This is a genomic window from Cohaesibacter marisflavi (assembly GCF_900115225.1).
Classification (GTDB): domain Bacteria; phylum Pseudomonadota; class Alphaproteobacteria; order Rhizobiales; family Cohaesibacteraceae; genus Cohaesibacter; species Cohaesibacter marisflavi.
Window position 1 is genome coordinate 115,344 of sequence record NZ_FOVR01000002.1, and the last position, 115,343, is coordinate 230,686.

Genomic DNA, 115,343 nt, shown 5'->3' on the forward strand with positions numbered 1-115,343 from the left:
AGCTTTCCAGCGTGAAGATCGTGGCCTCCTCACCGGCGATCTTGTCGCCGAAGGCCTCGACCTGAAGCTGGTACTGATAGGCACCCTGGAAGGACCATTTCTTCATTTCGCTGCGATTGTTGTTGTAAAGGCAAACATTCACTGCATCGTAGTTCAAGGCATTGAACGGTGCGCTTACTTCAATCAACCCTTTGTCGCCATGGAATGACATGCTTTGCCGCAAGGCAAGCTGGGTGGAGCAGTAGAAGGTCATGTCAAAGCTGCCAAAATCATATTGGCAGTTGGCATAGATATCCGTCCCGAAATCTGGATCGCGCTCAATGGAAGCTCTGGCCCTAACCGGGTCTTTACCGGTGGCAAAACGGGCTGTCACCGTCGGATATACGCCGATATCAGGCAGTCCACCACCGCCCAGCTCGACCTTGTTGCGCATGTTGTCTGGATCAACATTGTAATAGCTGAAGGCGCCCTGAATGTGACGCAAGGTGCCGATTTCACCATTGGCGATCAAGTCACGCACCAGCTGCCATTGCGGATGGTAAGTGACCATGAAGGCTTCGCTGGCGACAAGGCCGCTTTTGTCCCGAGCTTCAATCAGAGTATCAATTTCCTTGGCATGCAGGGAAATCGGCTTTTCGCAAAGGACATGTTTACCTGCTTCCAGACAGCGCTTGGTCCACTCCACATGCTGGGATGTTGGCAGCGGAATATAGATTGCGTCCACCTCCGGGCTGCTAAGCAAGTCTTCATAACTACCATAGGCCAGAGGCATGCCAAACCTCTCGGCAAAGGCGTCAGCGCTCGCCTGACTGCGGCTGGCAACAGCCTGCAGGGTTCCGTTTCGCGATGCTTGAATGGCTGGTACCAATTGCTCTCTGGCAATTTTGGCGGTTCCTAGAATGCCCCAACGGATCATTTTTCTCTCCCGTGTTTCTTATGTAATTCTAACAGTTGATATGTGTCACTAACAAAGGTCAAGGCCACAATTTTGCTCGGATTTTGACACATTTACCATTAAATCAGACACTCCGATATATATGACATGGAGTGTGGTGGTGCCCAAGTACAATTTATTTTTTCACTCAAAACAATTGCCTGAGACCTTCGAAGAAGGCGAAAAGGATCTTGCTGCCTTGAAGGCTTGGAGCAAGTCGTTCGAAAAGTTCGTCGTCAATCCAGGCAGTGTTTTGAAACAGTCTCTTATTGTCACGTCTGAAAATGTTGAAACCGTGACGCCGGGTGAAACCTTGTCAGCCTATGCCGAGATTGAAGCTCGGAACAAGGATGAAGCCGTTAAGATAGCCAAAAGCTGGCCGATTCTCGATAGCGGGTTTGTCTTGATTTCCGAGGTCGTGGATATGGAACTTGACTAGGGCAACGTCTCTGTTTTGAGAACTTTACCTCCTTCAAAGCTGGGTTGAGTTACGTTTACCTGCTTCTTATTGGGTGTGTGACGCATATGGGACATATATGAAATGTGTTGCAATTTTTTGCATTGTGTTGCATATTTTTGCGGAATAATGCAAAACTATGCACGGCGCATGGTCCATCATGACAGACCTTACACTCAACAATCCTTCCGTCAGACAGACCTTGCTGCGATCCCGACTGGAGAGCGGTGAGCAGCTCGTCGCTGTCGACTTAGCCAATGAATTCGGTATTTCCCTCGATACCATCCGCCGTGATCTACTCGCGTTGGAAGACGGAGGGCTGGCGCGACGGGTCAGAGGTGGAGCCATCCCGGTTCGTTCAGCAGCCACGCCTTATACCGAACGAAGAGCCGAGCCAGCGGCCAACCATGACACGCTTGCAAAGGCCTCCTTGCCACTGATCAAAAGCGGCATGACGATTATTCTGGGAGGCGGAACGACACTTGTCCGTCTGGCGGCCTATCTCGAGCCACTTGACGATCTGTTTGTCATCACTCCCGCGCCTGCCATTGCCTCGATTACGCTTGAAAAGTCGATCCAGACTTATCTCGTTGGAGGGCGGCTGAGTCCATGGGGCGCGTGTGCTGTTGGGTGTGAAGCGGAAGCCGCACTGGGCAACCTCGCCGCAGACCTTGCCTTTCCCGGTATCTGTGGTCTGGACCAGGCATTCGGGTTCAGCATGGATTATACCGATGAGGCTGGTATGACCCGCGCGATGATCAAGGCGGCCAATGAAGTCATTCTCGTCTGCGCGAAAGAAAAGGTCGGCCAGCGGGCGCGGCATCGTATTTTGCCGGTTAAAGACATCACCACTATTGTTACAGACGCCGACGCACCCACGATGCAGCCATTCGGGGATGCCGGTGCGGAGATCATTCATGCATAACCCTTCGACATTCGCCAATGCGCCCTTGCCATGGAATGGTCTCCGCACGCCGAGGAAGGCCGTTTCGGCCATGTTTATGCTCAATGGGGCCTTTTTCGGCATGTGGGCTTCGCGCGTACCGGCCATTGCGCAAATGCATCAACTCAGTGAGACCATGCTTGGCATTTTGCTACTGAGCATGTGCGCCGGGGCTATTGTCTCCTTCCCCACAACCGGCAGTCTGGTGGAACGCTATGGCAGCGCGTCTGTCACGAAAGTTGTCGCCCTTGTCTATAGTGCGGCGCTTGCCGGTCTAGCCTTCGCTCCCAGCGCCCTGCTGCTTGGAGCTGCCCTGTTTGCCTTTGGGGCGGCACACGGGGCCATGGATGTGTCCATGAATGCATGGGCCGGAGAAGTGGAGAAAGCGCGCGGTAAGCCTATCATGTCTTCCTTTCACGCCATGTGGAGCCTCGGGTCGGGGCTTGGGGCAGCAACAGGATTTCTGGCAGTGCATCTAGCGCTCAGCCCGATGGTGCATTTCTTGATTGGAGGTGTAGTCTGCCTGCTGCTGGCGCTTCCTTTTGGCTATGTAGCCTGGTCGTCGCCACGCATCGAGCGCAAGCCGGGCGCCAAGCGAGCTTTGTTCGTCTTACCCAAGGGGGCCTTGGCGCTCGTGGGCATCATGGGGCTTTGTGCCGGGCTGGGCGAAGGGGCCATGGGCGATTGGGGTGCCATTTTCCTCGTACAGGTCGCCCAGACCAACGAGGGCACGGCCGCTCTTGGCTATACCTGCTTTTCTGTCGCGATGGTGGTTATGCGTCTTGCAGGCGATTTCATTATCAGTCGGTTGGGAGCGGTGAGGGCTGCGCGTATGAGTGGCCTTCTCGCCGCAAGCGGGTCGTTGCTGGCTATTTCCTTTGCAAGTCTTCCTGCCATTTTTGTCGGCTTTGCCATGATGGGACTTGGCTATGCCTTCATAGTGCCTTTGGCCTTCTCGCGTGCTGGCAACGATGATACCATGTCGCCCGGTCCGGCCATCGCGGCCGTGGCGACCTTCGGCTATGGTGGGGGACTATTTGGGCCGGTAGCCATCGGCTTGCTCGCGGATACCTTTTCCATCCGCTGGGCGTTCCTGCTGCTTTCCTCTCTGGCTCTGCTTATCATTCTGTTGGCTCCCAATCTTGCTCCGCCCCAAAAGAGCGCGGCGCGTTAACGGCACGGATTGCAACTTCTGTCTGTTTTCTTGCGTATAACTCCGCAGGCCGTGTCGATAATGTGCCTTCAAGGCATGAAAATTTGTCAAAAATTACGTTTGTTTCCCGCCTTTTCCTTGCAGCCTTGGGAAATTTGGCTAGTGTGGGGACCAACAAAACCAAAGCTTTCCAAAATCGGAGGAAATACAATGCTCAAATGGGGTGGAACTCTCCTCGCAGCCGCCGCTGTTGTGGCAACAGCTGGGCTGGCTCATGCCGAAACACGCGTGACCTATAAATCTGCGAAAACCTCTTCATCCTACTACCAGATGGGTGTTCAGATCGCCGAAGCCATCAAGGCCGGTACCGACGGTGATATCATCGTCACGGTCGAAGAAAGCCAGGGCTCTGTGCAGAATGTCATGGAAGTGCGCGGCCGTGGCGCCGACTATGTCTTTACCACGCCGCCAGCACTGGTCGGCCTTGCGCAGGCTGGCAAAGGCGCCTTTGAAGGCAAGACAAGCCCGAAATTCGCTGACATCCGGGCGCTCTTTCCGATCCCGAGTCTGACAATGCATTTTGTTGTTTCCAAAAACAGCGGCATCACGGATTTCGCTGGCATGGAAGGCAAATCCATCCTGCTCGGCAAGGGCTCTTTTGGTGCACGCGAAGGGGAAAAATATCTCAAGCTGTTTGGCCTTGAAGGCAAGATCGATCTGGCCGAGGTAGAACTGTCCAACGCAGTGCCGGCTCTTAAGAATGGCCAGATTGACGGCTTTGTCACCTCCGGTTCCTATCCGGCACCGAACGTTGTGGAAGCTGCCGCATCCACTGATGTAACAATCCTGTCCCTTTCCGAAGAGCAGATCGCCAAGACCAAACGTGCAAAGCTGGTTATTCCGGCCGGAACCTATGCCGGGCAGGACACGGACGTTGAAACCACCTCGCTGCCGGTTGTTGCCTACGCAACCGCAGCCATGGATGAAGCCACCGCTTATGAACTCACCAAGACCTTCTGGGAACAGAAAGCCAAGATGAGTGAAACCGCACCATGGTGGAAGGGTGTCAACAAGGCACTGATGAGCAACATCACCACCAAGCTGCATCCTGGCGCTGTAAAATATTATAAGGAAGCCGGTTTCGAGCTTTCCGAAAGCCAGATGTAAGCCAGCATCTGATCAAGACAAAATGAAGCCGTGGCCCTTTCGGTCACGGCCTTGTTATACCTGCCCTTTAAGGCTCTTGGACCTCCGTAAACCCAAGCGCCATTCAACGATAAGAAACTGATAGAAAAAGAGCCGTCCCATGATGCAAGCCCCTGAAGTCAAGAGCCTGCCGATCCGTCTGATTGTAACCTTTTTGGCAATCGTGCTCGTGGTCTTTCATCTTGGACTGATCTTTTCGGGCTTGACGCCCAATCTGGTCTCGCGCCCCATTCATATGGCGCTGGCTCTGCCATGGATTCTCATCATCGGCACGCGCGCTGGAGAGGGCAATCAGCTCTATCGCTATTCTGGCTGGCTGCTCGCTGCTGCCGGTATTGCGGCCTGTCTTTACATCGCGATCAATCAATCCGATCTCATCGATCAATATGGGTTTCTTGAGGGCAACGGCCAGATCCTCATGGCGAGTGTACTGATTGTAGTCGTGCTGGAAGCCGCAAGACGCGCCATCGGCTGGCCTCTGCCCATCGTTGCCTTCCTTGCGCTGATGTATGGCTTGTTCGGTCAATATATTCCCGGCGAGTTCGGTCATTCGCCCATGCCGTTGGGTTCTTTTCTTGGGACTCTGACGATTGCTGAGGGTGGTCTTTGGGGCAGCCTGACAGGTGTTTCCGTATCAGTGGTTGCCATCTTCGTTATTTTCGGCGCGGTGCTCAATGCCGGGGAAGCCGGGCAGGGCTTCATGAATGTGGCCGCTGCGGCCGCCGGGCGCCTCACGGGTGGCGGTGCCAAAGTGTCTGTGGTTTCTTCTGCGCTGTTTGGTTCCATTTCCGGTTCGGCCAGCGCCAATGTGGCTTCCACCGGTGCGATCACGCTGCCCGCCATGACGCGTCTTGGCTATCCCAAGAAATTGGCAGGGGCCGTGGAGGCGGTGGCGTCTTCGGGAGGGCAGATCATGCCGCCATTGATGGGGGCAGGCGCCTTCGTGATGGTCGAGCTGACCGGAACTCCCTACACGTCGATCATTATGGCGGCGCTGCTACCTGCTGTCCTCTATTTCTTTGCCGTATGGATCGGCATCAACGCTTATGCAACAAAATTCGAGCTCTCCGGCATCGCCGAGGAAGACCGTCCGCCTTTGCGGGATGTGCTGATCACGTCGGCATTCTTTCTGGTGCCCTTCTTCGTGCTCTTGTGGGGTATGTTCGTGGCCGAATACACGCCACAATATGCGGCGAGCCTGTCCATTTTGGCTGGCGCTCTCATGCTCTTCATCAACCGCAGTCTGAAGGCCGTGCCCAGCCAGATCATCCGGCGCTTCGAGATTGCCTTCAACACGGCAGCCAGACAGGTTGCCATGATCGCCTCGATCATCCTGTGTGCAAGTATTATCATCGGGGTGCTGTCGGTTACGGGGCTGGGGGTCAAGATCACCTCTCTGATCCTGTCCGGCTCATCGGGCCTGCTCTGGCCATCTCTGCTGCTGACGGCGCTTGCCTGCCTTGTGCTGGGGATGGAGGTGCCAACCACGGCTGCTTACGTCATTTGCATATCCGTCGCAGGTCCGGCATTGGTGGAATCGGGTCTTGAGCCTCTTCAGGCCCATCTGTTTGTCTTCTGGTTTGCGCTTCTCTCCACGATTACGCCACCGGTCTGCGGCGCCGTGTTCATTGCGGCAGGCATGATAGGGGAAGACTGGCTCAAGGTAGCGCTTGCGGCAATGTCCCTTGGCATTGGTCTCTATATCATCCCCCTTGGCATGATCGCCAACCCCGAGCTGATCCAACTGGGGCAGCATCCAATTGAAGCCTTGCTGGTGGCCTGTCAGGTCGGGGCTGGTCTTGCTGCCATTTCCTACGGGCTGATCGCCAATTACCGGTTGCCCCTGCGCATTGGGCTGATCCTTGGCGGGCTATTGATCGTCTTCGTGCGTGCGATGTTCTGAGAGAAACATGATGCTTTTTTGACACCTGTCTGTCTAAAAATCAGAACATTTTGAAGGATTTGTGAATATTTTTGCCGAAGAACATGCCGAATACTCTTCTTTTTGAGCCAAATTAGACTTTTTATTGATTCTTTGATCGACTTTTGAGCAGCGATTGCGCAAAAAGTGTGCGCTGTTAGTCAAGTCTTAACAATTGGGACAAGTCTGTCCAATTGTGGTCGATGGCTGTTCGATGTGCCGCGCAGGGATTTCTCTAAGTCAGAGTCCTGTCCGGTTGAGCAGCTTGGTGGAGCGGCCAGTCCCTGAGGGCTTTCAGGAGTGCCTGAGGGGGCGGACCAGTACGAGCAGTTTGGAGCTGGTGGTCACTATCCCATGAGGGAACAACCATCCGATAAAAATGCTTTGGGAAGAAATCAACAATGAGTGCCAAACGCGAACACTGGGGCTCCCGCCTCGGTTTCATCATGGCGACAGCGGGATCAGCTGTCGGCCTTGGAAATATCTGGAAGTTCCCTTATATGGCTGGCGACAACGGGGGAGCGGCCTTCATCATCATCTATCTGGCTCTGGTCTTTACCATTGGCCTGTCTGTTCTTCTGGCCGAAATCATGATCGGTCGGGCGAGCCAGTCTGATGCCGTGAACGCCTTCAAGAAGCTGGGGCCGGGTTTCTTTTCTATCGTCGGTTATATGGGCATCGCCGCCGCTTTCATGATCCTGTCTTTCTATTGCGTTGTCGCAGGCTGGACCATTGATTATGTCATCAAGTTTGCCAGCGGTGCCTTCTCTGGCATGGATGCAGACGCATTGGGGCAGGCCTTTGGCGGTTTTATCTCTGACCCGGTGCAGCCAATCATCTATCAGGCTATCTTTGTTGCCCTGACGGTGATGGTCGTGCTTGGCGGCGTTGCCAATGGCATCGAACGGGCAGGCAAGATCTTGATGCCGATCCTGTTCCTCATCCTGATTGCCTTGGTCATCCGTTCGGTCACGCTGCCGGGCGCAGGAAAAGGGCTGGCCTTTTTCCTTGCTCCTGATTTTTCCAAGATCACCGGCGAAACCATCATGGCGGCGCTCGGGCAGGCCTTTTTCTCCCTGTCACTGGGCATGGGCGCCATCCTGACCTACGGCTCCTATCTGGATAGGGAAGCCAATCTGGGCAAATCCGCCTGGCAGGTGACGTTCCTTGACACATCTGTTGCCATTCTGGCCGGTCTTGCCATTTTGCCTGCCGTCTTTGCTTTTGGCATGGACCCGGGCGCAGGGCCAGGCCTGACCTTTGTCACGCTGCCTGCCGTCTTCATGTCGATGCCCGGTGGCATCTTTTTTGGCACGCTCTTCTTCCTGCTGCTGACGATTGCGGCGCTGACCAGCTCCATTTCGCTGCTAGAGCCGCTCGTCGCCTTCTTCTCGTCCAAAGGCTACACCCGCAAGCAGATCACGGTTACCTCTGGTTTCCTGTCCTTCCTTCTGGGCATTCCCTGCTCTCTGGCGATGGGTATCTGGGGAGATTTTACCATCTTCGGGAAGAATTTCTTCGATCTGATGGACTTCCTGACCTCGAACCTCATTCTGCCAATCGGCGGCTTCCTGATTGCCATCTTTGTTGGCTGGGTCGTTACCCCGCGTGCTCTCAAGGAAGTGTGTGGTGATGATGCGCCTGGCCTGTTGGCCAAGACTTGGATCTTCATTCTGCGCTTCATCGCGCCTGTTGCGATTCTGCTGATTCTGCTGTCTGGTCTCGGGCTTCTGGATGATTTGCAAGCCGCTCTGGGGCTATGATCTTATGAAGGCGGGCTTAATTGATAAGTCCGCCTTTTTTTGCTGCTGGCCTCTGTCTCCCAAATTTGCGTTTGAGTCTGTGACTATACATGAATAGGCGCGATCTTGAGGCATATTGACAAAATGTCTTCGCAAAACTGTCACATGGTCGAGATATGAAAATGCTCGCGCCTCTATAGGGAGGCGGTCTGGACCGGAGTTTCATGCATGTCCTCTCGCAGACATGTCGCGCGTGACATAACCTATGCCTATTCTGCGGAAACCAGACGGGGCCGCGCCATTATCAAGCTGCTGGAAAACACAACCGGACGCTTGCAGCTGATCAAACGTGCCGATGGCTATGAGCGTGAAGTCGCTGCTGGTCGGGATTTCTGGGAAGTGATGGTCGAGCGCTACGGGCTTTCGCTGGATGTGATCGGCGGACACCTGAGCAACATTCCGCGCAGCGGTCCACTTATTCTCATTGCCAATCATCCCTATGGCATTCTGGATGGACTGATGATGGGGCATATCCTGTCTGAATTGCGCGGTGATTTCCGCATTCTGGCCCATAAGGTCTTCCGCAAGGCCGATGACATCAACCGCATCATTCTGCCCATTTCCTTTGAAGAGACCAAGGATGCCGTGCGGCAGAATATAGAGACCCGCAAAACCGCATTGCACTATCTCGGTGATGGCGGTGCTATTGGTATTTTTCCCGGCGGCACGGTGAGCACGGCCGCCAAGCCGTTCTCCCGTCCCATGGACCCCAACTGGCGCGGCTTTACCGCCCGCATGATCGGCAAGTCCGACGCCACTGTGGTGCCGATCTTCTTTGATGGGCACACATCGCGCCTGTTCCAGATCGCCAGCCACATGCATTACACCTTGCGCATGGGGCTGTTGCTCAAGGAATTCAGGAAAAGGGTCGACACACCGGTCAAGGTTGTGGTTGGCGAACCGATCGGGCGCGACGTGCTTGATCCCCTGTCCAAGGACAGTAAGGCACTGATGCGCTATTTGCGCGAAGCCACCTATTCTCTTTCCCCCAACCCGCTGGAAGCCTGCGAGGTGGGGTTCGAATTCGAAGAAAAATACAGGCTCCACGCCTGAATACAGACTTTTGCGGCTCTCTGAGGTAAGCCAAGAGCGCTCATGCAGGTCTCAGGTGCAGCTCATCGCGCCGTATAGACAAGCGGGAATTGTCGGGCACTGGTCTCAACGCCATCGCATGTTGGCTTCTCGCGATATTCCAACAGGAAGAATTCCAGAGCCTCCCCTTCCACCGAACGCAGCTGATAGGCTTCAAAGCTGCCGCAGCTGCCATCTCCATCATAATATTCCGAGGTGACAGTACCGTTTGCGACATTCATCTGCGGATTGCGGATCTCGTGGTTTTCTTTTCGAGAGCCTATGCCGGGAAGAGCAGGGAAGGGCAGTACGGTGGCATAATCCGCATTGTCATTCATGCTGACCACATAGGTAGAGCTTCCCGCATGAGCATAGAGGTTGCAGGGCACTTCCCACAGGGTGACGGCATCGCTGATGGCATAATGGGCGCCAAAGCCGGCTGTCTGCTCCATGTCACATTCCGGTGCGTCTCGACGGATGGCATTGCGCACGCCGCGGGGCACAGCATCGAGTCGGTCAAAGGACACCGCGTCTCCCAGAGGCACCGGATCACCGAAGGGCGGATCGACCTGAATGGTGCTGTTGCTTGCGGTCTGGTTGGGCTGGGGGTGCTGGCTTGCCTGACTTTGCTCTGGCTGTTGCGGACAGAAAATGCCTCCCTTGACGGAGATGACGAAGGGATAATGCTTGTTGCGCGTAATGGTCAGCTTGGCGCGGTCCACAACGATTGAGTCGCCAGATACATGCTGATCCAGAACCTCCACAAGTGTTGTATAGGTGCCCTTGGAGGTGCGATAGAGCCGCAAGGGCTCCAACGTCTGCCCACCACTTGTGCCTTTATCCTGCCGTTGGAACTCATAGACCGTCTTGCCCACTTTCATCCATGCTGGCAACTCTTCCCCATCATTGAAAGGCGCATAGAAAACATAGGCATATTTGTCGGTCTTAGGATTTTTGTTGGCCTGCCAGAATGCCAGATGGCACCCGTTATAGCTTTCTATGACATTCTGCCCGAACAGCCGCAAATCAATATCGGAGTCTGCATCCGCCGCTTGAGCGTTCCCGCCGGACAGCGCGAGCAGAACTGCAACACATAGACCGAGCCAATGTCTTTTATGAGTGTTCTGTAAGGATTGGATCAAGGAAACGGACTGTCGCAAGGCCATGGTGTTCTCCGGCGAAGAATAAAGAAAAGTATATGGTCGCGATGCTAGGTGAAAAGCCCAATGGGGTCCAGCAGCCTTTTGGGATCATCCGGTGGGTAGACCGTAGGGGGAGACATAAGAAAAGGCCGGAGAAATTTCTTCCGGCCTCCACATGCTTTGTCTGCTTTGATGGGCAAAGATCAAACGGCGGTGCGCCACTGCCTGCCCAGATTGGCAGCATTGCGGGCGCGACGTCCGATTTCATGCCAGTCTTTGGCGCGCACCAGATCAACAGGGGCGATCCAGCTACCACCGATGGCAAAGACATTGTCTTCGATGAGATAGTCATCGGCTGTATCGGGGGTGATGCCGCCTGTCGGGCAGAAGGAAACATCGCTCACAGGGCCGGAGATTGCACGCAACATGGGAACGCCGCCAACGATGTTGGCCGGAAACAGCTTTTGCTCCATGAAACCGGCATCTCTGAGAATCATGATCTCGGAGAGGGTAGAGGCACCGGGCAAAAAGGGCCAATCATTGAGCTTGAGGGCCTGCAAAAGCCGCTCGGATACGCCCGGCGAAACGCCGAACCAACCACCAGCCGATTGGGCCGCGTTGAGTTGCATTTCCGTAAGAATGGATCCGACGCCAATCACGGCGCCTTCCACCTGATTGGCGATAATTTCGATGGCTCTGAGTGCTTCATGGCTGCGTAGAGTTACTTCCAGCACAGGCAGGCCGTTATCGACAAGGCATTGCGCCAGAGGCTGGGCATCATCGGCATTCTCGATCACAAGAACCGGAATAACCTTTGTTCCCGAAAGAAGCGGGGAGACTTTTGGATGCATGGTATATCCCTTATGGTTTTCGTTAGAAGGATTTACAATCGAAGCATCATGACAGATGAACTTGATGTTAGATCATCTTCTACCTGCGTAGAAAGATCGAAGTCTGTTCCTTTGTTTGGCTCTATCTTTGCGGTTTTTGCTGTGTGCGTTTCCTCATTATTTGAATTTATATCACAATTGAAGCAACTCTGCTGCATTTCCAGAAAATGGCGTTAATGATTTATCGCATCTTTTTGTTCCGGATATGCAAAAGTCCGGCGGATATCAATCCGTCGGACTATTTGATTTTGTTGTCGTGATGCTATCAACGCCAAGTCTTATTTCTGTGGCAGGAACCAGTTTGCTGCATTCTGGTAGCAAACATCGCGCACAAGCTTGTCGAGCATTTCGGTATCATTTGGCACATGGCCATTTTCTACCCAGCGACCGACCATCTGGCAAACCAGACGGCGGAAATATTCATGGCGTGGGAAGGACAGGAAGGACCGGCTATCCGTCAGCATGCCGATGAAGTGGGAGAAGAGGCCCATCTGCGAAAGCTGAGTCATCTGGCGTTCCATGCCGTCGAGCTGATCGTTGAACCACCAGCCTGAGCCAGCCTGTACCTTGCCTGCAATTTCGCCATCCTGGAAGTTGCCCGCCGTGGAGACGATGACTTCGTTGAAGGAGGGATTGAGGTGGTAGAGAACTGTTTTCGGCAGGTGACCATCGCGATCCATTTCACCCATCAGGCCGTTCAGTTCGATAGCGATCGGACGGTCATTGATGGAATCGCCGCCCACATCCGGGCCAAGTGATTTATAGAGGCGATGGTTGCAGTTGCGCACTGCGCCGATATGCAGCTGCATGACCAGATCGCGTTCGTAATAAGCCTTGGACAGGTCAACGAACATGTTGGTCTGGAACTGGGCGATTTCCAGCTCGCTCAGCGCTTCGCCGGAAAGGCGTTTGGCGATGATTGCATCAAGGCTGGCTTCGTCTACCGGTTTGGCATAGCGCAGAACATCGATGCCGTGGTCGGTTGCCTTGCAGCCATGGGCCACAAAGTGATCAAGGCGTTCGATCAGTGCTTTCATCAAAGGCGCATAGCTGTCGACAGAATAGCCAACGACCTTTGCCAGATCGGCAATGAAACCGTCAAAGCCCGGCAGATCGATCTTGTAGGCTGCGTCCGGACGGAAGCTTGGGGCAACAACCATGTCGCTCAGGCTTGCATCTTCTGCCATCTGTTTGTGGAAGGCCAGATCATCGCAAGGGGCGTCGGTGGTGCCAACAAACTCAACCTTGAACTGGCGCAGAAGACCGCGTGCCGAGTGGCTGTCTTCAGCCAGCATGCCGTTTGCCTTTTCCCAGATCATGTCAGCGGTTTCTGGCGAAAGCAGTTCATCGATGCCGAAATAGCGCTGCAGTTCCAGATGGGTCCAGTGATAGAGAGGGTTGCCGAAGCATTTCGGCACAACGCTCGCGAAGGCGTCGAATTTTTCGCGGAATGTTGCAGCTCCAGAGCATTTTTCTTCCGGAATGCCCGCCCAGCGCATGGCGCGCCATTTGTAGTGGTCCCCAGCCAGCCAGACTTCGCCGATGGTGTCCCATTTCTTGTCATTCGCGATTTGCTCAGGAATGAGATGGTTATGATAGTCAACAATCGGCAGACCAACTGCAACGTCATGATAAAGGTGACGCGCTGCTGCGGTGTCCAGCAGGAAATCAGGGCCTAGAAATGTTTGCATGGTGTTTTCTCCTGTCATGAGCGACGGACTGCATGAAAATGAAGCCCTCAGATCGGTGACCTGAAGGCTTCGTGAAATGCGCAGCTCTTGATGGTCTTAAGAGAGCGCGGCAGCCACAGTCGCCTTCGCTCCCGTCTGGACTAAAGTCGCATAAGTTGCTTTGATTCTCGTCACAAAATTGGAATCTTGCGACAGTTTTGCAGGGAAAATCGCATCCATTTCCAGAACGCCGTTAATGTAAGCTTCCCAGTTTGGCAACTGCAGGGCCTTTTGCGCGATCTGATCTGCGAGCGGATCATTGATCGGTGTTGGCTGGCCATTTTCATCTTCACCGGTCATGAAGCGGAGCCATCCGGCAACGCCCAGAGCGAGCAAAGACCAGTCAGAGCCGTTGTCCATATGCCATGCAATGGAAGCAAGCATGCGCTGGGGCAGTTTCTGGCTACCGTCAGAGGCAATCTGCGCGGTCTTGTGTTTGAGCTGGCTGTTGGAGAAGCGCTTGATCAGCGCATCCGCATAGGCATCCAGATCCACATCACCGGGCACAGACAGGGTTGGCTGCTGTTCCTTGACCATCAGCGTGTGGGCAGCCTTCTTGTAATTCTCGTCACCCATGCAGGCGTCGATGGTCTCGTAGCCACCCAGATAGCCGAGATAGGCGAGGAAGGAATGAGCGCCGTTCAGGGTACGCAGCTTCATTTCCTCGAAAGGCTCGACGTCTGGTACAAACTGTGCGCCGACTTCTTCCCAAGCCGGACGACCCTTGACGAAATTGTCTTCGATAACCCACTGACGGAACGGCTCACAAACGATCCCATTCGGATCTTCCATGCCACCAAGGGTTTCCTTGATCAGCGCACGGCTTTCGTCGGTGAGAGCCGGAACGATGCGGTCCACCATGGAGCAAGGGAAGGTCACATTCGCCTTGATCCATTTGGCAAGTTCGGCATCCAGCTTTTCCACGAAGCTCGTTACCGCCAGCTGGCACAGCTTGCCGTTGGAGGGCAGGTTATCGAGGCTAAGAATGGTGAAGCCGTCAAGACCGGCGTCGCGACGACGACGCAGCGCTTCTACCAGTGCTCCGATGGCCGACTTCGGCGTATGCGGATTTTCAAGGTCATGCTTGATGGCCGGGTTGCTCTCATCCAGCTTGCCGCCTGCCAGACAATAGCCCTTTTCGGTGACCGTCATGGAAACGATGGCAACATCCGGTTCAAGGAAGGGCGCGAAGAAAGCATCCATGCCGCCGCGTTCTGGATGCGCGGTTTTGACGATGGAGCCGATGATGCGCAGGTTGGAACCGGCATCGCCATGTTCCAGAACACTGTACAGATGGTCATTCTCTTCCAGCTGGGCAAAACGGTCCGCCCCGAACAGGATGTCGCTGACCACCACGCCCCAGTCACTGGCCGGATGCTTCAGCAGGAAGTCCTGATGGTAGCTCATCCAGTGTGCGCGGGCGAAGGCGCCAAAGCCCAGATGGATAAGGCGCGGACGCAGACCCTTGCGGTCATAATCGGGCAATTGCGGGTTGCCCGGCGCGTTGAGCAAATCGGAAATGGTCATGAAAAATCTCCAGATCAGAATGGCAGCAGAGTGCCGGTTTTATAAGGGGCGCCTGAGACAGACAGCAGGCGGGAATCGCGGGTGGCAACGCTGACCTTGCAGCCTTCAAGGGCCGGATCGAACTGGCCGTCATGCTGCCAGTCAAGGTCGAGGGTTGTTGCCGTTTGAGTGACCTTGAAGGTCGTCAGGCGGTGGTTGCCCGAAAGCGCATCGACATTGTCCACGTCATCTTCATAAGCCTGAGCCTCGAATGTGCAGCTGGCTTCTCCATGCAGCGGATAGATGACGATCTGACGCAACTGCCCTTCAACAGAGCCAGAGCGTTTAACGCCTGGAGACAGGGTCAGCACGGTGCCAGCTTTGACGAACAGGGGAATGGACCCAAGAGCAACCGGAACGGTGACTTCCTGACCACCGTGGTAATACTCCCCGGACCAGAAGTCATAATAGCCGACCCCGTTATCCGGCAGATAGAGTGTGCGGGTCTTGGCGCCTTCTTCCACCACGTTGGCCACCAGCATGTCACGGCCGAGGAAGAAATCATCGGTCGGCGCATAGCAGCGCTCGTCATGCTCATGATCAAGGAAGGTCGGACGGATCATCGGTTCATCATCCACCACGGCTTTGTAAAGCAGCGTGTAGAGATAAGGCAGCAGGGTATAACGCAGATTGATCGCGTTACGGATATGGGCTGTTACCTCAGGATACATCCATGGCTCGTTGACAGTCTGGTCATCGTTCCAGCTGTGAATGGTGAAACGAGGATGGAAGATGCCGTTCTGGACCCAACGCACGAACAGTTCCGGATCTGGACGATCACCCGAGAAGCCGCCAACGTCATGGCCGACATTGTAAAGGCCCGAGAGACTCATGCCTAGGCCCATGCGGATGTTGTATTTGAGGCTGTTCCAGTTGGTGCGGTTGTCACCAGACCAGGTCTGCGCATAGCGCTGGATACCCGGGCAGCCGGAACGTGAAATGAGATAGGCGCGCTTTTCAGGAGCAAACGCAACCTGAGCATCGTTGGATGCGCGGGTCATGAGAAGAGGCTGAACCGGGCGGATCAAATTGATGTCGATTGGATCGCCAAAACCATCACACTGGGCCTGACGGTCCCAGATCTCATATTCGTTATTGTCGTTCCAGGTGGAATTGATGCCATAGTCCAGAAGAGCGGTTTTGACATTGTCACGCCACCATGTCTGGGTTTCCGGATTGGTAAAGTCCAGATGGCTGCCTTCGTCATCCCAGAAGACAGAGCGTTCGGCAGAGCCGGTGTCACTATCCTTGATGAAAAGACCCAGATTGTCCACCTCACCATAACGTGGATGATCCTGCAGCAGGCAAGGCTTGATGTTGGCAATCAATTCAAGGCCCGCATCGGCAAAGACCTTGGCCATGCCTTTGGCATCAGGCACCTTGTCCGTGTTCCAGTTGAACACATAGCGCTTGGGGCCAATAGAGGTGTAACCGGAAGAAAGCTGGAAGCTGTCGCACGGAATGTCATGTTCCTTGATCAGACGCACAAAGCCATGCAGCTGTTCCTGCGCATTGGGAGCATCCGTATAGGACATGGTCGAGCCCGAATAGCCCAGAGACCAGCGCGGTAGGAAGGCGGTGCCGCCTGTCAGCTGCGTGTGGGTCTTGGTCAGCTCAAGAACAGAATCGCCAAGGGCGAAATAGTAATCAAGGTCGCCATCTTCGGCGCGATAGGAGCGGAACGGCTGATGATAGTTGTCCAGCTCGTTGCCCAGATCAAACCAGCAAGGCGCCAGATTGTCATAGAAGAGCGAATAGGACAGGCCACTTTCAAGGCGGGTGATCGTGAAAGGCACATGCTTGTAAAGCGGGTCGGTGGAGCTTGCATTATAGCCCATCGCATCCAGATTGCGCATTTCAAAGCGACGGCCGGAGCGTTCCAGCTCACCGGTTTTCTCACCAAGGCCGTAGAAGCGGTCCGTCTTGGCACGGCGCAGGAAGTGGCTGTGTGCATGATCCTTGCGGCCCAGCATATAGGCACCGGTCGGGCGGTCTTCCGCAATCTGTTGCCATTCATCGCTGGCGCTGCTGCGGCCGAACCAGACAAGGCCCAGCGGCTGGCGAACCACCACCTTCAGGCAGCCCGTTGCAAGGGTCACGGTGTCGTCTGCGGTTTCGCAAGTGAAGGCAGGGCATGAGAATCCGTCGAGCGAGGCGCGATTGCGGCCTTCGAGGGGAGCGTCCCCCTTGGGGGCGACGGTCCAGCTGCGGTCAAGACGATAGCTGCCATCCTTGAGCAGTTGCACACGGGCCATGCGCTCCTCAAGAATATCGATCTGCAGGCTGTGCCGTCCTTCGACTTCGAGCACGATGCCCGTGGAGGTCTGGCTTTGTAGCGTCCATTTCTTCAGCTGATACATGAAGGTCTCCCTGAGGTTCTCTGCCGATAGCGGCTTTTGACCGGATATTGGCTAAGAGCCGAATTTATAGGATTTGCAGCATCTCCGGTTTGCAGGAAATGCTGATTCATATCGGGGAGGCGGTAAGCGACCTTTCTTCAGGTCTGCCGAACTCTCACCCGCTGGTGTCTGACCTGGTGCGTCAGGTCGTGTCGTGCGATGGCGGCGCGCCTTGCAAGGGGCCGCCATCGCGTTTGTCAGGCTGTATGATTAGCCGCCATAGCCAAGGAAGAAGCGCGGCAGGATCAGGGACAGCTCAGGAATGTAGGTGACCGCCAGGAGAAGGCCGACCAGCACTGCATAGAATGGCAGCATTGGTTTCAGAACCTTGGAAATGGCGACCTTGCCGACCGAGCAACCGATGAACAGAGCGGAGCCAACCGGCGGCGTGCAGATGCCGATGCAGAGGTTGAAGGTCATCATGACACCGAAGTGAACCGGATCCATGCCCAGATCCTGAACTACTGGCAGGAAGATCGGGGTGAAGATCAGAAGGGCTGGCGTCATGTCCATGAAGGTACCGATGATCAGCAGGGCAAGGTTCATGACCAGCAGAATGACGATCGGGTTATCGGAAACCGCCAGCAGGGCATCGGAGATGTAGAAAGGAATATCCGAGAAGGCCATGGCCTTGGACATGCCGATCGAACAGCCAACCATCAGAAGAACGATGGAGGTGGTGACAGCCGATTCCAGAATGATCTTCGGTAGATCACGAACCGAGATTTCGCGATACCAGATCAGGGCGAGGAACAGGGTGTAGACCACGGCAACAGCAGAGGCTTCCGTTGCGGTAAAGATACCGCCGATGATACCGCCCATGATGATGATGATCAGACCCAACGGCAGGATGGCTGCCTTGGTTTTCTCGCACATCTCCTGTCGGGTGGGTTTTTCTGCCACGGCATAGCCGCGCTTCTTGGCAATGATGCCGGCCACGGTCATCAGACCCAGCCCCATCAGAATGCCCGGCAGATAGCCTGCAAGGAACAGGGCTGCAATGGACGTACCACCAGTGATCAGCGAATAGACGATGAAGGTGGTTGATGGCGGGATGAGCAGGCCGGTCGGGCAGGAGGCAATGTTGACAGCTGCCGAATAGGCCGGATCATAGCCTTCCTTCTTCTGCAGTGGCGACATTACGCCACCCACAGCAGCAGCTGAAGCAACAGCCGAGCCGGAAATTGCGCCGAACATCATGTTGGCCAGCACGTTGCAGTGGGCCAGCGAGCCGGGCAGGCGGCCGCCGAGGATCTTGGCGAATTCAATCAGGCGCATGGCGATACCGCCACGGTTCATGATGTTGCCCGCCAGAATGAAGAAGGGGATCGCCAGCAGGGTGAAGCTATCAAGGCCGGAGGCCATTTGCTGGGCGACGATGAAAATCGATTGGTCGAACGACATGTCGATCACCATGAAGGTGAACATGGTCGCGATACCGATTGCGAAGGAAATAGGAACGCTGAATGCCATCAGGACGATGAAGATCGAAAACAGCGTGATAGTTGCTTGCCATTCCATGGTTGGTTACTCTCTCTTCGATCCGTTTAGTCTTGTTTGGCAGGGGTTGGCTCGGAGCTCTCGTTGCTCTCTTCCCCGCTTTCAGGTGAAAACAGTTCAACGATCAACGCCGCGCAGTAAAACAGCATCATGGCACCGGAGAATGGGATTGCACCGTAGACATAGCCCATCGGCAGGCGAAGAGCCGGGGTCATCTGGCCGGATTCAAGAGTCTTGAACATCAGTTCAAGGCCGCCATAGACCATCACCACGCCAGCAAAGGCGGCGACAATCAACAAAACGGCAACACGGATATAGCGAACGGCAGGGCCATCAATAATCAGTGTGACGATATCAATTGCCAGATGGCGCTTCAGGCCGAGTGTGTAAGCGGCGCCCACAAAAGCGACCCACATAAAGAGGAAGCGTGCGATTTCGTCGGTGGTGGTGCTTGGCGTTCCAAGGATAAAACGCGAGACGACCTGCCAGACAACGCAGACGACAAGGATGGTAAAGACCAGGACGGTCAGGGTTCCAAGAACCGCATTTACCAGGCGAACAGCTTGTTTCATGGCTGCACTCCAATAGCTGTTTGTTCTCAGCTCGAACCAATCGAGCGCGAAATGACTGCCCCTTGGAAGAGAATTGGTCGGCCAATTTATCAACAGCCGGTTCCCAGGTTGACAGCAAGTGGTTCAACCAGAAATTGGAGAACAACTTTTCTCCAGTCGGCTTTGCCACTCGAAATCGAGGGATGCAGATCAGCAGCAAATCGGCCTGCATTCGTAAAGCTCAGAAGAAAGTTGCTATAAATCAGTGATATAGCTGGTTTCTAAAAGCGTTTCCTACAAAATGTCCGCAGACTTGGTGTGCCATTCGGCATCTCTGTTGGCTATACACATCGCTCAAAAAACAAAATTGGTCAACCAAAATAAAAATTGATTGACAAAAATTTCAAAATGGAGAATTGTTTGGTCAACCAAAACGAAATATTGGTTAGACCGGTCGAGGCGTCTGTGGTCAGCAACTTGAACTGATTGCAAATGTGCTTGGTTGGATGAATGGCTCCCCGCTTTCCTTGGCAGGGGGGCAAGGCAAACAAACCGACTGAGATTTCATTCGGGAGGGAAAAATGACTCGTAAGCTTTCCATTATTAGTGCTGTCGCTGGTGCAGCTTTCGCTCTGTCTGCAACTGCAGCAAGCGCTGTTACCCTGAAGATCAGCCACAATAACCCAGAAGATCATCCTCTTCACAAATCCATGTCCTTCTTTGCGGATCGCGTAAAAGAGCTGACCAATGGCGACGTCAAGGTTCGCATCTACGCAAACGCCCAGCTCGGCACGCAGCGTGAATCCATGGAGCTGGTGCAGAATGGCACGCTGGCGATGGCCAAGTCCAACGCTTCCGAGCTTGAAGCATTTGAAGAATCTTACAGCGCCCTGAACCTGCCATATCTCTTCACCTCCGAAGATCACTTCTTTAACGCACTTGGTGGTGAAATTGGTGACGACATCCTGATGTCTTCCAAAGACAAGGGTTTCATCGGTCTGACTTACTACTATGAAGGTGCTCGTTCCTTCTATGCCAACAAGGCCATCAATACACCGGCTGACCTGGATGGCATGAAAATCCGTGTGCAGCCATCACCATCCGCGATCCGTATGGTGGAGCTGCTTGGTGGTAACCCGACCCCGATTGCTTGGGGTGAACTCTATTCTGCGCTGAAACAGGGTGTTGTTGACGGCGCTGAAAACAACCCGACCGCAATGACCACTGCCCGTCATGGTGAAGTTTCCAAGGTCTTCTCCAAAGACGAACACACCATGATTCCTTCCGTGCTGGTGATGTCCACCAGGAAGTGGGACCGTCTGAGCGAAGACCAGCAGAAAGCGGTTCGTCAGGCTGCGCATGAATCCATGGACTTCCATCGCAAGCTTTGGGGTGAAATCGTTTCAAAGGAAATCGAGAAGGCCAAGGCCGATCTGGGTGTGGAATTTGTTGAAGTCGACAAAGAACCATTCATCCAGGCAGTTATGCCAATGCATGAAGAGCTGGCTGCCAAATCCGAACGTCTGGCAGACCTGATCGAACGCATCAAGGCTGTAAAATAAGAACTGGCTTTGAAGTCAGTCTTCCGATCCGGCAAAAGGGCCTGCTCCTTGCCGATCCAAACTCTCGAACATGGCGGACATCTAACCGCCATGTTTTTCCCGACCCTGCCCGGCACCTCAAGAATAGGCAGGCCATCTCAATAACAGGAAGTTCCCAATGGTTCTCGAGCGATCTGAATTGGCGGAAAATGCCCTCCAGTGCCTTCATGATGAAGCCTATGATGCCCCATACAATTGGCAGAATCTTAATCATGAAACCCTGATTTTTACCGGCGGCCGCGACGGTGAAAGTCTCGATGGAGCCTGGAACTTCTGTGTCGATCTTCTGGATACCGGTCTTCGCCAAAAGTGGTTCGAAATGGCCCAGATGGATCCTGAAGAGCGTATCGAGCCCTATGATTACGATCCCTATATGGGCGAGCAGGTGGTGGTGCCTTCCAACTGGCAGATGCTGAAAGAGAAATGGTATTTCTTTGAAGGCAGCGCCTGGTATAGCCGCTCCTTCAATGCCGCATCCCTTGGTGCGGATGAACGCAAATTTCTGCGCATTGGCGCAGCGCAGTATGACTGCAAGATATTCCTCAACGGCGAGTTTTTGGGTAACCACTATGGCGGCTCTACCCCTTTCTGCGTCGAGCTGACCGAAAAGCTCCGCGAGGGAGAAAACTGGCTGATGCTGTGTGTCAACAACACCCGCACGCTGGATCGTGTGCCGATGCGCAACACGGACTGGTTCAACTATGGCGGTGTCTATCGTGAGGTCGAACTCTACACCACGCCAAAAACCTTCATTCGTGACCTCTTTGTCAGTCTTGTACCTGACGGGACCTATAGCCGCATTGCCGTTGAGGCCGTGCTCGATGGTCCTGATGCCAAGGGTGCACAGATCGAAATTCAGCTCCCAGATCTCGGTATCAATACAGTCATCGCATCCTCCCAAGATGGCCTGGCAAAAGCCGAGATCGAAGCCAGCCCGGAACTATGGTCCCCCTCCACCCCGCGCCTTTATGACGTTATCGCTCGCCTCGGCGAGGATGAAGTGCGCGACCGGGTTGGCTTTCGCCAGATTGAACAGGTCGGAGCCGGCCTGCTGCTGAACGGAAAGCCGCTCTTCCTGCGCGGCATTTCGGTGCATGAAGATGACAAGGTCAAGGGCAAGGTAACAAGCAAGGAAGATCTGGAGCGCCGCTTCGCGCACGCTAAGGATCTCAACTGCAATTTCCTGCGCCTGGCCCACTATCCGCACCATGAAATGGCTGCCAAAATGGCCGATGAACTGGGCTTTCTTCTTTGGGAAGAAATTCCGGTCTATTGGGCGATCGATTTCGAAAATCCAGCCACCTTCAAGGATGCGCAGAACCAGCTGATCGAACTCATCAAGCGCGACCGTAACCGTGCTAGTGTCATCATCTGGTCCGTTGGCAATGAAAATCCGGATACCGATGCCCGCCTCGATTTCATGCGCCGTTTGTCAGAAACAGCAAAGCAGGTTGACCCGACCCGGTTGACGTCTGCGGCCTGTTTGATCAACCACGCCAAGAAAAAGATCGAAGATCGTCTGTCGAATTACATCGACGTGATCGGGATCAATGAATATTACGGCTGGTATGAGGAAAACTTTGAAGATCTCGTTGAAATTGGCGTGAACTCTTCTCCTGACAAACCGGTTGTCATTTCGGAGACCGGAGCTGATGCCGATATCAGCGCGTCGGGTCCCAAAAAAGGACTCTTTAGCGAAGCCTATCAGACCGAGGTCTACGAAAAGCAGATCGCAACCCTGCGGGAACTCGATTACGTCAAGGGCATCTCGCCCTGGATTCTTTATGACTTCCGCGTGGAGCGCCGCCAGAATGTCTTCCAGCGCGGAGGCAACAAGAAGGGGCTGATCGACGCTGACAAGGCAACCAAGAAAGAGGCCTTCCACAAGCTTGCGGCTTTTTATGCCGAGAAGCGACTGGAAGGTGAACAATAACAACAAGAAGCCCGAACCGGGACCGGCAAGGCGCTGCATGAAGCGGGTGCCGCCGGTCAGGATCGGCAAGACGCAAGGCGCAGGCGCGGCACAATTTTCATGTGCCTCCTGTTGTGGCTAGCGAGGGCCAAAGATGATCACGGATACAGGTAAGAGACGCTATCAGGAAGTTGCCGAGGCGCTGAAAAAGGAAATGATTGATCAGTCTCTTTCCGTGGGGACGCGTTTGCGGACGGAAAGACAGATTGCCGAGGATTTCGATGTGTCGCGTTCGGTTGTCCGTGAAGCAATCATCATGCTGGAAATTGAGGGCCTCGTCTCGGTGCGAAAAGGGTCGGGCATCTATATTGAGCGCCTGCCCAATCAATCCGAAAAGAATGCCATCGCACGCTCGGATATCGGACCGTTTGAATTGTTGCAGGCACGTCAGCTGCTGGAAAGCAATATCGCCGCATTTGCCGCAACCATGGTAACCAAGAATGACATTCAGCGCATGCAGGAAGCGCTGGATATGGAAATTCAGGCCATCGATTCTGGCAAGGCCGATTATGACGGCGACGAGTGGTTCCACCGATTGATTGCGGAATCTACCCAGAATGGCGTCCTGATCGATATGGTCAATGACATGTGGCGCCTCAGAAAGGGCAACCAGATCTGGGATGGTCTGCATGCCCGCATTTTTGACGAGAGCTATCGCCAGCAATGGCTGGATGATCATCAACAGATCCTGACGGCCCTCAACCGCAAGGACCCGGGCAAGGCCCGCGACGCCATGTGGAACCATCTCGAGAATGTGCGCAATACGCTTCTGGTTCTCTCCGATGTTGAGGATCCGAAGTTCGATGGAGATCTGTTCAAGACGCCCAAGGTCGTCAAACTGAACAAATAACAGGTCGGCTGCGTCAAGTTGGTGTGACGAAGCCGACAATAAACCCTGCTCCCGATTGCAGATGACCCGCAGTTCGGAGCACCCAAACTGGAAATAAGAGGCAAAAAATGAAACAGACCTGGCGCTGGTACGGGCCTAATGATCCGGTCACCCTTGACGACATCCGTCAGGCTGGGGCTACCGGCATTGTCACCGCTCTGCATGAAGTTCCAAACGGCACCGTTTGGAGCCGCGAAGCGATTGCCGAACGCAAAAAGATCATCGAAGACAAAGGACTTGTCTGGTCTGTTGTTGAATCCATCCCGCTGCATGAAGACATCAAGCTTCAGCGCGGAGACTACAAGACCCTGATTGCAAACTGGGGTGAATCCCTGCGCAATCTGGCCTTGGAAGGGGTCAACAACATTTGCTACAACTTCATGCCTGTTCTGGACTGGACCCGGACCGATCTGGCTTGGGAATTGCCTACCGGTGCTCGTTGCCTGCGCTTTGACGCAGACCGCTTTGCAGCCTTCGATCTGTATATTCTCGAACGTGCAGAAGCACAGGGCGAATATACGGACGAGGAAAAAGCCTCTGCAAAAGCCTGCTTTGATGCGATGACAGAAGATGACAAGAATCTTCTGGTGCGCAACATGATCGCTGGCCTGCCCGGCTCTGAAGAAAGCTACACCATTGAGCAGTTCCGTGCCCAGCTCAACCTCTATAAAGAGATTGATGCGGACAAGCTGCGTGAGCATCTGGCCGAGTTCCTGAATACGGTTCTGCCGATTGCCGATGAAGTGGGCGCAGTGATGGCCATCCATCCTGACGATCCACCCCGTCCGCTGTTTGGCCTGCCGCGCATCGTTTCTACCGTAGAAGACATGCGTGCCCTGAGGGCCATCAACGAGAGCCCTGCCAATGGCTTTACCCTGTGCACTGGTTCCTACGGTGTGCGCGGTGACAATGACCTTACGGCAATGATCGACGAGTTCGCCGACTTCATTCACTTCTTCCATCTGCGTTCCACACAGCGTGATGGCAAGAGTTTCTATGAAGCCAACCATCTTGAAGGCGATGGCAATCTGGTCGAAGTCATCAAGCACTTCAAGAGCGTGGAAGACAAGGTGGGCAAATCGATCCCGTTCCGCCCTGACCACGGCCATCAGATTCTTGACGATCTGACCCGCCGTTCTAACCCCGGCTATCCGGCGATTGGGCGTTTGAGAGGCCTTGCCGAATTACGTGGTGCCATGGCTGCTCTGGGCGGTAATCTCGACTAAAAATCAAGGTGAGGCGCGCAGTCCCCGGTTAGCAAACCAGCCCGGAGACTGCGCGCCTTTTTCTTTGCCTGGTTTTCAGGCACATGCACATATGCTTGCTCTTTGTTTCCCCAAACTTTTTTTGAAGCACAGCGTCTGGATGCGTCCTTAAGACCTCTCTGCCAGCATGTGAATGGACGCTGAAGCGCTTGCTCTTTGGGCTAATTTTTACTATGCAGGCAAGGTCAGTTCCTAAGAAACAAAAGCTGATAAACTGTTCGCTTTCTCCATGATTCATGTAAAATTTCTTCATTTTACTTGCGGATGCGGGACCAAACGAATTAGCGTTTGACCAATAAATGGAATAAGCCTTTTGGGAACAACAGGGAGATATTGTCTATGATGAAAAATTCTATTGCAGCCCTCCTGCTGGCTGGAGTGTGCGCACTTCCGCTGGTTGCGACGTCTGCTTCTGCAGAGGTTGTCTATAACCGTGGTAACTCTGCTGATCCGGAAACCCTCGATCAGCATAAGACCCAAACGGTCTATGAATCCCACATCCTGCGCGATCTCTATGAAGGCCTTCTGGCCTACAGCGCAGACGGCAAATGCGTTGCCGGTGTGGCCAAATCCTGGGATGTCTCCGAAGACGGTCTGGTCTATACCTTCCATTTCCGTGATGATGCAAAATGGTCCAATGGCGATCCTGTGGTTGCTGGCGATTTCGTCTATTCCCTGCGCCGTATTGAAGATCCGGAAACGGCTGCTCAATATTCCACCATCATGTATCCGATCATGAACGCCGAAAAAGTCAACAAGGGCGAATTGCCCAAGGAAGAACTTGGCGTAAAAGCGATAGACGATGCCACTCTGGAAATCACTCTGAATGCGCCGACCCCGTATTTCCTGGGTCAGCTCTGCCATCAGTCCGCATTGCCGGTTCATCCTGCAAGCGTTGAAAAATATGGCGAGGACTTCTCCAAGCCGGGCAACATGGTTTCCAACGGTGCCTTCACGCTGGCCGAGTTCGTTCCGAACAGCCATGTGAAAGCTGTCAAGAACCCAATGTTCCATGACGCTGCAGACGTGAAAATCGATGCCGTCATGTATTACCCAACCGAAGATCGCGGGGCTGCTCTGCGCCGCTTCCAGGCTGGCGAACTGGATTCCAACAACGATGCTCCGGTCGAACAGGTCGACTTCATGCGTGAAAATCTGGGTGACCAGTTCCGCGTAGCCCCATATCTGGGCACCTACTATTACGCAGTGAACACCACCGAAGACAAGCTGGCCGACCCGAAAATCCGTCGCGCCCTGTCCATGGCGATTGATCGTGAATTCATCGCCGACGACATCTGGGGTGGCACCATGCTGCCGGGCTATTCGCTCGTTCCTCCCGGAATTGGCAACTATGGCGAACCTGCCTATGCCGACTTCAAGGATATGGACCAGTTCGACCGTGAAGACGCTGCAAAAGCCATTCTGGAAGAAGCCGGTTACAGCGAAGACAAGCCGCTTGAAGTGGAAATCCGCTACAATACGTCGGAAAACCACAAGAATACGGCTGTTGCCATTGCTGACATGTGGAAACAGATCGGTGTGAAAACCACGCTGCTCAACACCGATACCAAGACCCACTATGCGAACCTGCGTGAACATGCTCCGTTCGACTTTGCACGCGCTGGCTGGATCGGTGACTATTCTGACCCGCAGAACTTCCTGATGCTCGTAGAATCCGATTCCGGCTTCAACTATGCCCAGTGGAAGAATGCGGACTATGATGCACTGATGGACAAAGCTGCCATGACTGTGGATCTGGATAAACGCGCTGAAATTCTCTTCAACGCTGAAAAGATCTTCATGGAAAATCAGCCTTATTTGCCGCTGCTTTACTACAGCTCCCTCAGCCTTGTCTCCGACAAGCTGCATGGCTGGGAAGATAACCTCTTGAACGTCCATCCTTCTCGTTGGATGTCCAAGGACTAAGTCGGTTAAAACCACGAAGGGCTGCCTTTTGGCAGCCCTTTTGTGTACAATTGTGGCTTTGAAGTTCGCTTTTCGCGGACAGATTGCTAGAATTGTCAAGCAAGAAGCGATAAAGCTTCGATAAGAAAAATAAGAAGTGAACCTGGGACGCGCTTTCGCAAGTTATGCGACCGTCAGGATGTCTTCGATTTCAAAAACTTCATTGATGTCGACGAAAAGTCAGGTCCGGGTATCCGACGAAACTGTATCTGTGCCCGGTTTCGGGGAAGGGATGCAGAGAACTTCATTCAGAAGGACGCATTATGCTGCGATATGTGTTCAAGCGACTGCTAACCGCGATTCCGACATTGTTTATCATTGTCACGCTTTCCTTTTTCCTCATCCGTGTGGCCCCCGGCGGGCCGTTTGATCTGGAGCGTCCGCTCGATCCCAAGGTGATGGAAAATCTCAACAAGATCTACAATCTCGATAAGTCCCTGCTGGAGCAATATTTCATTTATATGAATAACGTGCTGCACGGCAATCTGGGCCCGAGCTTCTTCTTCCGTGATTTCACGGTTGCTGAAATGTTTGGCAACGGGCTGCCGATTTCGGTTGAAATTGGCGGATATGCGCTGCTGATGGCGATTATTGTAGGCGGAGCACTCGGTGTCTGGGCCGCTCTTAAACAGAACCAGTTGCCCGACTATTCTGTGATGACGGTTGCGACCATGGGCATCACCATTCCCAACTTTGTTGTTGCGCCAATCCTGACGCTGATCTTCGGGGTCATGCTGGGATGGCTGCCCGTTGGTGGCTGGAACAATGGGGCTTGGGAGAACAAGGTCCTGCCGATTATAACGCTCGGTCTACCGCAGGTTGCCGTCGTGGCGCGCCTGACGCGCGGTGCCATGATCGAAGCTCTGCGCTCGCACCATATCCGAACCGCCCGTGCCAACGGCCTACCCGGCTGGATGGTTGTTGTTGTCCATGCCCTGCGTGGCGCCTTGTTGCCGGTGGTTTCCTATGCCGGTCCTGCCGCTGCTGCTCTGCTGACCGGCTCGGTGGTGATTGAAACCGTCTTCGGTATTCCCGGCGTTGGCCGCTATTTCGTACAGGGCGCGCTCAACCGCGACTATCCTTTGGTCATGGGCACTGTGATTGTCATTGCGGTCTTCATCATGGTCTTCAACCTGATCGTCGACCTGCTTTATGCCTGGCTCGATCCACGCGTGCGCTACGATTGAGGGAACAATGAATAGCAAAACTCCAAAAACCAAAGCCGGACAGGCAGCCGAAAAGTTGGTTGAAGCGCAGGTGGGTCGTTCCCTCTGGGATGATGCATGGGCGCGCCTGAAAGCCAACCGCGCGGCAATGACGTCCTTTGTCGTGTTGTTTTTCATCGCCTTGGCCTGCTTCTTTGGCCCCTTCTTTACCGGCCACCAGTATGACACGGTCTACCGAAACTATGTGAAGGTGCCCGCCTCTCTGGCTGCCTATCCAAGGGATGACGAGATCGCGCCTGCCTTGGAAAAAGTACTCAAGCGCGCGCGGCTCACCGCAGAGAACATCAAGATCGCTGACAAGGAGGTGATCGTACAGGCCACCTCCAAGCGTGCCATCAATGAAAAGGCCGTCCGCTATTTCGATCGCTCGGACCTGTTCAAGAATGCTGCTTTTTCCGGTTTTTCCGATGATAAGAAGAGTGTGACCATTACGGCCAAGATTGACCGTATACATTTCTATTTCGGCACCGACGCCAACGGGCGTGACTTGCTGACTCGAACGCTGATCGCCGGACGGATCTCGCTGATCATCGGTTTGCTGGCTTCCGGCGTGGCTCTGCTCATCGGGGTGACCTATGGGTCGCTGTCGGGTTATTTCGGCGGCAGGGTCGACCTCATCATGATGCGTGTTGTCGATGTGCTCTATTCGCTGCCCTTCATTTTCTTTGTGATTCTGCTGGTGGTCTTCTTCGGGCGAAACTTCATATTGATGTTCATTGCCGTGGGTGCGGTGGAATGGCTTGATATGGCCCGTATCGTGCGTGGGCAGACCCTGTCGATCAAGCGGCAGGAATATGTGCTGGCCGCCGAGGCTATGGGCGTCGGGGCTGGGGGTATCCTGCGCCGGCATATCATTCCCAACACTTTGGGGCCTGTGGTCATCTTCGTAACTCTGCTTGTGCCCAAAGTTATTCTGCTTGAGAGCTTCCTGTCCTTCCTTGGCCTCGGCGTTCAGGAGCCCATGACTTCATGGGGCGTGCTGATTTCTGAAGGCGCGCGCAACTTGCAAGGGGCCAGCTGGATGTTGATCTTCCCATCCATCTTCCTCACTGCAACGCTGTTTGCGCTCAATTTCATTGGTGACGGCCTGCGCGATGCGCTGGACCCCAAAGATCGATAGGAGCACGGGACAATGACAGATACCAAAACACCTCTGCTCGATATCAATGATCTGCATGTGCATTTTGAAACCAACAGCGACAAGGATGTGCATGCTGTGCGCGGCATTCACATGCATATCGAAAAGGGCGAAACGGTCGCCGTTGTTGGAGAATCCGGCTCTGGCAAAAGTCAGGTCATGATGTCAGCCATGGGGCTTCTGGCCGACAATGGTTGGGTGGAAGGCTCGGTGAAATATAATGGCGCCGAAATTCTGGGGCTTTCCAAACGCAAGCTGAACAGCTATCGCGGCTCCAAGATGACCATGATCTTTCAGGAGCCCATGACCTCGCTTGATCCGCTCTATACCATCGGTCGGCAGATTTGCGAGCCTTTGCGGGTCCACCAGAAAATGGACAAGAAGCGGGCGATGGCGCGTGCGCTTGAGCTGTTGGAACTGGTGGGGATTCCCGAGCCTAAAAAGCGGCTCAAATCTTATCCTCATGAGATGTCCGGCGGCCAGCGTCAACGCGTCATGATTGCCATGGCGCTTGCCAATGATCCTGATCTGCTGATTGCAGATGAACCGACCACGGCGCTGGATGTGACCATTCAGGCCCAGATCCTGCAGCTGCTGGCTGATCTTCAGAAAAAATTGGGCATGGCCATCCTCTTCATCACTCATGACCTGAACATCGTGCGTCGCTTTGCTGACCGGGTTTATGTGATGAAGACTGGGGAAGTGGTGGAAGAAGGCAACACGGCGGAAATCTTCGACAATCCCAGCCACGATTATACCAGAATGCTGCTCTCGGCCGAACCGGAAGGCACCAAAGAAGCTCCTGACACTGGGGCGCCGGTTCTGCTCGAAGGCAAGGGCGTCAATGTGACCTTCAACATCACATCTGGCCTGTTTGGTTCACAAACCCATACCCTGCGCGCTGTCAACAATGTCGATATTCGTCTGCATCAAGGGCAGACTATTGGTATCGTCGGGGAATCTGGCTCGGGGAAATCCACCCTCGGGAGGGCGCTCTTGCGGCTGACAGATATCAGCGGCGAGGTTTTGCTTGATGGGGTCGATATGAGCGAGATTGCAGGGGACGCCATGCGCGAGCAGCGCAAGCGCCTGCAGTTGGTCTTTCAGGATCCCTTTGGCTCTCTGTCTCCGCGTATGATGGTTGGACAGATCATCACCGAGGGCCTTCTGGTGCATCATCCTGAATTGTCGGCCAAGGAGCGTGACTTGCGAGCGATTGAAGCTCTGGAAGAGGTGCAGCTTGATCCGTCCATGCGCAACCGCTATCCGCACGAGTTCTCAGGTGGTCAGCGTCAGCGCATTGCGATCGCACGGGCCATGGTACTCAAACCAAGGATTGTGGTGCTTGATGAGCCGACATCCGCACTGGACCGGTCGGTGCAAAAGCAGATTGTCGATTTGCTGAGAGACCTTCAGGAGAAGAACAATCTTTCCTATCTCTTCATCTCGCACGATCTAACAGTTGTCAGAGCCATGTCTGATTATGTGATGGTCATGAAGCAGGGCGTGATCGTTGAAGAGGGGCTGACGGAGCAGATTTTTGATGCGCCAACAGAGCTCTATACCAAGCAGTTGATGGCAGCAGCTTTTGATTTGGAACCCATCTCTGCGTGACCAGTGATCCCTGCTATCAAATATTAGGCGCCGGCGACGGCGCCTTTTTTGTGCTCGACAGGCTTTGTTCCGGGTATAATGGCAAGGAAAGAAGCACCAGGACGCCCTGATTGCAGATTGTATAGCAGGAATCAACATGTGATTCAGAGACATTCCAACAAGACATATCTGGGTATCACGAATGATTGAGCCCACAAATGTTCTCCAACTGTGGATAAAACAGAGGAAAATGCACGCAAACCATCAGGTGCGGCAAATTTACACTATTACACACAATGAAAATTTGTAGGTGGGCTTTTCAAGGGTAATTTCTGCTGATATAAATTTCGTCACGGAGCAAGCACTACCCGTCAGGTGTCGCAAGCAGTAAAGCTTAGACAGGTAACCCAACTCGCCCCGTGACGACAGTGTCCACCATGTGTCGCAAGCAGTTCGGCGGACAGACTGTAACCATTCTAGCTGTTGACGCAGCATCAAATGGTATCTCTATGTTGCGGCATGTTCGGAATTTTTAAGTTCCAGCATGCCGCACATTGAATCTCTTCTCCAAAACTAAACTAAGCAACGTTTGCATCTAAATGATACAGCGTTTTTGTTCGTTTTCAGAGCACCTGTCAGATCTGAGCTTTTGCCTATAAACCATGAGCCAATGACAGACTGGCAACTGTGATTAATTTGACCAAAGCATCATTACGAAATGACATTTTGTGTAATCAGAAGATAGACAAATAGACAATGGTTGTCAATCTTTAAGGGGAAAAAAATTTACAGAAATCAGGATTTCGTATATTGTTTCTAGTAGAAAAAATAATTTCAATCGCTAAAGCCAATATACTGTGGTGACAGGCGAGATTGCAGTCCAGATTTTGAAAAAAGGGAAGCACATTCGTGTCGCAAGGAATGTGTCGCAAGCAAAATGACGAGCACCAAAGATAAAGTTATTCAGGCCGCGCAAGAGTTGATTTCGCGCTATGGCTACAACCGCACTTCCATGACAGACGTCGCCAAGCAGGCTGGCCTTTCACGACAAACGGTTTATGCGGTCTTTGCCAATAAGGAAGACCTGTTTGCAGAAACTTCCTATCATGTTTTTCATGAGCATCTGAACAAGACGCGGGAAGGAATAACGCATTGCACATCGCTGGGTGACCAGCTGAATATCTATTTTGAAAATATGGTCGTGCGGCCCTTCATCTTTCTGCAAAATCATCCCGAGGCGATAACGCTATGGAACGATGCCGACATGAATAACCATCCGGCTATTGCAAAACTCAAGAATGAGCATCGCCAGTTTCTCGCAGAGCTTTTGGTGCCTTACACCAAATATATTGGTGCTTCGGGACAATGTCCTGCCCATATGGCTGATTTTATTATCATGACATGTCGGGAAATGAAGTGTGGCAAGGCTAGTTCCATTGAGGAATTGCGCCGCCTGCTGGATACGCTATCTGCCTCAATCCTGGCTCTGACATCCCAAGGGGGCGCAGAAGCGGCCTGAAAGGATAAGCAGGAATAGATCCTGAGTTGCACGTTCCAGAAAGTTTTATCGCCGGGCCCAGAGGGGCTCGGCTTTTTTGTAAGCAGAGTTAGCTGGGCGAATCTTTCAGATAAAAAAATCCCGGAAGCAATGGCTCCCGGGATCCAATTCTCAGAAACAGTGTTAACTGTTCTTAGAAGTTACGCTGCAGACGCAGTTTGCCTTCCCAAGTGTCGTAGTCAGCAGTGCTAGCTGCTGCTTCGAAGTCACGGTCGGTATACTGGATACCAGCAACAACCTTCAGGTTTTTAACTGGTTTGTAGCCGAGTTCTGCAGAAGCGGTCCACTGATCGAAGTCTTCAGAAGCGCCCTGGTCGTCATATTCGCCATAACCACCAGCGACAATAGCCCACAGGTTATCAGCAAAAGCATATTTCAAGCTTGCAGATACACCATACAGTTCGTTGAGTTCGAACTCACCGGTAGATGCATCATAGGTAGCGTCAGACATAACGGAAGCATCGTTGATGCCGTTCCAAGCCATTGCACCTTTGGTGTAGAAGCCGTTCAGAGCGAATTCGGAACCAGCGGACAGCATGTCGAGGTTGAAGATGCCACCAGCAGATACGGAATAAGCTACATCGTTATCAAACTGAGCCCAACCATAACGAGCCTGGCTAACAATACCACCAACAGCTACAGAACCCCAAGCCTGGTCAACTTTCAAACGAGCAACCAGAGTAGGCAGGGACTGACCAGCATAGTCAACAGTTGCAAGACCAACAGACTTGTCACCGATCAGGTGTTTGTTGTTAGCGATACCCAGAGTAGCGGTTACGCCGTTACCGAAGGCCATGTTGTAGCCCATCTGAGGAACGTCGGTGTCGCCCAAGTCATAGTCGCCGCCATAAACGTCGCCTACATAGTCAACGATACCTGCGGAGGAGAGGAAGCCAGCGTAGAAGCCGCCCAGAGACAACCATGCTTTAGCAATGGAGATGTCGCCGTCATCTTCGCCTTCGATACGAACGCGAGAAGAAAGAGTACCCAGTTCGGTTTCTTCCTTAGCGTCGAAGTTTACCTGGCCACGTGCCCAGATGTCGAATTTTTCGTCAGCGCGGGATTCAGCTTCGCTGAAACGGGCTTCAGTACGGACATAGCCGCTGATTTTCAGGCAGGTGTCGGTGCCTGGGAGGAAGAAGTAGCCAGCGCCATAAGCGTCGCATACTTTAACATAATCTACAGGCTCTGCTACTGGCAGATCTGCTGCCTGGGCTGCGCCGCCAGCTACCAATGCTGCTGCAGAACCGAGGATGAGGCTCTTGATGTTCATAATTCTGACCCTAGTATTTTTGATAAGCTTGCGACAGGGAGACAATAACCGTTTAATTGTAAATCGCAAACATACTTTAAGAGTCCAAATGTCAATTCAAAAGTGATGTTGCAAAAAAAACACAAACCACCCCGAACAGCGCAGATTTCTGAGCAAAATCTGTGCTGATCATCCTGCGTAACCGGCGACGTCGGTGTGTGAAGAAGAAGATAGCCCCCTTTTTAAAGAGGCTGTGTCGGCAGCTGTTGCATAAAATGCCACCCGCTATGGGAGCCTGCGAAGGCATTGTGGAGGTATGACAGTGCGCTGTTGATTTGGCGCTATTCGCCTGAGGGCCCTCGTGATGTGATGGCCACGAAAAAGGGGCCGATAAAGGCCCCTCCCGTCCGCTTCATGAGTCTGGCAGAAAAAAAGGTTCCGCCACCAATCCTAATGCCCTGCATGACCATGGGTGTGATTATGATCGTGGTCGTGGTTGCAGTCACAAAGTTGCGGCAGATTCTGACCGTTCATCATGAATTCCTTGACCGCTTCCAGCGGATCGGTCTTCTCAGTAATGCTGGCAATCAGACCACGGGCATGCATACGCCGGGCAAAGCCCGCTCCAAAGGAGGCCGATAGAATGACATCGGCGGCATCAAGAGGATGAGGCCCGCTTTTGTCCGCAAATTCATGCATGCTCATGTCTTTGGGTAAATCCAAGCGATCGGTTTCGACCGGCTGCAGGTCGTTGCCCACCGTATAGATAATGAAGCGCCGGGCTTTGCCCGCGTGGTTTGTTACGGTGCGGAAATTTTGAGAGGATACAGCAATTTTCATGTCACGCTCCAAATCGTGAGTCTGGGTCATCTGGCAGGCGAGACGCCATGGCCAGGCTGATAATGAAAAGGCAAGTGCGGCCAGCCCATAGTGGCTGGGCGGCAGGCAAGTGCCCGAGCTGTTCTTGTTCCCCGGTCCGGAAAAAGACACACCAGTTGGGTGTGGTACAACGCTAAACTAGGATTAGGGGCAGTTGGCCCAAGTTGCAAGTGGGCGTCGCGATTTGAGGGCGCGTTATGCGCAGTCTGCTTTGGCAAAAGATGGCTTCGCCGGATCCTCTGGCATCAGCTACGGGAGCCTTCCGCTGTATTGGGCTCCTCGGCAAAAGTCAGGTGCGTCAGTTCTTCTGCATAGTCTTGCAGAGCGGCCTCTGCCTTGGGCGTAATCTGATAGATCCCCAGCGAAACCCGCTCGAACCAGCCATAATGGTCATCAGACAGAATACGGCGGGCCGTCTCCACGCCGGTTATGCGCGCCACGATCGCGGCTTTGGTCGGTCCGTTTTCCGTCAGATATTTAAGGCATTTGAGCGCATCCTGTCGGTAGGCTGTCACCAACGCCTTCTTGCGTGCTGAGCCGCCAGCATTCGGATCGCCCACTCTGCGAGCGAATTCGCGCAAAAGGCGCGCCTTGCGCGGCTTCATCTGCCGCGGGTTATAGGGGGCTGGATCCAGATGGGGCGTCACGAAACCATCCTTCAGCCGGACCGTGATCAAACCAAGCCCAAGACGGCGACAAAGTGCGATATTATTCTTGAGGGATTTCTGGAATTGTCGGCTGCCGCTATGGGGCACAGCAATATAGACCGCGTCTGTAACGCCCTGTCGGCTGATGGCCTGGTGGAACAGCGTAAGGGAAAAGCCGAGTTTCAACTCGACAATCAACGGATCATCCTCACCGCGGTTGGCCACGATATCAGCCGCGCCCACTTCCCCTTTTACCTCATAGCCCTGCTGTTGCAGATAGAGTTTGACGGGGGCATACAGGTCGGTTTCGCGTATGGCGGCAGGGGCCATGAATTCTATCCTTCACGATGAGGCTCGCTCGAATCAGGGGCTTGATTGTCCCGAAGCTAGCGGATTCGCAAAGGGAAGGAAAAATGAAAAAGGAAGGGCCACTCTCTTGTGTCGTCTTGAACCTTGGGGGGGACTGAAGAGAGTGGCCCCGGGACGGGGCTGGCACCAGATCCTTAGCCGTCCTTATAATAGTAGCTGTAGCCGTTGAGCGCCGGTGCGCCGCCCAGATGGGCATACAGAACCTTGGAGCCTTCAGGGAAGAAGCCTTTCTTGGTCAGGTCGATCATGCCCTGCATACTTTTGCCCTCATACACCGGGTCGGTCATCATGGCCTCTGTGCGGGCCGCAAGACGGATCGCCTCGTTGGTCTCCTCAGAAGGAACCCCATAGGCTGGATAAGCATAGTCAGGGTTGATGACGATTTCATCGTCACGCACGGTGCGGCCAAGGCCAACGAGCTCTGCGGTGTTGTCCACGATGGAGCGCACCTGAGCTCGGGTCTGGTCAACGGTGGCCGAAGCGTCAATGCCAATCACCCGGTCTGCACGATCCTGCGCCGCGAAGCCGACAATCATGCCGCCCTGGGTGGAGCCGGTCACGACACAAACGACGATATAGTCGAATTTGAAGCCCAGCTCTTCTTCCTGCTGTGCCACTTCCTCGGCGAAGCCGATGTAGCCCAGAGCACCATATTTATGCACCGATGCGCCAGCCGGAATGGCATAGGGCACGCCGCCTGAATCCTTGACGGACTGGATGGCATTTTCCCAGCTCTGGCGAATGCCGATATCAAAGCCATCCTCAACCAAACGGCTGTCAGCGCCCATCAGGCGGGTCATCAGGATGTTGCCAACGCGATCATAAACCGCATCATAATGGGGAACCCATTTTTCCTGCACCACGACGCATTTCATGCCGATCTTGGCTGCCGCCGCCGCGACCATGCGGGTATGGTTGGATTGCACACCGCCGATGGACACCAGCGTGTCGGCGCCAGAAGCGATGGCATCGGGAATAATATATTCCAGCTTGCGCAGCTTGTTGCCGCCCATGGCAAGACCGGAGTTGCAGTCTTCGCGCTTGGCGTAAATCTCGACCTTGCCGCCGAGCGCTTCGGACAGGCGGGGAAGTTTTTCAATCGGCGTCGGGCCGAAAGTCAGGGGGTAGCGTTCAAATTGTTCGAGCACGGGTCTGCCTCTTTGGATCTGGTGACTGTTTGTTATGAGTCCAGAGTAGCGAAAAAGAGACGAAAGGTGCTTCGAAATATATCTGAATATTTATGGATGTTAGCTAATGACTGCGCTAGATAAGAGAGATTATAAAGATAATCTTGTAATCAATGAAAGATTCTTTCATATGGAAAAATCAGAACTGGACCGTATAGACAGGAACATATTGCGGCATTTGCAGAAAAACGGACGCCTTTCCAATGCGGAGCTTGCCGAAAAGGTCAATGTCAGCCCGGCAACCTGTCACAGACGCACGCAGCGCCTGTTTGAAGAGGGCTATATTCTGGGGGTGCACGCCCAGATCAACCCGAAACCGGTTGGGCTTGGTGCATTGGTTATGGTGGGGGTGGTGCTGGATCACTCCACACCGGAAAGCTTCAAGGCCTTTGAAGACGCAATTGCATCCATGCCCGTGGTGCTTGATTGCAATCTGGTGGCAGGGGATTTTGATTATCTGATCACCGTGCGCGTGCGCGACATGAGCGACTTCAACACATTGCACGGTGAGCAACTGATCGCGCTGCCCGGTGTAAGGCAGACACGGACCTTCTTTGTCATGAAGGAAGTCAAGAACAACGAGCCGCTGCCTTTTTGAAGGAAGCGGCCCATCTGTTCAGCACCGTAACGGTCTCAAGAGCCCCAAGGGCCGGTTGGGTGCTGTGGTGTCAAGATTTGATCAGCTGGCCAGAAACGGTACCGGAATGCCGAAGGTGTCTGCCAGCAGCACGAAGTTGAGCACTAACACCGCCGTAGCACCGACTGCTGCGAGCGTGCGCATGACTTTCCCGGTAGCATAAGCCCCCATGATATCGCGACGAGAGGTGAAAATGATCAGGGCGATCATCGGCACTGGCAGAGAGATGCTCAGAATCACCTGGCTGACCACGAGTGCCTGCGTGGCATTAACCCCCATGGCGACCACTGCAAAGGCCGGAATCATCGTGATTAGGCGTCTCAGCCAGACAGGAATTCTGAAATGCAGAAAGCCCTGCATGATCATCTGTCCGGCCATGGTGCCAACCACCGAGCTGGAAATGCCCGATGCAATGAGGGACACCAGAAAGGCGCCAGCTGCAAACACACCAAGCAATGGGGTGAGCGTGTGATAAGCGGTTTCGATCTCTGCGACCTCGTTATGCCCATTGTGAAAGGCGCTAGCGGCCATCATGACCATCGCCATATTGACCATACCGGCGACTGCCAGAGCGATAACCACTTCCCAGTTGGAATATTTCACCACCCGTTTGCGTTCACTTTCGGTGCGGATAACAGCGCGAGACTGGGTAAGGCCCGAATGCAGATAGATGGCGTGAGGCATAACGGTTGCCCCAATGATGCCCACGGCAATGGTCAAGGCTGCGGCATCGGCCAGTTCCGGGGTGACAAGACCCGTTGCGGTATCGCCCCAAGCGATGGGGGCAACAAAGATCTCTGCCAAATAGCAAAGCCCGATGACGCCGACCATTGCGCCGATGATCAGTTCCATGGGGCGGAAGCCCTTGCCCTCGAACAGCAGGATGCCATAGGTGACAATGGCGGTGACGCCCATGCCTGCCATCAAAGGCATATCAAACAGAAGCGCCAGACCAATCGCGCCACCAAGAAACTCGGCCAGATCAGTCGCCATGGCAGCGATTTCGCTGACGGCCCACATGATCCAGACAACAGGCGAGGAGAAATTATCGCGGCAAAGCTCTGCCAGATTCTTACCTGTTACGATGCCAAGCCGGGCGGAGAGGGCCTGAAACAGCATGGCGATCAGATTGGCGAGAAGCACGACCCATAGCAATCCATAGCCATAACCGGCTCCGGCTTGAATGTTCGTGGCATAGTTACCCGGGTCCATATAAGCGACAGAGGCTATGATCGCGGGTCCGGCAAACAGCAGCTTGCCGCTCCACCCTCGTCTTTCTCCTGATAGAACTGCGCTCATTTTAAGGCGCGTTTGGTCTGTTGCGAACATGGTCTGGTCTCTTTTACGGGCTTCGTATATAATTTAATCCTCTATCTCTTAAGTTTAGCCTTGGCTAAATAAATTTCAAGATGTAGCCTAGGCTATATTTTAAATAATGAACAAGAAATCCATGTTAGGATGTGCGCCTTATTTGCCAATTGCAAATTACCTGCGCATTCTTTACCCAAGGCACCAAGAGAGTCCCGGTCTTCGGGATCGGTCGAAAGCCAACGCAAGCAAAGAAGAAGACAATGCCAGAGAATCCAAGTCGCCCATCCAAACAAAGCCTGCGTTTTGTGCGCGCGCGTGAGGCTCAGGCCTGTGCGGTTATGGAAGACTATGTGGAGATGATCGGCGATTTGATTGCGGAGTTGGGCGAAGCGCGCACGGCAGACATTGCTGAGCGCATGGGCGTTGCGCACCCCACAGCAACCAAGGCCATTGCGCGGCTCAAGCGCGAAGGGCTTGCTGTTTCAAGACCCTATCGCGGTGTATTTCTGACCGAAGAGGGCGAAGCCATGGCCCACCGTGTGCGCGCCCGGCATCGTTCCGTGGTCGAGCTGTTGGTTGCCGTGGGGGTTCCCAGAGAGACCGCCGAAATTGACGCCGAGGGCATCGAACATCACGTTTCCCAGCAGACGCTCGCTGCTTTCGATAAATATCTGGCGGGCAAAGAATAGGGCGCTCGCCGAAGCTGCGCCCTTTTTCGCTATCAGGCCCAAGACGTGCCGACGCTACCCATAGTTGGGGCTGTGGCATAAGGCGCATGGATCAGCGGATCTGCTCAGTGGCGCGTCGCCAAGCCCAAAGGGCACCTAGGCGAGAAGATCGTCAAGCGTTTTGATAATCAGGTCCGAGCCAGCCTCTGTGAGCGCTTTGCCGTGCATGGCGCGCAACTCGTCATCGTTCAGATGGCTGCCGCCGACCAGACCGACAATGCGCCCAACGCCAGCGGCCTTGGCGCCAACGGTGCCTGCAATGCCATCTTCAACAACCATGCAGTCTTTCGGGTCTACATTGAGCGCCTTGGCTGCATGTAGGAAGATATCCGGTGCGGGCTTGCCATTGGGCACCATTTCGGTGCTGAAGCTCCGGCCTTCAAAACGCTTTTCCTGGCCAATCTTGGAAAGGGCCAGCTGTAGTCGGTCCGGGCTGCTGCCCGACGCGATACAATAGGGGATCCCGTCTGCATCCAGCTTGTCTAGCAGGGCCTCAGCGCCGCTGATCATCGTCAATCCCTGTTCCATGCGAGCCATAACGCGATTGTGCCACCCCTCAGGGAAGACACCTGCAGGATCGCGTCCGGTCTTTTCATGCATGAAGGTGGTGATGTCGCGGGGCGCAGTGCCAAGGAAGCCCTTGACCAATGCACTCCATTCCATCTCGATGCCATGTTCTTCAAAACTGTTTTTCAGTTCGCCAAGGGAGATTGGTTCACTGTCGACAAGCACGCCATCAAAATCAAAGATAACGGCCTTGGTGCCGGAGAGGGGGTGAGAATTCAAATGAGAGTCCTGTTCGATAATGAAGCCTGCCCAAAAGAGACTTCAGGTAGGTGGGGTGGGGCGAAGCTGATGCAATATGCGCCAGCTAAGGGGTTTTAAACTCGTCTGTTGTTGGCTCCAACTTCTGCATCATCGGAGCCTGAGGCTGCTCAATGGCCTGAATGGCAGCCTTGGCCAGAAAATCTCCCGCTTCGGTAAGATCCTGATAGACGGACAGAACCTCGCCACGGATGAATTTCAGATAAGGGCTGGCTTCCTTGGCAAACACGTCAATATCGACACCGATGGTCCTGCCGCTTTGCTCGATGGCTGCAAGGGAGAGCACAGCCGTGGCCGTGGAAGGGGCGATAATGGCGTCGACGCTTTTATCGCTGTCCAGCCGGGTCCGCAGCGCTTGCAGCAGATTTTCGCTCGTGTCGTGGCTCGTTGCGTCTTTGAGCACCTCCAGCGTGAAGGGCTGCGTCTGGTTGGCCCGCTCCAACCCTTTGATCAAATGCTGGCTGTAGCTAAGATCATCTGGCGGGCAGACCACCAGAAAATGGCTGCGGCCCTTTGCTGCAAGGCGCTGAGCGGCCATTTCCCCAAAGGCTTCGGTGTCAAAATCGAAATAACGATGTTTCTCTTGCCAGTCGGTGCGCCCATAGGCAGCAAAGGGAAAATTGCGCTCCATGAGATAGGCGACGCGTTCATCCTCCGGTTTGGTCTGGTTGAGAATGATCGCGTCTGCGGCGCGGGTTTCTACCACATGCTTGACGACATTCAACCTGTCTTCAGGCGAGGAGAAAGTGACAATATTCATATGATAGACCGTGCCGGTCAGGCTGTGGGCGATCGCCGATATCAGGCGTCCGGTATGATCGTCTATGACATCGTGATCGGCTGAGAGCACCAACGAGATGACATTGGTTCTGCCCGTAACAAGACCAAGCCCGGAGCGGTTGCGCACATAACCGATCTCCCGGGCAATCTTCTTGACCTTTTCCTTGGTGTCCGCCCCGATCTCCGGGCCATCATTGAGCGCCCTTGACACGGTGGTCACGGCAAAGCCGCTCAATTCGGAAATGGTCTTCAAAGTGGGTCTTTTATGGGGCATGCGCAACACCTTGGTTCTGGGCGTTGTTATACAGCCAATTTTTGCTGATTAGCAACAACAACAGCTGCATCACCACGTCCTTTAGGACGACAGGATCTCGCAATAGAGTTCCGGATCGACATTGGCTCCGGAAATGACAATCGCGAGGGCTCCATCGTGATCGGGAATCTTGCCTGCAAGAGCTGCCGCAAGCCCGGCTGAACCACCCGGCTCCGCCACAAGTTTGAGCTTCTCGAAGGCGAAGCGAACTGCTGCCCGCACTTCATCATCACTGACCGCCAATCCTCCTGCGAGCTTCTGCTTGTTGATCGGAAGGGTCATCGTGCCCGGATAGGGCGATTGCAATGCATCGCAAATGGAACGGGCTTTAGGATCATTGCCTGCTGGCGTGTCGCTTGCGAGCGACCGGCCCGTGCTGTCAAAACCTTCCGGTTCTGCGGAATAGACCCTTGCTTCTGGGCATTTTTCCTTGATGGCCGTTGCAGTGCCCGAAATCAGGCCGCCGCCGCCGCAAGGCGCAATAACAGCGCCGATGGTGGCGCCCACCTCTTCCGCCTGCTGGGCAATTTCCAGCCCAACCGTGCCCTGTCCTGCAATGATGAAGGGGTCATCATAAGAAGGCACCAGAATAGCGCCTCGTTCCTTGACGAGCGCCATGGCGATCTCTTCGCGGGATTCGGTGTAGCGATCATAAAAGATGATGTCGGCGCCAAGGGCGCGGGTATTGTTGACCTTGATCTTGGGTGCGTCGCTGGGCATGACGATAGTGGCAGGAATGCCATTCATGCTGGCTGCAGCCGCGATGCCCTGCGCATGGTTGCCTGAAGACCAAGCGACCACACCGGCTGACTTTGCAGACGGGTCGATGGTCGAGATCCGGTTGAAAGCACCACGGAACTTGAACGAACCGGTATGCTGAGCCCCTTCAAACTTGATCAACACCCGTTTGCCAAGCCTTTCATTGAGTGGGGCAAATTCGAGCAAGGGAGTGCGCACGGCGTGGCCTTCAAGGCGTTTGGCGGCGCTCAGAATATCATCAAATGAAATGGCTAAATTGTCTGACATCAGGGAAATCTCTGGATAGGAAGAACGAAGAAAGGAAAGGGAAGGCAAAGAGACAAGGCGTTTCAGCTATCTCTTCGCAAGATATTGCGGCCGTTATGGGACGGTACGACGAAATATGCTTGAGGCGCTTACGATGCCTCATCCTCGCTTGGTCCAGACGGAGGTGGATCTTTTGGGGGCTCATATTCGAGCAGCAGGTGGTAAACGCAAATTACCCCGACAACACCAAAGATTGCAGCCCAAGTGGTGCTGGCCATAAGAAATTCAAACAGCCCCCAACCCAGAGTCACGCCGCAAATCAGCAGTCGAACCCAGAGCGGCTTGAGCATGGGATGTGAAGTGTCGAACAAACTTGCCTCCATCGCAAAATGCGCCCGTTGCGCGTCAGTCTATCTTCTCTAGCGCTTTTTGTCTCCGATGACCAGACACCATCGCACCGTTGGCCATGGCGACGCTCAGCCGACCACGGCCCCGACGACGAAAGCAACGATGGCGCAGGCTCCGCCAACCAGAACCGTCTCTCCCACGCAGCGCAGTATCTTCTCGCGAGTAGACCACCAGCGCAGCAGACCAAGCCCGACGAGCGCCATGAAGGTTGTGAAAACCGAAAGGAAAAAGGCGCTCTGGGTAGGGGGCATCAGAAGATAGGGCACCAGCGGAATGATGCCGAAAGCGACAAAGGATAAAAAGGTCACCAACCCGTCCAGAGCCGGCGACACCTGACGCATGTCATGCATCTCCAGCTCGTAATTCATCATCAGATCAGCGACCAGCTCCGGGCTCTTCATGATTTCGTCTGCAATCTTTTTCGCCGACTCCAGGGGTAGCCCGCGCTCGGTCATCATCTGCACCAGTTCTGCATATTCTTGCTGAGGATGATGCTCCAACTCTTCAAAAACGAATTTGCGCTGTTTGTGATAGAGATCCTTTTGGGATCGGGTGGAGAGAAATTCTCCCAACCCCATGGACACCGCATCGGCAAACAGGTTGGCAAGCCCGAACACCAGAACCGCGATGGCGCCGATCTGGGCCACGCCCTCGGCTTGTGCGCCAGCAAATCCGGCCACAATGGCAAAGGTGGTCACGATACCATCATTGCCGCCATAGACGAGTTGTTTGAGAAAGTCCTGAACCTCTCCCAGGTTGTGGACTTCTCGTCTGTGGTGATCCCAGTCGATCGTCATGGGTATGCTCTCCCCCGCATCGTCATGAATAGAAGACCTTTGTTCTGCATAGCATAATTCGCTCAAGCACGCTTTGGCCTTCTGGAGGGCAGGGGGAAAACTTGCCTAGGAGGCGCGAATTTTTCTGGCCCTCTCAACAGGTTTTTATTATGAACATAATAATCAACTTTACAAAGATGAATTTTTAATTCAAGTTTCGAGCCTTGAGAAGGAGAGAAGGCGCGCTGAAACGATCGGTATAAAAATGATCGATTGGCGGTCTTTACGAGCTCCAATGAGCCCGGCGTTTTGGTGCTGGCTCATCTGGAACCCATTGGGACACGAAAGAATTGGGGAAACAATCCGATGAAAACTAATCGATTGCTTGGATATTCTGTTGCCTGCCTGCTCGGTCTTGGCGCAGCCGCAACCGCCGCAGAGCCGGTAAGCAAAGAAGCCGTCCTGGAAACCTATGCCAATATCGCTGAAGCCAAATATGCCGACAGCCTGATTGCAGCCCAGAAGCTGCAAAGCGCTGTTGATGCCCTGATCGCCAATCCATCGGCCGATAGCTTGACGGCAGCGCGCGCCGCATGGCTTGCTTCCCGCGTGCCTTATCAGCAGACCGAAGTCTATCGCTTTGGCAACGCTATCGTTGATGACTGGGAAGGCAAGGTCAATGCCTGGCCACTGGATGAAGGCCTGATCGACTATGTCGACGCCTCCTATGGTGGCCCGACCGACGAAAACGAATATGCGGCGCTGAATGTCATCGCCAATCCGTCCTTTACCCTTTCGGGCAAAGAGATCGATGCCAGCGCCATCACGCCGGAGCTGCTGGCCGAGACCCTGCATGAAGCAGACGGCATCGAAGCCAACGTAGCCACCGGCTACCACGCCATCGAGTTTCTGCTTTGGGGGCAAGATCTGCACGGCACCGAGCATGGCGCCGGTGAACGCGCCTGGACAGATTATGCCAAGGGCGATGCCTGCACCAACGACAATTGCGATCGTCGTGCAGCCTACCTCAAGGCCGCAACCGATCTGTTGGTCTCCGACCTCGACTGGATGGCCAAGCAGTGGCAAATGGGCGGCGAAGCCCGCGCCACGCTCATGTCTGACGAAAATGCTGGCATCGTGACGATTGTCACCGGTATGGGCTCCCTTTCCTATGGGGAACAGGCCGGTGAACGTATGCGCCTTGGCTTGATGCTGAATGATCCGGAAGAAGAGCATGATTGCTTTTCCGACAACACCCATAACAGCCACTATTATGATGGTCTTGGCATCCGCAATGCCTATGTCGGCGAATATGTGCGCGTCGATGGCTCCCGTGTTTCCGGCCCGTCCCTGTCCGATCTGGTTGCAGCATCCGACAAGGCTCTTGATGATGAGCTGACCGGCAAACTCAACACCACCATGATCAAACTGGGTGCCATCAAGTCAGCCGCTGAAGCGGGCTTCAGCTACGACCAGATGCTGGCCCGTGGCAACGAAGGCGGCGAAGCCCTCGTCATGGGCGGTGTCAACGCGCTGGTTGATCAGACCAAATCCATTGAACGCGTTGTTTCCTCCCTCAAGCTCAACGATATCGAGTTTGAAGGGTCCGACAGCCTCGATAATCCGAATGCGGTTTTCCAATAAGCCCCTTTGAATGAAGACAAGGAGCGCGGCCTTTCCAGGCTGCGCTTTTTGCGTATCCGCTCCCTTGCAAGAAATGACGCGCATGCTCCGTCTCGGCCTTAAAACTTTGCCCTTGTTTGTCGCACTGCCTGCTGTTGCCGGTCCGCTGGACGAGCCACATCTATCCATCATTCCGCGGACTGCCTCGGAAGTGGAGCGCATTGCACGTGTAACGGCACCGCCGCAGGGCTTTGATGCTCCCCAGCGCTTTGAGGCTCTCTCGGCAGGGGCCGCGACTGTCCGGGTGCGCAAGGATGCCGATGCTTTTTCCGAGCCATCGGCGAGCATGAGCTTTGAAAGCGAGCTGGAGTTTGAGCTGGGCAAGGCGATGTTTGAAAAACTCTGGGTGTCGTCTCCCTCGTCAACCAAGGCCTCGGACGGCCTCGGCCCGCTTTACAATGCCCGCTCCTGTATGCGCTGCCACATCAATGATGGGCGTGGGCATCCCCCTGAAAGTCATGACGACAGCGCGGTCTCCATGTTCCTGCGCGTCGCGGTGCCCGATGAGGCCGACCCAATGGTCGAGCGCATTGAGGGCTACCACGGCACCATGCCCGACCCGACCTATGGCGGGCAGCTTCAGGATTTTGCTCTGGCCGGATATCCTGCAGAATATCGTCTGCAGATTGACTATCAAGAGATGAGCATACCCCTTGCTGGCGGGGATAAGGCCAGTTTACGCAAGCCAACTTACAAGGCTGCCGATCTAGCCTATGGGCCACTGCATCCCGATGCCACGCTCAGCCCCCGCATAGCGCCGCAGATGATTGGCCTTGGGTTGCTCGAAGCTATTCCGGCAGCGGATATTCTTGCCAAGGCCGACCCGGAAGACACTGATGGCGATGGGATTTCCGGCAAGCCCAATATTGTCTGGTCAGAGCGTTACCAGATGCCCATGCTGGGGCGCTTCGGCCTCAAGGCCGGTCGCCCGACGGTTGAGGAGCAATCAGCAGCAGCTTTCTTCCGCGATATAGGCATCTCCAATCCGCTCTTCCCTGATGCGTGGGGTGATTGCTCCTTGAACCAGAGCGACTGCCGCTCGGCGCCTCATGGCGACAAGGATGTGCGCGGGACGGAACTGGATGAGACTGGGCTTGATCTCGTCACCTTCTATAGTCGTCATCTCGGCGTTCCTGCGCGGCGCGATGTGGAGGACAAGGCGGTTTTGCGCGGCAAAAAGCTGTTTCATGAGGTCGGCTGCGCCAGCTGTCATACCCCGTCCTACGTGACCCATCGTCTCAAGGAAGAACCGGAATTGGGCTTCCAGCTGATATGGCCTTATACTGATCTTCTGTTGCATGATATGGGCGAAGGGCTCGCAGATGGCCAGCCCGAAGCCCGTGCTAACGGGCAGGAATGGCGCACGCCACCCCTCTGGGGCATTGGCCTCACCGAGCAGGTCTCCGGCCATCGCTTTTTCCTGCATGATGGCCGTGCCCGCTCTCATCTGGAAGCCGTGCTCTGGCATGGCGGAGAAGCCGAGCCTCAGAGAGACGCCGTTATCGCCATGCAGCCGGACGACCGCGCAGCCTTGATTTCATTTCTGGAAAGTTTGTAACCATGTGGAAATATTGCCTTATTCTTTACAGCTTGCTTCTCGCCCCGGCCTATGCGCAAGAGGTCGATATGCCAAAGCTCGTCACCAACGTGGTGAACGAGCATATTCTGCCCGGTTACGAACGTCTTGCGACCAGATCGGCTGCTCTCTCCAAAGCGGTCGAGACCAGTTGCCCGGATAATCTGGATGCGGTGAAGCTGGCTTATAATGAGGCTTTTGATGCCTGGATGGGTGTCAGTCATTTGCGCTTTGGGCCTTCTGAAGATAATAACCGCGCCTTTGCGCTGGCCTTCTGGCCCGACACAAGGGGCTTTACGCCCAAGACCCTTGCGAGCCTGCTCACAGACAATGATCCTGCTATTCATGATGCGGAAAAATTCACGACGGTATCCATTGCCGCGCGGGGCTTCTACCCGATGGAATTCCTGCTCTATGATACCCAGTTTACCGAAGAGCCTGCTCCTCAGCGCTGCGATCTGATGGCGGTCATGGCAAAGGATATCGCGAATAATTCTGCGGCCATCTTGAGGGATTGGCAGGCTGGCTACGGCGAGATGATGATCAAGGCTGACAATGATATCTACCGTGCGCCCGAAGAAGCGGTACGTCAGCTCTATACAGCGCTTACGACCGGCTTGCAGTTCACCGCTCAAACGCGCCTTGGTCGCCCGATGGGCAGCTTTGAAAAGCCACGCCCCAACCGCGCCGAAGCCCGACGCTCCGAGCGCTCACAGCGCCATGTTCTGCTCTCGCTTCAGGCAAACCGTCAGTTGGCCTCGCTTCTGTCGGAAAATGATGAGGATATCGATAGGGGCTTCGAGCGCGCGATCCGTATTGTTGAAGATTTGGACGACCCTGCCTTTGCTGGCGTCGGATCAATACAAGGGCGCATTCGCGTGGAGGCGTTGCAGGGCGCTATCACGCTCACCAATGATCTCGTGGCAGAGTATCTGGGGCCGAAACTGGGAATCTCTGCTGGCTTTAACGCACTGGATGGAGACTGATATGCCCGATCGTCGCTCATTTATCACTGGCCTGTTCGCTCTTGGCCTGTGCCCGTCTGTCACCTGGGCCGACGCAGGCAGTCCGGCTTTCTTGTCTGCCGCCCGAAAGCCCGATGGATCATATGCCCTGTTCGGCATTTCAGAGCAGGGGCGTACCATTTTCGAAATTGCCCTCCCCGGGCGCGGTCATGCCGCCGCCGCTCATCCCAGGCGGCCAGAAGCAGTGGCTTTCGCCCGCCGTCCGGGCAACTTCGCCATGGCGCTTGATTGCCGAAATGGTGAAACCAAGGCCGTGCTCCATTGCCCGAAGGGACGTCATTTTCAGGGGCACGGAGCTTTCTCGGAAGATGGCAGCCTGCTCTATACGGCCGAGAATGATTATGATCATGCGCGGGGCGTCATCGGCATCTGGAATGCTGATCAGGGCTACAAGCGCGTGGGCGAATTCGCTTCCCATGGCGTCGGCCCGCATGATTTAAAGCTGATGCCCGACAAGAAGCATCTGGTGATCGCCAATGGCGGCATCGAAACCCACCCCGATAGCGGGCGCGAGAAGCTCAATATTCCCACCATGAAACCCAATCTTGCCTATGTCACGCTTGATGGAGCTCTGGTGGAGATGGTGGAGTTGCCGCAGGCAATGCACAAAAGCTCGATCCGTCATCTCAGCCTTGGAGCCGATGGCACCGTGGCCTTTGCCATGCAGTGGCAGGGCGACATCAACAATGCGCCGGCCATGCTGGGCCTGCACAAGCGCGGCGAAGAAGCCCGCCTGCTTGAAGCGCCAGACAATGAGCAGCGCGTGCTGCAGGGCTATGTGGGCAGCGTCGCTCTGGATATGGAGCAGAAGCTGCTGGCCGCCTCGTCCCCGCGTGGCGGTGTGGTGCATCAGTTTGATACCGACACCGGCGAATTCTTGGGTGCGATTCATGAAGAGGATGTTTGCGGTCTAGCCATTCGCGATCACAAACTCGTCCGCACCAGCGGCATGGGCATCGTCTGTCTCTCTGAAGATATGGCGGGCACCCAGATGGACAAGATGCGCGTCACCCATCGCTATCAATGGGACAATCATCTAATCCCCATTGGCTAGACGAGGAGAGCAAGGCACATAAAAAGGCGACCGGATCTGGTCGCCTTTTTTGTTTCAGTCTGAGGGGCCGCGTCAAATGCGCTATGCACGCTCGCTTAGCACCAGCTGCTTGTCCATGCGCTCAAGGGCTGCACTGTTGTGCGTGATAAGCAAGATGGTGCGGTCTGTTTCATCGTCCAGAATCCGGTTGAGAATTTCCCGCTCCATCTGCGGATCAAGCCCTTCACCCGGTTCATCCAGAACCAGAATAGGCGCTGGGGAAAGCAGGGCACGGGCTATGGAAAGCCGTCGGATCTGTCCGCCGGAAAGCGTGCCGCCTGCTTCGCCGACAAAGCTATCAAGCCCCTCTTCCTGCGCGGCCACATAATCGGATAGCTGTACCTGATCGAGCACCTTATTGAGCATGGTGTCGCTCGCGTCCGGATTGGCCACCAGCAGGTTGCCCTTGAGGGTGGAGTTGAACAGATGCGGCTTTTGCGGCGCCACGGCAAAATGCGCTCGCAGGCTTTCGGCACTGAAGCGGCTATATGGCTGCCCGTCGATGAGAATTTCTCCGCCGGAGAGTGGCCAGAAGCCAACCAGTGCGTTGATGATGCTCGACTTGCCAATGCCTGAAGGGCCGACGATGGCAACCCGTTCACCCGGCGCAACTGAAAGGCTGAGCTGGTCAAAAGCACTTGGGGCGCCTTCTTCATAGGCAAGGCTTACGGCCTTGAGTTCCAGTGAAGGAGTTGCCGTCGGCTTGATGTCGATGGCCTCTTCGCTCCATGCGGAAATCCCTTTGGGCTCCTGATCCGTCAGGCCAAACAGGCGCTTGGCTGCAACCTGCGTTTCGATGAAAGCGCGGATGGCAACGGGCAGGGGCACGATGACCTCGAAGCTCGCCATGGCAAACAGCATCAGCATCGGCAGGATCGGGCCTTCAAAGCTGCCGTCGCTGACTTTGGGAATGATGAACCAGAGAGCCGCGAACATGGCAAGGCTGGCCGCAAGGGTCAGCGCGCTTTGCGACGCAGCCTGAAGCTTGGCAAGCCGCAACTGGCTGGTGCATAGGCCGCTCGATTGCGCTTCAACCGTCTGGCGGTAATCATCATCGCGGCCATAGACCAGCATTTCGCGCAGGGCCTGTTGCCCTTCCACCAGCGTGGACCGCATCTGCGCGGATTTCAGCACCTGATCGCTGGCAGCCTTGCGCCCGAAATGGTGAATGAGCCATGGGGTCAGGATGCCGCCGAGGAAATAGAGCACGATCAGCGAAAGGGCCAAGCCAGCGGAGAAATAGCCGGCAAAGAAGCAGAAAATGGGAACCGCAATGAGAGCAACCAGCGAAGGCACCAGAACGCGCAGATAGAAATTCTCCAGCGTGGTGATATCCGCCCCGATCCGCGAGAAGACATCGCCGCTTTTCATGCCCTGCAATCCGGCGGGAGCCAGTGGCTCCATACGGTCATAAAACCAGCGCCGCATCTCAGCCACCAGTCGGAGGGTTGCCTCATGGGTAACCAGTCGCTCGGCATAGCGCCCGACCGTGCGGGTGATCGCCATGGCGCGGATGATGGCCGCCGGAGTGAAATAATTCATGGTCACGCCAGCCAATCCGGCCAGAGCCATGGCGGCAATGAACCAGCCGGAAATGGACATCAGGATCACATTGGCCAGCGCCGTGATCAGCGAGAGGAAAACCCCAAGGATAATCCAGCCGGTCCAGGGACGCATCAGCCCGAGCAATTTTTTGAACTCAGCCATGCTGCACCTCCGTGGATTTGCTCTCGAAGCTGGAACGCACCAGCCCCGCATAGGCGCCATCTTTCTCTATCAACGCGTTGTGGGGGCCCATTTCGGCGATTTTGCCCTGCTCCAAGACGAGAATGACATCTGCCTGCTCGATCGTGTGCAAGCGGTGGGCGATGGTTATCGTCGTTGCGCTTTGCTCCAGAGCGTGAAGCGCATTCTGGATTCTGGCTTCATTCTCGCGGTCAAGATGCGCCGAGGGCTCATCAAGCAGCACCAGCGGTGCGTTGCGCAAGAGGGCCCGTGCAATGGCGATTCTTTGAATTTGCCCGCCGGAAAGCCCTGCGCCTTTTTCGTTGAGCTGATGGTTATAGCCATCGCTCAGCCCCGTGATGAAGTCATGAGCCTGTGCCAATTTGGCCGCGGCCTCAACGGCTTCTATCCCCGCATCTGGCTGTCCATAACGGATGGCATCCAGAATGCTGCCTGAGAAGAGCGTCGGCTTTTGTGGCACATAGGCCAACTGCGCACGCCACTCCGCGATCGGAAGGGTGGAAAGATCAAGGCCATTGACCAATATCTGGCCTTCACTCGGTTGGGCGAGCCCCAGAATCAGATCGATGATCGTGCTCTTGCCAGCGCCGGACGGGCCAACAAGGGCAAGGCTTTGGCCTGCAGCAAGCGTAAATGAAACATCCTCAAGCGCACGAGATCCATCGGGATAGACAAAACCAACAGAACGGAATTCAAGCGAAATTCCCTGCTTGAGATCTGGCAGTGCATCAAGGGAGCCCTCTTTCTTTTCCGAGCCATCGTCCATTTCCATGACGGAGACCATCGTTTCGGCTGCCCCGACTGCTTCCATGCGGGCATGATAATGGGTGCCCATGTTGCGCAGAGGCAAATAGAAATCCGGTGCCAGCAGCAGAACATAAAAGCCGTCAAAGAAGGTCATGTTGCCATAAAGCAGCCGAAAGCCGATGAACACGGCGATAATGGCGATCGAAACGGTCGCAAAAAATTCCAGAACCAGCGAGGAGAGAAAGGCCACACGCAACACACTCATCGTGGTGCGGCGATAGCTCTCGGCCATGCGTGATACGGTTTCCGCTTCCCTGCGCGAGGCATTGAAAAGCTTGAGCGTCGTCAGACCCTGAATCATGTCAAGGAAGTGGGCGGAAAGCCGCGCCAACTTGCGCCATTGCTTCTGGTTGAGCCGCTCGGTTCCCTTGCCGATGAGGATCATGAAAACAGGAATGAGCGGCGCGGTAACCACCATCACCACCGCCGACAGCCAGTCCCGTGTGAGGGTTACCGCCAGAATGGCGAAAGGCAGCAGCACCGTCATCACCATCGCGGGCATATAGCGGGCAAAGTAGCCTTCCAGCGCTTCGATGCCTTCGGTCAATGTGGTGACCTGATCTCCAACAGCATTTTCGCTGCCGCGCTCAAGGATAGGGCCCTTGGCGATGAGGCGCGTAAGCAGATCCTTGCGCAATGTATGCTTGAGATCAATGGCGGCTTTGAGAGCCAGACGCTCGGAAAAATAGGAAAGAACCGCCCTGAGAACAAACAGGATAAGCAGTGGAGGCAAAAGAAACAGCAGATCTGTGAGCGTTGCCTGATGGGTTAGGACTGAATCGACACAGAAGGCAATCACTCCCATTTGCACGATCAAAACGATGCCGGCAGCAAAGGAAAGGACAATGGAAAGATTGAGAGGCCGCCGGGCTCTGCGCGACTGGGCTTTGAGAAAGGCTGAAATGTGTTTCGTGGACATTGAGGTCCCTGATTGTTCGGCCTTTATTGGCCCACATACGACATGACCGGGCGGACCCGGTCATGAAAAGGTTTATAATGGTTGAAAGGTGCTAATCAAGTATCCTTTTCGCCATAGTTATCTTGGGCTTCATACCACATCACATTGATCACGCCGACGGAAAGGGCGGCAGTCAATCCAAGGATCCATGCAAAATACCACATTATTAGATTTCCTTTCCGGTTATCAGTAAGCCGAATGGCTGCGTGCTTCGATTTCGTCCATCGTGACCCGACCCCACATGCGCCAGTAGCACCAGAGGGTGTACATCAGCACGATCGGCACGAAGATAACTGCCGTCCAGAACATGACCGTCAGGGTCAGGTGGCTGGAGGTCGCATCCCAAACCGTCAGTGAGGAGCGCGGATCAGTGGTGGATGGCATGATGAACGGGAACATGGACAGCCCCGCAGTGGAGATGATGCCAGTCATGCCCAGCGCGCTGAACAGGAAGGCAAAGCCACCTTTGCCAGCCTTGCTCATCAGAGCCATCAGAAGCGGGCAGAGAATGCCAAGGGCCGGAGCTAGAATGGCAATCGGATAATTGCTGTAGATATTGAACAGCGCACCGGCTTCGCGAGCCACTTCCTTGGCAAGCGGGTTCGGCATGGCATCATAGGCTGGCTGGCTGACGATAACGAACCAGTTGAAGTTGCCTGCCCAGATCCACAGACCGGCAAGAGCAAACAGCACAGCCGTTGCAACACCGGCATAGAAGCCATATTGACGTGCCCGCGTAGCGACCACTTCATCGGCCCGCATTTGCAACCATGTGCTGCCGTGTCCGGTGAGCATGGCAACCGAGACCAGCCCGGCCAGAATGGCGAACGGGTTGAGCAACGGCAACAGGGCCCACAGGAATTTGGCGTCATAGGTCACACGCAGGAACTCGTCCAGATGGAACGGAACACCCTGCAGCAGGTTGCCGAAAGCAACACCGAAGATCAGGGACGGGATGAAGCCACCGGCAAACAGTCCCCAATCCCATGCGTAGCGCCAACCCTGATTCTCGATCTTGGAGCGATAGTCAAAGCCGACAGGGCGGAAGAACAGGGCAAACAGCACCAGCAACATGGCTAGATAGAAGCCCGAGAATGCAGCTGCATAAACAGCAGGCCACGCCGCGAAGATGGCGCCACCGGCGGTGATGAACCACACCTGGTTGCCGTCCCAGTGCGGGCCGACAGTGTTGATGATGATGCGGCGTTCCGGGTCATTTTTGCCGAGGAATGGCAACAAGGTGCCAACCCCCATATCCATGCCATCAGTGATGGCGAAGCCGATAAGCAGCACGCCTACGAGCGCCCACCAGGCAAATTTCAGGATTTCATAATCGATAATCATCGCTTTTTCCTATCAGTGGGTCTTACTCAGCCGGAGCCAAAGACGACGGCTTGGATTGTTCATGGTGATAGCGACCGGTGTGGAGCGAGCTCGGGCCCAGTCGTGCAAACTTGAACATCAGCCACACTTCGATGACCAACAGGAAGGTGTAGAAGGCGAGGAAGCCGGTGAGCGAGAAGATCAGATCCGCGATCGTCAGGCTGGATGCAGCCAGGAAGGTCGGCAGAACTTCACCGATAGCCCAAGGCTGACGGCCATATTCGGCCACGAACCAGCCAAGCTCGACAGACAGCCACGGCAACGGAATGCAGATGACCAAAAGTTTGAGCAGCCAGCGCTTTTCCTCGATCTGCTTTTTGGCAGTGTAGTAGAAGGAGAGGGCGAACAGGCCGAGCATGGTAAAGCCGAAGGCCACCATGATACGGAAGCTCCAGAACAGATATGGCACGGACGGAATGGAATCTTCCACCGCTGCCGTAATCATCTCGTCAGTTGCATCCATCGGATTGTCGATATAGCGCTTGAGAAGCAAACCATAGCCCAGATCTTTCTTATGCAGGTTGAAGACAGCCTTGGTTTCTTCAGACTTGTCACCGGCACGCAGCATGGTGAGCTTGTCATAGGCGATCATGCCTGAGCGAATACGGGCTTCATGCTGGTCTTTTAGATCGGAAATACCGATCACCTGCTTGTCTAGCGAGCGCGTGGCGATGAGGCCCATGACCCATGGAATCTCGATGCCATAGTCGACCCGCATTTCTTTATCATTCGGCCAGCCGATCAGGTTGAAGGAAGCCGGTGCTTCTTCGGTGTGATATTCCGCCTCAATTGCGGCCAGTTTCACCTTCTGCACATCGCCCAGTTCATAACCGGATTCATCACCCAGCACGATAACCGAAAGGGACGCAGCAAGGCCGAAGCCGGCGGCCACAGCAAAGGAGCGCTTGGCAAAGGCCAGATCGCGGCCCTTGAGAATATACCATGCAGAGATGCCGATTACGAACATGGAAGCTGTGACATAGCCAGCGGCAACCGTATGTACGAATTTCACCTGTGCGACCGGGTTGAGGACCACTTCAGCGAAGTTGGTCATTTCCATGCGCATGGTTTCGGCAGAGAATTCAGAGCCGACAGGATTTTGCATCCAACCGTTGGCAACCAGAATCCACAAGGCCGAGAGGTTCGATCCCAAAGCGGTAAAGAAGGTCACCGCCAGATGCTGGCGCTTGGAAAGCTTGTCCCAGCCAAGGAAGAACAGACCCACGAAGGTGGATTCAAGGAAGAAGGCCATCAGGCCTTCGATGGCAAGCGGCGCACCGAAGACATCCCCCACATAGTGGGAATAGTAAGACCAGTTCGTCCCGAACTGGAATTCCATCGTCAGACCGGTGGTCACACCCAGGGCAAAGTTGATACCGAACAACTTGCCCCAGAATTTGGTCATGTCTTTATAGACTTCCTTGCCGGTCATCACATAGACCGATTCCATGATCACGAGCATCCATGTGATGCCCAGCGTCAGGGGTACGAAAAGAAAGTGGTAAAGCGCGGTGGCGGCAAATTGCCAACGCGACAGATTGACGAATAGATCGCCATAAATAGGTTCCATGACAGCTCTCTTTGATGCTGTATCAACCCATTTGCAGGGGGTTTGGTCCCGTAGCAGTCAGGATCCTGCAGTTTGGTCGATTGGTCAGTTATTAAGTGAACAGAATGTTGGGCGTTTAAAGAAGTGGAGGCGCGCGGCTGGTGCCAACGCGGGGAGAAAGAGACAGCGTCCCGTCAGAAGGGGCGGTTGGCCAGAAAACTGTTCTAATCGAATGGACTGGCCGTTCGCAAGGCTGTGTATGATTATTGAAGCCAAGATCGTGCAGCGCTGTGAGAGCACAGATTGCGCAGTCCTTTTCGAGGGTGGCCGGGGTCTCTTCTCCATCGAAAGAAACTGCAGCCAAGCCGTTGGCTGTACAGATGATTCCGAAATACATATCGTCACCCGACGTGCCAGCTGCGGCTTCCGCGCTGGTGGACAGGTGAATACCGAAGGCCAGAACCTGCAGCCACATAGCGCACAAAGCGAGCAAGGTAATGGCTCGTTGGCTGTGCAGGCGTCTAAACAGGGTGGGGTTCTGGTTCATCGATCGTCGTTCGATTTCGTTTGAATTCGGAATGGTCTTGCATGCACAGTGCGTTTGTGCGCAAAAGTGCATTTTGTATTCATATTTGAAAATCAAGAGCTTTTACATGGGGCATCTCGCCACACCCTGAACCGAGTCCCCAGTCTATCCCTAGTCCTGCTCTGCGAAAACACTGCGACTTATGGGATTTTGGTAGCATCGCCTTACCTCTTAAGTGGATAACGCTGCACAAAACGATTGCTTTGGCCTTTCTTGCGCCTCGTCCCTTAAAAAATCTGCGTCCTTCAGGCTCATGCAACAGCCTGACGCAAGTTTGCACGGTCATTTTGGATATCAATTGCGAACCCGATGCGACGAGCGCGCCAAAGCGAGGATTAAATGAGCAACTCAGACGGCTTGATGGGAAAATATTTTTCTCTGCACTCCTCTTTGGGAACGAGCTTGCTGCAGATAATTGGTTTGGTGCTTGCAGTGTCTATGGCCAATTCTGCTGACGCCAAGGCCCCTGCAAACAGTAAAACGGTTGAAGCGGGAATAAGTTCCAACGAAAAAGCAAAAACCGTTGACCAGATCGACGCCAACAGTTTTTGCGAAAATATCTCCGATCTGGCGTCAGAACAGAGATACGCCTGGCAGCTACAAAATCTCATTGCGCTGCAAAGCGACATAGACGGGCGCATTGAAAAGCTCGAAGCACTTCGCGCCGACGTCAAGGGCTGGATCGCCAAACGCGACAAGGTGCTCAGCGACGTCAAGGAACACATCATCACGGTTTACGAACGCATGCGCCCGGAAGCGGCCGCTGAACGGCTCGCCGCTGTTGATGATCAGGTTGCCATCGCGCTTCTTGCCAAGATGAAGCCACGTGTCGTGAGCGCCATTCTCAACGAAATGGATGCCGCCAAGGCATCTGACCTGACGCAGGAAATGGCGTCGCTGGTCGAAATCAAGTCTGGAGAACGGGATCAATGACCACTCTTCTCACCAAAGCTCTGGTTCCCCTGTTCGGGATTCTGCTGCTTGCCGGATGTGCCAACAATCAGGAGAAGATCGGGGCCACCCCGGAATTGTCTCCCATGGGCAATGGCTTGCGTCAGCCGATGATCAATCCGACGCTTGTCGGCTATCAGCCAACCCAGCGAAGAAGCTTTCATGCCATCTGGACCGAAGACCGTAATCAGTTCTTCCTTGAACCTCGCGCCAAGCGGGTTGGGGATGTCTTGACGGTTCTCATCAATATTGAAGATGAAGCCAGCCTCGACAATGCCTCCGATCGCAGCCGCGACAGCTCTGAGAAGCAGTCTCTGGGCTTCGGGTTCAGCCTCTTCGGCTTCGGCGAAGACGGCGAAGCGGATCTGGATGCGGATTCAAAAAGTTCCACCAAAGGCAAGGGGGCCATCAACCGCAAGGAAGAGATTGATTTGCAGATTGCTGCTGTCGTGACCCAGGTTCTGCCCAACCATAATCTTGTGATTTCCGGCAGTCAGGAAGTCCGCGTTAACGCAGAGGTCCGGGTTCTCAATGTCGAAGGCATCGTGCGCCCGCGTGATATCGCTGCAGACAATGTCATCACCTACGACAAGATCGCCGAGGCACGCATTTCCTATGGTGGCCGCGGACGCATTACCGAGATGCAACAGCCCGCATGGGGCCAGCAGGTTTATGATCGGTTTGTGCCCTTCTAGGAAGCATCACCGCAACCCGTTTGAGGATGTGAGGGCCAGCCTCTCGCATCCGCTTCCGCACTCCCAATCCAATCGAGCAAGTTTGAGAAGGATAAACCGCCAAGATGTCGAATATTATGGTTTTGCCAGATGGTGAAGTGAAGGCCAAGTCGAGCAAGTCTGACATGGGCCTGTTTGTCACGATCCTCATCATGACGCTTCTGGCCGCCGGAATTGGCGCTTTTGTTGGCATGCAACTGGTCAACCAGACCCGCCACATCGTTCTGGAAGAAAAGAGGGAGAGAGAAAATCCTCCCGTTCATGCACTTTACGATAGCCCCAGCGAAATCGTCGGGATCAAACCGATCATCGTGAATTTGGCCGGGGTCGAAAAAGCATTCGTACGTGTCCAGGGTTCCATTGTTTTCAACGAAAGCGCAATGGAACAGTCCAAAATTCTGGTCAGTCAGGTGGAAAGCGACATCGCAGCCTATCTCAGAACCCTCAAGGTCTCTGATCTGGAAGGGGCAACCGGATTGCAGAATTTGCGGGAAGACCTCAACCAGAGGGCTAAAATCAGGGCGGATGGCAGTATTCGTGAATTCATTCTCGAGACGATGGTGATCCAGTGAAAAGACTAGCTTACGGCCTCTCCCTCTTTCTGCTGCTTGCCAGCCCGGCATGGGCCCAGTCGATCGATCTGAACAGCATTCTGCCAAGTGGAGAAGCCTCCGCATCAGGCCGGATGATCCAGCTGATTGCCCTTATCACGGTTCTGTCCCTGGCGCCGGGGCTCCTGATCATGGTGACAAGCTTCATCCGCTTCTCGATCGCCTTTTCCTTCTTGCGTTCGGGTATGGGGCTGCAATCAACGCCCTCCAACATGGTGATGATCTCTCTGGCGCTCTTCATGACCTTCTATGTCATGGGACCAACTTTTGATCAGGCCTGGAAAAATGGCGTGCAGCCACTGCTCGATAACCAGATCACCGAAGCGCAGGCTTATGAGCGCGTGGCTTCGCCCTTCCGTTCTTTCATGCTTCAGCATGTGCGGGATGAAGATATCGGCATGTTTTCCGATCTGGCCATCGCCAATCTCAATGCCACGGAGGCAACCTCACCGGACGAAGTGGAGATGCGGGTGCTGATCCCTTCCTTCATGATTTCCGAGCTTAGGCGCGGTTTTGAAATGGGCTTCCTGATCGCCTTGCCCTTTCTGGTGATCGACCTGATCGTTGCGACCATTACCATGTCCATGGGCATGATGATGTTGCCTCCCACGGCCATTTCGCTTCCCTTCAAGGCGCTCTTTTTCGTGCTGATCGACGGCTGGAACATTCTCGTCGGCAGTCTCATACGATCTTTCTTCTAAAGGGGAGAGTCTCTCTCCCTTTATCCCAAGGCAGCAAAGCCCTCTTGCCAGGCACTGTTTCAGTGTCTGGCCTTTTTTGTTCCGACAGGCCTTTAGTCAATCTGCTTGGCTTTATCGAAAAGGCGAGAAAACTTCGCTGAAAATTTGAATTAAAACATAAAATAATAAAATAAAATCAATGAGATAGGTGATATTCCGACAGCTTCAGGCAAGCTTGGTGGCTTAAGACTGGATTATCGGAATTTGATGGAGAATCCAAATGGAACCTGTCTATTTGATGAAGCTGGCAAATGCGCATCAGAATTGGCTCTCGGTTCGCGAGAACACGATCGCCCAGAATGTCGCCAATGCCAACACACCAGGCTATCGGGCAAAGGACGTGGAAAGCTTCACCGCGCTCTTTGACAAAGCCCATGTTCGCATGGCCAGCACCCAACCTGGACACATGACCGCCATGAATGCTGCAACGCGGAGTGTCGATGTTGAGAAGAAGGATAGCTGGGACGTCACATATTCCGGAAACTCGGTCTCACTGGAACAGGAAATGATGAAAGCCGGTGAAGTCGCCCGAGATCATACTCTGACAACGAATTTGATCAAATCCATCCACAGTATGATGTTGATGGCAGCGAAGGCACAGTGATGATTGATCCTCTTTCCGCGACATTTCGCATCTCCTCTACCGGATTGTCCGCGCAGGCAGAGCGCATGCGTGTCATTTCCGAAAACCTGGCAAACGCCCAGTCGACCGGAGCGACCCCCGGCTCCGATCCCTATCAGCGCAAAACAATTGTCTTTTCCGAAGAGATGGATCGGGCAGCCGGTGCGTCACTCGTGAAGGTCAAGAATGTCGGTATCGATAACGCGCCCTTCTCGGTTGAATATGATCCTACCAATCCGGCCGCTGACGAGAACGGGCAGGTGAAAATGCCGAACGTCAACACCATGATCGAACTGGCCGACATGCGCGAGACCAATCGCAGCTATGAAGCCAACCTCAAGGTCATGACCCAGACACGCAGCATGGTTCTGCGCACCATCGATCTGCTCAGGAGCTAGTGATGATAGACAGTTTGAATTCAGTATCCAGCCTGACGACCCGGGGCAGTGACTTCAACGGCGTTTCGGAAACACGCTTCATCAGCAATAGCGGCCAAACGGCTGCGATTGATGTGACCGGCGAGGTCGATGAATCGGGCAACACATTCGCTGATTATTTCTCCGGCGTAACCACAGACGCGATCAACACGGTCAAGATGGGTGAAACTGCTGCCATTGAAGGCATAGAGGGCAAGGAGTCCGTGCAGAATGTGGTGGACGCCGTGATGAATGCCGAACTGGCGCTGCAAAGCGCAATCGCCATTCGAGACAAGGTTGTCGCCGCCTACCAGGAAGTCAGCCGTATGACCATCTAGCGGCCCGGGGAGACAGCGGACAGGCTCCGCGGGTCTCCTTTGTCATGGATGTCACGTTATATTTCAGATCGAGGGAAAAACAATGAAAGCTCTTGCCATTGCTGCGACCGGAATGAGCGCGCAGCAGCTCAATGTTGAAGTGATTGCCAACAACATATCCAATATGAACACAACCGGCTTCAAGCGGGCGCGTGCCGAATTCACCGATCTCCTTTATCAGGCCGTGCGCGTGCAGGGGGTTCCCAACCGCACCGGTGAAGCGCCGATTCCGGAAGGAGCCCAGCTTGGTCTTGGTGTGCGGGCTGCCGCGATCCGCAATCTGCACAGCCAGGGCACCTTGAACAACACATCAGGCACCTACGATCTGGCCATCGATGGCAAGGGCTGGTTCACGGTCAGCAATGCCGATGGCGACACTTTTTATACCCGTGCCGGATCTTTCAATACCAATGGCGAGGGCCGTCTCGTAACCTCGGATGGTTATCCGATCGAACCGGCCATCTCGGTTCCTGATGGGACGACTGACATCGAGATCAACGAGACCGGTCAGGTCTACGCCAAAATTGACGGGCAGGATGCGCCTCAGTTGCTGGGGCAGCTGCAGTTGGCTGTCTTTGCCAATGATTCCGGTCTGGAAGCCAAGGGCGCCAACCTGTTTGCCGAAACCGAAGCCTCAGGGGAAGCTGTTGAAGGCAATGCCGGTGACGAGGGATTTGGCATTATCCGTCAAGGCTATCTGGAAGATTCCAACGTCGATCCGGTCAAGGAAATCACCGCTCTTATCGCAGCCCAGCGCGGTTATGAAATGAACTCCAAAGTCATTCAGGCCGTTGATGACATGGCTGGTGTTGTAACGCAGGGAATACGCTAATGAGCGCGGTGCTACAAAGGCGGGCTCCGACCATGGCTGAACAGCAGCTCCGGCTGCTGTCTGTGCTGGGGGCAACAGTCATTCTTATTTGCTTATGGGCACAGCAGGCATTGGCAGCCACCCCGGCGGTCACATTACCTGTGCCACGCGCCACAATCGCGCAGGGGCAGGTCATCACATTGTCAGCCCTGGAAAAACGGCGTTTCAGAGCCAACAGGATCGACCGCTTTTCGGTGGTACCCAACATCAATGACCTTCTGGGCAAGGAAGCTGTGCGCCAACTACCGGTCGGTGAGCCCATTCCCAAGTCGGCCTTGCGGCGGCGTGAAGCCGTCAAACGTGGTGAGCCCGCTCAACTGGTGTTTCAGGATCGCGGTCTGGAAATCGTTGCCCATGTCGAGCCTCTTGAGGACGGCATCGTGGGGGAGATTATCCGGGTGCGGAATGTAGATACCGGGCTGATCATCGTCGGGCGTGTTGAAGAAAATGGAACGATTTCGATAGGGCCATAACATGAAGACTTTCAGCAGATGCCTTGCGGCAGCCCTTTGCACCCTGTTGCTGGCAACAAGTGTCAATGCGGCCGTGCGTATCAAGGATGTGACCTCTCTGGAGGGCATGCGCGATAACCAGATCATCGGCTATGGACTTGTTGTCGGGCTGAAGGGCTCGGGCGATACGATGCGCAACTCGCCCTTTACCGAGCAATCGCTACAATCCATGCTCGATAGCATGGGGGTCAATGTGCGCAACGCCAACCTGAGAACCCGCAATGTTGCCGCTGTTGTGGTGACAGCCAATTTCCCTGCCTTCGTCAAAAAAGGCACAAAAATCGATATCAATGTGGCCTCACTGGGAGATGCATCATCTCTCTCAGGTGGCACGCTGATTGCCACCCCGATGATGGGATCCGACGGCAAGGTTTATGCCGTTGCGCAAGGCGGGCTTGCGGTAGCCGGATTTTCCGAACAGGGGGCTGCTCAATCCTTGCAGGAAGGCATTGCAACATCGGGCATGATCCCCAATGGCGCCATCGTCGAGCGAGAACTTGCAGACGAATTCATCAATCTGCGTTCCTTTGTGTTGCAACTGACCAACCCAGATTTCAACACGTCCGTGCGCATAGCCGATGCTATCAATGCTTTCACGCGTGAACGCTATGGCGTGAGGCTGGCAAAGGAGAGGGATTTTCGCTCGGTTGTTCTGCGCAAGCCGGGAAAGGTCAGCGCCACACGCTTTATTGCCCAGATCGAAGGCTTGGTCATTCAGCCCGATACGCCGGCCAAGGTTGTCGTGGATGAACGAACGGGAACCGTCGTCATCGGCAATCATGTGCAGATCTCCACAGTCGCAGTCACCTATGGCAGCATGGTGGTGCGCATAACCGAAAGACCGATGGCCAGCCAGCCTGAGCCATTCTCGGAAAATGGGCAGACCGTGGTCTTGCCGGACACGAGCATTGATGTAAACCAGGATGGTGGCTCTCTCTCCATCATCGGAGGGACGGACTTGCAGACCATTGTCAGTGGTCTCAACCGGATTGGGCTCAGACCATCAGGGGTAATCTCCATCCTGCAGACCATGAAAACGGTCGGGGCATTGCAAGCAGAACTTGTAATCCAGTAGGAGAGGGGCTAAGGCCCCGCAAACCGGCCCAGGCGAGCCAGAGACGACCGTTGAGAGCCTCTGGCTTGTGTCGGCAAGCAAGCATACCATCACCGTAGGTTAATGAGAAAGGGCCGTTTAAGGCCCTTTTTTATTGGGCGTTCGTGTCGATTATGCCCGCTGCGTGCGGCTGGAGAAGGGCGGATTAAATCGTCTGTTGGATATATTGGGAAACAGTTTGGTACTAAAAGAGGGCATAAGCAAATTTAACAATGTCAGTTTATGTGTACTAAGTAATACCACGAAGAAAGCTTATCCAAAGCATAAAATTTGAAAAGTTATTGTTTCAATGGTGTTATTGGATTGTGTGTAATATAATTGTAAACAGTCATTAACTATTTCCAGATCCGTGCCTTGATTGTGTCAAAGTCGAGGCATAAATATTGAGTAAATCGAGTGCATTAGGGTACTTGAATAAAATCCTTCCGAAAAATTGCGCCACTTTTAGACATAATTCTACTAAAAGGACGCCCTTCTCATTTATATTTCTTTTTCCGCGCCTTCTGAAAGCTGTTTTGAAGCGTGTGTTTTCTAGTGACGGCAGCGCCTCATTGCAATACCTCTATATCTACCAAGAATGGAGTATTTCGATGATCGTACTAATTGAAAAGCGAGAGTTGGTGTCTGACGGCTATACCGCCGGATTTCAGCGTGAAGGGGTGCCATCCATCGGTATTGTTCCGCAGGAGTTTGGCAGCTGGGTCACCAGTCTCTCAGATACAGATATCAATGCGGTTGAAGCTTTCCTTTTGGGGGATTGTGAGGAGAGGAGCAGTTATCCTGGCCTCATTCGCTCCCGTTGCCGCAAGACCCCTCTCATCGCACTGAATGATAAAACCTCTCTGGAACAGACCCTGGATCTGTTTGCAGCCGGTTTTGATGACGTGGTTAGCAAACCCATCCATGTAAAAGAAATCCTCGTCAGGGCTGCTGTGATCAGCCGTCGAGCAGGAGTAGAAGCTGAAATGCAGCATGAAGAAGGTGATGTCCGTGTTTATTTCGACGGACGGTCTCCGGAGATTTGCGGTGAAGCACTTGAGCTTCCGCGTCGTGAACGTCGCATTCTGGAATATCTCGTCAAGAACAGAGATCGCCGTGTCAGCCGCGCCCAGATCTACAATGCGGTTTACGGACTGCTGAACGAAGATGTCGAGGAAACCGTTGTAGAAAGCCATATCAGCAAGCTGCGCAAGAAACTGAAGCTGCGCCTTGGATATGACCCGATCGATTCAAAACGGTATCTTGGCTATATGTTCAACGCTCTCTCTGAGCAAGGCTAAGCATAAAATCCGACCCAAGGCCTTTGACCCCGGCTTATACTGGACCGGAGCAAGAGCCCAAAGGAGACCAAGACAATCACGGCAATTGGCCGTAAACAGATTAAACGAAGTTATTTGAAGAATTGCACTTATATTGGTGTTTCGGCATGAAGGCCGAAATGGAAAGATCTTCTCCCGAAAGGCAACCCGCCTTGAGGGTTTTCAAAAAGAAAAACGGTACATTGAGAAGCAGCATGAAGCGTGCTCTCAAATACCCCGTCGTTGTTCTTCACGCTTGATGTGAAGGGCTGATGGACCATGGCTCATACCGCCTCGAAACGAGCCGTGGCTGGCTTCTTGTGCCTGAATGCAAGGATAAGTCCGCAGGAGCGAATAGCATGAGCCCCATCTGGGGCATGTCGCGGCGTCACGCGGGACTATAGCCACCATATAGCCAACGGCAGGATTGCGTTCTGGAACAACCTGAGCTGGCGCCTGTCCGACACTTGCCCTTACTGCCGGACCAAATGCTCCACTCTCTCACTAAATACATGAAATGCCGGTCTAACAGCCTGAAGCAGACCGAAGAAGCTCAGCAGGACGCTTGGATATATCAGCCTGCCCAACCCAGCCTGCCCAACCCAGCCTGCCCAACCCAGCCTGCCCAACCCAGCCTGCCCAACCCAGCCTGCCCAACCCAGTCTGCCCAACCCAGGCTGCCCAACCCAGGCTGCCCAACCCAGTCTGTTTGACAGGCGATCCCAGCGATTTTCAGACAAGGTTGGGGTGGACACAGCCCAGAGCGCACGCATAACCTCATACAGCCCTCAGACGCCACTGGCAGAGGCGGGGGCATCGTTGGGTTGCTTCGGGCTAATGAGGTCTTGCGGGAATTGGAGACGAAGAAAAGGCGTGTAGCGGTCGGGCATCGGGGAGAGGCGACCGGAGACAGGCAAGCAGCATGGGGCCGGAAGGCTAGCCGGGAGGTCTGGTTCCATTGAGACTTGATTCCATAGAGGACCAAAACCTTAAAGGTCCAGAACCTTAAAGGCCCAAGTCTATGTCTGGCAGCTGCAACCTATTTGAAACGGCATGGAGAAACACTCCACCCATGGTAAAGGCGGGGTGTTTAAAAGCCACTTTCGATGTGGTCGTACACGATTTGGGTAAAGCTGGTAATCTGGGTGCCGATGAAGGTGCCGCTTGCGATGAGCATCAGGAAAATGACAAGGATCTTGGGAATGAAGGTCAACGTCATTTCCTGCACCTGCGTCAAGGCCTGAAACAGGGCGATAGCCAGACCGATGACCATTGCAGCCCCCACAGCGGGGCTGGCTGCAACAATCACGGTCCAAAAGGCTTCTCGAACAAGATCGAGTGCATCAACTTCATTCATCAGGAAATCGTCACCCCTGGGCCGACAAGCACATTCGTGCCATCGTCGAGGCTCGCGACAACGCCGTCTGTCGCTATGGTGACAGAGGCAATCGTGCCTGAAATCTCCGAGCCATTACGCGTGGCCGAGAGGGTCTTGCCAACAAGCGATGTCGACTGGTTCACATAGAGCTGGGAGAGCACATTGTCGAGCTTGTTGTTGGTCTGGATATTCTGTTCGACATTGGAGAAGGACGCCAGCTGCCCCATCTGCTCGGACATGTCGGTCGGGTTGGTCGGATCCTGATACTGCATCTGGGTGACCATCATCTGCAGGAATGCGTCATAGTCAAGGGTCATGGCGCTGGAGACGCTGGAGGAAGACTGGGTAGAGGCTGCAGATGTGCTTGATGTAACGGGTGAAACGGACATTCTGTTTAATCCTTCTTGCCGCAGGGTGAAAGACCTGCCTGAGCTGTCAGATTGATTGACATGGTGATCTGGTTAGAAACGGGCTTCTGGCGATGGTGACTGGTCGAAGCGCATATCCTTGTTTTCATGGACATCCACGACATCGCTCAAGAGGCTTTCTTCCAGCGCATAGAGAGCCCGAATGCGTTTCATGGCCTCGTAATAGTTGCCGGCATTGACCACATCCACAATTTCCTGAATGCCTGCACAGAGTCGATAATGATCGACCGTGTCGGTCAGACTGCGAGCGAATTTCAGGAATGTCTTGTGTGCCTCTTCGATGTTGGTCGGAGAGGTGAACATCATCTGGGCAATGAAATAGAGCTGCCGCAGTGGCGTGGTTGTTTCGTCGGCCTGAATGATGTGGTTCTCGAGCAGGAATTCCGCTTCATTCAATAGTTCGATGGTTGTCTTCTTGGGAAAACGGATCACTGCACCATTGATGTAAAAGCGTTCTCCGGATTTGAAAGTAAGCCGCATCGGTTTCATTGTGCTAGTCCAGTGCTGATCATGGTGTTGAGGTCGATGAGAGCGTCAAGATTATCGCTCTCGTTTTGGCGAATACGACCGACTTCCTTGAGAATGAAGAGACCGATGGACACAAGATCGGCCTTGAGCTGATCGGGCAGTGTGTTTTCCGGCTTGGCCAGATCTTCCAGCAAAAAGCACCAGACCAGATTGGTCTGATAAAGTGCATTGATGCCCACGACAGACTGAACCCCCTGGACTTTCGCCTCCTTCAAGCACTCAACCAGATGATTGATGGCTTGGACTTCGTTGCTTTTCTGGCATGATCCAGACAGTTGAGAGCTTTCCGCATAGTAAGAAGTGTACATTCTCTTCCTCGCCCTGATGATCTTTCTGTAAAGGGTGCTGGCAGACCAGGCATCCATCGCCTCATTGTCAGTCCCTCCGGTATGCTGGTTTGCGGGTGGCAACTGGCAGAGCCGTGCCTTGCCGCCCCTATTGTCGTGTCTTGAGTGTGAAACCTAGAGATAGTTCAGCAAGCTCAAATTCTGCATCCGGCTCGTGATCGTGTAGGTCAGTTCCAGTTGCGTAACTGCGCTGGACAGTTTCACCGAAGCCTCTGTCTTGTCGACATTTTCCAGATCGACGATGCGCTCGTTCAGAGTGTCGGTCTGGATGGCAAGGCGATCGGACGCGTCAGAAACCCGGGCCTGTGCGTTGCCGGCCTTGCCGATGACATTGTTAAGGCTCTGAATCGCCGAACCGATAACCTCGGTTGCCTTGTTGGCAACGGCATCGAACGTTTTCTGTGACATCTTCCCGGCGCCGAGCGAAGAGATCATCGTGTAGGCCATGGCCAACTTGCGCAGGGGTTCTTCGTTGGCGCTGACCGATGTGTCGATCACCTCGGTGGCGGAAATTCTGCTGGAGGTAACCTCATCGGTGGCAGAGGACCAGTTGGCGGCCCAGTTGGCTGAGTCGAACTCGGCGGCAAATCCGTTATCAAGATAGTCTTCGATATCAGCCACGGTGATGTTGGCCACCTGCGGGTCGTCCGGCCCGAAGCCGAATTTGGCATTAAAAGAGGCGTCGATGGCGGTCTTGCTTGTTGACCCGGTCTCATAGGTCTCAATCGGTGTTTCTTCGGTGTTGATGCCAGCGAAGATGAAAGAGCCGTTGAAAGAGGTGTTGAGGGTGGAAATCAATGAATCCAGATTGTCCTTGGAACTGGAAACGATCACGCTCCGCGCCGTGGCGCTGCCGATGGATGTCAGCAGAGTGGACTGAAAGTCGGATGCCAATGTGGAGACATTCTCCAGCGCTTGCACACCCACATCCAGACTGCTGGAAATCAGCGCATTGGTGTCGACAATGGCATTGAGCGTGTGGAACTGCGCCCGGATGGAAACAGCCTCGCCCGTGGAGCTACCCAAATGCAGACCAACATCATAGTGTCGGCCCGAGGAGACTTCCTTCTGCAGCTTAACAAGGTTGCTTGTTTGCGAGGCAATGGACTTGTTTGTCGCCGTGGAAAACGAAAGGGAAGAGATATAGTTCGTCATGATTTAACCCGCAATCTGTAGAAGTTGATCCAACATTTCATCGATCGTGCTGATCAATTTCGCGGTCGCGGAATAGCTACGCTCAATTTCCAGCATGCTTTGCATTTCTTCATCAATATTGACGCCGGTCGCGTTGGAGAAGGATTCCGTCACCCGGTTAAGCGTGATGGACTGGTTTTCGGAAACGGTGTTGGCACTTTGACGCGACGATTCCAGCCAGCTGACAGAAGAGGATGCAAAATCCTTAAGCGTGCCGGTCGTATCAACGCCCGTATCGCCGTTGAACACCATGGAGGTGTCAAGGTTGCTCAGCAGCTGCTGAATGCGATCCCCATAGCTGGCATGGTCAGACGGGTTATAGTCCGTGGTGATGCCATCCCGGATCAAGTCCAGATGGTCTGAATCAAGGGCGCCGTTGACCTGGATATCGGAGGCCAATCCCTGAACCAACGTGCCTGCAGCCGGGACCGATGGTGTCCCTGTATGGGTAAAGATGCCTGCCGTGCCGCTTTCCTGAAAGGCGGAGATCAGCCCGTGAGCAATTTCATCAAGCTGGTTCTGATAGGTCACGGCCGCTTCATCGCGCACGGCGACAAGGCCTGCGATGCGGCCGTTGCTGATTTCCATTCTGGCATCAGGGCCTGCCACGGGAACCCCGTCAACGCGCACCGAATTGCCAACGGTTGAGGCCGAGAAAGTGTCTGTCTGTTCAAAAGTGACGCTGCGCGCAGTGGTTTCAAACATCATCACACCACTTTCGGTGGTGATGACCAGATCGTTATTTTCGCGCGTCTGAGTCTTGATGCCAATCTGGGCGGACAGTTCTAGCACCGCCTGATCGCGAGCATCCAGGGCGTCGGTCACATCCGACCCAAGCTCGGTGCCGCGCACGATTTCCTTGTTGAGAGTTTCGATGCGTGCCAGCTGGTCGTTGATGATCGCCACGGATTGGGCGATCTTTTCATCCGCGTTTTCCCGCTCGGCCTGCACGGTAGCCGAAGCGTTATTCAGCGTCGATGCCATATTCTGGGCAGCAGAAAGCACCTGCCCAGCAAGGACTGAATCAGAAGGCATTGCCCCATAGGCCTGCAATGCCGTTTCCAACTCACCCAGAACAGCGGCTGGAGAAATACTCTGGTTGGTGTCGCCCAGCGTGTTGGCCAAGTGGGTTAACCCGTCCAGATAGGCATCACTTTTCTCACCGATCGAGGTGGAGGAAATGAGACTACGGAACAGCGCCTGATCGGTCGCTCTGGAAATGGCACTGATATAGACGCCACCGCCCGAACCGTCGCTTGCTTGCAGCGTTGAGACCAATGCTGTCTTGCGCGTATAGCCTTCCTGACTGGCGTTGGTAATATTGCGCGAAAGGACTGCGGTTTCTTTTTGTCGCGTGCTCAGGGCAGATTGTGCGACTTGCAGAGCAACTGATAGACTCATGACACTTACCTTAAAAAATGCACGAGACTACACCCGAAGGGAGGAACTCCATGGGGGACGTGTGTAGTCTCGTGAAGCCGGACTTAGCGAGCGAGGTTCACAACCTCACTGAGCAGATCTGACCCGGTTTGGAATACCTTGGAATCAGCGGAGAATGACCTCTGGGCAACAATCAGGTTGGTCAGTTCTTCGGCCAGATCCACGTTGGAGCCTTCGATGGCGCTGGAAATCAGGGTGCCCATGCCATTGTCTCCGGGGAAGCCGACCTGCACGTCGCCACTTTCGTTGGTGGTGGTAAAGACCTCGCCGCCCATGGGGGCAAGATTGTCTTCACTGGCCACATCCGCGATCGGAATGCGATAGGCCGGTTGGCGTGAGCCATCCTCGTAAACCATGTAGAGCGTGCCATCAGGGTTGATTTCAACGCTCTCGACATTCTGCGGCGCGTTGCCGTTCACTGTGGGATCATCGACACCAAAATCGGCAGCCAATTGTGTCATGCCAGCAATGGAAATGGTGGCATCTTCAGTGGCGGGTTGATGGTCTGGGATATGGAAGCTGAATTCGGTTGGCGAGGTGGCCGCAAAGGTGCCATCTGCGTTGAAATTCAGTGTCGTGGTCGACATGGGGTTGGCGTAGGTATTGCCGTGTGCGGTCGTGACCGATGCGGTATAGGGGAAGCCACCATCGGTGGAATCTGCGTTGTTGAAGACAGCCACTTCCCAGGTGTCAGTACCAGTCTTGGTAAAATAGACATCCATCTGGACTTCGTTGCCTACATCGTCATAGGAAACCAGAGATGTTTTGGCGGTATAATTGATGTTGGAAATGGTGCCATCGTTGGCGGATGGAAGCGGCGCGGCCTCAATGGCAGCATTCGAGGGCAGGTTGCCGCTCATCGACCCTTCCGTAGTGGCGTTGGCCTCCAACTGGGACTGGTTGATATTCACCTTTTCAAGACCGGTAAGCGCGTTGGCAACAACCGAAGGCGAACCATTGGTGAGGTCGAAGCCCTGCAGATAATATCCTGCCGTGTTGACCAGATTGCCATCTGAGTCAGGTACGAAGTGCCCTGCCCGGGTAAGGAATGGTGTGCCATCAGAATCAGACACCACGAAGAAGCCACTGCCATCAATCGCCAGGTCGGTTACGCTGGTGGTATAATCGATGTTGCCGGCTGTGGAGATGTCGTAAGAGGTGAGAGCTTCCACGCCACCTGAATTATAGGAGGTGGTGTTCTGGGTGGTCACAACGGACTTGAATTCGGTTTCGGCCTTCTTGTAGCCGGTCGTGTTCGCATTGATGATATTATCAGATACAGTGCCAAGCTTGCTCGACTGGGAGTTCATGCCTGAAACACTAGAACGCATTACGCCGTAAAGGCCCATGGTGCTCTCCTGTTTAAAGTAACCGCTATCTCGCATCCGGAGCAGTGGCGCAGGTTGCCCTGATAGGGACTATGAGGTTTCTATGCTGAGAGGATAGGGCAGAAGGCTTGCGCGAAACTGGCCTCCAATCTGTTGTAAATATTTGAATTAATTAAATTTTTATATTCAATCGAAGTGTTTCTGTGCGCTTTGGACAGAATGGGGCAAAACGGGGAGGGGGGCGGCTGAATTTTTGTCCACTCCATATAAAAACACCTGCCAATTTGTGAAGTTGGCAGGTGCAAAAGCTCGAAAAATATGATGGGCGGGAGAGAGTAGGTGGGCCTACCGGTCGCAAAAGGCACGGGATTTAGCCGTCCACTGGCCAAACTTGCTGGCCACAAGATTGCGGATAACAGCACAGACATAGCGCTTTTGAGCGGGATTGTTGTCAGGACCTGCATGATAACGCGCCACTGCCATCGTCCAGCTTCCCTGGCGGGCACGCAACTGCCTTAGAAATTTTGCCGCATAGCGTACATTGGCGTGGGGATCGATCATTTCATCCAGGGATGCAAACTGGTCAGAATGATAATGGTGATTGATCTGCATGCAACCGATATCGATCAGCTTCTTGCCATTCTTCCTGGCCTCGCGCACAGCGTCGAGCGCGGCGTTTTTGGAAGATGTCATCACCGTCTTTCCCTCGATATTGAGGGCGAAGGGGTGCAGCTTCAGGCCGCGCCCCGTTTCTGTCAGTCCAACCGCATAGAGAATGCCAAGTGGCACCCCTTCGCTGGCGGCTGCGGCGCGCATTTCCCGCTCGCATACCGCATCAACGGTCGCTGTTTCAGCCCGTGCTGTTGCCGCAAAAGCAGAGCCGGCCACACTGGCGCTAAAGAGTAAGCCCGCGATAAGGCTGACTTTCGCTTGTCGCTTCATGATGCACTCCGTCGGAATTATCATCAAAGGACTCCATCGAGAACAGGCCGCCTTCGTCTCTTGCGCCCGATTGCTGTTTTTGCCCGCCTTGATCGCCCGAGCCGTTGTTGGCGCCGGAGGAGCCGGACCGGTCCTGACCATTCTGCTGGTTCAGACTGTCACTGGAAGAGGGAGGCAGTATCTGTGAAGGGCCCTTTTCATCCATCGCGACAACCGTAATGCGGTCAGCCTGATAGCCAGCCTTTTGCAGCAATTTATTCAACTCATGCTGGTTGGTCTCAAGCATCTTCGCCGTTTCGGCCTTGGATGCTTCGATGCGCACTTCGATATTGTTGTCATTCAGGCGCACGGAAAGACGCACCTTGCCCAAATCGGCGGGATGCAGCTGGATATCAAGAACGCGCAATACATCGCCACTGCGATGCAGCTTCAATCCACTTGAGAATTGCGCATCAAGAGCGCTGTCGGAATTGGCCGAGCCCTGCCCATTGAGGCTGCCGCTCAAGGCGTCGCCAATCTGGCGGAGAACGGAATTGGCCGTGGTAAGACCCGTCTGAGGCGAAACCACTCCATTCGTCTCCAACATATCCATCGGCGCAAAATGGGTTTCCTGTTTGAGCACACTGAAGCCGTCGCGCTGGGCCTTCTGGGTAGGCGTCAACATGGCATCCCTGACAATCGGCATGACCGTATCAAAAGCCGATGTCGCGCGGGTATCCAGAGAATAGGCTTTAAGGTTGGTCGGATCGACCGGGTTTGACTGCGCGCTCTTTGCCAACTGCTCCATAGAGCCAAGGGATACCTTCTCCTGTGTCTGGGAAAGACCTTGGAAGAGGGTCTTGGCATCTTTTGCAGTGCTGGCCTCGGCTGCTGCCTTGCCTATTTTGCCCATGGAGCCTTCTGCCCCGTTTTGCTGCTTGGCCGCATCGCTCAGGGCCTGTTCGGCCAACCGGTCTTTGCCGGCCTGCAAAAGCGGATCGGTTCTTGTGCCAGCGAGCGCACCGCTGCCCGTTTTATCGGGTGCTTGTCCAAAGCCTGCTTGCGCCAACAATTGCTGGATAGATTTGAAATCGGCTTTTTCAGCACTCTGCTCCTTGGAGGCCTCCGCCGCCATTGCCGTGGCGGCCTTTTTATTGGCATCCGGAGAAACAAGATCAAACAGCTTTTCAAAGGAAGAGGGCCCTGTATCACCATTGGCCTTGTCTGCATGCTTCTTGTGTGATTTGCTTTCCAGCTCCGCCGCTTCATTGGCGGCCTGTTCGGCTTCGTCTCCATAAGAGGCACTGTTATCATGGGCCTGTCGCTTGTGCTGACTGTCTCCGTGAACAGAGTGTTTTCCGGAATACAGGGCCTTTGTGTTGACGTTGGCACCAGCGGCGGGAATGGTCTGACTAGGCATGCTTATTCACCTAAGAGAGGATTGTTTGGAAGAGGACAGAAAGAGATCAGTCTGACGAATGGCCTGTCTGCCCTCGGTCAAGGTTTCCAACTGCCAGCCCGGTTTACCCTTGTCGCCAGTGAGAGGTCTGATGGTGAAGGCCAACGCGGGATCGCGGGTCTCGGGCCAGGCGCGGATATTGTTGATCACCTGCGATATCTTTTCTGCCAGAATCTGGTCCCGGCTGGTGAGGTTGCTGCGCTGCACCTTCCACAGATGCTGGAGCGACAGCTTGATGCTGTCTGCATCAATCATGGAGCCTGCCAGATAAAGATGGGAGCGTGACTGGTCTTGAGAACCATCCAGTGTCAGTGGCAGGGCCGCCTTTGCCGCCTGTTGGGCAAGGGGGACATTGCCTGCAATCAGGCTTGAATAGGAGAGCAGTAGATAGAGGCTACGCCGCGCATCCATGTCAAACTCGGAGATAACCGTGTCGAGTTCAGCAAAATTGCTGCCCTCTTTGCTCTCGCCAAACCGGCGCATGGCAATGGCAAAGCGACGCCTGAAATCCGAATTATAGATCGAGTTGTTGAACCGCCGCATATATTGCAGGGAATAGGCTTGAAACAGTCTGGTGTCATTCTCTGCTGCCGCGACTGAAACACCCCGACGCAAGGCAGCCTCCTCCACAAGGGAGCCGGGCAGCAAAAGGCGTGCCTTGTCGATGGCAACCTGAGCGTCCTCAAGATTGTCGGGTAGAGCGAGAATGGCTTGAACCAGAGCAATCTGCCCCCCCAGTGTTGGCGAAAGAGATAGAGGGTCTATGGTTGAGAAAACACGATAGGCCTCGTTTTTCCGGCCTTCGATATAGGCCAAGGCCCCCTTCAGAAGAGCCGGGTCAACCGCAGGCGGCGGATCGAGTGACAATAGCCGGTGGCCCACCGCGGGATGACCACCCGAGAGCAGATGAATAACGGCTGCGCGCGCATTTTGCTCATTCTGCCAAACCTTGGGAGGCAATTCGAGAAAATGCCGGTTGAGATTGATGATCAGCTTGCGTTGGGCCTTGAGGGCCTGTGTGGATCCCTTGGCGGTTTGGGCCTGAAGATTCTGAACCACACGAACCTGCAGATAGGGCTGCATGTCATCCACCGACGCATCGACCGCATGGGGAATTATCGTGCCATTTGCCGACTGACCAGCGGTCGTGGCCGCCTGCTGACCGGAAGATGAGGCAGATCCCGTTTCTGGTGCGCGTGCGTCGTCGGCTCTGGCTGGCACCATGGAGACCCCTTCGATGACTCGGATCGCTTTGTGCTGATCGGCTGATTTGCCTGTTGTCTGGCCTGCCGTCTGGTCTGTTGTCTGGGCCATCGCGCCGGACAGGCTTGCGGCAGAGCATAGGCAGGCCAGCAGAGCGGTGGTCATCAGGCGGGTGCGAAGACTGCAGCTGTGCGCTGATGGAGTTTGCTTGATCATTGCGGTGCCTCCTTGCTCGGCTGCACGAGAATTTCAATGCGGCGGTTGTCATCGGCTTCCGGATCATCGGGATGCTTGAGAGCGCGATCAGCATAACCTTCCACTCGGAGCAGGCGGTTTTCATCCAGCCCGCCACGGATCAACATGAAGCGAGCCATGTGGGCACGGGCTGTCGAGAGGCGCCAATTGTCCGATTTGCCATTGCGGAATGGACGCGCATCGGTATGGCCCCGAATGATGATGTTGCCCTTGACCTTTTTGAGGCTTTTGGCGATGCGTTCGAGCAGCGTAATGGATTGCGCCGTCGGCTCGGAAGACCCGATAGCGAACATGCCATAGTCCGCGCTGTCCGAAACATTGATGAGTATGTCATCGCCGCTTGTGGTTACGGTGAGTTCATTGCCGATAGTCGGGCGCGGTTCCTCATTGAGAGCGGCATTCAGGATTGTTCTGAATTCATCCACCTGTCGGTCAAGAGCACTGGTGCCTCTTGATCTGCCCATGGCGTCGTTAACATCCGGGCCAAGGCCGGTTGATTGGTGGGGGCTTGCAGCAGCCTGCTCGGCCTGGGCCTCCCGCGCATTGCCCTTGCTTTGAGGGGCATTGGCCTGAGCCTCTTTGCCGTCCGGTCCGGCACGCTGTTCTTCCATTGGGCTCTGGGCAGAGCCGACAGAAGCGGCAGAAGCCATGGCAAAGTCGGTTTGCGAGGAGCCCGCATCTGGATTTCCGGCGTCAGGGGCCGGTTCTCCAGCTGAAAGGCTTTCGCCCTCTGTGGACCGGGTCGGTGATTGATCGGAGTCCTGCCCTGCTATGGAGAAATTGGAAGAGGTGGCTTCCTCTGTCATATCCATTTCTTCGAGCGAGAGGGGATTGAGACGCCAGGAAAGAGGGGCAAATGGATCGCGCATGGCTTCGCCGCCGGACCCTTCGATCTGGCTATCATTCTGGGCAAGGCTCTGCGTGGAATCGGTATCGTCCTGAGACTGGCTTGCCGCGACTTTTCCGTTCATTACGATGCGGTCAAGAACCCCGTAAGGATCTGAAAAGATTTCAGCTTCGGTAAAGGTTGGCAGCGGTCTGCTATCTTCCTTACCGCGTGAACGGGCCGCGTTCGCCTGTCTACTCTGCCCATCGGCCTCAGCCGGTGCTGCCGACTGGGAGAGCGCCCGCCCGTCATCTGCGTCGTCCTGCTGGGACGAGGCTTTGGGCGGTGTGGCTTCTGGGCCGACTTTCATATCCTTCGGGTCCGGGTCTTCCAGACCCTTGGGAAAGGACGTCATGGCAGAGAGCTTTACGGGGTTGAAATAGCGTGCGATATGCTTCTTGGCTGCATCATCGGTACTGGAAATCAGCCACATGACCATGAAAAAGGCCATCATCGCTGTCATGAAGTCGGCGTGGGCGATCTTCCATACGCCGCTATGGGGTTTTTCGATATTGATATCATGGCGGCGGCGAATGATGATCAATTCCTTGTCGTGTGTCTGTTCCAGATCAGTCATCTTGCACCGCCTCTTCCAGTTGGGTCAGATAATCGGAAATACGCGTTTCGAAAACGCAAGAATCCACTTTTAGGGAAAGCTCGGTGGGTTCGTCCTGCAGATTTTGCGGGGCAACGTCGCCCACAAGCGCCGAGAGCTTTTCGCAATCCACTGCCGAGCTTAGCTGTTCGAGCAGATTTTCCGGGCCGCGCAAGATAGGGCTGTCTGCAACACAATCATGCAAGGCCTGCTCGGCGACGTCTGAAAAGATCTCGACAATGCGGCGATGTGCCTGTTCAGCAAGAAAAGGCTGGAGCATTTCGGCCACCTGATCGGCGAGCTCGTTTTTGATCTCCACCATCTGTTCGGCGACATGTCCATGAAGCTGGCGATGCAGCTCGGCGGCCAGCACCTGTTTCATGGCGTCGAATTCCTCGCGCAGTTTCAGCCGCTGCAGGGATAACTGCTCCTGCCAGAGGAGCTCTGCGTCCTTCAATCCATTGGCCCAGGCTTCTGTGCAATCGCTTTGGGTTTCCGCGCACGTTTGCGGCGCCTCGGGTTGTTTTGCAATTGGCAGCAGGAGATCCAGTCCACCGAAGACAATCTCGGTTGGCTCTGTTTTACCAAGTGGCTTCACTTCTTTGCCCAGCGGCTTGACTTCGGCAGGCTCCAGCGGCGCGTCCTTGACAGATGGGATCAGATCTTTGAGAGGGATCGTCATCAAGCCGTCTCCGATTCATAGAACCACTGCTTGAGGATCGCTGCGGACTGCTCTTCATTCATCTCGACCACCCGTTCCAGCTTACGCACAGGAGAGGCATCCAGCTTCTTGGACAATTCCTCGATCAGGCCAGCATGGGTACTCGGATCGGAGGCCATGTAGCCCAGCTGATCATCAAGGCCAACCTCAAGCTCGGATTCTTCGGGTGTGTTGTCATTCGCCACCGGTTTTGGAACCAGCGCACTGATTGCAGGGCGCAGACCGAACCAGATCAGCAAGGTGGAAACCACCAGAATGCTTACGGCATTGACCACGTTACCCGACTGCTGCAACAGCACCTGGGTCACGGTCAGCGGCGGCAGTGGTTCAAGCTCCCCGGTGCCGGCCTGGAAATCGACAACAGCAACCTTGATCTGGTCTCCCCGCGTGGCATTCAGGCCTGCTGCAGAAGAAGCCAACTGGCTGATTTCTTCGATATGCTTGTTGATGGCATTGTTGATTGTTTCTTCATCTGCGCCATCGCCCAGCGTTTCCAGAAGGTGGGCCCGGTTGACCAGAACGGCGATGGAGAGACGCTCCACATCATAGCCCTCGCGGGTCTGCTCGACCTTCTTGGTTGAAATCTCGTAGTTGATCGTTTCCTCGCGGCGTTGATTTTCTTCCACCGACTGTTCGCTGCCGCTGTTGTCGACCTGTTCATCAGGGAGATTCTGTTCCACCGTGGTCGGTGGCTGAGAGCTGGCATTCTGCGCGCTTTCGCTTGAACGAACGGTCTGGATACTGCGCTCGATGCGGCTGTCTGGGTCAAAAATCGTCTGCGCTACACGTTCCTTGTCCGTGTTGAGCGTGGCGGCAACGGAAACCTGAAAGTTGGGAAGGCCAAGATAGGGCGTTAGGGTCTTGCGGATATTTTCCTGAATGCGATCAGAGACGAGCGTTTCAAGCCCGGCCATTTCACCAGCGGAAGAGGCATCCTTGCCCTGTCCGGAGGCGAGCAGCTCGCCTGAGGAATCCAACACCGTCACTTCGGCCGGTTTCATGCCCGGAACAGCGGCCGCCACCAGATATCGGATGGCCTGGGCTGTCTGGAATTCCCCGGTGCCCGATCCCCGGATGACAACGGAAGCCGAAGGCATCTGGTCCTTCTTGCGGAAGGATCCCTTTTCCGGCAACACGATATGCACGCGTGCCGACTGCACATCCTTCATCGACTGGATCGTTCGGCCCAATTCGCCTTCCAGCGCACGAACGCGCGTAATCTCCTGCATGAAAGACGTAAGGCCCAGCGAACCGAGATTGTCAAAAAGCTCATATCCTGCGCTATCGCCACGGGGCAATCCCCTTTCGGCCAGCAACATGCGGGCGCGCGACGCTGAGGAATGGTTGACGAGAACCGCCGAACTTTCCGTATTCACATCAAACCGGATACCGGAATCCTGCAAGGCAGACCCGATCCGCGTGATGTCTTCCCGGTCCAGCCCGGAATAAAGCACGGTCATCTGTGGTTTGGAGAGAAAATACGCCCCACCCCCGACCAACATAAGGGTCATGAGCCCGATAAGGCCAAGAGCCATGAGCCTTCTTGGACCGAGCTCTTTGAGATTTGCCAATATTTTTTCGGCTTGTTCACTTCCAGGCATCGAAATTCAACCCTCTTTCAAGCAAAAGGAAACGTCTTTTGTGACTATGGGCCGGAAAGCTTGCGTGAAGCCTGTGCGGCGCGTCTGAATTGAAGATAGCCGTCCAAAATTAAAGTCAAAGAGGACAAAGGCCACAGCCAGAAGAAAGAGAAGAAAGAGAAAGAAGACAGAAATCGGTAAGGCAGAATGAAGAAAAGGCGCATCCGGAAGGATGCGCCTTTTACAGCTGTCAAAATCAAGAGCCCACTTATAGAACAGCTTACTGGAACAGAGACAGAATGCTCTGAGAACCAGAGTTGGCAATCGAGAGAGCCTGAATGCCGAGCTGCTGCTGTACCTGAAGAGCTTTCAGGCGTGTGGATTCTTCGTTCATGTCCGCATCTACCAGCTGGCCGATACCACGATCAATTGCGTCAGTCAGAGCAGAGATGAAGTCATTCTGCAGATCAACGCGGGTTTTGATCGAACCAAGAGTGGTTGCAGCATCAGTGATTTTGCCCATTGCGGTTTCAACGTCGTCGATCAGGGTATCAAGACCCGTGAGATCGTCATCGGCAACAGCAGAGATGTCGAAGTCAGACAGATCTGCACCACCAACGTTGGTACCCATAGTCAAGGCAGTATCGAAGATACCTGCACCACTGCCAGTGGAGTCGAACAGCTGAATGTCGGACAGAGTGACATCAATCGTTTCAATCTGAACGGCACCAGAGCTGTCACGGCTGAAGGAGCTGACGATGCTTTTGGTAGGTGTGGTACCCGTGTCACTGACGAGCCAGTTTTCGGAGTTGAACACAGCTGAGTTCGCGACGGATTTCAACTGGTTCTGAAGCTGAGAGATGTCAGACTGGATTTTGGCACGATCAAGACCAGGTTCCTTCGCAGCAACCAGTTTGTTCTTGATCTCTTTCATCACATCAACGGTAGAGTTCATGGCCGTATACATGGTGTCGACGGTAGCGGCACCAAGACCGAGCGCATCCTGCACAGCAGAAAGAGCGCCATTATCGGAACGCATGGTTGTTGCGATGGACCAGTAGGCAGCGTTGTCTTCTGCTCCGGCAACGCGCATACCAGTGGAAATGCGCTGCTGAGTAGCGTCCAGATTTTTGTTCGTGGCGTTCAGGGTCTGCAAAGCAGTCATTGCAGAGGTGTTGGTCAGAATACTGTTAGACATGATTATGTCCCTTTCAAAAGTAGAAGATAGAGGGGACATTCCGGGCTTTTATCCGGGACAACAGGGCGGCCTCATGCCTTTGAGCATTTGCTTTAGGTTATGCTCAACCTGTCGTGCTTCTCACCATAGTGAGCTGACCTTGCCTCAGGCTGACCAGTCTGTCGAGGCACGACATTTTTTATTCAGCGCTTGCTGGCAGAAGCATGAACAAAAAGAAAAGCCCCTTCGTTGAAGGGGCTTTTCAAGGAAAATATGCAGAGTAGAAAACAATAACAGAGGCTCTTCTTCAAGGGTGATCTGCGCGCGGATTGGTAACCATTTCAAGGATTTCCAGGTTATCAGACTTTTCCTGCTCCTTGCGTTCCTTGTCTTCCACCATGGTTAAAAAGCGTCGCACCGATTCCATGGTCGTGCCATGTTTGCGCAGCTGTTGTTGCAGCACTTCGAGCGCTTGATCCAGCTCGGCCCGCTCCTTGGCCACCTTTTTGAGCTGCTTGGCATGGGATGCCATCAGGGCATTGACCAGAATGGGGTCGCCTTCGGCCATCATTTTGACCAGGGATGCTTCCTTTTCCCGCAAATGCGTTTTCTGTTGAACGGTCTGCTCAACCGCTCGTTGGGTACTTTGGTGCATTTGTTCCTGGGCGTGGAGAAGTCTGCGAAGTCGTTCTGTTCTTTTTGACATGGTCTCTCTTCTTTATCGGCTAAGGGCGAGCGAAAGCGCATCGATAAAAATTCCCACCATTTCGCTGACAACAAACATGGTCAGCAGCAGGCCACCCATGAGAATGAATGGCATGGATACGAAATAGACCGGGATCTGCGGTGTAAATTTGTTCAGCAGACCAAGGGAGAGGTTGGCGAGCACGGCATAAAGCACAAACGGGCTCGAGACGCGCAAAGCCACCAGAAAAGCCTCGGTCAATGTGTCCACAAACTGGATGAGTGAGCCCTGCACATCAAAGGTCAGTCCCGGAGGAATGACCGAGAAGGAGGACACGAGTCCGGAGATCAGCTGCCAATGCAACCCTGACACAAAGATCATGACGATGGCCGTCATCGAGATAATATTGACCATCGGGGGCAGGGCATCGTTGGATTCCAGCGGACTACCACCCATGGCGGCAAGGTTCATGAACATGGCTGCATAACTGCCCATGGTTTCCAGAGCGGTCATGAAAATCCGGCCGATAAAACCGATGGTGATACCGGTCATCAGTTCAGTGGTGATCAGCAGAAACACGCGGTCCAGATTGGTGTCTGGCAGGCTTTTCATGACAGGGGCGAGCAACAGGGGCGCAAGGCCGATGGAGACGGCGATTGAAATGAACAGTCGCACATTCATGGGAATGCGCGAGCTGCCAAAGCCGGGCATGACCATCAGGCAACCGCCAATGCGGCACTGGATCAGGAAAACGGCAAGCAATGTTGTGGGTTGTATCCAGGCCATGGCAGATCAGGACACGCTTCCGATTGTGATCAGCTCGACGCCGCGGGATACTTCCAGATGCGAGAGCACCGGCAGGGTCGGGAACAGCCGTTCGACGATCATGCGCACATAGCTGCGGGCTTCAGGCGTGGTCAGCAGGGCATAGCTCTGTTGGTTGGCTGCCTGCTCATGCACGACCTTGGTCAATTGCTGGCCAAACTGTTCAACCAGTTGCGGTTCCAGATCGATTTCGATGATATCGCCCTTGGCATCGCGCTTGAGCGCCTCGTGGAAGGCCAGATCCCAGCGGTTGCCCAGCCGGATGACACAGAGTTTGCCACCCTTGGCCAGATCGCCACAGATCTGTTGTCCCATGCGCACGCGCACATGTTCGACAACCTCTTCGGAGCGGCGCACATGGGGTGCGATTTCCGCGATGGCTTCCAGAATGAGATGCAGGTTGCGGATGGAAACCCTCTCGGCCAGCAGCAGTTTGAGCACGGCCTGCAGGCCGGAGAAGCTGATATGGGCCGGGCAGATATCGTCGATCAGCTTTTTATATTCCGGATCGAGACGATTGATCAGATGGCGCATATCCTTGTAGGAGAGCAACTGCGGCAGGTTGTTGCGGATCACTTCGCTCAAGTGCGTCAGAACGATCGTGGTGCTGTCCACCGAGTTGAGACCAATCCGGTCAACCTCGCCCTGATAGGCGCTGGGAACCCAGATGCCGGGCATGCCGAAGGCTGGTTCGCGGGTCGGTTCGCCGGGCAGGCTCGCGGTCTTGTCCGGACCGGCCAGAACCAATAGCTCGCCCACGCGCAGCTCATGGCTGGCGATGATCGTGCCGTGAATCTTGATTTCATAGCTTTTGGGTGGCAGTGCTAGGCTGTCCGTCAGATGGATGTCGGGAACGACAAAGCCATAATCCTCTGCGAATTTGCGGCGCATCTTGGCCACGCGGTTGGCCAGATCATCGCGAGATGTCAGCATCTGCGCGGTCAGCTGCTTGCCAAGGCAAAGCTCGATTTCTGCTGTCTTGAGGCTTGGCTTGGCCGACAGGCGATCCTGATCTTCCTTCTTCTTGGTTGCGATCATGGCCCGGCGTGCCTTCTCGGCTTCTTCCTCAGCCAGACGCTTGGGAATGGAATAGCCGGTGAAGATCATCACACCTGCAAGCGCAGCAAAAGGAAGTACGGGCAGGCCGGGCATGATGGCCAGGATGATCATCAGGCTGGCCGCCACAAACAGGGCGCGAGGATATTTGCCAAGCTGCCCCATGACAGCCTTTTCCGCCGAACCGCGCGTGCCGCCCTTGGAGACGAGCAGACCGGCAGCCAGAGACACGATCAGTGCAGGAATCTGCGAGACGAGCCCGTCACCCACGGACAGTTTTGTAAAGACGTCGGATGCTTCGGCCATCGTCATGCCGTGGCGTGTGGCCCCAATGACAATACCGCCGAAAATATTCACGGCCGTAATGATGAGACCGGCAATGGCATCGCCGCGGACGAATTTGGATGCACCATCCATGGCGCCGAAAAAGGAGCTTTCCTCTTCCAGCTCACTGCGGCGGGCCTGCGCGGCCTTGTCGTCGATGAGACCGGCATTGAGGTCGGCGTCAATGGCCATCTGCTTGCCGGGAATGGCATCAAGCGTAAAGCGGGCGCCAACTTCAGCAATACGGGTCGCGCCTTTGGTGATCACCAGAAAGTTCACAATCACCAGGATTGTGAAGACGATCAGGCCAATAACGAAATCGCCGCTCATCACAAACTGTGAAAAGCCGTTGATGATATTGCCCGCAGCATCTAGCCCCTTGTGTCCCTGCGACAGGATCATGCGCGTCGTTGCGATATTGAGCGACAGGCGCAGCATGGTGGCGATCAGCAGAATGGTCGGAAATGAGGAGAATTCCAACGGTTTCTGAATCCACAGGGCGACCATCAGGATCAGGATGGACAAGGCAATCGACAGGGACAGGCCAATATCGATAAGGATCGGTGGAATGGGCAGAAACAGGATCGTCAGAATGATAACGATACCGAACGCAAAGCCGACATCCCGACCTTTTTTCTCAGAATTCATTCCAATTGGTGCGACGACTTGGCTGTCGGACATGTCGCTCTCCGTTGTTCGTTGCGTGCGTTCTAAGATGCATAGGCAAGCTTGCGTCGGGCTTGTTCCCCAGCCTGCTGTGTCTCACCCATTGCGCCAATGCCGCAGAAAACGGCGCAAAAGCGGGCATGCACTGGCTTGAGAGCCGGCACATGATGTGTGCAGCCGCTGCCAGTGAGCCGTTTATGCGTGAGATGTGTGAGAGAGTATGTGTCTGAGCCGGAAGTGCCGGGCTCAGCTTTTGTTGATGGAGGAGTCCGGGAAGAAGCTGAACTCCTCGACCAGTATGTCATGCACCAGCTTGGCTTGCATGCGCTGGTTGACGCTGTCCTTGATATGGGTGGTCAGCTTGTCGATGTCATAGGCCTTGAGGTCGTCAAAATCGATGGATGTGTCATTGAAAATGGTGCGGAAGGCCTCATCAACAATGAAGGGGTTGGGTGGAATCGCCAGCTCCCTCAGGGTCGTGGAATCGATGGTGTAGACAAATTGCGCCACGATATAGCCCCGTACCTTGCCATCCGTGATCATGGGCACGCTGATCGCACGCGTTTTTTCAAAATCCATGCCTTCCTGTAGCGGAATGCCGGACAGTTCGGCAAAACTCTTGTTGTTCATCCAATGGCCGGAAACATAGGCCGACAGGGTGGATACAGCACCGATCCAGATGGCGAGCAGGGCGTAGCGCATTGCTTTCAATCACTCCGTAGGTTGAGCACCATAGGTGCCATCAGATTCCGCTGCCAACATGGCCTTCGACAGGACTTCGGTGATTTCGCGTACCGCTTCGAGATGCTTCTGCAAAACCTTCTGGTTTTCGTCCAGCAATTTGCGCAGGACCAGCAACTCGGAGGTGACCGAAGAGGAAAGTGTCTTCACATTCACCATTTCGGTCAGTCGGCTCAATTCGAGCAAAATGCGTGATTTCTCATCGCTATGCGCCCGCAGATCGACATTTTTCTCTTCGCGTAACGCCTTGGTTTCCCTGGAGACGGCCCGGATGGCGCGTTGGACGCATTCCAGAATGCGTTCCTCGCTCTCGGACAACGACATCAGTGGAGTTTGGACACCGTCGGTGGCACCCTCGGGAACGACTGCCAGATCAACACTCTGACCGGTGTTTTCTTGTATGGATGTTTGCATGTCAGACTCTGTTTCATTCATGAATAGGGGGAAGATCAAGCTTGCTCTGGCAGATCGAAATAGGATGCCAGATCAAGTTTATCGCTTTTGGCCATTTGGTTGCTGACCTGTTCGGACAGCATCGAGCGCCACATGTCGCCAGAAAGGCCTTCGCCATAGATGCCCTCGGTGTCACGGGGCAACATGGTCTCCAGCATTTCGTGCAGCATCAGCGCCACGAATTTCTCACTGACTGGATCCTTTTCCTTTGCAATGCCCTTGCTATAGCGCGAGATGCCTGCATCAGAGAGCACTGCAGGTTTGGCAACGCTCGCATACTGCTTTTCAAAGCTGGCTGGCTCGGTGCCGCTCCCTAGGTCGGGAACGGCACCGGTGGCACTGGCCACCTGCATCGCGGAGCGTGAGGCCGAGCCCAGGCGTTGTGCTGCCATCTGTCGCTCGACCGGATCTGCCGCGTTGACGACGTCCAGCACCAGATCTGAAGGGATTGAAATAGCCATCGGTTATCCTCGGATCAGTCCTCATTGATTAAAGACAGGGTCAGCCTAGGCCGTCGGGCTTGCTTGAAGCTTGCCACTCTTTTGCAAGGCACTAGTATCGAATGCCCTATCCCTTCTTTTTCTCCTGCGCCATCAGTGCATCGGAAAGCGCGCGGAACGGGTCCGTGCGTGTATCTCCCAACTCAAAGGGCGTCTGGCAAAGAATGTCATAGATGCGCGGCACCAGCTCCATGGCGTGATCCAGCTCGGGGTCGCTGCCCTTTGTATAGCCACCAAGCAGCCGCAGATCCCGGGTTTCTTCATAACGGGCAATCATGCCCTTGAGCTTCATGATCAGCGAGGTTTCGTTGGGGGCCCACGCCTTGTTGGCCATACGCGAAACCGAGGTCAACAGATTGATCGCCGGATAGCGTCCCTGATCAGCGATGGAGCGATCCAGCACGATATGTCCGTCCAGAATGCCACGTATGGAATCAGAGACCGGATCATTGTGATCATCGCCATCGACCAGAACCGCAAATATACCGGTGATCGCGCCGCAGGGTTGATCCTTGTCCTTGGGGGCAGGGCCGGGGCCAGCGCGTTCCAGCAGGTGGGGCAGATCGGAAAAAACGCTCGGGGCAAAGCCGCGGGCCACCGCAGGCTCCCCTGAGGCCATGGCAACATCGCGCGAAGCCAGTGCAAAACGGGTGGCCGAGTCCATGATCATCAGGACCGATTTGCCCTTGTCGCGGAAATATTCAGCCAGTGCCATCGCTGTTTTCGGAGCCTGACGGCGCATCATGGCGCTTTCATCACCCGTGGCGACCACCACGATGGAATGCTCCAGACTGTCGCCCAGTGTCTCGGAGATGAATTCGCGTACTTCGCGTCCGCGTTCCCCGACTAGGGCAACAATCACGATGTCAAATTCCAATGCACGGGCCAGCATGGCCAACAGAGTGGATTTGCCCACGCCAGAGCCTGCAAAAACGCCGATGCGCTGCCCCACGCACAGAGGCGTAAACAAGTCGATAGCGCGCACGCCGGTGCGGACGGGTTTGCTGATAAGGCCGCGTTCCATGGCGGAAGGCGGGTCGTTTTCCAGTAGCACGCTTTGCCGACCGGGCGTCAGCATGCCCTTGCCATCAATCGGGCGACCCAGAGCATCGATAACGCGTCCCTTCCAGCTGTCATCAGGACAGAACTGGATCGGCCCCATGCGATAAACGCGGGTGCCTATGCCGACATCAAGATGACGGCTGAAGGGCTTGGCATAGACCTTGCCCTGATCGATCCGGATGACCTCGGCGCGCGCTGGCCCGCGCCCAAAAGGGCGCAACACATCCAGTTCGACGCAGTCTCCGATATGGGCATGTTTTTCCAGCCCACTGATTCCATAATAGCCCGGTGTGATTTGTGTCACTGAGCCGCATATTCTGAGAGTCTGATGCTCTTCCTGCAAGAGCCGGACAACGCCTTGAAGACGATCCAGTTTATTGGCCTGGTCTCGGCGCTGAGCGGTTGCTTTTCTTCCTTGCGACATAGTCTTTGACACCTTGTCAGTCCTGTTCGGACGTCATCTGTAGATAACGCGTTTGCATTTGAGCAAGCGTATCCAGGGGTATTTTGTTGGCAGGATGTGCCGCCAGCCCTGTAATCTGGGGCAATATTGTCGGATCTGATTGCGCTGCGCTTTCTTCTGTAGCGCTGCTCTGACCCGTTCTTTCGCTGTCTCCGACCAGATCGATCGGTCCTGCGGGATCAACATCCAGATTGGCAAGATAGCGGCTAAGATCGAGCGGCCCATCCGTTTGCTGCCCTAGGGTATTCTGCACTGGCACATCCTGCGCAGAGGCAAGCTGTGTCTGCATGTTCGATGCATGCAATGGCGGTCTGGCAAGCGCATCTGAAAGCTGTGCGTTCGCTTGTCCTGCTTGGGAAGGCGCGCTTTCAAATGACGAAAAGAGCGACGAGATGACCGAGAAGAAGTCCCCCACGAGAGGAATGGATTCAAGTGAGAAGCCCTCGTGAACCAGCCCTGTAGTCTCGGATTGGCCAACGCCATCAGGGGCCCTCGATGAGGAAATGGTAAAGACAGCGCTCTGACGTTGAGGCAAAGCCCTGGTTGACAGATCGTTCGGCCTGAGGGCGTCGAGCGCTGCGCTTGATAGATCCTGTGTGGTCATGAGGTTTCCCCAAGATCACGCACGGCCTGCCGCTGGGAATCTTCCGCCGTTTCCATTACTTTTTCCGCGCTTTCAAAGGCGCGGCTGATCATGATCAGTTTCGTCATTTCTGTCATTGGATTGACGTTTGATCCCTCGACATAGCCCTGCATGACCCGTGCCTTGGACGAATCCTGAAGCGGGAAGGCGACACCTTCAGGCACAACCGCCGAGCCGCCATAGCGTTTGAGCGAATCTTCCTCGTTGATCTCATAGAGGCCGATGCTGTCGATGGTCTGGCCATTCTGGACGATCTCTCCATCAGCCTGCACCACGATGCGCCCACCCTGCGGATCAATCTGGATGGTTGAGCCACTGGATGAAAGCACAGGCTCTCCATTGACGGTCGTGAGGCGTCCCGATGAATCCATCTGCAGGCGTCCATCGCGCGTATAGGCCACTTCGGTGCCGCGCTGGAATGAAAACCATGCGTCGCCGTCTATTGCCAGATCAAGAGGGTTTCCCGTCTGGGAAATGGCCCCCTTGGCGCGCGAAATATGGGTGTTGCCCATGGAAACAAAACTGACCGACTCGCTCCCGGAATTGGCCAGAACCTCGGAGAAATTGATCGACTCGCCGCGATAGCCCGCCGTGTTGATATTGGCGACATTGCGCGCCACAGATTCCATTCTGTTGCTGAGTGCAATCTGCGAGGAGAGAGAAACATAGTTGGATGTTGGCATCAGATGCCTCCCAGTTGAAGGCCCTGAAGGGACATTAGAAGATCTTCGTCCATTCCGACGATCGAGTTGCCACTTGAAATGAGAACATTCGGGGCTGCTGTCGATGTGGTGTCATGGTTCAGATCGTAGAGAATGGAAAAACGCTGCACCAGTTCTTCGACATAGTCGGGATCAGACATCTTGTCGATATCGATCCGGTCCGAGATTGTCTCCGAGAGCCAGTCGATATCAGCGCCTGCGGCTTCCTCAGGAATGCCTGCGATTGTGCGCGCGACTTCCGCTAGAGCCTTGTCGCCGAGAAACTCCATGGGGGAGGTGATGGTTGCGGCTTTCTTCTGGAAATAGAGAGCCAGCTGAACACCGGTATTTTCCTGCCCTTCCCGGGTTTCCAGGGTCTGTTCGAGATATTTGTCAACGACCCCTTGCTGTGTCTTTTCAAAGGAGGTTGTCGAATCCCCGTGGCTGGCGAAATTGAAAACCGTCGCGAATTCCTTGAAACGCTGGTCTGTCAGCTGATTGGCAAAGGACTTGCTGCTGCTGATGCCTTCTTCCAGTACCTTGCGCATGTAGGCCTTGGCGTAGATCATGTCCTCCAGCCCGAAGGCCTTCATGGCGTAGCTGTAGATTTCGTAATCGCCAAGAAAGTCATCGATGGATTTGATATCGCGGATTTTCTCAAGATAATTTTCGGTTTCCCGGCTTACCTGTCCATCCTTGCTGAGCGTATCGATGGTCTTCTCGTAATCCCGGTTGAGCATGGATACGCGCATGTAGGTATCAGTCATGGCTATAACTCCGTTTCAGATAAGCCGATCATGATGCTCCCAACTTGCCCCAAGCTGACGTCATCACACTTTTCATCGGCAAACGGATGTCTGTTTGGTAGCGCATAGCCCGTTTGTCTCTGATGGATACATATAGTGCCTGAGCGGCCAAGAAGAGCTGGTCGGGCATCTATCTTGTGTCAGTCCATGGGGCTGTTTTTGCGGATAACCGGTTGGAAACAGCGTGAAAAGCGCAGCCAAATCAGCCCGGCAACGCCTTTTCCTTGCGTCAGGTCAGGTTCGCGCAAGACAGCAAATCTAGGTTGGTCCCAACGAAAAGTCTAAATCGGGAGAGCCGATCTTGAGTGTATTTTTAGGATTAGCCATAGCGATGGCATCTTTGCTTGGTGGCTTCGCCGCAATGGGCGGGCATGTAGCGGTTTTGTTGCAGCCCTGGGAATTTGTAATCGTATTCGGCATTGCGTTCGGAACATTCGTCGTCGCCAACCCGCTTAAGGTGGTGTTCGATACCGGGCGGGCCATTCTGGAGGCGATAACCAACTCCACGCCGAAGAGGAAGGAATATCTCGATGTTCTGGGTCTTCTTTATACGATCATGCGTGAGTTTCGCGCCAAAGGCCGCAACGAGGTTGAACCTCATATCGAAAACCCCGAAGACTCTGTCATTTTCCAGCAATATAAGTCGGTTGCTAACAACCCGGCACTGCGTGACTTCATTTGCGACTATTTCAGAATTCTGATTGTTTCCAATGCCAGACCTCATGAAATCGAAAGTCTGATGGATGAGGAACTGATGACCCGCATGCGCGATCAGATGAAGCCCTATCTTGCGCTTTCGCTGCAGGCCGAGAGCCTTCCTGCCATCGGTATTGTCGCCGCCGTACTTGGTGTCGTCAAAGCCATGGGGGCCATTGATCAGAGCCCTGCCATTCTGGGCGGACTGATTGGCGCTGCATTGGTGGGCACGTTCGCCGGTATCTTCAGCTCCTACGCCATCGTTGGTCCAATGGCCAACAAGGTGAAATCGGTGCGTGAGAAAAAGGGCCGTCTTTATGTGATCGTCAAACAGACCCTTCTGGCCTTCATGAACGGAGCAGCCCCCCAGATCGCTCTTGAACATGGCCGCAAGACTATTTCTGAAATCGATCGTCCAAGCATCGATGAAGTGGAAAGCCAGACCATGGTTGGCCCTGTGGGCGGAGCAGCTGAAGGCACGGTGCACGAGATGCCCCAGAAGGGAGCGGCATAATCCATGGCACAGGCACATAACCTCTCACCAATTACAGATCGACTGCTGGATGCAGCAGGAAACTCCATTGAACGTCTGCCGATGCTCCCGATCATCTTTGATCGAATGGCCCGGGTATTTGCAGACACAATGCGTCAGCGGGCGGCGTCTCCGGTTTTTGTCTCCGTGAGCTATATCGGCAATGATCGGATCGGAGATATTCTGGACGAAAATGAGGCCAATGCACTGGCCGCCGTCGTCTATACACCGGAATGGGACACTCGCCTGCTGATCGGCTTTGACCGCGATTTCATCTTCTCTATGATGGAAGTTCTGTTCGGAGCTGATGGGACCGAACCCCCGATTGATGACGAACGCCCCTTCTCGAATATCGAAACCCGGGTGGCGCGCTCTCTGTTCATGGATTCCATCAAGGCGCTTGAAGATGCATTGAAATCGGTCGCCGACATCACCCTGAAGTTCGAACGTATCGAAACGCGAATGGATTTTGCCGTTATTGGTCGTCGCAACAATTCAGCTGTCGTTGGTCGTCTGCTTCTGCAGGCCATCGGGCGGGGCGGGGAGATGTTTGTTGTCGTGCCTCATTCCGCACTCACCCCTCTGAGGCAGAATCTGGCTCAGGTCGTCAGTGGCGAGGGCAACAATCGCGACAAGGAATGGACACAGCAGTTCCAGGCGGAAATCCAGCGGACCCATGTCGAGCTGAATGCCGTGCTCGAAGAGCAGCAGATGAGCCTCGACAAGCTCGCCGATCTCAAGGTTGGCGACATCATCCAGCTTCAGGCAACGCCACGCTCCAAAGTTACATTGCAGAGCAACAACCAGCCACTCTTCACCTGCTCGATGGGTCAGTCGGATGGATCCTACTGCCTGCAGGTCGAAGATCAGATCCACCAGAAAGAGGACATTCTAGATGATATCTTATCTCGCTGACGGCATTTTGATGATTGCCCTTATCATTACCTCGGTCTGGGTGATGAAAATGAACTCCCGCCTGCAGAAGCTGCGTGACAATCATTATGAGTTTCGCCGCATCATGGAGCAAACCAATCTGGCTCTGGAAGGGATCGAAGTCTCCATCGACGAGATCAATGTGCGCGGCCAGCAAGTGCTCAATGCGCTGGGTAAACGCATTGATGAAGCACGAGACATTGTGACCGATATCGACAAGATGACCCGGGAAGTACGTGGCCAACAAAAGGAATTGCGTCTCGAAATGGTCGCCTTCCAGGAGCAGATCGCCAAGGAATGTACCAAACAGATCGACATTCTCAAAAAGATCAGTGAAGCGGCCAATGAAGCGGCGAAAAGGGAAGAGCAGACCAATCCCCTACTGAATGGTGGCGACGTGGCAGCCAAGCCCGGACATCCTCCCTTCTACCGCATTGAAGATCAACTGCCCTCGATGCTGCGCAGGGTAAACCTGAAATCATGACGCCTCTTGCAAACGTCAGAAATGAACCATTCGGAAAACGAAGAGGAACAGCCCCATGAATCCTGATGATATTGAGTTCGCAAAAATCGAATTGGATGAACCGGTTACCCCACCACAGGCAGCCAAGGAAAAAGAAGAATCTGGCCCAACTCTGGCTGACTTTTCCAAGGTAGCCGAAGGCGAAGCCACCCTTGGCGGTGTGATTGATACAGATCGGAACCTGGACAACATCCTGAGCATTCCGGTTGACATTCAGGTGGTGCTGGGGTCGGCCTCGATGTTGGTTTCCAACCTGCTCAAGCTCGGGCGCGGGGCGGTCATTCCGCTGGACCATCGTGTTGGTGAGCCGGTTGAGGTGGTTGTCAACGGACGGGTTGTTGCCCGCGGTGAAGTGGTCGTGGTTGAAGACGACAACTCGCGCTTTGGCGTCTCCCTTACGGAAATTGTCGGCTCGGCGAACGTTGCCAAACCAGAGGCCATCAATTAAGGCCTCTCTCCTCGCCCTTGCTGCCGGGGAGAGACCTACGCATTTTTTAAAGATGCTGCATTCGGGGCGCTGTTTTGCTCCATGGATTGCACGAGAAGAGTAACAAATTCGATAGAGGTGTGTCATGGCGGCTGTGCCTGCTGTTTCCAACGAAATTCAACCCCCCGAACCGATGGTTCGCAAATTCAGAGGCGTTGAAAAAGTTGCAGCTTTGATTTTGGGGATGGGGCAAACCAACGCGGCGCGTGTGCTTTCCCATTTCGATAGCGACGAAATCCGCATGATCACCCGCATTGCGGCCCAGTTGGGCAGCGTGAATGCCAGGGAGATGGAAGCCATCATCGAGGAATTCGTGCAGCAATTCGGCGATGGTGCCAGCCTTTATGGCTCTGTCAACGAGGTTCAGAAACTGCTGACGGGCGTTCTGCCCGAAGATGAAGTCTCTGATATCATCGCCGATGTGGCAGGCTCTTCCAACTGGTCCATCTGGGACAGGATCGCCAATATTTCCGAAACGGCGATTGCCAACTATATCAAGAAGGAGCACCCCCAGACAGCTGCCTTCATTCTTTCGCGTAGCAAGCCGGCCGCCGCTGCCAAGATCATGAATCAACTGCCGCCAGAATTGCGCAACCAGTTGATGCGACGGATGTTGACGATCAAGCCCATTGTGCCCGAAGCTGCCAGAGACATCGAGAAAGTGCTGCATGAAGACTTCCTGCTCAACTTCTCGGGCAACATGCAGGCTGATACCTTCTCGCGCATGGCGGACATTCTCAACAAGATGGAGCGCGACCAGATGGAAGCGGCCCTCAATTCGCTCGAAGAGCGTCAACCAAAGGCGGCAGAAGCCCTCAAAGGCCTGTTGTTCACTTTCGACGATATCATCAATCTTACGCCGCGTGCCCGTATGGCCATCTTTGACCAGATCAACACCGAGGCCATTGTCATGGCACTCAAGGGCACGGATCAGGGCCTGCGGCAGTCCATTCTCTCCACGCTGGCAAGCCGGACCCGACGCATTATCGAGCACGAGTTGGCCAGTGGTCAGCCTGCTGCCGAACGGGACGTCTTTGCGGCAAGACGAGAAATCACCGACCTGGCGCTTGAAATGGCCGGACGGGGAGAAATCGACCTCAACCCGAAACAGGAGGGCGGAGCCTTTCTGCAGTAGGTGCTGACAGGTGCCCGGTTAATTCTGGGCTCCGGCAAGCGCGGGGATAATGTGAGACACCCATGTCAGACGAGAGTAAGGACAGCAAGACAGAAGAGCCGACAGAGAAAAAGATAAGAGACGCGATTGAAAAGGGGAATCTGCCTCTTTCAAAAGAGGTGAATGCCTTCGCTACCTTTCTCGGAATTCTGCTCATTCTGGCATTTGCACTGGAAACACAAGTCGCATCGCTATCGACAACCATGTCGCGTATACTTGATGGAACAGGAGAAATTCGTCTTGGAAACGAAGCACAATTTGCTCAGCTGGGTTCGGCTGTCGGAATGGAAGTGGCCAAATTTCTGGTCGTGCCCATTTCCATCTTGTTCCTTCTCGGGCTTGCTGCAACCTGGTTTCAGCATCCTCCGCAAATGTCGTTTGAGCGATTGCGTCCGGACCTTTCCAAGTTATCCCCCGGCAAGGGATTTTCGCGCATGTTTGGCGCGCAAGGCTGGGTCGAGTTTCTCAAGGCGCTCGCTAAGCTTACCATGCTTGCCGTCGTACTCGGCATTCTCATATCAAGTCACAGACAGGTTCTGGTGAATACCATGTTTACAGATCCTACCCTGCTGCCAGAGGAACTCCTCAGTATTACCATCCGACTTGTCTCGGGTATTTGTGTCGCAACAATTTCGCTGGTTCTGCTCGATGTCCTTTGGGTCAGGGGTAAATGGCGTCGGGATCTGCGCATGAGTCCGAAAGAAGTGAAAGATGAAATCAAGCAATCCGAAGGCGACCCGATGGTCAAGGGGCGCATGCGCTCGTTGGCCAGAGACCGGGCACGTAACCGTATGATTGCTTCCGTGCCACAGGCCAATGTTGTCATTGCCAACCCGACGCACTTTTCCGTTGCCTTGCGCTATGAGCATAGCGTAGACAAGGCGCCGGTTGTTGTTGCAAAGGGACAGGACCTTATCGCGCTGAAAATCCGTCAAATCGCAGAAGAAAATGACATTCCGGTGATCGAGAATGTGCCCTTGGCGCGGGCATTGTTCGCCGAGAGTGAAGTCGATTTACCTATACCACCACAGTTTTTCCGAGTAGTTGCAGAAATTCTATACTATGTGTATTCTGCCGATAGCTCGAAATACAAAACAGCTTCGGGCTAAGAATGAACAAAGCTTCCCGGAAATCGACCATGATTAGTCGAAAGCCTCTTGCAACAGTTGATTGCAAAGACGTTTATGAGCATGCCATGCTTTGGGCGATGAAAGATGTTATCGCCGAGCTTAGACTTGTCGATGCAGCGCATCTGATTTCGTATGTCTTTACGGATTCCCATGCCAATATCAGCGATATTGTGGCATCGTCATCGGAATTATTCCTCAAGGCCAATACCCTTTTCTATCGCGGCGAATCCACGGCGCAATTGGACTGGTCCACGCCGCCTACTGTGCGCTTCGAGATGGCTTTCAGACATCTTGATCTTGATGCGCGCTTTGCGCTGAATCTGATTGGCGATGTGTCCACTATCGCGATGCAATCTGTCCGCTATGAAGATGGATCCGACGGCAGCGAGTGCGATATCGAGCGGTTTGTCAATGTGTTGACAGATGCGCATATTCGCCGGCCTTCCAAGGATTGGGCCGACAAAGGCCTGCTCATGTAGGCCCCCGACCGGCGCTCTTCTGTTCTCTGCCTGAAGAGGATGTGACCGTGATGGCCCATGATAAAAGGGCATCAGTCGGGGATGGCTCCCCGACCGACACGCACATGCTTGTTAGAGAAACGGTTTGGCCCGTTCCATCAGATCGTCCAGATCCGGTTCTGCCGGATTGCGCGGCTTGCCCGGGTGGATGATGCTGACCTGACAGCCTTCCGCAGCTTCCACCAATTGGCGATAGGTGCCAGCGTCGGGGTCGGCGATGAAGGCCTGCATATTTTCGTTATAGCCAAATAACTGGTCATTGATCTGGCGGCACTCGTTGCAGGTTGTGCAGCGGGACGTTTCGATCCATGGCATGTCATCCATCACTTCTGCTGCAACGCTGTCCTCTTCTTCAGAGGCGGCCTGAGGCTCAGCTGTTGGCTGCGCCGCCTCGGCGACCGGCTGGGCCGGCTCGACAGCAGCGGGGCTTGCTGCGTCACTGGAAAGCTCGGCAAGCAGGGCCTCCCGTTTGCGTCGTTCCTCGGCCAGTTGGGCCAGCACGTAGGAATTGTTGATGCCAGCCAGTTCCTGCAAACGGTTCCATGCATCCTTGCACCGACGGGCTGCGGCAACAATCTTGTCATCAACCACGACACGCATCAGTGCGTCTTGTCGATCCACACCCTGCACATAGGCCCGCTTGATGGCATCGCTGCCCCCTGATGTTTCGAGCCATTCCTCGAATGGCACCATATCGCCGCTCCAGCTCTTGCGCTCGATCGCTTCGCAGAAACGGTGATAGCGGGTATCAGCCAGAGCAAAATCCCCGTAGGTGAAGCTCACGACCTCTTCCTTGCGCACCCCTGTCGGGTCTTCATAGCGAAGAGTGTGCTCGGGCCAGTCCTTCTCCATTTGCGGGTTGGCCGACAGGTCAAACCGGCTGGCCAGATCAGGCCCAGCAGACGGATCGTAGGAGAAATTCGGGAAGAGGCGTGCTTCGGTTGCTGCCGCAGCCAGAATATAGGCAGGCACGCCCGGAACAGTTTTCGTGGCGCCCGAATAGATGCTGAACATGGCCGAACCACCATAATGCATGGCACGGACCATAGCATCCTGCATACGAGTCATATGAGCGCTGGATCCCTGAACCACGAAGGCATTGTTGATGCCCATGGCCATGGAGGCAAGCCGTGCCGTGCCCGCACCAAAAGAGTTGCGTGGCGGTTCCGGTGAGGTCGGCCCGAGAATGTCATCCACCTGGATCATCACCTTGATAGGCAAGCCGCAGGCAAGCGCTTCATAGGCGCGGGAAATCTCGGAGGATTCCGTAACCCCGTCGCGCAAGAAGATCATGGCCGGTGGCAGGAAGGCCATCTGTTCTTCGGTCAGATCGCTTTCATCGAAATTGGCAAAGACCCCATCATGCAGGTCGGGAACATATTTGTTCTCAACTTCCATTTCGGCAATCGCCAAAGCCTTGGAGAATTCGATGACGCTGGGCAGACGATCCCGATAGGCATCCAGCGCTTCGGTGCAGCTCTGGAACACATAGCTGTAGCACACCGCCTTGTCCGGATAGCTATAGGTTGCCCGACCCGGCCCGAAGAAGGCCTGTGTCTGGAGCACCTGCAACACATGCTTGATACGCGCTACCCTGTCGGCGGGCAGACGGTCTTCAGGGCGCACACGATGCAGGATATTGGACAAAACGCCGAAGTCGATGGAATTGTCTCCATCCAGCCCCATGGACTTGGACAGAGCTTCAGGGCTATGGGCCTCATCGGACTTGATATGGTCCGACTTCAGGATGTCATTGAGCCGAAGCACCAGCCGGTCAACCTTGTAGCGGAACTTGCGAGCCCGGGCCAAATGCATGGACTGCCAGACATGGGCCAGAACCTTGCCTGGCGTTGCTTCTGTGCAGCCGATGACTCGGCCATCAAGAGTGATGGTTTGGCGCGCCCGATCCAGGTTTTGATCAAGCGGGCCAAAGGCCGATTGGCCGCTCTCGGTCACCAGCTCGGATACGCTGATTCGCCACAACTCGGAGAGCTTTTCTTCCGCGCCCGCAGCCACCTTTTCGCGCATGCGCTGTTCAAGACGCAAAACCTGCTGGCGCAGCTCCTCTCCGTCCGGTCCTTGTGGGGCCACAAGCCGTAAGGCTTCGTCCACGATGTGGCATAGGGGCATGAGCGGTTTTTCCACCTCTTCCCCTTCTATGAGGACAAGAGGATAGTCATAGCGCAAACTGTCGAGCGCATTATAGCGGGCAAAGAGCGCTGGACGGAGAGCCGTCAATGCGGCTTCTTCCATGAAAACGTCACTGCCCTGACCCTGAGGGTCCGTTGATATTTGAGCCACCTGCATAATCGGTCACTCCCCGTTTGAGGTCGCTTGCTGGCCTTCGGGCCAGATGCCGACCTTGTCGAATTCTTCGTTGAGAACAGTTTCCACCAACTGTGGCGTGCTCGGCCGTTTGCCTTTGCGTAATTCGTCATAGCAGGGCACGTGCGGATTGGAATAAAGCACGCCCACCGGGATCTCCTCATCCAGCATGGCAAGAGCCTGCGCCCGATTGAGGTCAAGCGGATCGTGGGTCTCCTGATTCTTGTAGATGCGGGAAAGTTCCGGCTTCAGCCTCAGACCATCGGCATGGGTCAACATCCGCACGCGCAGAGGATCCTGAACGGCGGCGTCGAAATGATGGTTCATGAAGTTCGGGCAGCGCTGCAGGATGCGGATAAAGGAAAAGCCCTTGTGGTGATAAGCTTTGGAGAGCACATCATAGAGCAGTTCGGGTATCCAGTCCGGCACCTGCGCCACGAAGGACACGTTGGAGATGCCCAGCGTAACACTCAAGGGGTTGAGCGGATTGAGCGTGGCCCCGAACGGGGTGGTGTTGCTCTTCAGGCCCTTGGGAGATGTCGGCGAGGCCTGCTTCTTGGTCAGGCCATAGACATTGTTGTCATGCAGCAGCATGGTCATGTTCATGTTGTAGCGCACCGCATGGATCCAGTGCGCCGCCCCGATGGAGCAGCAGTCGCCGTCGCCGGTGGTGACGAAGACGCTGAGATCCGGCCGTCGGATCTTGATACCTTCGGCAATCGGCAAGGCACGTCCATGAATGCCATGGAAGCCGTAGGCATTCATATAATGCGGCAGGCGAGAGGCGCAGCCGATGCCCGAGACACACACGGTCTTTTCTGGCGGTAGCTGCTCATCCCGACACAAACGCTGCATGGCGGTGAGAATGGCGTTATCGCCGCAGCCGGTACACCAGCGTGGGGTGATATCGCTTTGATAGTCTGCAATCTGATAGTCGGTTTGCACCATTTGCATCAGACATTGGCTCATGGAAGCGGTCATCTCATTGCCCTCCCGCCGTTGGCTTTTTGTCGTCGAGCTTGGCCATTGCGGCCTCTATGATTTCCGCAGGCTTGAGCGGTTGGCCGCGGGCGTTGCCCCAGCAATCCACATCCACCAGCCAGCGCGAGCGCAGAAGCATGGCCAGATGGGAATAACGCCGGTTTGACGGATCGATCAGCGGATCACTCTCTGGGTCATTCCAGTTATTCTCGATGGTCATGACCTTGCCGAAACGTTTCATGACAGCGTCGATGCCTGCGGCCATCGGCTGGATGAATTTCAGATGCAGCGAGGAGACCTTGTGGCCCTTGGCCCGCATGATCTTCACTGCCTCCTCGATGGCGCCGCGGGTGCTGCCCCAACCGATGAGCAGCAGATCGCCTTCCTCATCGCCATAGACGGGCGCCAGACGCAAAGTCTTCTGCAAAGCAGCCAGTTTGCGGCTGCGGTTCAAAAGGCCCTCCTCATTGATCTGAGGGTCATAGGCCACGTGGCTGTCCCGATCATGGGCAAGGCCCGTGAGGCAATGCATGCCGTTTGGCTGGCCGGGAATGAAGCGGGTCGCAATGCCTGTGCGTTCGTCCCAGTCATAGGGATGGGCATCTTCCGGCACCGCTGATTGGTTGACCGGAGGGGCCAGCCAGTCGGGGTTGAATTCGGGCCTGTCAAAGGGCTGCTGTGCCGTTGAGAGAGCCGCGTCCGAGAGGATGACCACGACCATGTTGAAGGTCTCGGCGATCTTGCGTGCGGTTATAACCGAATAGAAGCAGTCCTCGATGGAATCCACCGCCATGACCACCTTGGGCGCATCCCCATGGCTGCCGAACATGGCGGACATCATGTCGCCCTGCTCGACCTTGGTTGGCAGGCCGGTGGAAGGTCCTCCACGCTGAACATCAATGACAACCAGCGGAATTTCGGTCATAACGGCAAGGCCGATGGCTTCCTGCTTGAGCGAGAGGCCCGGGCCGGAGGTGATGGTCACTGCGCATTTGCCAGCATAGGAAGCCCCGATGGCGAAGGTCGCCGCCGAGATTTCGTCCTCTGCCTGATGCACCACGCAGCCGACCTTCTCGAAGATGGTCGAGAGATAGTGCGAAGCCGAGGTGGCTGGCGTGATCGGATACATCGAGCAGACTTCCATGCCCGAGGCCACAACCCCGAGCGCCAGCGCCGCGTTGCCGTTGGTCACGATTTGTGGCTTCACGACCGGTGCTGCAGGGATCATGTAGCGCACGGAAAGATTCTCCGCCGCCCAAGCCTGTCCGGCCGCCAATAGTTCGAGGTTGGCATCGACAATCTTCTGGTCCTTTTTGGCAAAGGTCAGCCGCACCTGTGCTTCGGCCAGTGCCGTATCCAGACTGTAGATCGTGCAGAGAATGCCCAGCACAAACATATTTTTGCCCTTGGTCGGATCGGGCACATATTTTTGACATTCCGTCTGCATCGGAATCTCAAACAGCTTGTAGCCCTTTGAGCGCACCTCGGCGGTCACCTTTTCATAATTCTCGGCAACGGCAGGGTCCTTGTCGCATTTCCACATTTCTTCGATGAGAATGGTGGCTCCGGGCTTGATCTCGTTGGCGTTCAGGCGGCTTAAAAGCACCTGCTCGTTAAAGGCGATCACGAGATCGGCCTTGTCACCCACATTGGTGACCTTGTGCGCGGCCATGCGCACTCTGTTGCCGCTGGCGCCCGCGATGGAGCGGTGAGGGGGCTGGATCTCGGCGGGGATGATCTCCACTGTCCAGATTCCGTGCCCGGATCGGGCGGCGATCGACGCAAGGGACTGGCCGCATCTTTGCGCGCCTTCCCCTGAGTCACTTACGATTTCAACAATATGTTCCTGAATGACTTCGGCAGGTCCACTTGCTGGGGACTTCCTCAATGCAGTCCTTTCCTCGTTGGGAGGAGCATCGTGAGAAGAAGTCTGCATGCCATATTCCGTCATGGTTTTGGCTCCGGCAGCTAAATTTGTCTTATTCTGGTAAAGCAATGTTCAGCAAGGTCGATGCCGAACAGGCTATTCTCGAAGTCGGATGTCTCCGGCTCGTAAATGACGTTGGTGTCTCTGAGGCCCAGATAGCGGCGAATGCTGTCAGCCGCCTTGCGCCCTGCGCCCATTGCCTTGATCACGGTCGCCGCTCCGGTGACGATGTCTCCCCCGGCATAGACACCGGCAAGAGAGGTTGAAAGATCGTCGTCGGTGTCGATATAGCCCCATTTGTTGAGGCCGATCGATGAGGTCTGACCAAGGATCGGGTTGGGCGAGGTGCCGATGGCATAGACCACCGTATCCGCTTCGAAGTCGAATTCGCTGCCTTCAACCGCTACCGGACGCCTGCGCCCGGAGTTATCGGGTTCACCCAACTCCATCTGCACGCAACGGATGCCGCGCACATTGTTGTTGGCGTCGCCAAGGATCTCGACCGGGTTGGTCAGCCAGTGGAACTCGATGCCTTCTTCCTGTGCGTGATGCAGCTCTTCTTTGCGGGCAGGGCACTCGATCTCGCTACGCCGGTAGATGCAATGCACCTGCTCGGCACCAAGCCGAAGGGAAACACGCATCGCGTCCATGGCCGTATTGCCCGAGCCGATCACGGCCACGCGCTTGCCAAGGCCCAGCGGGGTGTCGAATTTGGGGAAGTCCCCCGCATGCATCAGATTGCAGCGGGTCAGCAACTCGTTGGCAGAAAGGACACCGTTGAGATTTTCGCCCGGAATATCCATGAAGTGGGGGGTACCGGCACCAACGCCGATAAAGACTGCATCATAGCCCATGTCATCGAGCATCTGATCGATGGTGAACAGGCGGCCCACCAGTGTGTTACACTGGATATCGACGCCCAACGCCTTCAGATTGGCAATCTCGGCGTCCACCACGCTCTTGGGCAGGCGGAATTCAGGGATACCGTAGCGCAAGACGCCACCGGGCACATGAAAGGCCTCATAAATGGTAACGGCGCATCCGGCCTTGGCCAGATCCGCCGCACAAGCCATTCCGGCTGGTCCAGATCCTACGATGGCAACCCGGAAGCGGTTGGGCTCAATCTGTGCTGATTTCTGCCACCCCTCCTTGATAGCCATGTCACCTAGGAAGCGTTCAAGCCTGCCGATGGCGACCGGTTCAAGGCCGGTACCTGCGCCCACAGCGCAAACCCCTTCGCATTGATCCTCCTGTGGGCAAACCCGGCCGCACACGGCGGGAAGCTGGGTCGCATCGGTCATATGCTCATAGGCGCCACGGAAATCCTTTTCCAGCATCTTGGAAATGAATCCGGGAATGTCGATCTTGACCGGGCATCCTTCGATGCAGGCCGGTTGCGGACACATCAGGCAGCGTTCACATTCCAGAAGGGCATTTTCAAGATCAAAGCCCAGCGCCACTTCATCAAAGTTTCTGGCGCGGATCTCCGGCTCCTGAACCGGCATGTCTGCCCGTTGTTGCGGAATGGATCGAATTGTCTTGCGAGCCATTTACTTGCCTCCCTCAATGGGTGCTGCATCCGGCGCAAGGGCCAGGCGGCGGCAACTATCGGAATAGCGCTTCATCGCTGCGGCCTCTTCGGGGCGGTAGCGTTGCAGTCGGGTGAAGAGATCGTCAAAGTCGACCTGATGGCCATCAAAATCGGGCCCGTCCACGCAGGCGAACTTGATCGCGTCTCCTACTTTCACGCGGCAGCCACCACACATGCCAGTGCCGTCCACCATGATCGGATTGAGGCTCACCATCGTCTTGATGCCATAGGGGCGCGTGGTTTCCGTGCAGGCGCGCATCATGACCGGAGGACCAATAGCGACCACTTCGTCGACGTCTGGATTCTCTCTGATTGCCGCCTCGATGCCTTGGGTCACAAGGCCGTGAATGCCAGCTGAGCCATCGTCCGTGCAGATAATAAAGTCATCACAGATGGCGCGAAACTTCTCTTCCCAAAACATCAGGTTGCTGGAGCGGAAGCCCAGAACCCCGATCACATGGGCGCCGGCTTCCTTGAAGGCTCGTGCCTGAGGGTAGATGGGCGCGATGCCCAGCCCGCCGCCCACACAAATGACCTTTTTGGTTTTCGATGAAATGTCACTGGGAATACCAAGAGGGCCGAGCATGGCGTAGATCTCACGACCGGGTCTGCAGAGCAGCTGCATTTCCCTTGTGGATTTGCCCACGGCCTGCACGACAAGCGTGATGGTTCCCTTTTCCCTGTCGAAATCGGCAATGGTCAGCGGGATGCGCTCGCCCAGATCATGTAACATCACGATGACAAACTGGCCGGGTTTGGCGGCCTTTGCCATGACTGGATGCTCGATTTCGATAAGGAATGTTGACTTTGAAAAATCGGTACGCGTCAGGATTGGAAAGGATGCCGTGACACCTTTTCCGGATCCGTTCTGTCGGTTTGCGACAGACAAATCCTCCCCGCGACCGCTGGCGACCCCGCGATCGGACATGAATTTCCTCCCCTTGCTGCGGAATTTGCCAACTAGATTGCACAGGGTGCAATAATCGGAACAAATACAACAGCTTCGACGCTACGCCCATGAAGGGGGGAAACATTGACACCAATCAAAACGGCGGGGATCAGCCTCTGGCTACGACTAAGGTTTTATTGGACTGGTGAAAAGATGACGCAAAAAAAAGAAGCGCAGGCCATAAGCCTACGCTTCCTTAATTTTAGATTCAGTTTGACTGAATGTCAGAGTGAGAACCAGGCTAGGAAGAAGCCTGCCACCACTGCTGTACCAATCACACCGGCAACGTTCGGACCCATGGCATGCATGAGAAGGAAGTTGCTTGGATCTGCTCTCTGACCTTCCACCTGACTAACGCGGGCAGCCATTGGCACGGCCGACACGCCAGCAGAACCGATCAGAGGGTTGATCTTGTTCTTCGAGAACACGTTCATCAATTTGGCCATCAGGATGCCGCAACCAGTAGCGATACTGAAGGCGACGATACCCAGGGCCAGAATCTTCATGGTGTCGAAGTTCAGGAACCGTTCTGCCGTCATTGTGATGCCGACAGACGTACCCAGGAAGATCGTGATGACGTTGACCACCTCGTTCTGAGCAGCCTTGGTGATGCGTTCTGCTTCAAGGCTTTCCCGAAGGAAGTTACCCAGCATCAGCATGCCAATCAGGGCAGCTGCTGCAGGAACCAGCAAGATCACAAGGATGGTAACCATGGCAGCAAAGATGAGCTTTTCAAGGCGACCCACTTTACGCAGGGATTTCATCTTGATCTTGCGTTCCGCTTCAGTTGTAAGCGCACGCATGATCGGAGGCTGAATCAACGGCACAAGCGCCATGTAGCTATAAGCTGCAACTGCGATTGGAGCGAGTAGATCCGGAGCCAACTTGCTGGCAAGGAAGATTGAGGTCGGGCCGTCAGCACCACCGATAATACCAATGGCAGCAGCCTCGTGTGACTGGAAGCCAATCAAGGTTGCACCAAGGAAGGTAGCGAACACACCAAACTGGGCAGCTGCACCGAGGAGCAGCGTACGCGGGTTGGCGATCAACGGACCGAAGTCAGTCAAAGCCCCAACGCCCATGAAGATGAGCGGTGGGAAGATTTCCAGCTCAACGCCTTTGGAAATGTAGTAGTAGAGACCGCCGGCATGTTCGCCTTGGGGCAAGTTGACCAGACCTTCGGTAGGAAGGTTAGCCAAGAGAGCACCGAAAGCGATCGGAATCAGCAGAAGCGGTTCAAATTTTTTGTAGATCGCAAGATAGAACAGCAGAGCAATGATCGCCCACATGACCATCATTTGCCAGGTCACATCGCCAAAAGCGGTCAAATGCCAAATCTGTTCAAGCTTGGAGGCCTGAGTTGCTGTGCCTTCCATGAGAAGGATCTCCCTCCTTATGAAAGGGTTACAAGAACTTGACCCTCGGTCACGGTAGCACCGGCTGCCACATTGACCGCGGTAACTGTACCATCAGATGGAGCACTGATGTTCGTGTTCATCTTCATGGCTTCAAGGACAAGCAGAGTGTCGCCAGCTGATACTTTCTGACCAACAGAAACGTCTACGCTGATGACAGTCCCGGCAAGTGGGCTAGGCACTGCGCCATCACCAGCTGGGGCAGCAGGAGCTGCAGCAGGAGCCGGAGCGGCTGGGGCCGGAGCGGCAGGAGCAGGAGCTGCTGCTGGGGCTGGAGCTGCTGGTTTCGCAGCCGGAGCCGGGGCAGCATTGTCCATATCTTCGTCTTCCACCGTTACATCGTAGGTGATGCCCTGTACGGTGATCCGCAAGCGTTTCATTACTTTAGTCCTCTCAGAGAATTGGGGGTCTGGCTACTGCCCAAGGGCATCATGGAAGTCCAACCGTTACGGGTGTTATGTCCCGAAAAAGAGGCAATGCGACCTTCCAGTGGCCATTCGCTTACTTTGTGGGGGGGAGCTGCGACGCGAGTCACCTTGTATCCTGCCCCCATTGTCGCGGCTACGGCTGCTGCAATGGCAGCCAGATGATGTGGTGGTACGCCAGCCCGGGAGGCTACCGCCGCGCGCGGCGGTACCTTTGGAGCATGGTCCGAACCGCCTGTGCCTGAGCCGTTCTTTTCCTGGCGGATAAAGAAAGATCCAATAAGTGCACAGGCTGCCCAGAGAATGGCAAGAGCCATCATTACCACGACAAAGCCCGTTAAGATGATTTCCAGGTTTTCGAGCATCAAGATAATCCTTTGCTCAGAGTGGAATGTTGCCGTGTTTCTTCGGCGGACGGGTTTCCCGTTTGGACATCAGGCCACGAAGCGAGAGAGCGATTGCACTCTTGGTTTCGCGAGGCTGGATGATGTCATGGATAGCCAGTCTGCCAGCAGACAAGTAAGGCGTAGCAAATTCCTTGCGATATTCATCCGCAAGTTCTTTTGCCTTGGCCGGCTTGTCTTCAGCTTCTTTCAATTCCTTACGATAAAGGATATTGACAGCGCCTTCAGCACCCATCACAGCAATTTCGGCCGTTGGCCATGCCATAACGCGGTCCGCACCCATATCTTCCGAGCACATTGCCAGATACGCGCCGCCATAGGCTTTACGCATGATGACCGTGATCTTCGGAACAGTAGCAGAGGCATATGCGAAGAGCATTTTTGCGCCGTGACGAATAATACCGCGACGTTCTTCAGCGACACCCGGCAGGAAGCCAGGAACGTCGACGAGGGTAACGATCGGGATATTGTAAACGTTGCAGAAGCGAACAAAGCGTGCAGCCTTGTCACTGGCATCGATATCCAGCGTGCCCGCTTTAACGGTTGGCTGGTTGGAAACGAACCCAACGACCATGCCGCCAATGCGACCGAAGCCGATTACGATGTTGGCTGCAAAATGTTCCATGACTTCAAGGAAATCACCGTCATCAGCAAGGCTTTTGATAACCTCACGGCAGTCAAACGGGGTCTTGGAATCAGCTGGAACCAGCTCATCCAATGCCGGGTCATCAACAATTTTCAGGTCCGGCTCGATATGATGCGGCGGATCCATCATGTTGTTGGATGGCAGGAATGAGAGCAGCTTGTGGACAATCTGCACAGCATGCTGATCATTTTCAGCAATGAAGTGAATGTTACCGGATACGGAAGCGTGTGCTTGAGCCGACCCGATTTCTTCCATCGTTGTTACCTGACCGGTAACGGCGCGAATAACTTCTGGTCCACAGATGAACATCTGTGCGTTTTCGCGGGTCATGATAAGGAAGTCAGTCAGGGCAGGGCTGTAGGCTGCACCACCGGCGCAAGGACCTGCAATGACAGAGATCTGAGGCACAACGCCAGAGAGCTGAACGTTGCGATAGAATACCTGACCATAACCGGAAAGGGCACCAACACCCTCCTGAATACGTGCTCCGCCTGAATCGTTGAAGCCAACAACAGGTACGCCTGCTTTCACAGCATGATCGAGGGCTGCACAAATTTTCTTGGCGTGAATTTCACCCAAGGAGCCACCAACCACGCCGAAATCCTGGGAAAAGGCTGCTACTGGACGACCGTCGACAAAGCCTGTGCCGCAAATAACACCGTCCGTCGGAATGGATTTGTCTGCCATGCCGAAGTAACGGGTATTGTGCTGCGCATGCAAGCCGAATTCCTGGAACGTACCTTCGGAGAAAAGACCCCCAAGACGTTCACGGGCAGTCATGCGACCTTTGGCATGTCTGTCTTCAGCTTTCTTTGCGCCGCCACCGTCCAGTGCGATTTTGCGCCGTTTCTCCAACTCATCAGAAAGAGTTTTGGAAATCGCCATTTTATTACCGCTATGCTAGGCAGCGCCCGGATTGAGCGCTGCGTTAAGGTTGAGGTTGAACGGGTAAAAACCCGCCGGAAATTATGGATCGGACACCCGATGACAAAATCCTCAATGACGGAAGTATTACTCATTTATTCTAATGAGATAAAGGGTTGGAAGCGGCAAAAGGTTTGGACCAAAGGCTAGTTGATGCCTGAATCGGCGGCTTACTGGCGAGAATCGCGCATTAGACCAAAGTGGATAGAGGTAGTTTGCATAGCGAAAAAAATGCTATGCAAAGTTGTGCGGTCTGTGAATATTAACTGCTGAGACCATTGTGTTAATCATCTCTGGTTGTAAAGCGCTCCGATTGAGCCAAAAACTGAAGTCTTCCATCTACTTATTCATTATAAATATGGTCGATGGTGAGGAAAACACCCTTCTGTGTCCTATAGGTGAGTCGGGGTGCCTATCGCTGATAGCATGAGTCTTGCTGCGCATCGCACGCTGTTGCGTTATGGAGCGACGCTATTTATTTGCTCTCGCTCGGGAAAGATCTTGTGCCGGTTTCCTGCTCTTGCAAGGTCCAATCGCGCGAGGAAGAATGCCGGTACATGAAGGCGCGACTCTGGGCTGCTTTCACATCCGGATCGGGATGAAGCGGCAGTCGAGAGGGGCTGCGATGCGAATGCAGGCGCGGTAGCGCCTGTTTCGGAGTACCGGTTTCGTACTTTCGTCTTATTAGCAAATATGTCGAGAAAAAAGCCTCCCCACCTAATCCTAAGGTGTATCCATGCCTCATTGCCTCCTCTGGGTGACTTCGGAAAACCACTTTAAAAACAGGTCTCAAGACTGCCTTTTTGAACGGCTCTAACTGCGTCAGAAATTGTATCGTGATGCGGTGGTGCTTCTGGGTCGAGCAGCTGTGTTGATGCAAATCAACGCCGAAAGCCCTTGGATAGACTAACGATTATAACACTAAAGTATCGGGAGTTATGACCGTATAGTGATGCACTTCCGGGACTTTTGTGTGGCTCACATGACCATTTTGACCACGCGACTGCTTCTGACAGCTGAAGGTATCTGAGGACCTGGGGTGACCGCCTTTGCCACTGGGCTTTGGTTGCAGGCAATTCTTTGAGCACTTTATTTCATTTCGACAGGCTGACACTACCAACAACCGGTCTGTTGTAATTGGGTGGAGAATATGAACGAAAAACTTCCAAAAACGCCGGCGTATCCCGGAAATTCAACGGTAATTAACGGTAACGGCGCCGTAGCCCAGGTAATGGGACAGGTGTGCGGTGGAGTCATCGGATATCCGATTACGCCTTCTACCGAGATTGCCGAAATCTATGAAGCTTTCAGAGCTGGCGGCGGACTCAATGTCTGGGGTCGTCATCCCTTCTTCTTCGAACCTGAAGGCGAACATTCGGCTCAGTCAGGCGCTCTTGGCGCTGCGCTTACGGGCGGACAATATGTGTCCAACGCTTCGTCCTCCCAGGGCGTGCTTTATGGCCTTGAATCGCATTATGTCACCGTCGGCAAGAAAGTCGGCGGTTTTGTCATGCAAGTTGCGGCTCGCTCCGTTTCCCGCCACTCACTGAACGTGATGGCCGGCCATGACGACATCTACGCCTTGTTACCATCCGGTTACACCATCCTGTTTGGGTCCAACCCGCAGGAAGCTGCCGACCTTGCCGCGATCTCCTACAAGGTCAGCGCGATGTCGATGATTCCGGTTGCCAACGGCATGGATGGCTTCGTGACATCTCACATGATGAGCGAAGTCATGATGCCGGAAGAAGACCTGCTGCGCGAATTCGTTGGTGATCCATCCGAGCGTATCATGTGCCCGACCGTCGCACAGGAAATGCTCTATGGTGCCAAAGGGCGCGTCTTCCAGCTCAAACGCTATCTGGGCCGTCACAGTTCTGATATGGAACAAGACGCCTACGCCAAGCTCGTTGCCTTCCTTGATGACAATGCTGATGCTGTTGAAGCCGACAATGCGGGCGAGATGGTTGCCAAAACTCTGGACATGCTGCCGGCAGAGCTGCACAAGCAGTGGAGCCGCCAGTGGACCAATGCCTTCCAGAAAGGCACTCGCCAGCGCGTTCCTGCTCAGGTTGATATCAACAATCCGGGCCTTACGGGTGGTGTTCAGAACCAGCCGGACTTCCAGGCCGGTGCTGTTGACCATCGCACCCACTTTGTGCGTGACGTTGCTCGCTTCGTACGCGAAGCCATGGATGAATATTCCGCACTGACCGGTCGCAGCTATGCTCCGGTTAAATGCTTCGAATGCGAAGATGCCGAAACCGTTCTGGTTGGCCTTGGGTCTGTCACCGACGATGCCGAAGCGGTTGCTGCTTACCTGCGCCGTCAGGGCAAGAAGGTCGGCGTGGTTTCCATCAAGATGCTGCAGCCATTCCCGGATGCGGAATTCGTGGAAGCCGTCAAAGGCAAAAAAGCAGTCACCATTCTTGAGCGTTCCGACAACACCGCTCTGACTGCCTTCGTCAAGGAAGCCTTGATGAAAGCCATGGAAAATGGTGCTGGCGAACGCTATCCGGGCGTCCCTGCCCTTAAGGAACTGCCAAAACTGACGACCGCCATCTTCGGCCTGGGTGCCCATGACCTGCAGCCTCGCCATCTGGTCGCAGCCTATGAAAACATGGACGGTGCTTGCCAGCCATTTGTTTATCTGGGCAGCCAGTTCTTCTCCAAGGATGCAAGCCCGATCATGAACGAGCTTCAGGCCAAGCTGAAAGACGCTTATCCTGAAACCGAACTGATGGCACTGGAAACCAAGCCGAACCCGAGCCTCCTGCCAGAAGGTGCCCTGCGCATCCGTTTCCATTCAGTTGGCGGGTACGGCACGATTGCCACCGGCAAGCTGCTCACGGACATTCTGGCCAACGCCCTGCATCTCTATTCCAAATCCGCACCGAAATACGGTTCGGAAAAATCGGGCGCTCCGACCAACTACTATATCACGCTCTCTCCAGAGCCGGTGCTGATCACCAACGCCGATCTGGAAGATGTGGAAGTGGTTGTTTCGCCAGACCACAAGGTCTTCGCTCACAGCAATCCGCTGCGTGGCCTTGTTGAAGGCGGCACCTTCATTCTGCAGTCCAATCTTTCCGCGCTTGAAGTCTGGAAAGAACTGCCTGCAGCCATGCGCAAGACCATCCGCGACCGGAAGATCAAATTCCTGGTGGTTGACGGCTTTGCCATTGCCAAGAAACATGCTCCAGTTGCCGCTCTTCAGACTCGCATGATGGGCATCGCCTTCATCGGCGCCGTCTGTGGCCATGTGGAACGCGTGACCGAAGGGGCTGATCGTGAAGCTGTGATCGAGAAGATCCGCAGCCAGATCAACTACAAATTCGGCACCAAGGGCGAAGCTGTTGTTGAAGGCAACATGGCGGTCATCCGCGATGGCGTCGAGGAAACGGCTGTTGTCGATTATTCGGCTCCTGAATTTGTCGAAGTGGACGCCGCAGGCGACCCGGTTCCTGAATTCAGCCCGTCCATTTCTTCCAACATGTGCCGTATTGCTTCGGAATCTTCTCCGGAAGGTCTGTTTGATACTGCCTATTATGAAGAAACGGTCGCAGCACCATTCCGCGCAGGTGCCATCGGTGAAGCGCCGGTCCTGCCGGGCTCAGGCATGTTCATGCCTGCCGGGTCTGCCGCTGCCAAGGACAAGGGCCTCTTCCGGCGTGAAGTGCCGGTCTTCGATCCTGAAAAATGTACAGGCTGCCTGGATTGTTCCATGGTCTGCCCGGATGCTGCCATTCCGCCAAGCGTCTTCGATATCGACGCTCTGCTGATGGCTGCCGCCAAAGACATCGACATGCCGGAAAAACAGCGCGAAGTCATTCGTGAATATGTCCGCACTGTTGGTGAGACGGTTCGCCGTAAATATAATGCGCTGGATGACGCTCCGAGCTTTGCCAAACTGGTGGCCGAAGCGGTCAACGAGCTTTATGTTGAAAGCGCTGTCGTCAAGGGCAATCTGGAACGCATCGTGGAAGCAGTGTCGGTTCTGCCTGTTGCCAAGACCCGTCCATTCTTCGACTCCATGGAAGCCGAACACACCGGTCAGGGTGGTCTGTTTGCCGTGGCAGTCGACCCTTGGAAATGCACAGGTTGTCTGGAATGCGTGGACATCTGTGGTCCGGGTGCTCTGGTGGCCGCCGATCAGGACGCTGGCTTGCTGCATGATCTGCAGTCCAAGTTCAACTTCCTTTCCAAAACACCGAACACGCCAGCCCGCTTTGTTGAACCGGCCTTTGAGGACGACAACGAGATCAAGCGCATGATGCTGGATCGCGCCAACTACTATTCCACCACCGGTGGTCACGGTGCTTGTCGCGGCTGTGGCGAGGTTACGGCCATTCGTCAGGTTGTTTCCGCAACCCATGCGATCCATGACCGTCGTCAGAAAGCTCATGTGCGTGAGTTGGAAGAACTGGTCAACGGCCTGACCCTTAAGCTTGAAGAAGTCAAAGGCGATAGCGAACGCGAAGCCCGTATTTCCGGCGCCCTCAAGGTGCTCGAAAAACGCCTCTTCATGCTAGAAGGTGGCCCGACCGGTAATGGTCAGTCTCCGTTGGTTGTTGCCAACGCGACCGGCTGTAGCTCGGTTTATGCTTCGACCTTCCCGTTCAACCCTTACAATGACCCATGGGTCAACAGCCTGTTCCATGATGGACCGGCCGTCATCAAGGGTATCTTTGAAGGCACCACTGCCAATGCGGCAGTTGACTTCAAGGCCATGCGTCTTGCTAAACTCGAATTGGCCAATGCCTACGATCCGGTAACGGATGAAGCATTCTTCAACAATTTCGAATGGCACAATTTCTCCGACGCTGAACGCGACCTGCTGCCAACCTTCATGAACATCTCCGGTGACGGTGCTGCTTATGATATCGGCTTCGGTGCCCTGTCCCGCTTGCTGGCAAGTAACACGCCGGTCAAGGTGATGGTGCTCAACTCGGGCGTTTACTCCAACACCGGTGGTCAGGCTTCCACGGCCTCCCTGTCCGGTCAGGACAGTGACTTGGCCCGCTTCGGCAAGGCCAACCCTGGTAAGCTCGAAGACCGCAAGGAACTGGGTCTGATTGCAAGCTTCCACCCGAATGTTTTCGTGGTGCAGAGTGCAACCTCCTTCCCGGGTCACTTCCTCAAGAATGTGATGGCCTATCTGAAGCATTCCTCTTCACCAGCACTGCTTGACGTTTACACGCCATGTCAGGGTGAACACGGGATCGCTGATGACGCGGCCAACCGCCGCTCGAAACTGGCTGTTGAAGCCCGTGTCAGCCCGCTCTTCGTGCATGATCCCAAAGCAGGGAAAACCCTTGCTGAACGGTTCGACATCGAAGGCAACCCGGCAAAGGATCAGGATTGGGCCATGCAGACCATCTCCTATATGGAAGATGGCCAGCTCAAGTTGATGGATCTGCCACTTACTCCGGCTGACTATGCTTACGATGAAGTCCGCTTCAAGAAGCAGTTCCGCCCGATCAAGGGTGAAGTGGATGCTGTGCCGCTGCATGAATTCATCGACATGCCAGCTGTAGAGCGTGGCCGCAAGGTTCCATACATCCTCAAGGCCAATGCCAAACAGGAACTGGTCAAACTGGAAGTTGGTGCCATGATCGTGCATCTGGTTGAAGAACGTCGTCAGAACTGGCGCACACTTCAGCATCTTGCAGGTCAAACCGCTGCTCAACTCGATGCTGCTCACAGCAAAGAGCTGGCTGCAATGGAAGTCAAATACAAGGAAGCTCTGGAATCCCGTGAGCTTTCCATGGACAGCATCGCAGCCGGCATGGCTGAAATGGCTTCCATGTCTGCTTCCCCGGCAGTTCTGGGCCTTGGTGGTTCAGCTTCCGCCGCAGCGGCCAATGGAGCATCCGATGCAGCACCTGCTGCAGGAGGAGGAGCCAGCCTGCCGCATATTCATGAAGAGGACGTATCGCTCTGCACCAACTGCAAAGCCTGCTATCAGGATGTTCCTGAGCTCTTCGAACTGACCAAGGTTGTCGAGAATGGGTCTGTCATGGAAGTGGCACACACCATCCCCGGTGCTCTGGAACAGGTCGAAGTCACTCCGGACCTGAAGTCCCGCATCATGAAAGTGGCGGCAAAATGCAACGCGGAGATCGTAAGATGACCGTTGATACTGCAGTAACGCAGGACGCTCTGTTTGATCATCAAATGGATGTTCTGAAAAAGCATCTCGCAGCGGACCCCCGGTCCCTGCGGAATGTCTTCATCGCGGACGGAGCCCAGGCCATGGCCTGGGAATTCCAGAAGGACGAGTTGGGCGAGCCCTTCATCAAGACTCTCTGGGGCCTTCTGCTCAAGAATGATGACATGAGCACCCTGATCCAGCGTTTCATCTGGAGCTTGCCGCTCCGGTTCAAACGCAAGTTCATCAAGGCGCTTGATGCCTACATGTCCGATCGCTATCCCATGTTCAAGGGCCTTTCCGAAGGCTGGCCTGAAGACAGCTACATTCCGCCCTATATCCGCACGCCGGAAGCGCGGTCTGCTGACTTCGAGCTGGTGAACCAGGGCTATCTGGGCTATCAGTCCCTCGGCTATTCCTTGCGGGAAGTCGAAATGATCGTTTGGCTGGAAGTGCTTCGCGACAAACAGTGCGAAGACAAGCCTTGCGAACTGGGCCAGATCATCCAGCGTACCAAGGACGAAGAAGCCACCAAGGTTGGTGGCTGCCCGGTCAAGATCCATATTCCGGAAATGATCGATCTGCTCGCCAAGGGCAAGATTCGTCAGGCGCTGGAATTGATCGAAAGCTGCAACCCGCTGCCAAACGTCACTGGCCGCGTCTGTCCGCAGGAGCATCAATGTCAGGGTGTCTGTAAGCATACCAACCGTCCGATCGAGATCGGTCAGTTGGAATGGTTCCTGCCCGAGCATGAAAAAGCTGCCAATCCGGATCAGCTCGCGCGCTTCGCTGGCATTGTCAGCCCTTGGCAGAAAGCCGAAAAGCCACCAATCGCGGTGGTGGGGTCCGGTCCGTCTGGCCTCATCAACGCCTATTTGCTGGCTGTTGAAGGCTTCCCGGTAACAGTCTTTGAAGCATTCCATGAACTGGGCGGCGTATTGCGCTACGGTATTCCCGAATTCCGTCTGCCAAACTCGCTAATCGATGATGTGGTTGCCAAGATCGACGCTCTGGGCGGTCGCTTCGTCAAGAACTTCGTGGTCGGCAAGTCCGCAACCCTTGAAGACCTGAAAGCCGCAGGCTTCTGGAAAATCTTCGTCGGGTCCGGTGCTGGCCTGCCAACCTTCATGAATGTTCCGGGTGAAGAATTGCTCGGCGTCATGTCGGCCAACGAGTTCCTGACCCGCGTCAACCTGATGCGTGGTCGTGATCCGGCTTATGAAACGCCGCTTCCGGACGTCAAGGACAAGAATATCCTCGTGATTGGTGGTGGCAACACCGCGATGGACGCAGCCCGCACGGCAAAACGCCTTGGCGGCAACGTGACCATCGTTTATCGCCGCACCCAGTCTGAGATGCCTGCCCGTGTTGAAGAACTCGAGCATGCACTCGAAGAGGGCATCGAATTGGCTGAACTGCGCGGACCGAAAGAGTTCGTTGGCGATCATCACACCCATTTCGTCACCCATGCTGTTGTGGATGTGAACGAGTTGGGTGAACCGGATGCCTCCGGTCGTCGTCGTCCGCGTCCAACCGGGGAAGTCATCGAAATGCCGGCGGATCTGGTCATCATGGCCCTTGGCAACAAGTCCAACCCGATCATTCCGTCGTCTGAACCCAAGCTTCAAGTCAGCAAATGGGGCACAATCAATGTTGGCAAAGACAGCCAGCAGACATCGATTGATGACATCTATACCGGTGGTGACGCTGCTCGTGGCGGGTCCACGGCGATCCTTGCTGCCGGTGATGGTCAGGCTGCTGCCCGTCAGATCCTCGGTGCCATTGATCTGGTGTCTGACGAGATTGCCGACCGGGTCAAGAGAGCGGACCACTTCACCAGCCTTGGTCTGGCTGAACATACCGTTCTCAAGCACACGGATCTGGCTGCTGGCATTGTCGAGATGACAATCCGCGCACCGGTGATTGCCCAGTCCGCTCGGGCTGGCCAGTTTGTCCGCGTGTTGGCAACCGATGATGGCGAACTCATTCCGCTGACCCTTGCTGACTGGAACAAGGAAAACGGCACCATCGATCTGGTCATTCAGGGCATGGGTACCTCGACCAAGATGATGAACAAGATGAGCGAAGGCGATTTCTTCGCCGGTATCGCAGGCCCGCTTGGGGAACCAAGCGACGTCAATAAGTTCGATCCGGAAAAAGAAACCGTTGTCTTCACTGCCGGTGGCGTGGGCCTGCCAGCCATCTATCCGATCGCCAAGGCGCATCTGGAAACCGGCAATCATGTCACTATGATCATCGGCTTCCGTTCAGCAGACCATCTGTTCTGGACGGGCGACGACGAGCGCATGGGGCTGTTGAAGGCCAAATATGGCGACATGCTTGATGTCATCTATTGTTCCAACGATGGCACCTTCGGCATCAAGGGCTTTGTCACCAATCCGCTTGAAGACATGCTAAAGGACGACAAGACCTCCAAGGGCCGCAAGATTGCGGAAGTCGTCTCTGTCGGTCCTCCGATGATGATGCGTGCCGTCAGCGATCTGACCAAGCCATATGAAGTGCCGACTGTTGTCAGCCTCAACTCCATCATGGTGGATGCTACCGGCATGTGCGGCGCCTGCATGGTGCCCGTGCTCAAAGATGGCAAGACAATGCGTCAGCATGCTTGCATCGACGGGCCGGAATTCGACGCTCACACCGTCGAATGGGACAAGTTCCTGCCACGCTTTGGCCAGTTCAAGGTGCAGGAAGTTCGCAGCATGGAAAAACACAAGCTCAACTGATATCAATCAGCCCTATGAGCTTTGCATAAAAGAGCCCCCGGAAGAATGTCTTCCGGGGGCTTCTTCTTTTGGGATTGATGACAAATGGTGCGAATATGTCCCAATAGACAGCTAGCTACAGTCGGTTACACGATATCTGTGGGCAAATATGCGTAGATTTTTCGCATATTCGGTCTGAATTTAGCGCCCTTGTTGGTTGATTTCCCGCTCGGCGGTTTGAATGATTCGCTTGAGATCATCGGCAAATGCAGTGCATGCCTCT

Annotated in this window: 100 protein-coding genes (2 of these 100 cut by a window edge); 42 read left to right on the plus strand and 58 right to left on the minus strand. The window is 54.7% G+C overall.

Going from position 1 to position 115,343, the window contains the following annotated elements; all coding sequences use genetic code 11:
• Positions 1-916, minus strand: partial view of a Gfo/Idh/MocA family protein gene (locus tag BM258_RS04020; protein ID WP_090069204.1) — the 5' portion only. It extends 71 nt beyond the left edge of the window; only the first 916 of its 987 coding nucleotides appear in the window; the start codon lies at positions 914-916; its stop codon lies beyond the left edge, outside the window.
• A gap of 139 nt (positions 917-1,055) precedes the next feature.
• Between BM258_RS04020 and BM258_RS04025 the strand changes: the two genes are divergently transcribed.
• From BM258_RS04025 to BM258_RS04055, 7 genes are all read left to right on the plus strand, one after another.
• Positions 1,056-1,373 (plus strand): YciI family protein, encoded by a 318-nt coding sequence (locus BM258_RS04025; protein ID WP_139229194.1) that lies wholly within the window; start codon positions 1,056-1,058, stop codon positions 1,371-1,373.
• A gap of 178 nt (positions 1,374-1,551) precedes the next feature.
• On the plus strand, positions 1,552-2,316 hold the full coding sequence (locus BM258_RS04030; RefSeq protein ID WP_175527909.1) for a DeoR/GlpR family DNA-binding transcription regulator: 765 nt from the start codon (positions 1,552-1,554) through the stop codon (positions 2,314-2,316).
• Positions 2,309-3,508, plus strand: coding sequence for an MFS transporter (locus BM258_RS04035; protein ID WP_210186650.1), 1,200 nt, complete (start codon positions 2,309-2,311; stop codon positions 3,506-3,508). The genes BM258_RS04030 and BM258_RS04035 overlap by 8 nt, the downstream gene beginning before the upstream one ends.
• Positions 3,509-3,697: 189 nt before the next feature.
• Positions 3,698-4,654: a TAXI family TRAP transporter solute-binding subunit gene (locus BM258_RS04040; protein ID WP_090069211.1), complete on the plus strand. Its 957-nt coding sequence runs from the start codon at positions 3,698-3,700 to the stop codon at positions 4,652-4,654.
• A gap of 139 nt (positions 4,655-4,793) precedes the next feature.
• Entirely contained in the window at positions 4,794-6,596 is a 1,803-nt protein-coding gene (locus tag BM258_RS04045; protein ID WP_244544591.1) for a TRAP transporter permease, read from the plus strand.
• Positions 6,597-7,015: 419 nt separating this feature from the next.
• Positions 7,016-8,377 (plus strand): sodium-dependent transporter, encoded by a 1,362-nt coding sequence (locus tag BM258_RS04050; protein ID WP_090069214.1) that lies wholly within the window; start codon positions 7,016-7,018, stop codon positions 8,375-8,377.
• A gap of 207 nt (positions 8,378-8,584) precedes the next feature.
• The gene (locus BM258_RS04055; protein WP_090069216.1) at positions 8,585-9,469 is read left to right on the plus strand and encodes a lysophospholipid acyltransferase family protein; all 885 of its coding nucleotides are present in this window, start codon (positions 8,585-8,587) and stop codon (positions 9,467-9,469) included.
• Between the two features lie 62 nt (positions 9,470-9,531).
• Here BM258_RS04055 and BM258_RS04060 read toward each other — a convergent pair whose 3' ends face one another.
• From BM258_RS04060 to BM258_RS04090, 7 genes are all read right to left on the minus strand, one after another.
• Positions 9,532-10,653 carry a hypothetical protein gene (locus tag BM258_RS04060; RefSeq protein WP_090069219.1) on the minus strand — a complete coding sequence of 374 codons (1,122 nt, stop codon included), beginning with the start codon at positions 10,651-10,653 and terminating at the stop codon, positions 9,532-9,534.
• Positions 10,654-10,832: 179 nt separating this feature from the next.
• The gene (gene eda, locus BM258_RS04065) at positions 10,833-11,480 is read right to left on the minus strand and encodes a bifunctional 4-hydroxy-2-oxoglutarate aldolase/2-dehydro-3-deoxy-phosphogluconate aldolase (RefSeq protein WP_090069222.1); all 648 of its coding nucleotides are present in this window, start codon (positions 11,478-11,480) and stop codon (positions 10,833-10,835) included.
• Positions 11,481-11,797: 317 nt separating this feature from the next.
• Positions 11,798-13,210 (minus strand): glucuronate isomerase, encoded by a 1,413-nt coding sequence (gene uxaC, locus BM258_RS04070; protein ID WP_090070329.1) that lies wholly within the window; start codon positions 13,208-13,210, stop codon positions 11,798-11,800.
• Between the two features lie 96 nt (positions 13,211-13,306).
• Positions 13,307-14,776: a mannitol dehydrogenase family protein gene (locus BM258_RS04075; RefSeq protein WP_090069225.1), complete on the minus strand. Its 1,470-nt coding sequence runs from the start codon at positions 14,774-14,776 to the stop codon at positions 13,307-13,309.
• 14 nt (positions 14,777-14,790) lie between these two features.
• A complete protein-coding gene (locus BM258_RS04080) occupies positions 14,791-17,175 on the minus strand; it encodes a glycoside hydrolase family 31 protein (protein WP_090069228.1) in 2,385 nt (794 codons plus the stop codon).
• A 249-nt stretch (positions 17,176-17,424) separates the two neighbouring features.
• Entirely contained in the window at positions 17,425-18,735 is a 1,311-nt protein-coding gene (locus BM258_RS04085; protein ID WP_090069231.1) for a TRAP transporter large permease, read from the minus strand.
• 26 nt (positions 18,736-18,761) lie between these two features.
• Positions 18,762-19,286, minus strand: coding sequence for a TRAP transporter small permease (locus BM258_RS04090; protein WP_090069234.1), 525 nt, complete (start codon positions 19,284-19,286; stop codon positions 18,762-18,764).
• 560 nt (positions 19,287-19,846) lie between these two features.
• On the opposite strand from BM258_RS04090, the gene BM258_RS04100 reads away from it, so the two are divergent.
• From BM258_RS04100 to BM258_RS04145, 9 genes are all read left to right on the plus strand, one after another.
• A complete protein-coding gene (locus tag BM258_RS04100; protein ID WP_090069238.1) occupies positions 19,847-20,827 on the plus strand; it encodes a TRAP transporter substrate-binding protein in 981 nt (326 codons plus the stop codon).
• Positions 20,828-20,984: 157 nt separating this feature from the next.
• On the plus strand, positions 20,985-22,799 hold the full coding sequence (locus BM258_RS04105) for a glycoside hydrolase family 2 protein (RefSeq protein ID WP_090069241.1): 1,815 nt from the start codon (positions 20,985-20,987) through the stop codon (positions 22,797-22,799).
• Positions 22,800-22,932: 133 nt separating this feature from the next.
• Positions 22,933-23,688, plus strand: a complete 756-nt coding sequence (locus tag BM258_RS04110) for an FCD domain-containing protein (RefSeq protein ID WP_090069243.1) — start codon at positions 22,933-22,935, stop codon at positions 23,686-23,688.
• A 107-nt stretch (positions 23,689-23,795) separates the two neighbouring features.
• Complete coding sequence (gene uxuA, locus BM258_RS04115) at positions 23,796-24,953, plus strand: mannonate dehydratase (protein WP_090069246.1); 1,158 nt, start codon at positions 23,796-23,798, stop codon at positions 24,951-24,953.
• A gap of 381 nt (positions 24,954-25,334) precedes the next feature.
• Positions 25,335-26,918: a peptide ABC transporter substrate-binding protein gene (locus BM258_RS04125; protein WP_407062701.1), complete on the plus strand. Its 1,584-nt coding sequence runs from the start codon at positions 25,335-25,337 to the stop codon at positions 26,916-26,918.
• A 302-nt stretch (positions 26,919-27,220) separates the two neighbouring features.
• The gene (locus tag BM258_RS04130) at positions 27,221-28,144 is read left to right on the plus strand and encodes an ABC transporter permease (RefSeq protein WP_090069254.1); all 924 of its coding nucleotides are present in this window, start codon (positions 27,221-27,223) and stop codon (positions 28,142-28,144) included.
• Between the two features lie 7 nt (positions 28,145-28,151).
• Complete coding sequence (locus BM258_RS04135) at positions 28,152-29,303, plus strand: ABC transporter permease (protein ID WP_090069256.1); 1,152 nt, start codon at positions 28,152-28,154, stop codon at positions 29,301-29,303.
• A gap of 12 nt (positions 29,304-29,315) precedes the next feature.
• On the plus strand, positions 29,316-30,935 hold the full coding sequence (locus BM258_RS04140; RefSeq protein WP_090069259.1) for an ABC transporter ATP-binding protein: 1,620 nt from the start codon (positions 29,316-29,318) through the stop codon (positions 30,933-30,935).
• Positions 30,936-31,851: 916 nt separating this feature from the next.
• On the plus strand, positions 31,852-32,433 hold the full coding sequence (locus tag BM258_RS04145) for a TetR/AcrR family transcriptional regulator (protein WP_090069262.1): 582 nt from the start codon (positions 31,852-31,854) through the stop codon (positions 32,431-32,433).
• A 172-nt stretch (positions 32,434-32,605) separates the two neighbouring features.
• Here BM258_RS04145 and BM258_RS04150 read toward each other — a convergent pair whose 3' ends face one another.
• The 4 genes from BM258_RS04150 to BM258_RS04165 form a co-directional block, all read right to left on the minus strand.
• Complete coding sequence (locus tag BM258_RS04150) at positions 32,606-33,745, minus strand: porin (protein ID WP_090069265.1); 1,140 nt, start codon at positions 33,743-33,745, stop codon at positions 32,606-32,608.
• 429 nt (positions 33,746-34,174) lie between these two features.
• Entirely contained in the window at positions 34,175-34,564 is a 390-nt protein-coding gene (locus tag BM258_RS04155; protein ID WP_090069267.1) for a NifB/NifX family molybdenum-iron cluster-binding protein, read from the minus strand.
• A 284-nt stretch (positions 34,565-34,848) separates the two neighbouring features.
• Positions 34,849-35,580, minus strand: coding sequence for a DUF2161 domain-containing phosphodiesterase (locus BM258_RS04160; RefSeq protein WP_090069270.1), 732 nt, complete (start codon positions 35,578-35,580; stop codon positions 34,849-34,851).
• Positions 35,581-35,753: 173 nt separating this feature from the next.
• Positions 35,754-36,767 (minus strand): 1-aminocyclopropane-1-carboxylate deaminase, encoded by a 1,014-nt coding sequence (locus BM258_RS04165; RefSeq protein WP_090069273.1) that lies wholly within the window; start codon positions 36,765-36,767, stop codon positions 35,754-35,756.
• Positions 36,768-36,936: 169 nt separating this feature from the next.
• Here BM258_RS04165 and BM258_RS04170 point away from each other — a divergent pair, with 169 nt between their 5' ends.
• A complete protein-coding gene (locus tag BM258_RS04170) occupies positions 36,937-37,404 on the plus strand; it encodes an Lrp/AsnC family transcriptional regulator (RefSeq protein ID WP_090069276.1) in 468 nt (155 codons plus the stop codon).
• A gap of 81 nt (positions 37,405-37,485) precedes the next feature.
• Here the strand turns inward: BM258_RS04170 and BM258_RS04175 are convergent, their stop codons facing one another.
• On the minus strand, positions 37,486-38,772 hold the full coding sequence (locus tag BM258_RS04175; RefSeq protein WP_090069278.1) for an Nramp family divalent metal transporter: 1,287 nt from the start codon (positions 38,770-38,772) through the stop codon (positions 37,486-37,488).
• Between the two features lie 242 nt (positions 38,773-39,014).
• Here BM258_RS04175 and mntR point away from each other — a divergent pair, with 242 nt between their 5' ends.
• The gene (mntR, locus tag BM258_RS04180) at positions 39,015-39,443 is read left to right on the plus strand and encodes a manganese-binding transcriptional regulator MntR (protein ID WP_090069280.1); all 429 of its coding nucleotides are present in this window, start codon (positions 39,015-39,017) and stop codon (positions 39,441-39,443) included.
• Positions 39,444-39,578: 135 nt separating this feature from the next.
• On the opposite strand, the gene BM258_RS04185 is transcribed toward mntR, so the two are convergent.
• From BM258_RS04185 to BM258_RS04205, 5 genes are all read right to left on the minus strand, one after another.
• Entirely contained in the window at positions 39,579-40,268 is a 690-nt protein-coding gene (locus tag BM258_RS04185; RefSeq protein ID WP_175527910.1) for an HAD family hydrolase, read from the minus strand.
• 85 nt (positions 40,269-40,353) lie between these two features.
• Positions 40,354-41,361, minus strand: a complete 1,008-nt coding sequence (locus BM258_RS04190; protein ID WP_139229195.1) for a LacI family transcriptional regulator — start codon at positions 41,359-41,361, stop codon at positions 40,354-40,356.
• Between the two features lie 81 nt (positions 41,362-41,442).
• Positions 41,443-42,426, minus strand: coding sequence for a threonine ammonia-lyase (locus tag BM258_RS04195; RefSeq protein WP_175527911.1), 984 nt, complete (start codon positions 42,424-42,426; stop codon positions 41,443-41,445).
• A gap of 128 nt (positions 42,427-42,554) precedes the next feature.
• On the minus strand, positions 42,555-42,776 hold the full coding sequence (locus BM258_RS04200) for a DUF3329 domain-containing protein (RefSeq protein ID WP_175527912.1): 222 nt from the start codon (positions 42,774-42,776) through the stop codon (positions 42,555-42,557).
• Between the two features lie 105 nt (positions 42,777-42,881).
• Positions 42,882-43,610, minus strand: coding sequence for a VIT1/CCC1 transporter family protein (locus BM258_RS04205; protein ID WP_090069288.1), 729 nt, complete (start codon positions 43,608-43,610; stop codon positions 42,882-42,884).
• A 345-nt stretch (positions 43,611-43,955) separates the two neighbouring features.
• On the opposite strand from BM258_RS04205, the gene BM258_RS04210 reads away from it, so the two are divergent.
• The 4 genes from BM258_RS04210 to BM258_RS04225 all read left to right on the plus strand — a co-directional run bounded on the left by BM258_RS04210 (position 43,956) and on the right by BM258_RS04225 (position 48,927).
• A complete protein-coding gene (locus BM258_RS04210; RefSeq protein WP_090070333.1) occupies positions 43,956-45,233 on the plus strand; it encodes an imelysin family protein in 1,278 nt (425 codons plus the stop codon).
• Between the two features lie 82 nt (positions 45,234-45,315).
• Entirely contained in the window at positions 45,316-46,830 is a 1,515-nt protein-coding gene (locus tag BM258_RS04215) for a di-heme oxidoreductase family protein (RefSeq protein WP_090070336.1), read from the plus strand.
• A gap of 68 nt (positions 46,831-46,898) precedes the next feature.
• A complete protein-coding gene (locus BM258_RS04220; RefSeq protein ID WP_210186651.1) occupies positions 46,899-47,834 on the plus strand; it encodes an imelysin family protein in 936 nt (311 codons plus the stop codon).
• 1 nt (position 47,835) lies between these two features.
• On the plus strand, positions 47,836-48,927 hold the full coding sequence (locus BM258_RS04225; protein ID WP_090069292.1) for a DUF1513 domain-containing protein: 1,092 nt from the start codon (positions 47,836-47,838) through the stop codon (positions 48,925-48,927).
• An 81-nt stretch (positions 48,928-49,008) separates the two neighbouring features.
• Here the strand turns inward: BM258_RS04225 and cydC are convergent, their stop codons facing one another.
• The 6 genes from cydC to BM258_RS04255 all read right to left on the minus strand — a co-directional run bounded on the left by cydC (position 49,009) and on the right by BM258_RS04255 (position 55,956).
• Complete coding sequence (cydC, locus tag BM258_RS04230) at positions 49,009-50,673, minus strand: thiol reductant ABC exporter subunit CydC (protein ID WP_175527913.1); 1,665 nt, start codon at positions 50,671-50,673, stop codon at positions 49,009-49,011.
• Positions 50,666-52,438, minus strand: a complete 1,773-nt coding sequence (gene cydD / locus BM258_RS04235; protein ID WP_090069296.1) for a thiol reductant ABC exporter subunit CydD — start codon at positions 52,436-52,438, stop codon at positions 50,666-50,668. The genes cydC and cydD overlap by 8 nt, the downstream gene beginning before the upstream one ends.
• Positions 52,439-52,533: 95 nt before the next feature.
• Positions 52,534-52,641 carry a cytochrome bd-I oxidase subunit CydX gene (gene cydX, locus BM258_RS04240; protein WP_090069298.1) on the minus strand — a complete coding sequence of 36 codons (108 nt, stop codon included), beginning with the start codon at positions 52,639-52,641 and terminating at the stop codon, positions 52,534-52,536.
• Between the two features lie 22 nt (positions 52,642-52,663).
• Positions 52,664-53,821 carry a cytochrome d ubiquinol oxidase subunit II gene (gene cydB, locus BM258_RS04245; protein WP_090069300.1) on the minus strand — a complete coding sequence of 386 codons (1,158 nt, stop codon included), beginning with the start codon at positions 53,819-53,821 and terminating at the stop codon, positions 52,664-52,666.
• A gap of 22 nt (positions 53,822-53,843) precedes the next feature.
• Positions 53,844-55,430 (minus strand): cytochrome ubiquinol oxidase subunit I, encoded by a 1,587-nt coding sequence (locus tag BM258_RS04250; RefSeq protein WP_210186652.1) that lies wholly within the window; start codon positions 55,428-55,430, stop codon positions 53,844-53,846.
• A gap of 115 nt (positions 55,431-55,545) precedes the next feature.
• On the minus strand, positions 55,546-55,956 hold the full coding sequence (locus BM258_RS04255) for a DUF2946 family protein (RefSeq protein ID WP_139229196.1): 411 nt from the start codon (positions 55,954-55,956) through the stop codon (positions 55,546-55,548).
• Between the two features lie 378 nt (positions 55,957-56,334).
• Between BM258_RS04255 and BM258_RS04260 the strand changes: the two genes are divergently transcribed.
• The 11 genes from BM258_RS04260 to BM258_RS04310 all read left to right on the plus strand — a co-directional run bounded on the left by BM258_RS04260 (position 56,335) and on the right by BM258_RS04310 (position 64,223).
• On the plus strand, positions 56,335-56,928 hold the full coding sequence (locus tag BM258_RS04260; RefSeq protein WP_090069304.1) for a MotE family protein: 594 nt from the start codon (positions 56,335-56,337) through the stop codon (positions 56,926-56,928).
• Positions 56,925-57,641, plus strand: a complete 717-nt coding sequence (flgH, locus tag BM258_RS04265) for a flagellar basal body L-ring protein FlgH (RefSeq protein WP_090069306.1) — start codon at positions 56,925-56,927, stop codon at positions 57,639-57,641. The genes BM258_RS04260 and flgH overlap by 4 nt, the downstream gene beginning before the upstream one ends.
• 104 nt (positions 57,642-57,745) lie before the next feature.
• Positions 57,746-58,252, plus strand: coding sequence for a flagellar basal body-associated FliL family protein (locus tag BM258_RS04270; protein WP_090069308.1), 507 nt, complete (start codon positions 57,746-57,748; stop codon positions 58,250-58,252).
• Complete coding sequence (gene fliP, locus BM258_RS04275; RefSeq protein ID WP_244544592.1) at positions 58,249-58,992, plus strand: flagellar type III secretion system pore protein FliP; 744 nt, start codon at positions 58,249-58,251, stop codon at positions 58,990-58,992. Before BM258_RS04270 ends, fliP begins: the two co-directional genes overlap by 4 nt.
• A gap of 259 nt (positions 58,993-59,251) precedes the next feature.
• Positions 59,252-59,635 carry a flagellar basal body rod protein FlgB gene (flgB, locus tag BM258_RS04280; RefSeq protein WP_090069310.1) on the plus strand — a complete coding sequence of 128 codons (384 nt, stop codon included), beginning with the start codon at positions 59,252-59,254 and terminating at the stop codon, positions 59,633-59,635.
• The gene (gene flgC, locus BM258_RS04285; RefSeq protein WP_090069312.1) at positions 59,635-60,051 is read left to right on the plus strand and encodes a flagellar basal body rod protein FlgC; all 417 of its coding nucleotides are present in this window, start codon (positions 59,635-59,637) and stop codon (positions 60,049-60,051) included. Before flgB ends, flgC begins: the two co-directional genes overlap by 1 nt.
• Positions 60,052-60,053: 2 nt before the next feature.
• Positions 60,054-60,407 (plus strand): flagellar hook-basal body complex protein FliE, encoded by a 354-nt coding sequence (locus BM258_RS04290; RefSeq protein ID WP_090069314.1) that lies wholly within the window; start codon positions 60,054-60,056, stop codon positions 60,405-60,407.
• An 82-nt stretch (positions 60,408-60,489) separates the two neighbouring features.
• Positions 60,490-61,278, plus strand: coding sequence for a flagellar basal-body rod protein FlgG (gene flgG, locus BM258_RS04295; protein WP_090069316.1), 789 nt, complete (start codon positions 60,490-60,492; stop codon positions 61,276-61,278).
• 32 nt (positions 61,279-61,310) lie between these two features.
• The gene (flgA, locus tag BM258_RS04300) at positions 61,311-61,790 is read left to right on the plus strand and encodes a flagellar basal body P-ring formation chaperone FlgA (RefSeq protein WP_210186653.1); all 480 of its coding nucleotides are present in this window, start codon (positions 61,311-61,313) and stop codon (positions 61,788-61,790) included.
• 1 nt (position 61,791) lies between these two features.
• Entirely contained in the window at positions 61,792-62,904 is a 1,113-nt protein-coding gene (gene flgI, locus BM258_RS04305; RefSeq protein WP_090069320.1) for a flagellar basal body P-ring protein FlgI, read from the plus strand.
• Positions 62,905-63,533: 629 nt separating this feature from the next.
• Entirely contained in the window at positions 63,534-64,223 is a 690-nt protein-coding gene (locus BM258_RS04310; RefSeq protein WP_090070343.1) for a response regulator transcription factor, read from the plus strand.
• A gap of 1,108 nt (positions 64,224-65,331) precedes the next feature.
• Here the strand turns inward: BM258_RS04310 and fliQ are convergent.
• The 24 genes from fliQ to BM258_RS04435 all read right to left on the minus strand — a co-directional run bounded on the left by fliQ (position 65,332) and on the right by BM258_RS04435 (position 88,567).
• Positions 65,332-65,598 carry a flagellar biosynthesis protein FliQ gene (gene fliQ, locus BM258_RS04320; protein WP_090069324.1) on the minus strand — a complete coding sequence of 89 codons (267 nt, stop codon included), beginning with the start codon at positions 65,596-65,598 and terminating at the stop codon, positions 65,332-65,334.
• Entirely contained in the window at positions 65,598-66,008 is a 411-nt protein-coding gene (gene flgD / locus BM258_RS04325) for a flagellar hook assembly protein FlgD (RefSeq protein WP_090069326.1), read from the minus strand. The genes fliQ and flgD overlap by 1 nt, the downstream gene beginning before the upstream one ends.
• Positions 66,009-66,080: 72 nt before the next feature.
• A complete protein-coding gene (flbT, locus tag BM258_RS04330; RefSeq protein ID WP_090069328.1) occupies positions 66,081-66,536 on the minus strand; it encodes a flagellar biosynthesis repressor FlbT in 456 nt (151 codons plus the stop codon).
• Positions 66,533-66,883: a flagellar biosynthesis regulator FlaF gene (gene flaF / locus BM258_RS04335; RefSeq protein ID WP_175527914.1), complete on the minus strand. Its 351-nt coding sequence runs from the start codon at positions 66,881-66,883 to the stop codon at positions 66,533-66,535. The genes flbT and flaF overlap by 4 nt, the downstream gene beginning before the upstream one ends.
• A 153-nt stretch (positions 66,884-67,036) precedes the next feature.
• Positions 67,037-68,077: a flagellar hook-associated family protein gene (locus tag BM258_RS04340; RefSeq protein ID WP_090069332.1), complete on the minus strand. Its 1,041-nt coding sequence runs from the start codon at positions 68,075-68,077 to the stop codon at positions 67,037-67,039.
• Between the two features lie 3 nt (positions 68,078-68,080).
• A complete protein-coding gene (gene flgK / locus BM258_RS04345) occupies positions 68,081-69,517 on the minus strand; it encodes a flagellar hook-associated protein FlgK (RefSeq protein WP_090069334.1) in 1,437 nt (478 codons plus the stop codon).
• An 83-nt stretch (positions 69,518-69,600) separates the two neighbouring features.
• The gene (locus tag BM258_RS04350) at positions 69,601-70,905 is read right to left on the minus strand and encodes a flagellar hook protein FlgE (RefSeq protein ID WP_090069336.1); all 1,305 of its coding nucleotides are present in this window, start codon (positions 70,903-70,905) and stop codon (positions 69,601-69,603) included.
• Positions 70,906-71,229: 324 nt separating this feature from the next.
• Positions 71,230-71,826: a transglycosylase SLT domain-containing protein gene (locus BM258_RS04355; RefSeq protein ID WP_407062698.1), complete on the minus strand. Its 597-nt coding sequence runs from the start codon at positions 71,824-71,826 to the stop codon at positions 71,230-71,232.
• Positions 71,780-73,225: a flagellar hook-length control protein FliK gene (locus tag BM258_RS04360; RefSeq protein WP_090069338.1), complete on the minus strand. Its 1,446-nt coding sequence runs from the start codon at positions 73,223-73,225 to the stop codon at positions 71,780-71,782. The genes BM258_RS04355 and BM258_RS04360 overlap by 47 nt, the downstream gene beginning before the upstream one ends.
• 6 nt (positions 73,226-73,231) lie before the next feature.
• Positions 73,232-74,683, minus strand: coding sequence for a hypothetical protein (locus BM258_RS04365; RefSeq protein WP_090069340.1), 1,452 nt, complete (start codon positions 74,681-74,683; stop codon positions 73,232-73,234).
• Positions 74,680-76,185, minus strand: coding sequence for a MotB family protein (locus tag BM258_RS04370; protein ID WP_090069342.1), 1,506 nt, complete (start codon positions 76,183-76,185; stop codon positions 74,680-74,682). The genes BM258_RS04365 and BM258_RS04370 overlap by 4 nt, the downstream gene beginning before the upstream one ends.
• Positions 76,178-76,885, minus strand: a complete 708-nt coding sequence (locus BM258_RS04375) for a hypothetical protein (protein ID WP_090069344.1) — start codon at positions 76,883-76,885, stop codon at positions 76,178-76,180. Before BM258_RS04375 ends, BM258_RS04370 begins: the two co-directional genes overlap by 8 nt.
• On the minus strand, positions 76,885-78,459 hold the full coding sequence (gene fliF, locus BM258_RS04380; protein ID WP_407062699.1) for a flagellar basal-body MS-ring/collar protein FliF: 1,575 nt from the start codon (positions 78,457-78,459) through the stop codon (positions 76,885-76,887). The genes BM258_RS04375 and fliF overlap by 1 nt, the downstream gene beginning before the upstream one ends.
• 325 nt (positions 78,460-78,784) lie before the next feature.
• Entirely contained in the window at positions 78,785-79,702 is a 918-nt protein-coding gene (locus BM258_RS04385; RefSeq protein WP_090069348.1) for a flagellin N-terminal helical domain-containing protein, read from the minus strand.
• Positions 79,703-79,988: 286 nt separating this feature from the next.
• Complete coding sequence (locus BM258_RS04390) at positions 79,989-80,336, minus strand: hypothetical protein (RefSeq protein WP_090069350.1); 348 nt, start codon at positions 80,334-80,336, stop codon at positions 79,989-79,991.
• A 63-nt stretch (positions 80,337-80,399) separates the two neighbouring features.
• Positions 80,400-81,152, minus strand: coding sequence for a flagellar biosynthetic protein FliR (locus BM258_RS04395; protein ID WP_090069352.1), 753 nt, complete (start codon positions 81,150-81,152; stop codon positions 80,400-80,402).
• 6 nt (positions 81,153-81,158) lie between these two features.
• Entirely contained in the window at positions 81,159-83,252 is a 2,094-nt protein-coding gene (gene flhA, locus BM258_RS04400; RefSeq protein ID WP_090069355.1) for a flagellar biosynthesis protein FlhA, read from the minus strand.
• 231 nt (positions 83,253-83,483) lie between these two features.
• A complete protein-coding gene (locus BM258_RS04405; protein WP_090069358.1) occupies positions 83,484-83,939 on the minus strand; it encodes a hypothetical protein in 456 nt (151 codons plus the stop codon).
• A gap of 9 nt (positions 83,940-83,948) precedes the next feature.
• Positions 83,949-84,392, minus strand: a complete 444-nt coding sequence (locus BM258_RS04410; protein WP_139229198.1) for a hypothetical protein — start codon at positions 84,390-84,392, stop codon at positions 83,949-83,951.
• 35 nt (positions 84,393-84,427) lie between these two features.
• Entirely contained in the window at positions 84,428-84,892 is a 465-nt protein-coding gene (locus BM258_RS04415) for a rod-binding protein (RefSeq protein WP_090069362.1), read from the minus strand.
• A gap of 106 nt (positions 84,893-84,998) precedes the next feature.
• On the minus strand, positions 84,999-86,417 hold the full coding sequence (locus BM258_RS04420; protein ID WP_090069364.1) for a FliI/YscN family ATPase: 1,419 nt from the start codon (positions 86,415-86,417) through the stop codon (positions 84,999-85,001).
• A 16-nt stretch (positions 86,418-86,433) separates the two neighbouring features.
• A complete protein-coding gene (locus BM258_RS04425; RefSeq protein WP_090069366.1) occupies positions 86,434-87,060 on the minus strand; it encodes a hypothetical protein in 627 nt (208 codons plus the stop codon).
• Positions 87,057-87,782: a flagellar basal-body rod protein FlgF gene (flgF, locus tag BM258_RS04430; RefSeq protein ID WP_090069368.1), complete on the minus strand. Its 726-nt coding sequence runs from the start codon at positions 87,780-87,782 to the stop codon at positions 87,057-87,059. The genes BM258_RS04425 and flgF overlap by 4 nt, the downstream gene beginning before the upstream one ends.
• On the minus strand, positions 87,782-88,567 hold the full coding sequence (locus tag BM258_RS04435; protein WP_090069370.1) for a DUF1217 domain-containing protein: 786 nt from the start codon (positions 88,565-88,567) through the stop codon (positions 87,782-87,784). Before BM258_RS04435 ends, flgF begins: the two co-directional genes overlap by 1 nt.
• A gap of 340 nt (positions 88,568-88,907) precedes the next feature.
• On the opposite strand from BM258_RS04435, the gene motA reads away from it, so the two are divergent.
• The 7 genes from motA to BM258_RS04470 all read left to right on the plus strand — a co-directional run bounded on the left by motA (position 88,908) and on the right by BM258_RS04470 (position 94,560).
• On the plus strand, positions 88,908-89,816 hold the full coding sequence (gene motA, locus BM258_RS04440; RefSeq protein WP_090069372.1) for a flagellar motor stator protein MotA: 909 nt from the start codon (positions 88,908-88,910) through the stop codon (positions 89,814-89,816).
• A 3-nt stretch (positions 89,817-89,819) separates the two neighbouring features.
• Positions 89,820-90,749, plus strand: a complete 930-nt coding sequence (locus BM258_RS04445) for a flagellar motor switch protein FliM (protein ID WP_090069374.1) — start codon at positions 89,820-89,822, stop codon at positions 90,747-90,749.
• Positions 90,730-91,251: a hypothetical protein gene (locus tag BM258_RS04450; protein WP_090069376.1), complete on the plus strand. Its 522-nt coding sequence runs from the start codon at positions 90,730-90,732 to the stop codon at positions 91,249-91,251. Before BM258_RS04445 ends, BM258_RS04450 begins: the two co-directional genes overlap by 20 nt.
• Positions 91,252-91,306: 55 nt before the next feature.
• Positions 91,307-91,738: a flagellar motor switch protein FliN gene (gene fliN / locus BM258_RS04455; protein ID WP_090069378.1), complete on the plus strand. Its 432-nt coding sequence runs from the start codon at positions 91,307-91,309 to the stop codon at positions 91,736-91,738.
• 124 nt (positions 91,739-91,862) lie between these two features.
• On the plus strand, positions 91,863-92,912 hold the full coding sequence (locus BM258_RS04460) for a flagellar motor switch protein FliG (protein WP_090069380.1): 1,050 nt from the start codon (positions 91,863-91,865) through the stop codon (positions 92,910-92,912).
• A 62-nt stretch (positions 92,913-92,974) separates the two neighbouring features.
• Entirely contained in the window at positions 92,975-94,060 is a 1,086-nt protein-coding gene (flhB, locus tag BM258_RS04465) for a flagellar biosynthesis protein FlhB (protein WP_090069382.1), read from the plus strand.
• Positions 94,061-94,089: 29 nt separating this feature from the next.
• Positions 94,090-94,560 carry a hypothetical protein gene (locus BM258_RS04470; protein WP_139229199.1) on the plus strand — a complete coding sequence of 157 codons (471 nt, stop codon included), beginning with the start codon at positions 94,090-94,092 and terminating at the stop codon, positions 94,558-94,560.
• Positions 94,561-94,671: 111 nt separating this feature from the next.
• On the opposite strand, the gene BM258_RS04475 is transcribed toward BM258_RS04470, so the two are convergent.
• From BM258_RS04475 to BM258_RS04515, 9 genes are all read right to left on the minus strand, one after another.
• Positions 94,672-96,906, minus strand: a complete 2,235-nt coding sequence (locus BM258_RS04475) for a ferredoxin (RefSeq protein ID WP_090069386.1) — start codon at positions 96,904-96,906, stop codon at positions 94,672-94,674.
• A gap of 6 nt (positions 96,907-96,912) precedes the next feature.
• Positions 96,913-97,905 carry a thiamine pyrophosphate-dependent enzyme gene (locus BM258_RS04480; RefSeq protein WP_090069390.1) on the minus strand — a complete coding sequence of 331 codons (993 nt, stop codon included), beginning with the start codon at positions 97,903-97,905 and terminating at the stop codon, positions 96,913-96,915.
• A gap of 1 nt (position 97,906) precedes the next feature.
• Positions 97,907-99,841: a 2-oxoacid:acceptor oxidoreductase subunit alpha gene (locus BM258_RS04485; RefSeq protein WP_090070349.1), complete on the minus strand. Its 1,935-nt coding sequence runs from the start codon at positions 99,839-99,841 to the stop codon at positions 97,907-97,909.
• Positions 99,842-99,873: 32 nt separating this feature from the next.
• Entirely contained in the window at positions 99,874-101,382 is a 1,509-nt protein-coding gene (gltA, locus tag BM258_RS04490) for an NADPH-dependent glutamate synthase (RefSeq protein WP_090069392.1), read from the minus strand.
• Positions 101,383-102,351, minus strand: coding sequence for a sulfide/dihydroorotate dehydrogenase-like FAD/NAD-binding protein (locus BM258_RS04495; protein WP_090069394.1), 969 nt, complete (start codon positions 102,349-102,351; stop codon positions 101,383-101,385). It lies immediately after the preceding gene.
• 245 nt (positions 102,352-102,596) lie between these two features.
• Entirely contained in the window at positions 102,597-103,748 is a 1,152-nt protein-coding gene (locus BM258_RS04500) for a sodium ion-translocating decarboxylase subunit beta (protein WP_210186654.1), read from the minus strand.
• 17 nt (positions 103,749-103,765) lie between these two features.
• Positions 103,766-104,167, minus strand: coding sequence for an acyl-CoA carboxylase biotin carboxyl carrier protein subunit (locus BM258_RS04505; RefSeq protein WP_090069396.1), 402 nt, complete (start codon positions 104,165-104,167; stop codon positions 103,766-103,768).
• Complete coding sequence (locus tag BM258_RS04510) at positions 104,167-104,577, minus strand: OadG family transporter subunit (RefSeq protein ID WP_090069398.1); 411 nt, start codon at positions 104,575-104,577, stop codon at positions 104,167-104,169. The genes BM258_RS04505 and BM258_RS04510 overlap by 1 nt, the downstream gene beginning before the upstream one ends.
• A gap of 16 nt (positions 104,578-104,593) precedes the next feature.
• Positions 104,594-106,147 carry an acyl-CoA carboxylase subunit beta gene (locus BM258_RS04515; protein WP_090069400.1) on the minus strand — a complete coding sequence of 518 codons (1,554 nt, stop codon included), beginning with the start codon at positions 106,145-106,147 and terminating at the stop codon, positions 104,594-104,596.
• A gap of 1,189 nt (positions 106,148-107,336) precedes the next feature.
• Between BM258_RS04515 and BM258_RS04520 the strand changes: the two genes are divergently transcribed.
• Complete coding sequence (locus BM258_RS04520; RefSeq protein WP_090069402.1) at positions 107,337-112,319, plus strand: 2-oxoacid:acceptor oxidoreductase family protein; 4,983 nt, start codon at positions 107,337-107,339, stop codon at positions 112,317-112,319.
• Positions 112,316-115,081 (plus strand): sulfide/dihydroorotate dehydrogenase-like FAD/NAD-binding protein, encoded by a 2,766-nt coding sequence (locus BM258_RS04525; RefSeq protein ID WP_244544594.1) that lies wholly within the window; start codon positions 112,316-112,318, stop codon positions 115,079-115,081. Before BM258_RS04520 ends, BM258_RS04525 begins: the two co-directional genes overlap by 4 nt.
• A 180-nt stretch (positions 115,082-115,261) precedes the next feature.
• Here BM258_RS04525 and BM258_RS04530 read toward each other — a convergent pair whose 3' ends face one another.
• Positions 115,262-115,343: the final stretch of a MarR family winged helix-turn-helix transcriptional regulator gene (locus tag BM258_RS04530; RefSeq protein ID WP_090069407.1), read on the minus strand. Its footprint extends 428 nt past the window's final position; the window shows 82 of its 510 coding nt (coding positions 429-510); its start codon lies off the right edge, out of view — the gene reads right to left on this strand; it ends in the stop codon at positions 115,262-115,264.

What these genes read in the sequence shown, in the direction of transcription:
- BM258_RS04310 (WP_090070343.1), top strand. Translation starts at nt 63,534, where the DNA reads ATGATCGTACTAATTGAAAAGCGAGAGTTGGTGTCTGACGGCTATACC.
- BM258_RS04195 (WP_175527911.1), bottom strand. Translation starts at nt 42,426, where the DNA reads ATGTCAGACAATTTAGCCATTTCATTTGATGATATTCTGAGCGCCGCC.
- BM258_RS04035 (WP_210186650.1), top strand. Translation starts at nt 2,309, where the DNA reads ATGCATAACCCTTCGACATTCGCCAATGCGCCCTTGCCATGGAATGGT.
- cydX (WP_090069298.1), bottom strand. Translation starts at nt 52,641, where the DNA reads ATGTGGTATTTTGCATGGATCCTTGGATTGACTGCCGCCCTTTCCGTC.
- BM258_RS04250 (WP_210186652.1), bottom strand. Translation starts at nt 55,430, where the DNA reads ATGGAACCTATTTATGGCGATCTATTCGTCAATCTGTCGCGTTGGCAA.
- BM258_RS04105 (WP_090069241.1), top strand. Translation starts at nt 20,985, where the DNA reads ATGGTTCTCGAGCGATCTGAATTGGCGGAAAATGCCCTCCAGTGCCTT.
- BM258_RS04125 (WP_407062701.1), top strand. Translation starts at nt 25,335, where the DNA reads ATGAAAAATTCTATTGCAGCCCTCCTGCTGGCTGGAGTGTGCGCACTT.
- BM258_RS04090 (WP_090069234.1), bottom strand. Translation starts at nt 19,286, where the DNA reads ATGAAACAAGCTGTTCGCCTGGTAAATGCGGTTCTTGGAACCCTGACC.
- flaF (WP_175527914.1), bottom strand. Translation starts at nt 66,883, where the DNA reads ATGTACACTTCTTACTATGCGGAAAGCTCTCAACTGTCTGGATCATGC.
- BM258_RS04210 (WP_090070333.1), top strand. Translation starts at nt 43,956, where the DNA reads ATGAAAACTAATCGATTGCTTGGATATTCTGTTGCCTGCCTGCTCGGT.
- BM258_RS04270 (WP_090069308.1), top strand. Translation starts at nt 57,746, where the DNA reads ATGTCGAATATTATGGTTTTGCCAGATGGTGAAGTGAAGGCCAAGTCG.
- BM258_RS04175 (WP_090069278.1), bottom strand. Translation starts at nt 38,772, where the DNA reads ATGTTCGCAACAGACCAAACGCGCCTTAAAATGAGCGCAGTTCTATCA.
- BM258_RS04080 (WP_090069228.1), bottom strand. Translation starts at nt 17,175, where the DNA reads ATGTATCAGCTGAAGAAATGGACGCTACAAAGCCAGACCTCCACGGGC.
- BM258_RS04390 (WP_090069350.1), bottom strand. Translation starts at nt 80,336, where the DNA reads ATGCACCAAAGTACCCAACGAGCGGTTGAGCAGACCGTTCAACAGAAA.
- uxuA (WP_090069246.1), top strand. Translation starts at nt 23,796, where the DNA reads ATGAAACAGACCTGGCGCTGGTACGGGCCTAATGATCCGGTCACCCTT.
- flgK (WP_090069334.1), bottom strand. Translation starts at nt 69,517, where the DNA reads ATGAGTCTATCAGTTGCTCTGCAAGTCGCACAATCTGCCCTGAGCACG.
- flgG (WP_090069316.1), top strand. Translation starts at nt 60,490, where the DNA reads ATGAAAGCTCTTGCCATTGCTGCGACCGGAATGAGCGCGCAGCAGCTC.
- BM258_RS04145 (WP_090069262.1), top strand. Translation starts at nt 31,852, where the DNA reads ATGACGAGCACCAAAGATAAAGTTATTCAGGCCGCGCAAGAGTTGATT.
- BM258_RS04420 (WP_090069364.1), bottom strand. Translation starts at nt 86,417, where the DNA reads ATGTCGCAAGGAAGAAAAGCAACCGCTCAGCGCCGAGACCAGGCCAAT.
- flgB (WP_090069310.1), top strand. Translation starts at nt 59,252, where the DNA reads ATGGAACCTGTCTATTTGATGAAGCTGGCAAATGCGCATCAGAATTGG.
- BM258_RS04290 (WP_090069314.1), top strand. Translation starts at nt 60,054, where the DNA reads ATGATAGACAGTTTGAATTCAGTATCCAGCCTGACGACCCGGGGCAGT.
- flgI (WP_090069320.1), top strand. Translation starts at nt 61,792, where the DNA reads ATGAAGACTTTCAGCAGATGCCTTGCGGCAGCCCTTTGCACCCTGTTG.
- BM258_RS04510 (WP_090069398.1), bottom strand. Translation starts at nt 104,577, where the DNA reads ATGCTCGAAAACCTGGAAATCATCTTAACGGGCTTTGTCGTGGTAATG.
- BM258_RS04385 (WP_090069348.1), bottom strand. Translation starts at nt 79,702, where the DNA reads ATGTCTAACAGTATTCTGACCAACACCTCTGCAATGACTGCTTTGCAG.
- BM258_RS04350 (WP_090069336.1), bottom strand. Translation starts at nt 70,905, where the DNA reads ATGGGCCTTTACGGCGTAATGCGTTCTAGTGTTTCAGGCATGAACTCC.
- flbT (WP_090069328.1), bottom strand. Translation starts at nt 66,536, where the DNA reads ATGAAACCGATGCGGCTTACTTTCAAATCCGGAGAACGCTTTTACATC.
- flgC (WP_090069312.1), top strand. Translation starts at nt 59,635, where the DNA reads ATGATTGATCCTCTTTCCGCGACATTTCGCATCTCCTCTACCGGATTG.
- BM258_RS04520 (WP_090069402.1), top strand. Translation starts at nt 107,337, where the DNA reads ATGAACGAAAAACTTCCAAAAACGCCGGCGTATCCCGGAAATTCAACG.
- BM258_RS04375 (WP_090069344.1), bottom strand. Translation starts at nt 76,885, where the DNA reads ATGACGATCCCTCTCAAAGATCTGATCCCATCTGTCAAGGACGCGCCG.
- flgF (WP_090069368.1), bottom strand. Translation starts at nt 87,782, where the DNA reads ATGCCAACATCCAACTATGTTTCTCTCTCCTCGCAGATTGCACTCAGC.
- BM258_RS04395 (WP_090069352.1), bottom strand. Translation starts at nt 81,152, where the DNA reads ATGGCCTGGATACAACCCACAACATTGCTTGCCGTTTTCCTGATCCAG.
- fliF (WP_407062699.1), bottom strand. Translation starts at nt 78,459, where the DNA reads ATGGCTCTTGGCCTTATCGGGCTCATGACCCTTATGTTGGTCGGGGGT.
- BM258_RS04060 (WP_090069219.1), bottom strand. Translation starts at nt 10,653, where the DNA reads ATGGCCTTGCGACAGTCCGTTTCCTTGATCCAATCCTTACAGAACACT.
- BM258_RS04205 (WP_090069288.1), bottom strand. Translation starts at nt 43,610, where the DNA reads ATGACGATCGACTGGGATCACCACAGACGAGAAGTCCACAACCTGGGA.
- BM258_RS04215 (WP_090070336.1), top strand. Translation starts at nt 45,316, where the DNA reads ATGCTCCGTCTCGGCCTTAAAACTTTGCCCTTGTTTGTCGCACTGCCT.
- BM258_RS04075 (WP_090069225.1), bottom strand. Translation starts at nt 14,776, where the DNA reads ATGACCATTTCCGATTTGCTCAACGCGCCGGGCAACCCGCAATTGCCC.
- flgA (WP_210186653.1), top strand. Translation starts at nt 61,311, where the DNA reads ATGGCTGAACAGCAGCTCCGGCTGCTGTCTGTGCTGGGGGCAACAGTC.
- BM258_RS04220 (WP_210186651.1), top strand. Translation starts at nt 46,899, where the DNA reads ATGCCAAAGCTCGTCACCAACGTGGTGAACGAGCATATTCTGCCCGGT.
- flhB (WP_090069382.1), top strand. Translation starts at nt 92,975, where the DNA reads ATGTCAGACGAGAGTAAGGACAGCAAGACAGAAGAGCCGACAGAGAAA.
- BM258_RS04405 (WP_090069358.1), bottom strand. Translation starts at nt 83,939, where the DNA reads ATGCGCTACGCCCTGCTCGCCATCTGGATCGGTGCTGTATCCACCCTG.
- BM258_RS04150 (WP_090069265.1), bottom strand. Translation starts at nt 33,745, where the DNA reads ATGAACATCAAGAGCCTCATCCTCGGTTCTGCAGCAGCATTGGTAGCT.
- BM258_RS04515 (WP_090069400.1), bottom strand. Translation starts at nt 106,147, where the DNA reads ATGGCGATTTCCAAAACTCTTTCTGATGAGTTGGAGAAACGGCGCAAA.
- BM258_RS04355 (WP_407062698.1), bottom strand. Translation starts at nt 71,826, where the DNA reads ATGAAGCGACAAGCGAAAGTCAGCCTTATCGCGGGCTTACTCTTTAGC.
- BM258_RS04340 (WP_090069332.1), bottom strand. Translation starts at nt 68,077, where the DNA reads ATGACGAACTATATCTCTTCCCTTTCGTTTTCCACGGCGACAAACAAG.
- BM258_RS04170 (WP_090069276.1), top strand. Translation starts at nt 36,937, where the DNA reads ATGGAAAAATCAGAACTGGACCGTATAGACAGGAACATATTGCGGCAT.
- BM258_RS04190 (WP_139229195.1), bottom strand. Translation starts at nt 41,361, where the DNA reads ATGCCCCATAAAAGACCCACTTTGAAGACCATTTCCGAATTGAGCGGC.
- BM258_RS04505 (WP_090069396.1), bottom strand. Translation starts at nt 104,167, where the DNA reads ATGAAACGCTTGCGGATCACCGTACAGGGCATCACCTACGATGTAACG.
- cydD (WP_090069296.1), bottom strand. Translation starts at nt 52,438, where the DNA reads ATGTCCACGAAACACATTTCAGCCTTTCTCAAAGCCCAGTCGCGCAGA.
- BM258_RS04225 (WP_090069292.1), top strand. Translation starts at nt 47,836, where the DNA reads ATGCCCGATCGTCGCTCATTTATCACTGGCCTGTTCGCTCTTGGCCTG.
- BM258_RS04445 (WP_090069374.1), top strand. Translation starts at nt 89,820, where the DNA reads ATGGCACAGGCACATAACCTCTCACCAATTACAGATCGACTGCTGGAT.
- cydC (WP_175527913.1), bottom strand. Translation starts at nt 50,673, where the DNA reads ATGGCTGAGTTCAAAAAATTGCTCGGGCTGATGCGTCCCTGGACCGGC.
- mntR (WP_090069280.1), top strand. Translation starts at nt 39,015, where the DNA reads ATGCCAGAGAATCCAAGTCGCCCATCCAAACAAAGCCTGCGTTTTGTG.
- eda (WP_090069222.1), bottom strand. Translation starts at nt 11,480, where the DNA reads ATGCATCCAAAAGTCTCCCCGCTTCTTTCGGGAACAAAGGTTATTCCG.
- BM258_RS04370 (WP_090069342.1), bottom strand. Translation starts at nt 76,185, where the DNA reads ATGACTGATCTGGAACAGACACACGACAAGGAATTGATCATCATTCGC.
- BM258_RS04030 (WP_175527909.1), top strand. Translation starts at nt 1,552, where the DNA reads ATGACAGACCTTACACTCAACAATCCTTCCGTCAGACAGACCTTGCTG.
- BM258_RS04050 (WP_090069214.1), top strand. Translation starts at nt 7,016, where the DNA reads ATGAGTGCCAAACGCGAACACTGGGGCTCCCGCCTCGGTTTCATCATG.
- BM258_RS04155 (WP_090069267.1), bottom strand. Translation starts at nt 34,564, where the DNA reads ATGAAAATTGCTGTATCCTCTCAAAATTTCCGCACCGTAACAAACCAC.
- BM258_RS04140 (WP_090069259.1), top strand. Translation starts at nt 29,316, where the DNA reads ATGACAGATACCAAAACACCTCTGCTCGATATCAATGATCTGCATGTG.
- BM258_RS04485 (WP_090070349.1), bottom strand. Translation starts at nt 99,841, where the DNA reads ATGCAGACTTCTTCTCACGATGCTCCTCCCAACGAGGAAAGGACTGCA.
- gltA (WP_090069392.1), bottom strand. Translation starts at nt 101,382, where the DNA reads ATGGCTCGCAAGACAATTCGATCCATTCCGCAACAACGGGCAGACATG.
- BM258_RS04500 (WP_210186654.1), bottom strand. Translation starts at nt 103,748, where the DNA reads ATGGAAGGCACAGCAACTCAGGCCTCCAAGCTTGAACAGATTTGGCAT.
- fliQ (WP_090069324.1), bottom strand. Translation starts at nt 65,598, where the DNA reads ATGAATGAAGTTGATGCACTCGATCTTGTTCGAGAAGCCTTTTGGACC.
- BM258_RS04100 (WP_090069238.1), top strand. Translation starts at nt 19,847, where the DNA reads ATGACTCGTAAGCTTTCCATTATTAGTGCTGTCGCTGGTGCAGCTTTC.
- cydB (WP_090069300.1), bottom strand. Translation starts at nt 53,821, where the DNA reads ATGATTATCGATTATGAAATCCTGAAATTTGCCTGGTGGGCGCTCGTA.
- BM258_RS04470 (WP_139229199.1), top strand. Translation starts at nt 94,090, where the DNA reads ATGATTAGTCGAAAGCCTCTTGCAACAGTTGATTGCAAAGACGTTTAT.
- BM258_RS04040 (WP_090069211.1), top strand. Translation starts at nt 3,698, where the DNA reads ATGCTCAAATGGGGTGGAACTCTCCTCGCAGCCGCCGCTGTTGTGGCA.
- fliN (WP_090069378.1), top strand. Translation starts at nt 91,307, where the DNA reads ATGAATCCTGATGATATTGAGTTCGCAAAAATCGAATTGGATGAACCG.
- BM258_RS04160 (WP_090069270.1), bottom strand. Translation starts at nt 35,580, where the DNA reads ATGGCCCCTGCCGCCATACGCGAAACCGACCTGTATGCCCCCGTCAAA.
- flhA (WP_090069355.1), bottom strand. Translation starts at nt 83,252, where the DNA reads ATGTCCGACAGCCAAGTCGTCGCACCAATTGGAATGAATTCTGAGAAA.
- BM258_RS04045 (WP_244544591.1), top strand. Translation starts at nt 4,794, where the DNA reads ATGATGCAAGCCCCTGAAGTCAAGAGCCTGCCGATCCGTCTGATTGTA.
- BM258_RS04055 (WP_090069216.1), top strand. Translation starts at nt 8,585, where the DNA reads ATGTCCTCTCGCAGACATGTCGCGCGTGACATAACCTATGCCTATTCT.
- uxaC (WP_090070329.1), bottom strand. Translation starts at nt 13,210, where the DNA reads ATGCAAACATTTCTAGGCCCTGATTTCCTGCTGGACACCGCAGCAGCG.
- BM258_RS04460 (WP_090069380.1), top strand. Translation starts at nt 91,863, where the DNA reads ATGGCGGCTGTGCCTGCTGTTTCCAACGAAATTCAACCCCCCGAACCG.
- BM258_RS04525 (WP_244544594.1), top strand. Translation starts at nt 112,316, where the DNA reads ATGACCGTTGATACTGCAGTAACGCAGGACGCTCTGTTTGATCATCAA.
- BM258_RS04130 (WP_090069254.1), top strand. Translation starts at nt 27,221, where the DNA reads ATGCTGCGATATGTGTTCAAGCGACTGCTAACCGCGATTCCGACATTG.
- BM258_RS04425 (WP_090069366.1), bottom strand. Translation starts at nt 87,060, where the DNA reads ATGACCACACAGGATCTATCAAGCGCAGCGCTCGACGCCCTCAGGCCG.
- BM258_RS04255 (WP_139229196.1), bottom strand. Translation starts at nt 55,956, where the DNA reads ATGAACCAGAACCCCACCCTGTTTAGACGCCTGCACAGCCAACGAGCC.
- BM258_RS04110 (WP_090069243.1), top strand. Translation starts at nt 22,933, where the DNA reads ATGATCACGGATACAGGTAAGAGACGCTATCAGGAAGTTGCCGAGGCG.
- BM258_RS04450 (WP_090069376.1), top strand. Translation starts at nt 90,730, where the DNA reads ATGATATCTTATCTCGCTGACGGCATTTTGATGATTGCCCTTATCATT.
- BM258_RS04495 (WP_090069394.1), bottom strand. Translation starts at nt 102,351, where the DNA reads ATGTCCGATCGCGGGGTCGCCAGCGGTCGCGGGGAGGATTTGTCTGTC.
- BM258_RS04415 (WP_090069362.1), bottom strand. Translation starts at nt 84,892, where the DNA reads ATGGCTATTTCAATCCCTTCAGATCTGGTGCTGGACGTCGTCAACGCG.
- BM258_RS04135 (WP_090069256.1), top strand. Translation starts at nt 28,152, where the DNA reads ATGAATAGCAAAACTCCAAAAACCAAAGCCGGACAGGCAGCCGAAAAG.
- flgH (WP_090069306.1), top strand. Translation starts at nt 56,925, where the DNA reads ATGACCACTCTTCTCACCAAAGCTCTGGTTCCCCTGTTCGGGATTCTG.
- BM258_RS04360 (WP_090069338.1), bottom strand. Translation starts at nt 73,225, where the DNA reads ATGCCTAGTCAGACCATTCCCGCCGCTGGTGCCAACGTCAACACAAAG.
- BM258_RS04475 (WP_090069386.1), bottom strand. Translation starts at nt 96,906, where the DNA reads ATGCAGGTGGCTCAAATATCAACGGACCCTCAGGGTCAGGGCAGTGAC.
- flgD (WP_090069326.1), bottom strand. Translation starts at nt 66,008, where the DNA reads ATGTCCGTTTCACCCGTTACATCAAGCACATCTGCAGCCTCTACCCAG.
- BM258_RS04410 (WP_139229198.1), bottom strand. Translation starts at nt 84,392, where the DNA reads ATGCAAACATCCATACAAGAAAACACCGGTCAGAGTGTTGATCTGGCA.
- BM258_RS04085 (WP_090069231.1), bottom strand. Translation starts at nt 18,735, where the DNA reads ATGGAATGGCAAGCAACTATCACGCTGTTTTCGATCTTCATCGTCCTG.
- BM258_RS04435 (WP_090069370.1), bottom strand. Translation starts at nt 88,567, where the DNA reads ATGACTGATACCTACATGCGCGTATCCATGCTCAACCGGGATTACGAG.
- BM258_RS04260 (WP_090069304.1), top strand. Translation starts at nt 56,335, where the DNA reads ATGAGCAACTCAGACGGCTTGATGGGAAAATATTTTTCTCTGCACTCC.
- BM258_RS04480 (WP_090069390.1), bottom strand. Translation starts at nt 97,905, where the DNA reads ATGACCGCTTCCATGAGCCAATGTCTGATGCAAATGGTGCAAACCGAC.
- BM258_RS04365 (WP_090069340.1), bottom strand. Translation starts at nt 74,683, where the DNA reads ATGATCAAGCAAACTCCATCAGCGCACAGCTGCAGTCTTCGCACCCGC.